At 51.6% G+C, this 115343-nt stretch carries 85 protein-coding genes, 13 tRNA genes, 7 rRNA genes, 6 pseudogenes and 1 riboswitch (2 of these 112 running past the window's edge); of the genes and pseudogenes, 78 read left to right on the top strand and 33 right to left on the bottom strand.

Annotated elements, in window-relative coordinates; all coding sequences use genetic code 11:
* The 7 genes from wzyE to SFA31_RS02125 all read left to right on the top strand — a co-directional run.
* A protein-coding gene (wzyE, locus tag SFA31_RS02155) for an ECA oligosaccharide polymerase (RefSeq protein ID WP_322836498.1) crosses the window boundary here: on the top strand, positions 1 to 810 show its 3' portion. The gene continues 549 nt to the left of window position 1, outside the view; 810 of the gene's 1359 nt are visible here — the last part of the coding sequence; the start codon falls outside the window, past its left edge; it ends in the stop codon at positions 808 to 810.
* A gap of 4 nt (positions 811 to 814) precedes the next feature.
* Positions 815 to 1555, top strand: a complete 741-nt coding sequence (gene wecG, locus SFA31_RS02150; RefSeq protein ID WP_322836497.1) for a lipopolysaccharide N-acetylmannosaminouronosyltransferase — start codon at positions 815 to 817, stop codon at positions 1553 to 1555.
* Between the two features lie 222 nt (positions 1556 to 1777).
* Positions 1778 to 3148, top strand: coding sequence for a bifunctional threonine/serine APC transporter ThrP (thrP, locus tag SFA31_RS02145; protein WP_322836496.1), 1371 nt, complete (start codon positions 1778 to 1780; stop codon positions 3146 to 3148).
* 118 nt (positions 3149 to 3266) lie between these two features.
* Positions 3267 to 3343 (top strand) — tRNA-Arg (locus SFA31_RS02140).
* A 54-nt stretch (positions 3344 to 3397) separates the two neighbouring features.
* Positions 3398 to 3473 (top strand) — tRNA-His (locus SFA31_RS02135).
* Between the two features lie 16 nt (positions 3474 to 3489).
* Positions 3490 to 3576, top strand: a tRNA-Leu gene (locus SFA31_RS02130).
* A gap of 41 nt (positions 3577 to 3617) precedes the next feature.
* Positions 3618 to 3694, top strand: a tRNA-Pro gene (locus SFA31_RS02125).
* A gap of 1221 nt (positions 3695 to 4915) precedes the next feature.
* On the opposite strand, the gene hemY is transcribed toward SFA31_RS02125, so the two are convergent.
* From hemY to hemC, 4 genes are read right to left on the bottom strand one after another with little or no spacing between them, the layout of a single operon-like run.
* Complete coding sequence (gene hemY / locus SFA31_RS02120; protein WP_322836495.1) at positions 4916 to 6112, bottom strand: protoheme IX biogenesis protein HemY; 1197 nt, start codon at positions 6110 to 6112, stop codon at positions 4916 to 4918.
* Between the two features lie 2 nt (positions 6113 to 6114).
* Complete coding sequence (hemX, locus tag SFA31_RS02115; protein ID WP_322839276.1) at positions 6115 to 7272, bottom strand: uroporphyrinogen-III C-methyltransferase; 1158 nt, start codon at positions 7270 to 7272, stop codon at positions 6115 to 6117.
* A gap of 15 nt (positions 7273 to 7287) precedes the next feature.
* Positions 7288 to 8034: a uroporphyrinogen-III synthase gene (hemD, locus tag SFA31_RS02110; RefSeq protein WP_322836494.1), complete on the bottom strand. Its 747-nt coding sequence runs from the start codon at positions 8032 to 8034 to the stop codon at positions 7288 to 7290.
* A complete protein-coding gene (hemC, locus tag SFA31_RS02105; protein WP_322836493.1) occupies positions 8031 to 8972 on the bottom strand; it encodes a hydroxymethylbilane synthase in 942 nt (313 codons plus the stop codon). Before hemC ends, hemD begins: the two co-directional genes overlap by 4 nt.
* A gap of 283 nt (positions 8973 to 9255) precedes the next feature.
* Between hemC and cyaA the strand changes: the two genes are divergently transcribed.
* A complete protein-coding gene (cyaA, locus tag SFA31_RS02100) occupies positions 9256 to 11820 on the top strand; it encodes a class I adenylate cyclase (protein ID WP_322836492.1) in 2565 nt (854 codons plus the stop codon).
* Between the two features lie 4 nt (positions 11821 to 11824).
* On the opposite strand, the gene cyaY is transcribed toward cyaA, so the two are convergent.
* Together cyaY and SFA31_RS02090 are read right to left on the bottom strand one after the other, a co-directional pair.
* Complete coding sequence (gene cyaY, locus SFA31_RS02095; protein ID WP_322836491.1) at positions 11825 to 12142, bottom strand: iron donor protein CyaY; 318 nt, start codon at positions 12140 to 12142, stop codon at positions 11825 to 11827.
* 353 nt (positions 12143 to 12495) lie between these two features.
* A complete protein-coding gene (locus SFA31_RS02090; protein WP_322836490.1) occupies positions 12496 to 12690 on the bottom strand; it encodes a YnfU family zinc-binding protein in 195 nt (64 codons plus the stop codon).
* A gap of 502 nt (positions 12691 to 13192) precedes the next feature.
* Between SFA31_RS02090 and SFA31_RS02085 the strand changes: the two genes are divergently transcribed.
* Together SFA31_RS02085 and lpxP are read left to right on the top strand one after the other, a co-directional pair.
* Positions 13193 to 13378 carry a cold-shock protein gene (locus tag SFA31_RS02085; protein ID WP_322836489.1) on the top strand — a complete coding sequence of 62 codons (186 nt, stop codon included), beginning with the start codon at positions 13193 to 13195 and terminating at the stop codon, positions 13376 to 13378.
* Between the two features lie 352 nt (positions 13379 to 13730).
* Complete coding sequence (gene lpxP, locus SFA31_RS02080; protein ID WP_322836488.1) at positions 13731 to 14654, top strand: kdo(2)-lipid IV(A) palmitoleoyltransferase; 924 nt, start codon at positions 13731 to 13733, stop codon at positions 14652 to 14654.
* Positions 14655 to 15093: 439 nt separating this feature from the next.
* On the opposite strand, the gene SFA31_RS02075 is transcribed toward lpxP, so the two are convergent.
* Entirely contained in the window at positions 15094 to 16425 is a 1332-nt protein-coding gene (locus SFA31_RS02075; protein WP_322836487.1) for a hypothetical protein, read from the bottom strand.
* 397 nt (positions 16426 to 16822) lie between these two features.
* Here SFA31_RS02075 and lptM point away from each other — a divergent pair, with 397 nt between their 5' ends.
* The 8 genes from lptM (at position 16823) to corA (ending at position 23801) form a co-directional block, all read left to right on the top strand.
* Positions 16823 to 17032, top strand: coding sequence for an LPS translocon maturation chaperone LptM (gene lptM, locus SFA31_RS02070; RefSeq protein ID WP_322836486.1), 210 nt, complete (start codon positions 16823 to 16825; stop codon positions 17030 to 17032).
* A gap of 34 nt (positions 17033 to 17066) precedes the next feature.
* On the top strand, positions 17067 to 17891 hold the full coding sequence (dapF, locus tag SFA31_RS02065; RefSeq protein ID WP_322836485.1) for a diaminopimelate epimerase: 825 nt from the start codon (positions 17067 to 17069) through the stop codon (positions 17889 to 17891).
* Entirely contained in the window at positions 17888 to 18598 is a 711-nt protein-coding gene (locus tag SFA31_RS02060) for a DUF484 domain-containing protein (protein WP_322836484.1), read from the top strand. The genes dapF and SFA31_RS02060 overlap by 4 nt, the downstream gene beginning before the upstream one ends.
* Complete coding sequence (gene xerC / locus SFA31_RS02055; RefSeq protein WP_322836483.1) at positions 18595 to 19494, top strand: tyrosine recombinase XerC; 900 nt, start codon at positions 18595 to 18597, stop codon at positions 19492 to 19494. The genes SFA31_RS02060 and xerC overlap by 4 nt, the downstream gene beginning before the upstream one ends.
* Positions 19494 to 20210: a 5-amino-6-(5-phospho-D-ribitylamino)uracil phosphatase YigB gene (yigB, locus tag SFA31_RS02050; protein ID WP_322836482.1), complete on the top strand. Its 717-nt coding sequence runs from the start codon at positions 19494 to 19496 to the stop codon at positions 20208 to 20210. Before xerC ends, yigB begins: the two co-directional genes overlap by 1 nt.
* A 179-nt stretch (positions 20211 to 20389) precedes the next feature.
* Positions 20390 to 22552 (top strand): DNA helicase II, encoded by a 2163-nt coding sequence (gene uvrD / locus SFA31_RS02045; RefSeq protein WP_322836481.1) that lies wholly within the window; start codon positions 20390 to 20392, stop codon positions 22550 to 22552.
* 42 nt (positions 22553 to 22594) lie between these two features.
* A complete protein-coding gene (ysgD, locus tag SFA31_RS19015; protein ID WP_416208313.1) occupies positions 22595 to 22699 on the top strand; it encodes a YsgD/CorL family protein in 105 nt (34 codons plus the stop codon).
* A 151-nt stretch (positions 22700 to 22850) separates the two neighbouring features.
* Positions 22851 to 23801: a magnesium/cobalt transporter CorA gene (gene corA / locus SFA31_RS02040; RefSeq protein ID WP_322836480.1), complete on the top strand. Its 951-nt coding sequence runs from the start codon at positions 22851 to 22853 to the stop codon at positions 23799 to 23801.
* 373 nt (positions 23802 to 24174) lie between these two features.
* On the opposite strand, the gene rarD is transcribed toward corA, so the two are convergent.
* A complete protein-coding gene (gene rarD / locus SFA31_RS02035) occupies positions 24175 to 25071 on the bottom strand; it encodes an EamA family transporter RarD (protein ID WP_322836479.1) in 897 nt (298 codons plus the stop codon).
* A 47-nt stretch (positions 25072 to 25118) separates the two neighbouring features.
* Positions 25119 to 25589, bottom strand: a complete 471-nt coding sequence (locus SFA31_RS02030; protein WP_322836478.1) for a thioesterase family protein — start codon at positions 25587 to 25589, stop codon at positions 25119 to 25121.
* A gap of 317 nt (positions 25590 to 25906) precedes the next feature.
* On the opposite strand from SFA31_RS02030, the pseudogene pldA reads away from it, so the two are divergent.
* The 6 genes and pseudogenes from pldA to SFA31_RS02000 all read left to right on the top strand — a co-directional run.
* Positions 25907 to 26793 (top strand): annotated as a pseudogene (gene pldA, locus SFA31_RS02025) (phospholipase A).
* 66 nt (positions 26794 to 26859) lie between these two features.
* A complete protein-coding gene (recQ, locus tag SFA31_RS02020; RefSeq protein WP_322836477.1) occupies positions 26860 to 28686 on the top strand; it encodes an ATP-dependent DNA helicase RecQ in 1827 nt (608 codons plus the stop codon).
* Between the two features lie 78 nt (positions 28687 to 28764).
* Positions 28765 to 29388, top strand: a complete 624-nt coding sequence (gene rhtC, locus SFA31_RS02015; protein WP_322836476.1) for a threonine export protein RhtC — start codon at positions 28765 to 28767, stop codon at positions 29386 to 29388.
* A 205-nt stretch (positions 29389 to 29593) separates the two neighbouring features.
* The gene (gene pldB / locus SFA31_RS02010) at positions 29594 to 30598 is read left to right on the top strand and encodes a lysophospholipase L2 (RefSeq protein WP_322836475.1); all 1005 of its coding nucleotides are present in this window, start codon (positions 29594 to 29596) and stop codon (positions 30596 to 30598) included.
* Between the two features lie 31 nt (positions 30599 to 30629).
* Entirely contained in the window at positions 30630 to 31436 is an 807-nt protein-coding gene (yigL, locus tag SFA31_RS02005) for a sugar/pyridoxal phosphate phosphatase YigL (RefSeq protein WP_322836474.1), read from the top strand.
* 108 nt (positions 31437 to 31544) lie between these two features.
* Positions 31545 to 32309, top strand: a pseudogene (locus SFA31_RS02000) (carboxylate/amino acid/amine transporter); the annotation flags it as partial.
* Here the strand turns inward: SFA31_RS02000 and metR are convergent.
* Positions 32296 to 33285, bottom strand: coding sequence for an HTH-type transcriptional regulator MetR (metR, locus tag SFA31_RS01995; RefSeq protein ID WP_322836473.1), 990 nt, complete (start codon positions 33283 to 33285; stop codon positions 32296 to 32298). The pseudogene SFA31_RS02000 and the gene metR overlap by 14 nt on opposite strands.
* A 196-nt stretch (positions 33286 to 33481) precedes the next feature.
* Between metR and metE the strand changes: the two genes are divergently transcribed.
* The gene (gene metE, locus SFA31_RS01990; RefSeq protein ID WP_322836472.1) at positions 33482 to 35743 is read left to right on the top strand and encodes a 5-methyltetrahydropteroyltriglutamate--homocysteine S-methyltransferase; all 2262 of its coding nucleotides are present in this window, start codon (positions 33482 to 33484) and stop codon (positions 35741 to 35743) included.
* 37 nt (positions 35744 to 35780) lie between these two features.
* Here metE and SFA31_RS01985 read toward each other — a convergent pair whose 3' ends face one another.
* Complete coding sequence (locus tag SFA31_RS01985) at positions 35781 to 36587, bottom strand: dienelactone hydrolase family protein (RefSeq protein ID WP_322836471.1); 807 nt, start codon at positions 36585 to 36587, stop codon at positions 35781 to 35783.
* Positions 36588 to 37002: 415 nt separating this feature from the next.
* On the opposite strand from SFA31_RS01985, the gene udp reads away from it, so the two are divergent.
* The 9 genes from udp (at position 37003) to tatD (ending at position 45903) form a co-directional block, all read left to right on the top strand.
* A complete protein-coding gene (gene udp, locus SFA31_RS01980; protein WP_322836470.1) occupies positions 37003 to 37764 on the top strand; it encodes a uridine phosphorylase in 762 nt (253 codons plus the stop codon).
* Positions 37765 to 38244: 480 nt separating this feature from the next.
* Entirely contained in the window at positions 38245 to 39645 is a 1401-nt protein-coding gene (gene rmuC / locus SFA31_RS01975; protein WP_416208343.1) for a DNA recombination protein RmuC, read from the top strand.
* A gap of 91 nt (positions 39646 to 39736) precedes the next feature.
* Positions 39737 to 40492, top strand: coding sequence for a bifunctional demethylmenaquinone methyltransferase/2-methoxy-6-polyprenyl-1,4-benzoquinol methylase UbiE (gene ubiE, locus SFA31_RS01970; protein ID WP_322836468.1), 756 nt, complete (start codon positions 39737 to 39739; stop codon positions 40490 to 40492).
* Positions 40493 to 40506: 14 nt separating this feature from the next.
* Positions 40507 to 41112 carry a ubiquinone biosynthesis protein UbiJ gene (ubiJ, locus tag SFA31_RS01965; RefSeq protein WP_322836467.1) on the top strand — a complete coding sequence of 202 codons (606 nt, stop codon included), beginning with the start codon at positions 40507 to 40509 and terminating at the stop codon, positions 41110 to 41112.
* A complete protein-coding gene (gene ubiB, locus SFA31_RS01960) occupies positions 41109 to 42749 on the top strand; it encodes a ubiquinone biosynthesis regulatory protein kinase UbiB (RefSeq protein ID WP_322836466.1) in 1641 nt (546 codons plus the stop codon). Before ubiJ ends, ubiB begins: the two co-directional genes overlap by 4 nt.
* 74 nt (positions 42750 to 42823) lie before the next feature.
* Positions 42824 to 43093 (top strand): Sec-independent protein translocase subunit TatA, encoded by a 270-nt coding sequence (locus SFA31_RS01955; protein WP_322836465.1) that lies wholly within the window; start codon positions 42824 to 42826, stop codon positions 43091 to 43093.
* Between the two features lie 3 nt (positions 43094 to 43096).
* Positions 43097 to 43627 carry a Sec-independent protein translocase protein TatB gene (tatB, locus tag SFA31_RS01950; protein WP_322836464.1) on the top strand — a complete coding sequence of 177 codons (531 nt, stop codon included), beginning with the start codon at positions 43097 to 43099 and terminating at the stop codon, positions 43625 to 43627.
* 2 nt (positions 43628 to 43629) lie between these two features.
* Positions 43630 to 44439 (top strand): Sec-independent protein translocase subunit TatC, encoded by an 810-nt coding sequence (gene tatC / locus SFA31_RS01945; RefSeq protein WP_322836463.1) that lies wholly within the window; start codon positions 43630 to 43632, stop codon positions 44437 to 44439.
* Positions 44440 to 45120: 681 nt separating this feature from the next.
* On the top strand, positions 45121 to 45903 hold the full coding sequence (tatD, locus tag SFA31_RS01940; RefSeq protein ID WP_322836462.1) for a 3'-5' ssDNA/RNA exonuclease TatD: 783 nt from the start codon (positions 45121 to 45123) through the stop codon (positions 45901 to 45903).
* Between the two features lie 6 nt (positions 45904 to 45909).
* On the opposite strand, the gene rfaH is transcribed toward tatD, so the two are convergent.
* The gene (gene rfaH, locus SFA31_RS01935; protein ID WP_322836461.1) at positions 45910 to 46398 is read right to left on the bottom strand and encodes a transcription/translation regulatory transformer protein RfaH; all 489 of its coding nucleotides are present in this window, start codon (positions 46396 to 46398) and stop codon (positions 45910 to 45912) included.
* Positions 46399 to 46583: 185 nt separating this feature from the next.
* Between rfaH and ubiD the strand changes: the two genes are divergently transcribed.
* Both ubiD and fre read left to right on the top strand, forming a co-directional pair.
* Positions 46584 to 48053, top strand: a complete 1470-nt coding sequence (gene ubiD / locus SFA31_RS01930) for a 4-hydroxy-3-polyprenylbenzoate decarboxylase (RefSeq protein ID WP_322836460.1) — start codon at positions 46584 to 46586, stop codon at positions 48051 to 48053.
* Positions 48054 to 48116: 63 nt separating this feature from the next.
* Positions 48117 to 48821, top strand: a complete 705-nt coding sequence (gene fre, locus SFA31_RS01925; RefSeq protein WP_322836459.1) for an NAD(P)H-flavin reductase — start codon at positions 48117 to 48119, stop codon at positions 48819 to 48821.
* A gap of 210 nt (positions 48822 to 49031) precedes the next feature.
* Here the strand turns inward: fre and fadA are convergent, their stop codons facing one another.
* Both fadA and fadB read right to left on the bottom strand, forming a co-directional pair.
* On the bottom strand, positions 49032 to 50195 hold the full coding sequence (gene fadA / locus SFA31_RS01920; protein WP_322836458.1) for an acetyl-CoA C-acyltransferase FadA: 1164 nt from the start codon (positions 50193 to 50195) through the stop codon (positions 49032 to 49034).
* Between the two features lie 9 nt (positions 50196 to 50204).
* Positions 50205 to 52394, bottom strand: a complete 2190-nt coding sequence (fadB, locus tag SFA31_RS01915) for a fatty acid oxidation complex subunit alpha FadB (RefSeq protein WP_322836457.1) — start codon at positions 52392 to 52394, stop codon at positions 50205 to 50207.
* Between the two features lie 186 nt (positions 52395 to 52580).
* Between fadB and pepQ the strand changes: the two genes are divergently transcribed.
* From pepQ to birA, 13 genes and pseudogenes are all read left to right on the top strand, one after another.
* The gene (gene pepQ, locus SFA31_RS01910; protein ID WP_322836456.1) at positions 52581 to 53912 is read left to right on the top strand and encodes a Xaa-Pro dipeptidase; all 1332 of its coding nucleotides are present in this window, start codon (positions 52581 to 52583) and stop codon (positions 53910 to 53912) included.
* Positions 53912 to 54523 (top strand): IMPACT family protein, encoded by a 612-nt coding sequence (locus SFA31_RS01905; RefSeq protein ID WP_322836455.1) that lies wholly within the window; start codon positions 53912 to 53914, stop codon positions 54521 to 54523. Before pepQ ends, SFA31_RS01905 begins: the two co-directional genes overlap by 1 nt.
* Positions 54524 to 54568: 45 nt before the next feature.
* On the top strand, positions 54569 to 56020 hold the full coding sequence (gene trkH / locus SFA31_RS01900; protein ID WP_322836454.1) for a Trk system potassium transporter TrkH: 1452 nt from the start codon (positions 54569 to 54571) through the stop codon (positions 56018 to 56020).
* An 11-nt stretch (positions 56021 to 56031) separates the two neighbouring features.
* Complete coding sequence (gene hemG, locus SFA31_RS01895; protein WP_322836453.1) at positions 56032 to 56577, top strand: menaquinone-dependent protoporphyrinogen IX dehydrogenase; 546 nt, start codon at positions 56032 to 56034, stop codon at positions 56575 to 56577.
* A gap of 362 nt (positions 56578 to 56939) precedes the next feature.
* Positions 56940 to 58481, top strand: a 16S ribosomal RNA gene (locus SFA31_RS01890).
* 72 nt (positions 58482 to 58553) lie between these two features.
* Positions 58554 to 58630: transfer RNA gene (locus SFA31_RS01885), tRNA-Ile, on the top strand.
* A gap of 109 nt (positions 58631 to 58739) precedes the next feature.
* Positions 58740 to 58815: transfer RNA gene (locus tag SFA31_RS01880), tRNA-Ala, on the top strand.
* A 149-nt stretch (positions 58816 to 58964) separates the two neighbouring features.
* A 23S ribosomal RNA gene (locus tag SFA31_RS01875) occupies positions 58965 to 61875 on the top strand.
* A 99-nt stretch (positions 61876 to 61974) separates the two neighbouring features.
* Positions 61975 to 62090: ribosomal RNA gene (gene rrf, locus SFA31_RS01870) — 5S ribosomal RNA — on the top strand.
* Together the 16S, 23S and 5S rRNA genes with 2 tRNA genes alongside form the textbook arrangement of a ribosomal RNA operon.
* Before the next feature lie 271 nt (positions 62091 to 62361).
* Entirely contained in the window at positions 62362 to 62574 is a 213-nt protein-coding gene (locus tag SFA31_RS01865) for a hypothetical protein (RefSeq protein WP_322836452.1), read from the top strand.
* 61 nt (positions 62575 to 62635) lie between these two features.
* Positions 62636 to 63848 (top strand): annotated as a pseudogene (locus tag SFA31_RS01860) (IS3 family transposase).
* Positions 63849 to 64096: 248 nt separating this feature from the next.
* Positions 64097 to 65149, top strand: coding sequence for a UDP-N-acetylmuramate dehydrogenase (gene murB, locus SFA31_RS01855; RefSeq protein WP_322836451.1), 1053 nt, complete (start codon positions 64097 to 64099; stop codon positions 65147 to 65149).
* Positions 65146 to 66108 carry a bifunctional biotin--[acetyl-CoA-carboxylase] ligase/biotin operon repressor BirA gene (birA, locus tag SFA31_RS01850; protein WP_322836450.1) on the top strand — a complete coding sequence of 321 codons (963 nt, stop codon included), beginning with the start codon at positions 65146 to 65148 and terminating at the stop codon, positions 66106 to 66108. Before murB ends, birA begins: the two co-directional genes overlap by 4 nt.
* 48 nt (positions 66109 to 66156) lie before the next feature.
* Here birA and coaA read toward each other — a convergent pair whose 3' ends face one another.
* Positions 66157 to 67107, bottom strand: coding sequence for a type I pantothenate kinase (coaA, locus tag SFA31_RS01845; protein ID WP_322839275.1), 951 nt, complete (start codon positions 67105 to 67107; stop codon positions 66157 to 66159).
* A 394-nt stretch (positions 67108 to 67501) separates the two neighbouring features.
* Between coaA and SFA31_RS01840 the strand changes: the two genes are divergently transcribed.
* The 14 genes and pseudogenes from SFA31_RS01840 (at position 67502) to tnpA (ending at position 82462) form a co-directional block, all read left to right on the top strand.
* Positions 67502 to 67577: transfer RNA gene (locus tag SFA31_RS01840), tRNA-Thr, on the top strand.
* 10 nt (positions 67578 to 67587) lie between these two features.
* Positions 67588 to 67672: transfer RNA gene (locus SFA31_RS01835), tRNA-Tyr, on the top strand.
* 348 nt (positions 67673 to 68020) lie between these two features.
* Positions 68021 to 68095: transfer RNA gene (locus SFA31_RS01830), tRNA-Gly, on the top strand.
* Between the two features lie 6 nt (positions 68096 to 68101).
* Positions 68102 to 68177, top strand: a tRNA-Thr gene (locus SFA31_RS01825).
* A gap of 112 nt (positions 68178 to 68289) precedes the next feature.
* A complete protein-coding gene (gene tuf / locus SFA31_RS01820) occupies positions 68290 to 69474 on the top strand; it encodes an elongation factor Tu (protein WP_322836449.1) in 1185 nt (394 codons plus the stop codon).
* A 229-nt stretch (positions 69475 to 69703) separates the two neighbouring features.
* On the top strand, positions 69704 to 70087 hold the full coding sequence (gene secE / locus SFA31_RS01815; RefSeq protein ID WP_322836448.1) for a preprotein translocase subunit SecE: 384 nt from the start codon (positions 69704 to 69706) through the stop codon (positions 70085 to 70087).
* A gap of 1 nt (position 70088) precedes the next feature.
* A complete protein-coding gene (gene nusG / locus SFA31_RS01810; protein ID WP_001287521.1) occupies positions 70089 to 70634 on the top strand; it encodes a transcription termination/antitermination protein NusG in 546 nt (181 codons plus the stop codon).
* A 139-nt stretch (positions 70635 to 70773) separates the two neighbouring features.
* Positions 70774 to 71202 (top strand): 50S ribosomal protein L11, encoded by a 429-nt coding sequence (gene rplK / locus SFA31_RS01805; RefSeq protein ID WP_322836447.1) that lies wholly within the window; start codon positions 70774 to 70776, stop codon positions 71200 to 71202.
* Positions 71203 to 71206: 4 nt separating this feature from the next.
* Entirely contained in the window at positions 71207 to 71911 is a 705-nt protein-coding gene (rplA, locus tag SFA31_RS01800; RefSeq protein WP_322836446.1) for a 50S ribosomal protein L1, read from the top strand.
* Positions 71912 to 72260: 349 nt separating this feature from the next.
* Positions 72261 to 72758, top strand: a complete 498-nt coding sequence (gene rplJ / locus SFA31_RS01795; RefSeq protein ID WP_322836445.1) for a 50S ribosomal protein L10 — start codon at positions 72261 to 72263, stop codon at positions 72756 to 72758.
* Positions 72759 to 72824: 66 nt separating this feature from the next.
* The gene (gene rplL / locus SFA31_RS01790) at positions 72825 to 73193 is read left to right on the top strand and encodes a 50S ribosomal protein L7/L12 (protein WP_322836444.1); all 369 of its coding nucleotides are present in this window, start codon (positions 72825 to 72827) and stop codon (positions 73191 to 73193) included.
* A 316-nt stretch (positions 73194 to 73509) separates the two neighbouring features.
* On the top strand, positions 73510 to 77538 hold the full coding sequence (gene rpoB / locus SFA31_RS01785) for a DNA-directed RNA polymerase subunit beta (protein WP_322836443.1): 4029 nt from the start codon (positions 73510 to 73512) through the stop codon (positions 77536 to 77538).
* 76 nt (positions 77539 to 77614) lie between these two features.
* Positions 77615 to 81838: a DNA-directed RNA polymerase subunit beta' gene (gene rpoC / locus SFA31_RS01780; RefSeq protein ID WP_322836442.1), complete on the top strand. Its 4224-nt coding sequence runs from the start codon at positions 77615 to 77617 to the stop codon at positions 81836 to 81838.
* 178 nt (positions 81839 to 82016) lie between these two features.
* Positions 82017 to 82462: pseudogene (gene tnpA / locus SFA31_RS01775) on the top strand (IS200/IS605 family transposase).
* Positions 82463 to 82721: 259 nt separating this feature from the next.
* Here tnpA and thiE read toward each other — a convergent pair.
* The 3 genes from thiE to rsd all read right to left on the bottom strand — a co-directional run bounded on the left by thiE (position 82722) and on the right by rsd (position 86002).
* Complete coding sequence (gene thiE, locus SFA31_RS01770) at positions 82722 to 83363, bottom strand: thiamine phosphate synthase (protein ID WP_322836441.1); 642 nt, start codon at positions 83361 to 83363, stop codon at positions 82722 to 82724.
* Entirely contained in the window at positions 83363 to 85258 is a 1896-nt protein-coding gene (thiC, locus tag SFA31_RS01765; RefSeq protein WP_322836440.1) for a phosphomethylpyrimidine synthase ThiC, read from the bottom strand. Before thiC ends, thiE begins: the two co-directional genes overlap by 1 nt.
* Positions 85259 to 85337: 79 nt before the next feature.
* Positions 85338 to 85451: riboswitch (TPP riboswitch) on the bottom strand.
* Positions 85452 to 85504: 53 nt separating this feature from the next.
* Complete coding sequence (gene rsd / locus SFA31_RS01760; RefSeq protein ID WP_322836439.1) at positions 85505 to 86002, bottom strand: sigma D regulator; 498 nt, start codon at positions 86000 to 86002, stop codon at positions 85505 to 85507.
* A 100-nt stretch (positions 86003 to 86102) separates the two neighbouring features.
* On the opposite strand from rsd, the gene nudC reads away from it, so the two are divergent.
* The 6 genes from nudC (at position 86103) to SFA31_RS01730 (ending at position 90681) form a co-directional block, all read left to right on the top strand.
* A complete protein-coding gene (gene nudC, locus SFA31_RS01755) occupies positions 86103 to 86879 on the top strand; it encodes an NAD(+) diphosphatase (RefSeq protein WP_322836438.1) in 777 nt (258 codons plus the stop codon).
* 109 nt (positions 86880 to 86988) lie between these two features.
* The gene (gene hemE / locus SFA31_RS01750) at positions 86989 to 88053 is read left to right on the top strand and encodes a uroporphyrinogen decarboxylase (RefSeq protein ID WP_322836437.1); all 1065 of its coding nucleotides are present in this window, start codon (positions 86989 to 86991) and stop codon (positions 88051 to 88053) included.
* A 9-nt stretch (positions 88054 to 88062) separates the two neighbouring features.
* Complete coding sequence (gene nfi / locus SFA31_RS01745; protein ID WP_322839274.1) at positions 88063 to 88734, top strand: deoxyribonuclease V; 672 nt, start codon at positions 88063 to 88065, stop codon at positions 88732 to 88734.
* 187 nt (positions 88735 to 88921) lie between these two features.
* Positions 88922 to 89512: a YjaG family protein gene (locus SFA31_RS01740; protein WP_322836436.1), complete on the top strand. Its 591-nt coding sequence runs from the start codon at positions 88922 to 88924 to the stop codon at positions 89510 to 89512.
* A 186-nt stretch (positions 89513 to 89698) separates the two neighbouring features.
* Positions 89699 to 89971 (top strand): nucleoid-associated protein HU-alpha, encoded by a 273-nt coding sequence (gene hupA, locus SFA31_RS01735; protein WP_002884342.1) that lies wholly within the window; start codon positions 89699 to 89701, stop codon positions 89969 to 89971.
* A gap of 14 nt (positions 89972 to 89985) precedes the next feature.
* Complete coding sequence (locus SFA31_RS01730) at positions 89986 to 90681, top strand: DUF1481 domain-containing protein (protein WP_322839273.1); 696 nt, start codon at positions 89986 to 89988, stop codon at positions 90679 to 90681.
* A 212-nt stretch (positions 90682 to 90893) separates the two neighbouring features.
* Here SFA31_RS01730 and purD read toward each other — a convergent pair whose 3' ends face one another.
* Positions 90894 to 92183: a phosphoribosylamine--glycine ligase gene (gene purD, locus SFA31_RS01725; RefSeq protein WP_322836435.1), complete on the bottom strand. Its 1290-nt coding sequence runs from the start codon at positions 92181 to 92183 to the stop codon at positions 90894 to 90896.
* Positions 92184 to 92197: 14 nt separating this feature from the next.
* The gene (purH, locus tag SFA31_RS01720; protein WP_322836434.1) at positions 92198 to 93787 is read right to left on the bottom strand and encodes a bifunctional phosphoribosylaminoimidazolecarboxamide formyltransferase/IMP cyclohydrolase; all 1590 of its coding nucleotides are present in this window, start codon (positions 93785 to 93787) and stop codon (positions 92198 to 92200) included.
* Positions 93788 to 94351: 564 nt separating this feature from the next.
* Here purH and SFA31_RS01715 point away from each other — a divergent pair.
* The 7 genes from SFA31_RS01715 (at position 94352) to rrf (SFA31_RS01685) (ending at position 99745) form a co-directional block, all read left to right on the top strand.
* Positions 94352 to 95893 (top strand): 16S ribosomal RNA (locus SFA31_RS01715).
* 72 nt (positions 95894 to 95965) lie between these two features.
* A tRNA-Ile gene (locus SFA31_RS01710) sits at positions 95966 to 96042 on the top strand.
* A 109-nt stretch (positions 96043 to 96151) separates the two neighbouring features.
* Positions 96152 to 96227 (top strand) — tRNA-Ala (locus SFA31_RS01705).
* Between the two features lie 149 nt (positions 96228 to 96376).
* Positions 96377 to 99287 (top strand): 23S ribosomal RNA (locus tag SFA31_RS01700).
* Positions 99288 to 99386: 99 nt separating this feature from the next.
* Positions 99387 to 99502: ribosomal RNA gene (gene rrf, locus SFA31_RS01695) — 5S ribosomal RNA — on the top strand.
* A gap of 14 nt (positions 99503 to 99516) precedes the next feature.
* A tRNA-Thr gene (locus tag SFA31_RS01690) sits at positions 99517 to 99592 on the top strand.
* Positions 99593 to 99629: 37 nt separating this feature from the next.
* Positions 99630 to 99745, top strand: a 5S ribosomal RNA gene (gene rrf, locus SFA31_RS01685).
* Between the two features lie 655 nt (positions 99746 to 100400).
* Here the strand turns inward: rrf (SFA31_RS01685) and SFA31_RS01680 are convergent.
* Positions 100401 to 100622 (bottom strand): hypothetical protein, encoded by a 222-nt coding sequence (locus tag SFA31_RS01680; protein ID WP_322836433.1) that lies wholly within the window; start codon positions 100620 to 100622, stop codon positions 100401 to 100403.
* A gap of 1355 nt (positions 100623 to 101977) precedes the next feature.
* Between SFA31_RS01680 and SFA31_RS01675 the strand changes: the two are divergent.
* Positions 101978 to 102997 (top strand): annotated as a pseudogene (locus SFA31_RS01675) (IS481 family transposase).
* A 668-nt stretch (positions 102998 to 103665) separates the two neighbouring features.
* Here SFA31_RS01675 and fis read toward each other — a convergent pair.
* The 12 genes from fis to SFA31_RS01615 form a co-directional block, all read right to left on the bottom strand.
* On the bottom strand, positions 103666 to 103962 hold the full coding sequence (gene fis / locus SFA31_RS01670) for a DNA-binding transcriptional regulator Fis (protein ID WP_000462905.1): 297 nt from the start codon (positions 103960 to 103962) through the stop codon (positions 103666 to 103668).
* A 25-nt stretch (positions 103963 to 103987) separates the two neighbouring features.
* Entirely contained in the window at positions 103988 to 104953 is a 966-nt protein-coding gene (gene dusB, locus SFA31_RS01665) for a tRNA dihydrouridine synthase DusB (RefSeq protein WP_322836432.1), read from the bottom strand.
* A 284-nt stretch (positions 104954 to 105237) separates the two neighbouring features.
* A complete protein-coding gene (locus SFA31_RS01660; protein WP_416208312.1) occupies positions 105238 to 105981 on the bottom strand; it encodes a carbonic anhydrase in 744 nt (247 codons plus the stop codon).
* Positions 105982 to 106114: 133 nt separating this feature from the next.
* Complete coding sequence (gene prmA / locus SFA31_RS01655) at positions 106115 to 106996, bottom strand: 50S ribosomal protein L11 methyltransferase (RefSeq protein WP_322836431.1); 882 nt, start codon at positions 106994 to 106996, stop codon at positions 106115 to 106117.
* 12 nt (positions 106997 to 107008) lie between these two features.
* Positions 107009 to 108460, bottom strand: coding sequence for a sodium/pantothenate symporter (gene panF, locus SFA31_RS01650; protein ID WP_322836430.1), 1452 nt, complete (start codon positions 108458 to 108460; stop codon positions 107009 to 107011).
* Positions 108450 to 108695, bottom strand: coding sequence for a YhdT family protein (locus SFA31_RS01645; RefSeq protein ID WP_322836429.1), 246 nt, complete (start codon positions 108693 to 108695; stop codon positions 108450 to 108452). Before SFA31_RS01645 ends, panF begins: the two co-directional genes overlap by 11 nt.
* Before the next feature lie 105 nt (positions 108696 to 108800).
* Positions 108801 to 110147 carry an acetyl-CoA carboxylase biotin carboxylase subunit gene (gene accC, locus SFA31_RS01640; protein ID WP_322836428.1) on the bottom strand — a complete coding sequence of 449 codons (1347 nt, stop codon included), beginning with the start codon at positions 110145 to 110147 and terminating at the stop codon, positions 108801 to 108803.
* Between the two features lie 10 nt (positions 110148 to 110157).
* Positions 110158 to 110625, bottom strand: a complete 468-nt coding sequence (accB, locus tag SFA31_RS01635) for an acetyl-CoA carboxylase biotin carboxyl carrier protein (protein WP_322836427.1) — start codon at positions 110623 to 110625, stop codon at positions 110158 to 110160.
* A gap of 21 nt (positions 110626 to 110646) precedes the next feature.
* Positions 110647 to 111099 carry a type II 3-dehydroquinate dehydratase gene (aroQ, locus tag SFA31_RS01630; protein WP_322836426.1) on the bottom strand — a complete coding sequence of 151 codons (453 nt, stop codon included), beginning with the start codon at positions 111097 to 111099 and terminating at the stop codon, positions 110647 to 110649.
* A 203-nt stretch (positions 111100 to 111302) separates the two neighbouring features.
* Positions 111303 to 111905, bottom strand: a complete 603-nt coding sequence (msrQ, locus tag SFA31_RS01625) for a protein-methionine-sulfoxide reductase heme-binding subunit MsrQ (RefSeq protein ID WP_322836425.1) — start codon at positions 111903 to 111905, stop codon at positions 111303 to 111305.
* 2 nt (positions 111906 to 111907) lie between these two features.
* Positions 111908 to 112909 (bottom strand): protein-methionine-sulfoxide reductase catalytic subunit MsrP, encoded by a 1002-nt coding sequence (msrP, locus tag SFA31_RS01620; protein ID WP_322836424.1) that lies wholly within the window; start codon positions 112907 to 112909, stop codon positions 111908 to 111910.
* 86 nt (positions 112910 to 112995) lie between these two features.
* Positions 112996 to 113970, bottom strand: a complete 975-nt coding sequence (locus SFA31_RS01615; protein ID WP_322836423.1) for an MDR family oxidoreductase — start codon at positions 113968 to 113970, stop codon at positions 112996 to 112998.
* Positions 113971 to 114183: 213 nt separating this feature from the next.
* Here SFA31_RS01615 and csrD point away from each other — a divergent pair.
* Positions 114184 to 115343, top strand: a pseudogene (gene csrD / locus SFA31_RS01610) (RNase E specificity factor CsrD) (it continues 781 nt past the right edge of the window).

Here is a 115343-nt window from a genome sequence, read left to right as displayed (position 1 = left end):
TTCCTGGTCACCACCGTCGCTTTTGGATTGCTGACGTATGCAATTGTTGGCGGTACGCGCGCGAATATTATTATCGCATTCGCTATTTTCCTGTTTATCGGCATGATTCGCGGCTGGATTTCTCTGTGGATGGTTATCACCGCCGGCGCGTTCGGTATTGTGGGTATGTTCTGGCTGGCATTAAAACGGTATGGATTGAACGTGAGCGGCGACGAAGCCTTTTACACCTTTTTGTATTTGACGCGCGATACTTTTTCGCCCTGGGAAAACCTGGCGCTGCTGCTGCAGCATTACAGTGACATTCATTTCCAGGGGCTGGCGCCTATTGTGCGGGATTTTTATGTATTTATTCCTTCCTGGCTTTGGCCTGGCCGCCCGACGGCGGTACTCAACAGCGCTAACTATTTTACCTGGGAGGTTCTCAATAACCACTCGGGGCTTGCTATCTCCCCGACCCTGATAGGATCGCTACTGGTCATGGGCGGTTATGGGTTTATCGCGCCCGGGGCGATAGCCGTAGGATTAATTATCAAATGGTTTGACTGGCTGTATCAGCGCGGGCGCGAGGAAACTAACCGCTATAAAGCGGCTATCTTACAAAGCTTCTGCTTTGGTGCCATCTTTAATATGATCGTGTTGGCGCGTGAAGGGCTGGATGCTTTCGTGTCCCGCGTTATTTTCTTTTTACTGGTTTTTAGTATTTGCCTGGTTCTGGCAAAACTCATTTTTTGGCTACTGGATAGCGCCGGTTTGATTCATCCGCGGGATGTGCGTATTTCGCGGCGAGATACACTTTTGTCGGATAAGTAAAACAATGGGTGAACGGACGGAAGCGCCGTCGTATATCCTGCGGGGGCTCAGGCTTCTGGGGTGGCGCGATATGGATCATGCGCTGGAATGGCTGCATGAAGACGGTGTGCTAAAAGAAGGAACGCTGGTTGCTATCAATGCGGAGAAAGTGCTGGCCGCTGAACGCAGCCCTGAGGTGCGCGCATTGATTGAACAGGCAGAATTCAAATATGCAGATGGCATTAGCGTGGTGCGTTCAATCCGCAAAAAATATCCTGGAGCGAAAGTTTCCCGCGTGGCAGGCGCCGATCTGTGGGAAGCGCTAATGGCGCGAGCGGGGCGCGATGGTACACCCGTTTTTTTAGTGGGCGGGCAGCCGGATGTGTTAGCTCAAACGGTGACAGTGCTGCGGGAGCGCTGGCAGGTCAATATTGTTGGCAGCGAGCACGGCTTTTTTCCACCGGAGGCGCGGCAGGCTATTTTTGAGCGCATTCGTGCCAGCGGCGCGCGTATTGTTACCGTTGCCATGGGATCGCCGGTACAGGAGCGCTTTATGCGTGATTGTCGCTGCATCGCTCCTCATGCCTTATATATGGGGGTCGGCGGTACCTATGATGTATTCACCGGGCGCGTTAAGCGAGCGCCTGCGCGCTGGCAGGCGCTGGGGCTGGAGTGGCTATATCGTCTACTGTGCCAGCCAAGCCGAATCACGCGCCAGTTACGCCTGCTACGCTATTTAGGTTGGCACTACTCAGGCCGTTTATAGGGCCTTACGTACGCCGTCCCCAATCGCTTTTTTACGATTTTAATTTGGCTTTTGGCTCGCTGACCGCGTTTTCTTACGTCTGGTTTGCTATTTGTACAAAAATACGGAACTATTGCGCTCGCACGCCGGTTTTTGCGGCGGCGCAGCGCGGCTGCGGCGTGAAACATAAAAATAAGCGGGAAAACCCGTCACGGTATAGCAAATACAACAATAAGAGGATATATGGCTGAAAGTAAAAGTGGGCTCCAGCGTGGCCTGGAGGCGCGGCATATTGAGCTGATTGCGCTTGGCGGAACGATAGGCGTTGGGCTATTCATGGGGTCGGCAAGCACCCTGAAATGGGCAGGGCCGTCCGTGCTGTTGGCTTACATTATCGCCGGGCTATTTGTCTTTTTTATTATGCGCTCAATGGGCGAAATGCTGTTTCTGGAGCCGGTAACCGGTTCATTCGCCGTATATGCTCATCGCTATATGAGCCCCTTCTTCGGCTATTTAACGGCGTGGTCTTACTGGTTTATGTGGATGGCGGTAGGGATTTCCGAAATAACCGCCATCGGCGTGTATGTTCAGTTTTGGTTTCCGGAACTACCGCAGTGGATACCTGCGATATGCGCGGTGGGGCTAGTGGCTCTGGCGAACCTGGCGGCAGTGCGATTATATGGTGAAATTGAATTTTGGTTCGCCATGATCAAAGTGACCACGATTCTGGTGATGATCATTGTTGGCCTGGGCGTGATTTTCTTTGGCTTGGGCAACGGTGGTTTGCCTACCGGTTTTGGTAATCTAACGCAAAACGGTGGATTTTTCGCGGGTGGCTGGAAAGGTTTCCTCACCGCATTATGTATCGTTGTTGCGTCTTATCAGGGTGTGGAGCTTATTGGTATTACTGCGGGCGAAGCAAAGAACCCTCAGGTGACGCTGCGTAGCGCTATTGGCAAGGTGCTGTGGCGTATCCTTATTTTCTACGTCGGTGCCATTTTTGTCATCGTAACGATTTTCCCGTGGAATGAAATTGGCAGTAACGGTAGCCCATTTGTCCTGACTTTCGCGAAAATAGGGATTACCGCAGCGGCGGGGATTATTAATTTCGTGGTGTTAACCGCGGCGTTATCCGGCTGTAACAGCGGTATGTATAGCTGTGGACGAATGCTCTATGCGCTGGCGAAAAATCGCCATCTGCCTGCTGTAATGGGTAAAGTTTCCGCGAATGGCGTGCCGGTTGCCGGTGTCGCGCTGTCTATCGTTATTCTACTGATAGGATCTTGCCTTAATTACGTCATTCCAAATCCACAGCGCGTATTTGTCTATGTATATAGCGCCAGCGTGTTACCAGGAATGGTGCCATGGTTTGTGATTTTGATAAGTCAATTACGCTTTCGTAAGGCGCATCGCGAGGCGCTTACAACGCACCCGTTCCGCTCTTTATTATTTCCGTGGACAAACTGGCTGACGATGGCATTCTTGCTCTGCGTTCTGGTGGGGATGGGGCTGAATGAGGATACGCGAATGTCACTGATTGTTGGGCTTTTCTTCCTTGGCGTCGTCGCGTTGGTGTATAAGCTTTTTGGTTTAGGAAATCGCACCGCGTCTTGAAAATAGGATGGTTAAATCACCGGAATGTGCAAAGCATAACCAAACGCGCATTTTATTAAAAAAACCACTAGACAGCGCCGTGTGAAGTCCGTAGTATCCCCCTCCGCAACGGCGCTACGCGCCCGTAGCTCAGCTGGATAGAGCGCTGCCCTCCGGAGGCAGAGGTCTCAGGTTCGAATCCTGTCGGGCGCGCCATTTAATTTAAGGCGCTTGAGCTGCGGTGGTACGATTAACCGTGTGATTACAGTGGTGGCTATAGCTCAGTTGGTAGAGCCCTGGATTGTGATTCCAGTTGTCGTGGGTTCGAGTCCCATTAGCCACCCCATCTAATTTCGTGGAATGCGAAGGTGGCGGAATTGGTAGACGCGCTAGCTTCAGGTGTTAGTGTCCTTTCGGACGTGGGGGTTCAAGTCCCCCCCCTCGCACCACAACCTTCTTCTTAAAGAGAAGTGAAAAGATAGTGAAAAATCGGCGAGTAGCGCAGCCTGGTAGCGCAACTGGTTTGGGACCAGTGGGTCGGAGGTTCGAATCCTCTCTCGCCGACCACTCTCTTCCCTGTTATATGAAAAAGCAGACTATTATGGTCTGCTTTTTTGTTTCTTGCGCTTCGGAGTTGGAATCGCCTTGCATGCGGCTATAGATCTCAGCCTAAGCACAAGGTGCCCTTGTCTCTCTGTCATGTATTTATTCTGCGTGGCCGCTTTATTCCGCTACGGAAGCTTTGAGAACAATGATAGGTTGGTATTCTGACTATCTTTGAGAAAGCGCGGATAAGTGTATTAATTGAGTCAGCAGCAGAGCGCTGAGTAAAGCGGAGCACCGCGGTGCTTTCTGCAATAGGATAGGGTACTTGATTACCTTTTAAGAGCCGTGCGGCCAGTAAGATATTCTCCTCCTGCCTATTAAATGATTAACAGGCTGGCTCCTGTAAGTTTTCTCTACCAGACCCAGACCCAGACCCAGACCCAGACCCAGACCCAGACCCAGAGAGGGTGGTCAGGAGGCTGGGAACCTCGTGCAGCAGGAACTGGGCAGGGTAACGCCGTCTATACAGACTTTCACACTTTTATTTATCAAGCTCTGGCGCCTACGGCTTGCCTTTTAATGACAGACTGAAAAAACGCAATTGGCATACAGAATCACTGGGTGCATGGACAGCCCGATGGCGTATTTCTATAAACAGGGCAGCGTATTAATCAGAGTGAGTTGATGCGGGCGTTTAAGAATATAAAGAGATAAGCCCGAGTGACGTTAAAAGGAGACAGATTGTGCCGCTTCGTGTCTCTAAATGGTGACATTTAACGTGTTGTTATTGCATAAATTGTTAAATCCAGCGTCGTTTCGTCTCTAATCCATGACATTCATTGAGAAGAGCGAACTATTAACAGGAATAATAAATGGTATAATATGTTGATTTATAATGTATTTTATTGTTGGCACACAATATGCATTAACTGACCTGTAGATACTCATTCCATTTGTTATGTTTGCCGCGATGGCTTCATAATCCCGGGAATGATGTAGAGCCATTCAGGGTGCTTATCGTCCAGACACTGATGTCGTCTTTATTGATCTCATCAAAGCGTATGGACATTACGTTGAGTGAAGCACCGCTTGTTGTCTAACAGACCTGTCTTTGCGCTGGCTATTTTGGCCGGCGTTTTTTTTATTTATTGGGTAGAGATGGCTGTGGGATAGGGCCATAAAAACGACCTGCCGTGGAAGTAAAAACGGCCATCTTCAGAGGAGATGGCCGTATAAAGAAGCTTAAGATGGGGCGTTATTTTTTAGCGTCAGCAACAGGCCGTCTCGTCGCATGGCAGCCGCTTCTTCTGGCTGCTTCAGGCGATCGAGCGTGTCGGCAAGCCAGGCGTAATCATAGGCGTCCGGACGCTGCTTCAGGGCAGCACGGAAAGCGAAGCTGGCTTCTTTCCATTCTCCGTGCTTCATCAACATTTGGCCCAGCGTGCTCCAGAGCAGCGGGCGCGAACCATGATTTTTAATTTGCTGACGCAATACCTTCTCGACCTGCTCCGGCGCGCTGGTTTTTAGACGCGGCATCAATAAAACCAGGCTTTCATTATATTCCTGCTTCAGCCCGTCCAGAATAATTTGCTGGGCGGTAGCGTGATCGTCACACTCAATCAGCCGATCCGCCATGGCCACCTGGAGATCTGAACGCAGGCGTATTTTACGCCCCTGATTATGCCACCAGGATTTCAACCCTTCGCTGCCGCCATCGGCCATAGCCTGGTCCATCAGCCCAATCCAGGCCTGCTGCTCTAACGCTGCCCGGTGAGCATCATCACCAATATGCGCTTTCTCCATGGAGTAGAGAATATCAAGCAGAGAACTCCACGCGTGGGTGCGTATGTAGGCCTGCTCAGCAAGGCGCAGCACCTCAGGGTGGCGCGGTGCGATTTCCAGCAGCTTATCAACGCCGTGGCGGGCGGCATGATTTTCATTACGCGCAAGCTGAAGCCGAACGCGCGTGATTTCTACTGGGATAGGATCGTTTTCTGAAAGCTCTGCTGCGCGCTCCAGGTGCTGGCTGGCGCGCGCATCGTCACCTCGCTGCTGTGCGGCTTCGGCGGCCAGCAGATAATTGACTACGGGCTGTTCCGCGTGATCGGCATGTTTGGACAGCAGCTTTTCAACCTGCTGATAATCCCCTTCCGCCAGCTTAATTAACGCCTGGCTGGTATGCTTGTGGGCGCGACGACGTTTGCGCCCGACAAACCATCCGCGGGTGCGAGAACCGGTATGAAATATCCGACGCAGTATCCACTCGATAACCAGCAGCGCCAGAATCAATAAACACAGCATAATAACCAGTGCAGTGACGCTGGTTTCAATATTGTAGTCATTGGTTTGAATCAATACGTAGCCCTGGTGACCTGCGAGCATGGGGCCAACCACAATACCTGCCAGCAGCAGGAGAAATAACAGGAGAACTTTTAGCATGATTATTCTCCTTGCTGAGGTTGGGCGCCAGAGGCGGCGTCAGACGCTGGCATCGGGGCGTGGCGATCCCAGGCGCGCATCAGTTTTTCGAGAATGGGCTGGCTGGCTAAGGTATCCGGCACATCCATTTCAATGCTTTGTTGGCTGAGCGTGTCTAAATCCGCCAGGAAACCTTTTGTGGCAGCATCATCGGTATCGTAATAGGCGCGGATCCAGGTAGAGACGGTCTCAAGAGATTGCTTATAGGTTTCATCCTGATGGCGCGGCACGGCCTGTACGGCTATTAATAAACGCGAACGGATATTTTCGCGCAAGTAGATATCCTGATTTGGTGCCAGTAGCGGTACGTCGGTGGTATCCCTGCGTCGGATAGTAATGAAATTCTCCATAAAGTTATGCCAGCTTTTAACCAGGTTTTGCCGCCATTCAGTCAGCGAGCCTGATAACTCTTTGCTGTTGGAATCCATCGGACTGTCATCGTCGTCATTATCCGCAAGGCGAAGATTATCAACCTGGTTCGAAAGCTGATTGAGCTTCAATATAATGCCATCGAAGTCAATCTGCGTTACGCCTGATAAGCTGGAGATATCCTGAGTCAATGCGCGGCGTGCGTTGATCAGGCGGGGATCGTTCATCTGCGCCAGGCTTTCATCAGCGCTGCGCAGCAGCGCAATGGCCGTAGTGACATCCTGATCGCTCCAAAGCTTGCGCCCGGCGAGTTTGACCAGAAAATCGGACTGCGCAAGCTGCCAGACTTTAGCGTCGCTGCCGGAGATCGCGGCGACTTTCTGCTGGGTTTCTGCCAGCGCTTTTGCCATTTGCACCTGGTGCGCGCGCGCTTCTTCAAGCCGCGCGGTTTGCTGTTTAATCAAATTCTCCAGATCAATTTTTTGCTGGCTTTGTAGCTGTTGCAATGCGTTGAGCTGCGCGCTGAGCGATTCATTTTGCGCCATCTGGCTTGCTGCCTGATGTTTTCCCCAACTATACAGGCCGGCACCGGCGGCTAGCGCTATGGCGATAGCGACGATACTCAGCGTGATGCCAGCGGCATTGCTGCGCGTTTTTACTGGTTTTGACTCAGGCTGAACAGGCTGCGCGTTGTTTTCTGCAGCGGAGTTGGCCTCTTCAGTCATCGCGGAGGGCTCTTTTTGTTCCGTCATCATTCTTCCCATCGTTCATGTTGTTATTGCGCGCAGCAGCGCGTCATTATCGGCGTTATCCGCAACTTTAATCTTTTTCCAGCCCAGCTCCACGGCCTGAATAGCCAGACGTTCGCTAACAACGATCAATTGGCACCGGAGTAGCCAATGGTGTTTATGCCAGTCAGGAAACAGTGACCAGAGCTGTTGTAGCATTTCTCCACTGGTGACGACCAGCGTTGAAATGCCGCGTTCATACCAGCGAGCTGCTTCTTCTTCGCCAGTATAATGAATGAAGTTGCGTTGATAACATTCACAAAATCTGACGGACGCGCCGCGCTCGCCTAGCACCGTGCCTAATAGCTCTCGTCCACCATTGCCGCGCAGGATAAGCGCTGTTTTTCCGTTAATATTTTGTAATTCAGGTAATTGTAGCAGGACTTCACTGATTTCCCGATCCCGCGGATAATTTACCTGGAGGCCGCTATTGGCGTGTAACGCCAGCGCTGTCGCCCTGCCGATAGCAAAGGCTGAAACTTGTTCCGGCCAGCGCATTTCGGCTTGCTTCAGTGCTGCTGCGGCAAAGTTAACCGCCTGTTTCGATAAGGCGACTAACAGGTCGCCAGGTGCGAGATGGGTCAGATATTCCGGAAGATAAGGCAACTCGCGGCCCGGAGTGAATTCAATCAGGGGGAGGCTCCACGCCTCCACGCCGAGCGTGCGAAGGCGGCCTACAAGCTCCTCTCCTGCAGGGGAAGGGCGAGTGACCAGAACGCGTCTCATTGCGATGCGGTTTCCTGATAAATAGCGCTAAGAATCGCATCTGCGCCGTTATGTAACAGCTCTTCAGCCAGAGAAATCCCCATTGCCTGCGCATCATCAGGATGCCCGCGCCGCTCCGCGCGAATTATTTGTGAACCATCCACGGCGCCAACCAGTGCTCGCAGCCAAAGCTCACCGTTGCTAAGTTCGGCATAACTGCCAATAGGCACCTGGCAGCCGCCTTCAAGACGAGTATTCATTGCGCGTTCGGCGGTGACGCATATCGCCGTTTCACGATGATTAAGCGGTGCCAGTAAAGCGCGCGTATGGTTATCATTGAGCCGGCATTCGATGCCGACTGCGCCCTGGCCAACGGCGGGAAGAGAAACTTCCGGCGAAAGCGCACAGCGGATCCGCTCCGGCATTTTTAGGCGCTTCAGGCCGGCAACGGCTAAGATAATCGCGTCATATTCTCCTGCATCGAGCTTGCCAAGACGGGTGCCCAGGTTGCCGCGTAAAGAGCGGATAACTAAATCCGGGCGCTGGGCCATTATTTGGCACTGACGACGCAGGCTGGAGGTACCTACGACGCTACCGGCAGGCAGCGCATCCAGGCTGTCGAAATGACCGGAGACAAACGCGTCCCTCGGGTCATCACGTTCACATATAGTCACCAAACCCAGGCCTTCCGGAAAGGCGACCGGCACGTCTTTCATCGAGTGAACGGCGATATCGGCGCGATGTTCCAGGAGCGCCCGCTCCAGCTCTTTGACGAATAGCCCTTTGCCCCCAACTTTCGCCAGCGGGGTATCCAGCAGAATATCGCCGCGTGTCACCATCGGCACCAGTTCGACCCTTAGAGAGGGGTGATGTGCTTCCAGGCGCTGTTTTACATCCTCTGCCTGCCACAGTGCCAGCGGGCTTTGGCGGGTTGCAATGCGTAATACTTCGTCAGACATGCTTTTTACCGTGATAACCGTTTAAAGAACATCCTAACATTGTTACCGGAAAACTGTCAGTTGTAACGGCCACGCGAGCGCAGAAGGCGTGATACTCTTTCAACGTTGGATGAAGCGCTGTCATGCTACACTTTGTGTAGTGCATCTTTCTTTACGGTCAAACGGCATGGTGTTAAATTGATCACGTTTCCAGCAATTCCCGGTCAGATCATTGTTAGTAATAGGCAGTGGCCCATGGAAACTGGTTTTTTGACGAAATACTGAAACATCAGGCGAATATGTCTTGTACCTCTATATTGAGACGCTAAAGCAGAGACTGGATGCCATAAATCAATTGCGCGTCGATCGCGCGCTTGCTGCTATGGGGCCTGCTTTTCAGCAGGTTTACAGTTTACTGCCCGGACTTCTACATTATCATCACCCGCTGATGCCGGGTTACCTTGAAGGTAACGTTCCCGCCGGTATCTGTCTTTTCACGCCTGATGAAAATCAATTACTTGCGCTACAGGATTTGGCGCAGCGCCGTGGCGTTGCAGCCCAGCTCACCCCTACGGGAGAATTGCCTATAACCGGCGTTTATTCTATGGGTAGCACGTCGTCCGTTGGCCAAAGTTGTACCTCTGATTTGGATATTTGGGTCTGCCATCAGTCCTGGCTTGACGGTGAGGAACGCCGCCTGCTGCAGCGCAAGTGTAATTTGCTGGAAAACTGGGCCGCGTCTATGGGCGTTGAAGTCAGCTTCTTTTTGATTGATGAAAATCGATTCCGTCACAATGAAAGAGGCAACCTTGGTGGTGAAGACTGCGGTTCTACTCAGCACATTCTATTGCTGGATGAGTTTTATCGCTCCGCAGTGCGTATGGCGGGTAAGCGCATTCTGTGGAATATGGTGCCGGTAGCGGAAGAATATCGCTATGATGAATATGTCATGTCGCTGTATGGGCGGGGCGTACTTACGCCTAACGAATGGCTCGATCTTGGCGGATTAGGATCGCTTTCCGCAGAGGAGTATTTCGGTGCCAGCTTATGGCAGCTCTATAAGAGTATTGATTCTCCGTACAAAGCCGTGTTGAAAACGCTGCTCCTTGAGGCTTATTCCTGGGAGTATCCCAATACCCGCCTCTTAGCCGAAGACATTAAGCAGCGCCTGCACGATGGGGAGATAGTCTCTTTTGGGCTGGATCCTTACTGCATGATGCTGGAAAGAGTGACTTATTATTTACAGCAGATACAAGATGAGGCGCGCCTGGATTTAGTTCGCCGCTGTTTCTATCTTAAAGTTTGTGAAAAGTTGTCTCGCGATCGGGCGTGCGTTGGATGGCGCCGTGAGATATTGAGCCAGATGGTAAAAAGCTGGGGCTGGGATGAGCAGCGTTTAGCCGTGCTTGACGATCGGGCGAACTGGAAAATTGCACAGGTACGCGAAGCGCACAACGAGCTTCTGGACGCCATGATGCAAAGCTATCGTAACTTAATTCGCTTTGCGCGGCGCAATAACCTGAGCGTAAGCGCCAGCCCGCAGGATATTGGCGTATTAACGCGTAAACTTTACGCGGCATTTGAAGCACTGCCGGGCAAAGTAACGCTGGTGAACCCACAGATCTCGCCGGATCTTTCTGAACCTTATCTGACATTTATCTATGTGCCTCTTGGGCGAGCGAATCGCTCAGGTTGGTATCTTTATAACCGGGCGCCGACCATTGACGCGATTATCAGCCATCAGCCGCTGGAATATAACCGTTATCTGAATAAGCTGGTTGCCTGGGCCTGGTTTAACGGCCTGCTGACTCCGCGCACCCATTTGTTTGTCAAAGGAAACGGCGTGTGCGAATTACCAAAACTGCAGGAATTGGTCTCTGAGGTTTCTCAGCGTTTCCCGCTTCGCCTGCCGGCTCCGACGCCAAAAGCGCTGTATAGTCCTTGTGAAATCAGGCACCTGGCTATCATTGTTAATCTTGAATACGATCCGACTCAGGCGTTTCAGGACCAGGTGGTGCACGTTGATTTCCGTAAACTGGATGTCTTTAGCTTTGGCGAAGAGCAAAAATGCCTGGTTGGCAGCGTGGACTTACTCTACCGAAACTCGTGGAACGAAGTGCGCACGCTGCACTTCAACGGCGAGCAGGCCATGATAGAGGCGCTGAAGACGATTCTGGGTAAAATGCACCAGGATGCGGCGCCGCCGGACAGCGTGGAGGTCTTTTGTTATAGCCAGCACTTACGCGGCATGATCCGCACGCGGGTTCAGCAATTAGTCTCTGAATGTATTCAACTGCGGCTGACCAGTACGCGCCACGATGCCGGGCGTTTTAAAGCGCTACGTTTTGCCGGCCAGACTTGGGGGCTGTTCTTTGAGCGCCTAAATGTTTCTATTCAAAAGCTTGAAAACGCCGTTGAGTTTTATGGCGCTATCTCCAACAACAAGCTGCACGGGCTTTCCGTTCAGGTAGAGACTCATCATGTGCAACTGCCTTCCGTGGTTGACGGGTTTGCCAGTGAAGGCATTATTCAATTCTTTTTTGAAGAGAGTCAGGCAGAGCGCAAGGGATTTAATATTTATATTCTCGATGAGAGCAATCGCGCAGAAGCTTATCTTCATTGTGAAGGCAGCAAAGAAGAGTTAGTACGCGATGTGAGTCGTTTTTACTCTTCGTCGCACGATCGATTTACGTGGGGCGCGAGCTTCATAAACTTTAATTTGCCGCAATTTTATCAAATAGTGACCGTGGATGGGCTGCAGCAGGTCGTTCCGTTTAGGACTCGTTGTATACAGCCGGTTATCACGGCGCGACCAGATGAGGACGCCTCAGAAGCTGCGTCTTCGCTGCTTCCTCAGTATCCATCCTAATGCGTTAGAATTGCACACTTTCGCCCGCTTGTTCCGAGCAGGCTTGCTCTAACAGCGCCCAAAAGTTTTCCCCGGAGCGGTCGCATAGCCAAACATCGCCCTGCAGCGAAAAGTGATAGCCGCCACGACGCGTCGCCAGCCAGACCTGATGTAAAGGCTCCTGGCGATTAATAATAATCTTGCTGCCATTTTCAAAGCTAAGGGTTAATACGCCGCCGTTGATTTCGCAGTCAATATCACTATCGCCGTCCCAGGCGTCCATGCGCTCCTCGATCGTTAACCAAAGCCCATCGGCCAGGCGATGAAATTCACTGTCGTTCATATCGTATTCCTGTTTCGGGTATTGCAGGCAGTATAAAAGTAAAGTCAGGGAATAGAAACCTGCGCTCTGACTATGCCACTATTGCTTTTCGATTTAGTTAGCTGGCGCTCCATCGCACTAAATTCGTCTAAAATATATTTAATAGTCAATGTGTTATTTAACTATGATACGCCGTGCTTGAAAGTGCTTTGTGAGCGATGCCGAGCGTGATTCATACGATTACGCGGCGCGCCGGTTAGCGTACAGCGTCTATCCTGATGATTAGTCGGGTGAGAAAACCGTTAGTGCATTAACGGCTTGTCATCGACAGATGCTGTAAGCTGCGCTAACGGTTAATCCAAAATTTTAATCTATTATTTTCTAAGGGAAAAATTTGCTGGGGATGATGATGCAGGGGAATTGGATAAAAACAGGGTATTGCAGAATGGGCAAATAAGTTTCTTATTTTTATTCACACGTGCCGTACTGTGCTCTGATTTTTTTGCGCATTGTGGGCAACTGACGCTGACCAGAAAACTTTTAGGACCATCTTTTCTTTTATTAAGCATAAGCATCTCTTATCGTGTTGATAAAGAGCAGGCTACAGGTTTATCAAAAAAATTGCTCACTAAATTTCTCATTTGTAGAAAAAAGAGGGACATTTAACAAATGCGCCGCATGAGCATAAAAAATAACTTGCTATAAAGTAAAATACGTGAGTTACTAGAGGCGCAGGTTTGATTAAACCTCTACCCATAAGGTGAGTGACAGTATAAGCCACCCTCATCAATATAAGAATGAGAGTCCCTTCCTGGTTCGTTTCCTTTTGAGTTATCTCTTCCTCCGCGTGCGGATATCAATACAAGGTTTTATTTAACCTTATATTGACAGGTTAGAGAATGCTTACCAAATAGCATCCCGTTTACGTATAGCGCCGGATCGTGGAAAGCATATTAATGGTCCGATAATTCATCCTATTAGATTCCCAGATTTTTTACATGGAACCGCCATGAGAATGGGCCTGCTTGGGGGATTACGGCGAGTAGAAAATTAGATAAGCGATATAACATTATGTTAAATATAGATAAATTTTCCTTCAAATGCCCTTGCTGTCAAGGATCGCAATACCGGACTTCGGTATTTGATTCATCCATAAGAAATCCTGCAGGTGCAAAATGTATTTTTTGTAAATCAGATATGGTGATGTTTAAAAGAGTGGAGCAACAAATTCGGAGTATTCATACTCATCAGAATTAATAAAGTTTTTCTGAATCTAAAGGCGCGTAATGTGATTATAGCAACATGAGTGGGTACGCGCTTTTGTGATGACGCCTATGTTACTAATGTTTTAGCGTATTAAGAATAGAGACAATTAAGCCGGATATATGTAAATACCGGGCTTATAGTTTCGTGGTTTATCATTTTTGAGATGCCTATTAATCAACGGCTGGCAATTAACAAACAAAGATAGCCGAGTAATATTTTCAGAAAATGTGTAAAGGAAAATTTTTTTGATTCATTCTGAATTCTATCGCGTTATCGGTGCCTTATTAAAACACGTGCCGCTTTATTATGAATGCGGGCTATGCATTAAAAATACTGAGGATTAATGATGAAAAATCGCACCTTTTCTCTTAGCTATTTACACCCTCAGTATTGGTTAACTTGGTTTGGCCTTATCTGTCTTTGGGGGCTAGTCCAGCTGCCCTATCCGCTGATGGCGCGCCTGGGAGCCGGCAGCGGGAGACTATCCAGACGGTTTCTGCGGCGGCGAGAAAGTATTGCTCGGCAGAATATTGCGCTGTGTTTCCCCGATCTATCGAAAGCAGCCCATGAAAAACTGGTTACGGATAACTTCGTTTCTCTGGGAATGGCGTTAATGGAAACCGGCATGGCCTGGTTTTGGTCAGAGCGTCGGTTGCGGCGCTGGTTCGATGTCGATGGGCTGGCGAATTTAAAGGCAGCCCAGAAGGATAAACGCGGCGTGCTGGTGATTGGAGTCCATTTTATGTCACTTGAATTGGGTGGAAGGATTATGGGTATGTGCCAGCCTATGATGGCCGTATATCGTCCCCATAATAACCCCTTAATGGAATGGGTTCAGACGCGGGGGCGGATGCGTTCAAATAAAGGTATGATCGACAGGCGGCGGCTGCGAGAAATGGTTAGCGCCCTGAAGCAGGGAGAAGCGGTTTGGTTTGCTCCCGATCAGGATTACGGCCCTAAAGGCAGTCGCTTTGCGCCTTTTTTTGCAGTTCCGAGTGCGGCGACCACGAACGGTACTTTTGTACTATCTCGTCTTTCTGGTGCGTCGATGTTGACTATTTCAATGATACGGAAAGCGGATTTCAGCGGCTACCGCCTCATTATCGCACCAGAGCTGCAGGACTACCCTTATGATGATGAAGCCCAGGCAGCGGTTTGGATGAACCGTATCATTGAGCAAGAGATCATGCGTGCACCGGAGCAATATTTGTGGGTACATCGGCGGTTTAAAACGCGTCCAGTGGGTGAAAAACCGCTATATGTTTAAGTCGATGCATTGATATTGTGCCACGTGGGTCGGTGCGTAAGGTTATGAGAATCTCCTTGTAACTGATTTTGTGTTACCGGTCCTGAACCAATAAAAAACGCCATTCATAGCTCGCTGTGAGTGACGTTTTCTCTCTGAAAACCTGTACGTAAAAGCCGGGCGCTTTTATTAATTTTCTGTATACGTAGCTGCTTAGTAAATATCCTAATATTTGGTATGAACGGTATACTTCTTCGGGTTGCTTTATTTCATCTGCATTCTCATTGTCGCGATGGCATCAGGCAGACGACAACGACATTTGTACTCTTTTTAGCAAATAGCCTGCGCTGTTAAAACAAAGGATGCCAAAGCGATAAAACAGCTCAGTTATCGTGCTTCAACCGTTTTCTTCTATTATTAAAGATGATGATAACCGGGCTGGGAGTTATCCCGCGGTGTATTATAAGATAATGCCTTCCGCACGTAATTTATTAATCATTTTATCAGCACCACCGAGGCTGAGGTGTTCGCCGTCGCGGAAATCATTCCATAAAAAATCTGGATGATTAGAAAAGTCAATTAAGCGGATATTAGGGGAAACCAAGGTATTTAAGAATAAGAGAGTGTTGTTAATCATCTCTGAACCTAAATTCTCAGTATAACTTTTGGTTAACGGTGGCAGTATAATGGTGAGTTGCTTGCCATTCTGTTTGAAATTTTCGGTGATTTCTCTGAGTAGCCGCTGATTTTCCTGACGGGTATTTTCCCTATAAAGTAGCCCCTTGTAACATAAAGCCCTTTCTGCGGCTGCGTTATTATGCTTATGCTCGCTGTCGACAACAGTGGCATCATGGATGTTATTGAATTGAGTTATGTATTCTTTTTCTAAGTCGTCCTCATTAAATAATACATCGTCCTTGAATCCCTTGAAGAATCGCTCATTAATATAATGAGATAACTTTTTTTCGTAGATATAGGGAGATATATTATTTTTGGTGGAAAAAGTACTGTAGGATTCGGCAACCATTCTGGGTATCTCATGGTTCACTTTAAGCATGTCATGATAGAGATCAAATAGACCAATACAGAAAATAAAATTATCCACCTCATTATAGTAAGAAAGAATATGGTGTGTGATGGCATGTATTTGTTTGATACAAAGGCAGGGGGCGGATAGATTTACGGTCTCATGCGCTAAATATTTCTCAGGAAAACCGAAATGAGCATATGAGTTTCCGGTAATAAAAGTTTTTGATCCCCTTTCTTTTAACTTGCTATACACCTTTTCCATATAATATGAAAGACTGTGATGAATATCGGTCATCACAATATTTCTATCTAACATAAGATCATAAATTGATTCTATATTCAGACAAAGAGTGTGATCGAGGGCATTAACCACTCGGATATAATCGGGGTCGTAAATAATATAAGGAACTGTGGATAAATTAAGGGCGGTGGTTAGCGCAGGAAAATTTCTGACGTGACCAACGTTGTCTGCTGTAATGTGCACGAAGCTAGCAATACTTTTATCGTCAATAATTTTATTCAGTTGGTTTATATATTTCTCCCTGCCAATATAATAGAAATTGATGCCCGTGGTGCTAATTAGATATAATAAATATTCAACGGCTTCAGAATAAAGCTGACTATCCTGGATATTTCCATTCTCTAAAGAACGGCAGGTTGCGTTAATAAGCTCAACGGAACGTTCATCAAATTTTTCCTGATTTTCCTTGATAAAATCGGCGAAAGATTGCAGACCCTCAGCGTGTAAAGGGGTACTTTCCATTATGTTGATAAACATCTTGAGCGTGAATATGAATTTTTTCATGGCGCCATGTTCTAAACCGGAATGAAGCACCAGTATAAATGCGTTACAAAGCGACAAAGGCAAGATTAACGGTGTAATCCTTAAGGTTATATAAATTATTGTAAACTTTATAGAGTGAGCCAGACTGGGTTTTACTCTTCACAAGTGGTTTGAATTAAAGTCAGGCTGGTTACCTTTGCATTTACACGATATCGCAGGGAATCATTTTACCTCGTTTTGCTGGCTCAGGCTTTGAACCGGGCGTGATGACGAGACGAGCGATTTTAGATTGAAATAGTGGGATGAAAAGGGAGTTGCTTTTCGGTGTTCACCTGCGATGATAGACAGCAGAATGGATGATAACGGGCAACCGAGAATGAAGAAAATTTTCTGTCCGCTGGCTATTGGGCTGGCACTGTTTACCCTTGCAGGCTGTGGTTTGAAAGGGCCGCTGTTTTTCCCCCCGCAGGATAAGAAAGCGCCGGACGTACAGCCGGTTCAAAAGCAAGAGTCTACGATACAGTCTTCGGAACCGGATCGAAACGATCGCGTTCAGGGCGATGGCCCGACACAGGTTATTTATTAGCGTATAGCGTGTAACCGCGGTGATGGAGCAGAAAATGCAGTTCTCTAAAATGCACGGCCTGGGTAACGACTTCATGGTCGTCGACGCGGTAACGCAAAACGTCTTTTTTTCCCCTGACCTAATCCGCCGCCTGGCGGATCGCCATCTAGGGGTTGGTTTCGACCAATTATTGATAGTCGAGCCGCCATACGATCCCGAACTGGATTTTCATTACCGTATTTTTAATGCCGACGGCAGTGAAGTTTCTCAGTGTGGCAACGGCGCGCGCTGCTTTGCGCGCTTCGTGCGCCTGAAAGGGCTAACCAATAAGCGCGATATTCACGTCAGCACGGCCAACGGGCGCATGGTGCTTAGCGTTAATGAAACTGATTTGGTGAAGGTTAATATGGGTGAGCCTAATTTTGAACCGTCCCAGGTGCCGTTTCGCGCGAATAAAGCTGAAAAGACTTACATTTTACGCACTGGAAATGAAACGGTGCTGTGCGGCGTGGTTTCCATGGGTAACCCGCACGCGGTTATACAGGTAGACGATATCTCCCTTGCGCCAGTTGAAGCACTCGGCCCCTTAATGGAAAGCCATGAGCGTTTTCCTGAGTGTGCGAATATCGGCTTTATGCAGGTTGTGGATAGCCAATACATTAGACTGCGCGTTTTCGAGCGGGGCGCTGGCGAAACGCAAGCCTGTGGCAGCGGCGCCTGCGCCGCCGTCGCCGTTGGGATCCAGCAGGGATTACTGTCTGAGCAGGTACGCGTCGACCTGCCGGGAGGACGACTCGATATCGCCTGGAAGGGGCCTGGTCATCCGCTGTATATGACCGGCCCGGCGGCTCATGTTTACGATGGATTCATACCACTATGAAGAACGCCGAAGAGCAGCAAGAGGGTTCAACAACGCTTAACGACAGCGTGATATGCAATTATCTGCTGCGCCATCCCGATTTCTTTATTCGCAATGCGCAACTGGCGGAACAATTGCAGGTGCCGCATCCCGTGCGCGGCAGCGTATCGTTAGTTGAATGGCATATGGCGCGCGCGCGCAAGCGCATTGAACAACTTGAAGCCGATATGCATATCCTGATGGAACAGGCGACCTTAAATCATGCGTTATTTTCACGCCTGCTTACGCTTCAGGAAATACTGGGCGCGGCGGAAAACCTGGAGGATATGCTGGCGCGCCTGCATCGCTGGGCTAAAGATTTAGGTCTGTCTGGCGCCTACCTGCGCCTCTTCCCTGAATATTGGCATATCGGTGCGCCTTCCAGCTTTACGCATCTGGCATTAAATCGGCAGGCATTTGAACCGCTGCGCGTGCAGCGCTTTGGCGACGCCAGGCACTATCTGGGAACATTACACGGCCCTGAATTATTAGTGGCTTTACCGCAGGCAAAGGCCGTTGGCTCGGTGGCAATGTCATTAATGGGCAACCGGGGCGAGCTTGGCGTACTCATATTTACCAGCCGCGACCCTTTGCATTATCAGCACGGGCAGGGCACCCAGCTTTTGCACGAGCTGGCTCAACTATTGCCTGAGCAACTGGAACGCTGGATTGAGCGCCGCCGTCCATGAATCCATTGTCAGGAGACGTTGAGGCCTATCTGCGGTTCTTGCGCGTAGAACGCCAGCTTAGCCCCATTACCTTATTAAATTATCGCCGCCAGCTCGAAACGCTAATGCTTCAGCTTGATGAAATGAAAATCAGCGCCTGGTCGCAGTGCGACGCGGCGACGATCCGCGGATTAGTGGTACGCGGCCGGCGGCGCGGCCTGGAGGCGGCAAGCCTCGCGCTGCGGCTCTCTGCACTGCGTAGCTTTCTCGACTGGCTAGTGAGCACCGGCGTGTTATCGGCAAACCCGGCGAAAGGCGTTTCTGCACCGAAAGCCGCGCGACGCTTACCGAAAAATATGGAAGTTGATGACGTAAGCCGCTTGCTGGATATCGATATCAACGATCCCCTTGCCGTCCGGGATCGCGCCATGATGGAAGTGATGTATGGCGCCGGGCTGCGTCTTTCCGAACTGGTGAACATTAACTGCGCCCATCTCGATAGTGAGAGCGGGGAAGTGTGGGTAATGGGGAAAGGCAGCAAAGAGCGCCGTCTGCCGATTGGGCGCAGCGCGGTTAAGTGGATTGCCCGCTGGCTCAATCTGCGTGAGCTTTTTGGCCCGCAGGACGACGCGCTATTTTTGGCAAAAACCGGGCGACGTATATCGGCGCGAAACGTCCAGAAGCGCTTCGCTGAATGGGGTATAAAACAAGGCGTAAACGGGCATATTCACCCCCATAAACTCCGCCACTCATTTGCCACTCATATGCTGGAGTCCAGCGGCGATCTGCGCGCGGTCCAGGAACTATTGGGGCACGCCAACCTGTCGACGACGCAAATCTATACTCATCTTGACTTCCAGCATCTGGCATCGGTGTATGATGCTGCGCATCCGCGTGCAAAACGAGGTAAATCCTAATGCATTTTTACCGACCGCTGGGGCCAGTCGCCGCGCTGACGTTCGATCTGGACGATACTCTGTATGATAACGCGCCGGTTATCCAGCGCACGGAGCAGGCGACGTTACTGTTTATCCAGCGCTATCACCCGCGCCTGAGCGGCATTCAGCGTGAGGACATGCTCCGAGTGCGCCAGGCGCTGCGTGAGGATGAGCCTGAAATTTATCATGATGTGACCGAATGGCGTCACCGCGCGCTGGAACGCCTGATGCGCGAAGCAGGGCTTTCCGTTGAAGAGGCGCAGCGGGGGGCCGCTGAGGCAATGGCTGACTTTGCCAACTGGCGCAGCCGCGTAGATGTCCCTCAGGAAACGCATGATACGCTGGCGGCGCTGGGGAAAAAATGGCCGCTGGCGGCGGTGACCAACGGCAATGCCGATCCGGCACGCTTTGGGCTGGATGGTTACTTCGATTTTATACTCCGCGCCGGGCCGCACGGCCGGGCTAAGCCGTTTTGCGATATGTATCACACCGCCGCGCAGCGCCTTGGCCTTCCGGCAGGGCAAATTCTTCACGTAGGCGATGACCTGAATACGGATGTGGCAGGGGCGATATGCAGCGGCATGCAGGCCTGCTGGATAATGTCTCGCGAGCAAAATTTGATGCAGGCCAGAAAGGCGCGACTGTTGCCCCATCTGGCAATTTCCCGGTTGGCATCCCTCGCTGCGCTGATATAATCCTTTCTTATCTTCTGTATAAAATTCCAGGGGTGGATGCGCAGAGTTCGCTTATCGACAGGCGCGCCGGCCATAAGTCTCTTTCCTTATTAGTGTGCGTGATTCGCGCCGGGAAATGAGCCTGCCGTACGGCCGGTACCTCGCATTTATACGCAACCCCTCATGACCCGGCGGTGCCAATGGACGTTTCTTACCTGCTTGATAGCCTCAATGATAAACAGCGCGACGCCGTGGCGGCCCCTCGCAGTAATATGCTGGTGCTGGCCGGTGCGGGCAGCGGTAAAACGCGCGTTCTGGTGCATCGCATCGCCTGGTTATTAATGGTTGAGAACTGCTCTCCTTATTCGATTATGGCCGTGACCTTCACGAATAAAGCCGCTGCGGAGATGCGCCACCGTATTGGCGAGTTAATGGGTACCAGCCAGGGAGGAATGTGGGTCGGCACCTTCCATGGCCTGGCGCATCGTTTACTGCGCGCGCACCACGTTGACGCTGGTTTACCGCAGGATTTCCAAATTCTCGACAGCGAAGATCAATTACGTCTGCTGAAACGCCTGATTAAAGCGATGAACCTGGATGAGAAGCAGTGGCCGCCCCGTCAGGCGATGTGGTATATCAACGGGAAAAAGGACGACGGGCTGCGCCCCCAGCATATAGAAAGCTACGGTAATCCGGTGGAACAAACCTGGCTGAAAGTGTATCAGGCTTATCAGGAGGCGTGCGATCGTGCCGGGTTGGTTGATTTTGCTGAATTACTGCTGCGTGCTCACGAACTTTGGCTAAACAAACCCACCATTTTGAATCACTATCGCGAGCGCTTCACCAATATTTTGGTGGATGAATTCCAGGACACCAACAGCATTCAATACGCCTGGGTACGGCTGCTGGCGGGCGATACCGGGAAAGTAATGATCGTCGGCGACGACGACCAGTCTATCTACGGCTGGCGTGGCGCGCAGGTCGAAAACATCCAGCGCTTCCTGAACGATTTCCCCGGTGCGAAAACCATTCGCCTGGAGCAAAATTATCGCTCAACTAACACTATTTTGAGCGCAGCCAACGCGCTGATCGCCCACAACGCCGGGCGACTTGGGAAAAATCTCTGGACCGACGGCAGCGAAGGCGAGCCGATTTCCCTGTATTGCGCATTTAATGAGCTGGATGAAGCCCGTTTTGTCGTTAACCGGATAAAAACCTGGCAGGAGGGCGGCGGAGCGCTGGAAAACTGCGCCATTCTCTATCGCAGCAACGCGCAGTCGCGCGTACTGGAAGAGGCGTTATTGCAGGCCAGTATGCCGTATCGCATATATGGCGGTATGCGCTTCTTCGAGCGCCAGGAAATCAAAGACGCGCTTTCTTATTTGCGCCTGATGGCGAACCGGAATGATGACGCGGCGTTTGAGCGCGTAGTTAACACACCCACGCGCGGTATCGGCGATCGCACGCTGGACGTTGTGCGCAAGGCGGCGCGAGATAATCAATTGACGCTCTGGCAGGCCAGCCGACGCCTACTGGAGGACGGAGCGCTTGCCGGACGCGCGGCGGCGGCGCTACAGCGTTTTCTGGAGTTAGTTGATGCGCTGGCCCACGAAACCTCGGATATGCCGCTGCACGTACAAACCGATCGGGTAATTAAAGATTCCGGATTATGGATGATGTACGAGCAGGAAAAAGGCGAGAAGGGGCAGGCGCGCATTGAGAACCTGGAGGAACTGGTGACGGCAACGCGTCAGTTTAGCTATCAGGATGAAGATGAAGATCTCATGCCGCTGCAGGCGTTTTTATCGCATGCGGCGCTGGAGGCCGGGGAAGGGCAGGCGGATACCTGGCAGGATGCGGTACAACTAATGACGCTCCATTCGGCAAAGGGCCTGGAGTTCCCGCAGGTGTATATCGTCGGAATGGAAGAAGGCATGTTTCCAAGTCAGATGTCGCTGGATGAAGGCGGCCGCCTGGAAGAAGAAAGGCGTCTGGCTTACGTTGGCGTTACGCGCGCCATGCAAAAGCTCACGCTAACGTATGCCGAAAGCCGCCGCCTGTACGGCAAAGAGGCGTATCATCGTCCTTCTCGCTTCATTGGCGAGCTGCCGCCGGAATGTCTGGAAGAAGTGCGCCTGCGTGCCACGGTTAGCCGCCCCGTAGCGCCTGCGCGCGGCTCCCGCACCCCGGTCGATAACGATGCGCCCTATAAACTTGGGCAGCGGGTCAGGCATCCAAAATTCGGCGAAGGCACTATCGTCAATCTGGAAGGCGCGGGTGAACATTGCCGAATTCAGGTCGCGTTTCAGGGGCAGGGAATCAAATGGCTGGTTGCCGCCTACGCGCGCCTGGAAACGGCCTAATCCCCTTTACGAGAGCTCCGGTTGCCATGTTGACGCTGCCTTTTGGCTGGCGTAACATGCGCGCACGATTACATAAAGAGGACATTCGCCTTGGACACACCCAGTAGATGCTGGCTCATTGACCTGTCACACAGGTACAACTCCTAAGGCTTTCCTCGCTTCGCTGATGGCCTTAGAGGTTGTCGGCGACTCCGCTTTGCTTTGTCGCATATTGAGCCAGATTGTTGAACGGTCTGGAACTGCCTGATTCCACGTGCCCGACGAACTGTCCAGGATATATTGATTGGGAGTCCTGGCCATGCTGAGCGCATTTCAACTGGAAAACAAACGACTGACGCGTCTGGAAGTGGACGAGTCGGCCCCTCTGAGCGACGCCGTTTGGGTCGACTTAGTCGAGCCGGACGACGAAGAGCGTCAGCGCGTACAAACCGAGCTAGGGCAAAGCCTGGCAACGCGCCCGGAGCTTGAAGACATCGAGGCTTCTGCGCGTTTCTTTGAAGACGAAGACGGCCTGCACGTTCACTCCTTCTTCTTCTATGAAGATGCCGAAGATCACGCGGGTAACTCAACGGTCGCATTTACCATTCGCGACGGGCGCCTGTTTACGCTGCGCGAGCGCGAGCTTCCCGCCTTCCGTTTATACCGTATGCGCACCCGCAGCCAAATGCTGGTTGATGGCAATGCTTACGAGCTACTGCTCGATTTGTTTGAAACTAAAATAGAGCAATTGGCTGACGAAATTGAAAATATCTACAGCGACCTGGAAAACCTGAGCCGCATTATCATGGAAGGTCAGCAGGGCGATGAATACGATGAAGCGCTGTCGAAGCTCGCTGAACAGGAAGATATCGGCTGGAAAGTGCGCCTGTGTTTGATGGATACCCAGCGCGCCCTTAACTTTCTGGTGCGTAAAGCGCGCCTGCCGGGAGGGCAACTGGAGCAGGCGCGTGAAGTCCTGCGCGATATCGAGTCCCTGCTGCCGCATAATGAATCCCTATTCCAGAAAGTGAACTTCCTGATGCAGGCGGCAATGGGTTTTATCAATATAGAACAGAACCGCATTATCAAAATCTTCTCGGTGGTCTCCGTGGTATTCCTGCCGCCGACGTTAGTGGCATCCAGTTATGGGATGAACTTTGAGTTTATGCCGGAGCTACACTGGAGTTTTGGCTATCCCGGCGCCATTGTTTTTATGATTTTGGCGGCGCTGGCGCCTTATTTGTACTTCAAACGTAAAAACTGGCTCTGATTCCTTTTATTCGCGCCGGCCGTTTTGCCGGTAAACGCAAAAAGTGGACTGTCTCACTTCTATCTTTAATAGCGTAAGTGACGGTTACATTTAAGCCCTTCGTATGAAGGGCTTTTGCATTTAGATGCCGTGAAGAGGCAGCGTAAGGCGGCAGGTGAAGAAGGATAAATCCCTCATATCGCAAGCCCTATGTTTAGGGCATGCGTTAAGCGCGACGGGTTTAAAACAGAAATACTGTATTAAACCGAGTAGCCCATTGCGACGTAGCTTAACGCAGAATGGGTTTGCTATGAGCAAGCTGCAATATCTAACGCCGGGTGCGCGCCGCCCGGCTGCTTATTCTCATCGGACGGTTGCCGCCCCGTACATTGCACTATGCTGCTCTCCACGCCCGGCGCTGGGTATAAATCGCATCCATAATAAAAAGAAGCAAGGCCGTCCAGATAAACGCGAAGGTAACCATTTTATCCTGCCCTGGCGTTTCCCCATAAAACGTTACCGCTAATATAAACATCAATGTGGGGCCAATGTACTGGAAGAAGCCAAGCGTAGAAAGGCGCAGGCGCGTAGCGGCACCGGTAAAACATAGCAGCGGAACCGTTGTGATGACGCCAGCGGCGATCAGCAGGGCGTTTAGCGTCCATGGATTATGCGACATATGGCTGGTAGGGCTGTCGGCGATCCCAAACAGGTAAATCGCGGCTACGGGCAGGAGCCAGAGCGTTTCTATCAACATCCCCCCCTGTGCTTCAACGCCAATCTTCTTACGCAATAGCCCGTAGAAGGCGAAACTAAACGCCAGACCGAGCGCAATGAGCGGAACGGAGCCGAAAGTCCACAACTGCACCAGTACGCCGCACACGGCCAGCAATACGGCAACCCACTGCATCCGCCGAAATCGCTCACCTAAAAACAGCATACCAAGCAGCACATTCACCAGCGGATTAATAAAATATCCCAGGCTGGCTTCCAGCATATGGTGATTATTAACTGCCCAGATAAATAGCAGCCAATTGCCGCCGATAAGCACGGCGGAGAGCGCCAGGGCAAATAGCTTCTTAGGGGTGCGAACGATTGCGCGTACGCCTTGCCACTGTCGGCTGAGCGTAAGTAGCGCCATCATAAAGAAAAACGACCAGATAACGCGGTGCGTTAAAATTTCATCGGCGGGCACGGCCTGAATACACTTGAAATAGGCGGGCGCAATTCCCCAGATAAAATAGGCGACCAGCGCAAGTATGATGCCCTGGCGCGTTTGTTTTGCATCCATAGTGAATAACCCGTTGTGGACGAATCCTGTCCGCTAAAATGTGGCGCTTAGCCTACCATATAGGCGGCGATTGCGCTGGCGATATGCAGCCGCATTTCGTTATGTAACTCCACCCTGGCGACGGCGACTTTGTTGCCCGCGCGCAGCAGCGTTCCGGTAACGATAAATCGCTCGCCGCGCCCGGGGCGCAGGTAGTCAACGCGCAAATCGATGGTTCCCATCCGCGCCAGGCGCTGACGTAGCTCGTCTTCGGCAATGGTTTCATGGCGCGTCAGCGCGCTGCCGACGCAGACTAAACCGGCGGTAACGTCCAGCGCAGCGGCGATAGCTCCGCCGTGCAAAATACGCTGTGCGTGGTTACCGACTAACGTCTCCTGATGACGAAAGCTAAGTTGGGCAAGGTGGTTATCAAAGTGCTCCAGTTCTAGCCCTAACAGGCGGTTGAATGGCATCTGGTACACAAAAATATCGCCCACCAGTTGCAGTACGTCCTCATTGCTCAATAGCCCGTCTGACATGACGTTTCTCCGGCCGGGGTGGATATTTTATTGCCAACTGAAAACCACGTCCTGTGGACGTGGTCATCAACGGGTTTCGGCTCTGCCTTGTTGTTTTGGGATTTAAATCTCACAAGACCTGGCAGAGACTTTTTTAAGGAATTTGGTATGCCCTACTGGGGCATCAAAGCAATGCTGCCTTCTATGAAAGCGGATTTTTACTTTTGATAAGTTGATTTTATGTGCCGAGTGTAAACTTGCAATTTATTAAGACATCAGGACCTGAATTAGGAGAAACTTAACCGCTAGAATGCTTCCCGGTTGAATTACACACTTTTATGCTTTTGTTCAGGAGAACATTATCAATGCGCAAGCTTTTGGGTGGAGTTATCGTTGCGGGCATTTTGCCGCTTTCTGCGTTTGCAGATAAGGATATCGCGACAACGGTGCATGATTATCCTGCCGTTCGCGGCAGTATAATCGCTAACCTGCTTCAGGATCATGAGAATCCATTCACGCTCTATCCTTATGAGAGCAACTATCTGTTGTACACCGTGACTGACCACGTCAATAAAAAAGCGATTCATTCCTACGATTGGGGTGACGATGCGCGCAGAGATGAAGTTAAATTTCAGCTAAGCCTCGCTTTTCCTCTGTGGCGCGGCATTCTAGGCGAGAATTCCGTACTGGGCGCTTCTTACACGCAGCGTTCCTGGTGGCAGCTTTCAAATAGCGATCATTCTTCACCGTTTCGCGAAACGAACTATGAACCCCAGCTATTTTTGGGATTTGCGACGCAGTATGCATTCGCCGGATGGACTCTGCACGACGTGGAGTTTGGGTACAACCATCAGTCTAACGGGCGCAGCGATCCGACATCCCGCAGCTGGAATCGTATGTATACGCGCCTGATGGCGCAGAACGGCAACTGGCAGGTAGAAGTTAAGCCCTGGTTTGTGGTGGGTAGTACGGACGATAACCCGAATATCACCAAATACGCGGGCTTAAAGTCGGTTATGCGCTGGGCGATGCGGTCATCAGTGCGAAGGGGCAATATAACTGGAATACTGGCTACGGCGGTGCGGAACTGGGCGCCAGTTACCCCATCTCGAAGCATGTCAGGCTGTACGGTCAGGTGTATAGTGGCTATGGCGAATCGTTAATTGATTACAATTTCAATCAGACTCGCGTTGGTTTAGGCGTTATGCTTAACGACATTCTTTGAGGCATTGCAGTTTTTTGCGCAGGCGCTGACAATAGCGCCTGTTTCTAATTAGGTAATGGGGTAAATGTGGCGCAGGCGGAGGTTATGAATCAGGAGTTGCTGGCCAGACAGGTTTTGCAGGAAACCTTCGGCTATCAGCAATTTCGCCCGGGCCAGCAAACCGTTATCAATACCGTACTGTCGGGGCGCGACTGTCTGGTCGTGATGCCTACCGGCGGCGGTAAATCTCTCTGTTATCAGATACCCGCGTTAGTACTGAACGGACTAACGGTGGTGGTATCTCCGCTTATTTCCCTCATGAAAGATCAGGTCGATCAGCTATTGGCGAACGGCGTGGCCGCCGCCTGTCTGAATTCGACGCAGAGCCGCGAGCAGCAGCTTGCGGTGATGGACGGCTGCCGAAGCGGGGAAATCCGGCTGCTTTATATCGCACCTGAGCGCCTGATGATGGACAACATGATAGAGCGGCTGAGCCAGTGGCGGCTATCGTTACTGGCCGTCGATGAGGCGCACTGTATCTCGCAGTGGGGGCATGATTTCCGTCCGGAATATGCGGCGCTGGGGCAATTGCGCGCGCGTTTGCCACAGGTGCCGTTTATCGCGCTAACCGCTACCGCAGACGATACCACGCGGCTGGACATTGCACGTTTGCTCGGGCTTCACGATCCCTTTATCCAAATTAGCAGTTTCGATCGGCCAAACATCCGCTACATGCTGATGGAGAAATTTAAGCCGATGGAACAACTGATGCGCTATGTACAGGAACAGCGCGGAAAATCAGGGATTATCTACTGTAACAGCCGGGCCAAAGTGGAAGATACCGCCGCCCGTTTGCAAAGCCGCGGTATTAGCGCTGGCGCTTATCACGCCGGGCTGGACAACGCCATCCGCGCCGACGTGCAGGAGAAGTTTCAGCGCGACGATATCCAAATTGTGGTTGCCACGGTGGCGTTTGGGATGGGCATTAATAAACCCAACGTGCGCTTTGTGGTCCACTTTGATATCCCTCGTAATATCGAATCCTATTATCAGGAAACCGGTCGCGCCGGTCGCGATGGCCTGCCTGCGGAAGCGATGCTGTTTTACGATCCTGCGGATATGGCGTGGCTGCGCCGCTGCCTTGAGGAAAAACCGCCCGGACAGCTTCAGGATATTGAGCGGCATAAACTCAATGCGATGGGCGCCTTCGCCGAAGCGCAGACCTGCCGCCGCCTGGTATTGCTAAATTATTTCGGCGAAAGCCGCCAGCAGGCGTGTGGAAACTGCGATATTTGCCTCGATCCTCCCCGGCGTTACGATGGACTGGTGGATGCGCAAAAGGCGCTATCGACTATTTATCGCGTTAATCAGCGTTTTGGGATGGGATATGTGGTTGAGGTGCTGCGCGGCGCTAACAATCAGCGTATTCGCGAGTTGCAGCATGAGAAACTGCCGGTCTACGGCATTGGGCGCGATCACAGCCAGGAACACTGGGTCAGCGTCATCCGTCAGCTTATTCACCTCGGAGTGGTAACACAAAATATCGCGCACCATTCGGCGCTGCAGCTTACCGAAGCGGCGCGTCCTCTACTGCGAGGCGAAACGCCGCTGCAACTGGCGGTACCGCGCGTGCAGGCGCTGAAACCGCGCGTTAATCAGCGGGTCATGGCCAGTAACTACGATCGCAGGCTCTTTGCAAAGCTGCGTAAGCTGCGCAAAGCCATTGCGGATGAAGAAAATATTCCGCCTTACGTTGTATTTAACGATGCGACGCTGATTGAAATGGCGGAGCAACTGCCTCTCAGCCCCGGCGAAATGCTTAGCGTAAACGGCGTAGGTACGCGCAAGCTCGAAAGGTTTGGCGCGCCGTTTATGACCCTGATTCGCCAGCACGTCGACGGTGACGATGAGTAAGCCGTGACGCTGGTTTGCGCGCGCTAAACGTGCCAGGATAACGCCTGCCTGTTTCGATTTTTCCTTCCGAGCGTACTTATGTTAATGCTATTTTTGACGGTGGCGGCGGTGCAGATTATCGCGCTAATGAGCCCCGGGCCTGATTTCTTTTTTGTCTCCCAAACTGCGATAAGCCGCTCGCGTAAAGAAGCGATGATGGCCGTTCTGGGGATAACCTGCGGCGTTATGGTATGGGCTGGCGTTGCGCTGCTGGGGCTACATCTTATTCTTGCGAAAATGGCGTGGCTGCATACCCTGATTATGGTTGGCGGCGGGCTGTACCTGTGCTGGATGGGCTACCAGATGCTGCGCGGTGCGCTAAAAAAAGGCGCGCCTGAGACAACTGATGCGCAGCCGGTAGCGCTGGCGCGCAGCGGACGCAGTTTTGCGAAAGGGCTGCTGACCAATCTCTCCAACCCCAAAGCCATTATCTATTTCGGCAGTATATTTTCGCTGTTTGTGGGCGATGACGTAGGCGCAGCGGCGCGCGGTGGGCTTTTTGCTCTGATTGCGCTGGAAACTTTCGTCTGGTTTTCGCTGGTGGCAAGCCTATTTGCACTCCCAACCATGCGTCGCGGCTACCAGCGTCTCGCAAAGTGGATAGACGGCGTTGCCGGCGTACTGTTTGCCGGGTTTGGTATCCATTTGATTATTTCCCGCTAACGGCCCGTCTGCCCGAATTGCCGTCCGCGCCCGCCTAAAAACTGGCGCGAACGCAGCGTGTCTGACAATGCGGCGTTAAATGCGTGCTGCCGGGTGCTATAAAAGTGTACGGTTCCCGCCGCCTGCGTATTTATGCCACAATGCACTCTGGTTTGATGTTTGGTCAATTATCCTTGTACCAATGTTCGCGCGTGGAGGCGCAGGCATGCCCGCATCTCAACAGACAACCGACTGGCTCACGCGAGAAGACGCGTTTGCGGCGTTCACTACCGGCCCATTAATGGATTTCTGGCGGCAGCGCGAGGAGTGCGAGCTGCTGGGCGTTGACGACATACCGGTACGGTTTGTTCGCTTCCACGCGCCGCGGCACGACCGCGTTATTCTGGTTTCCCCCGGGCGCATTGAAAGCTATGTGAAATATGCCGAACTGGCATATGACCTGTTCTATTGTGGGTTTGACGTGCTGATTATCGATCATCGCGGGCAGGGCCGCTCCGGGCGGATGCTCTCTGACACTCATCGCGGGCACGTCGTGCATTTTAGCGATTATGTGGATGATTTAGAACGCCTCTGGCATCAGGAAATCGCACCAGGTCCGTGGCGGCGGCGCTACGCGCTGGCACACTCGATGGGCGGAGCAATCACTTCGCTCTTTTTGCAGCGTAATCCTCAGGCGTTTGACGCCGTGGCGCTGTGTGCGCCGATGTTTGGCATTGTACTGCGCCTGCCGGAGTGGGTCGTGCGCCATATTTTGGACTGGGCCGAAGAGCGGCCACATATTCGTGAAGGCTACGCGGTGGGGACCGGGCGCTGGCAGGCGCTGCCGTTTGCGCTCAACATTTTGACGCACAGCCGCCAGCGCTATCGGCGCAATTTGCGCTTTTACGCAGACGACCCTCAGCTACGAGTGGGCGGCCCTACCTATCATTGGGTGCGGGAAGGCATTCTTGCCGGTGAGCAGGTTTTGGCCGGTGCCGGGGCAATGCAAACGCCCACGCTATTGGTTCAGGCGCAGGACGACCGGGTGGTGGATAATCGCGCTCAGGACCGCTATTGCGCGCTGCGCGCTGCGGCAGGACATCCCTGCGCGGGCGAAACGCCGTTGGTAATCGAAGGCGCTTACCACGAAATTTTATTTGAGAAAGATGCAATGCGCGCCAAAGCGCTGCATAGCATTATCGATTTTTTTAGCACATTTGATAAATCATAAAACAATTACCCCAGAAGGATAGATATCGCTTATGTACCAGGTTGTTGCGTCCGATCTTGACGGCACGCTGCTGTCTCCCGAGCATATGCTGACGCCTTATGCGAAAGAAACGTTGCGCCTGCTGACTGCCCGCGGCGCGCATTTCGTCTTTGCCACCGGGCGGCACCACGTGGATGTCGCGCAAATCCGCGACGGTCTTGATATTCCCGCCTACATGATAACCTCCAACGGTGCGCGGGTGCATGATATGGCCGGGCAATTAGTTTTCTCTCACAATCTGGACAGCGATATTGCCGCCGATCTTTTTGGCATGATGCACGTCGATCCGAATATTGTGACCAACGTGTATCGCGACGATGATTGGTTTATCAACCGTCATCGCCCTGAGGAGATGCTGTTTTTCCCGGAGGCGGATTTCACATATCAGCTTTATGAACCCCAGCTTCTTGAACCGCAGGGGATCAGCAAGGTGTTCTTTATCAGCGACAGGCATGAACATTTGCTGCCGCTGGAGCAGGCCATTAACGCGCGCTGGGGAGATAGGGTAAACGTGAGCTTTTCAACGCTCACCTGCCTTGAGGTGATGGCGGGCGGGGTTTCTAAAGGTCACGCGCTGGAAGCGGTTGCTACCGCGATGGGCTATGGTTTGCAGGACTGCATTGCGTTCGGGGATGGTATGAACGACAAAGAAATGCTGAGCATGGCGGGTAAAGGTTGCATTATGGGTAACGCCCATCAGCGCCTGAAAGATCTCCTGCCAGCGCTGGAAGTGATTGGCACCAATGCGGAAGAAGCCGTGCCGCACTACCTGCGGAAACTTTTCTTAGCTGAGGTTTGATTTAAAACTGGAGTGATTATAAAACATCCACTGGTCAATGAGAAAATGAAATAATAGCGCTACGACTTCGCTACAATAGGCTTTTTTAATGCGAAGCGAGGCCTGGTCGTGGCGCTACTTATTATTACCACGGTGCTGTGGGCATTTTCTTTTAGCCTGATTGGTGAGTATCTGGCAGGGCACGTTGACAGCTATTTTTCAGTGTTAATGCGCCTTGGTCTGGCATTTGCCGTCTTTTTGCCTTTTTTACGCGGCTATGGGCAAAGTATCAAAACCCGCGCGCTATATATGCTGGTTGGGGTGCTGCAGCTGGGCCTTACTTATTTGCTGAGTTTTCAGGCCTATTTATATCTGACGGTTTCCGAGTTTCTATTGTTTACCGTGCTTACGCCGCTGTACATCACCCTTATCTACGATATCCTCCGCCGACAGCGGCTGCGCTGGAGCTATATGCTGAGCGCACTGCTGGCGGTGCTGGGAGCCGCAATTATTCGTTATGACCGCCTGAGCGAACATTTCTGGACCGGCTTGCTGCTGGTGCAACTGGCTAACCTTACCTTTGCCATCGGCATGGTGGGGTATAAGCGGCTCATGGAAATTCGTCCAATGCCGCAGCGCGGCGCTTTTTCCTGGTTTTATCTTGGCGCTTTCCTGGTGGCTGCGGTGGCGTGGCTGCTGTTGGGCAACTCAAAGCAGCTTCCTACAACCCCATTACAGTGGGGAGTTTTGGTCTGGCTTGGGGTTGTCGCATCGGGGCTGGGATTCTTCATGTGGAACTACGGCGCTACCCGCGTGGATGCCGGTACGCTTGGCATTATGAATAATATGCACGTACCGGCAGGATTACTGGTTAACCTGGCTATCTGGCAGCAGCGTCCTCACTGGCCGAGCTTTCTGGCTGGAGGTGCGATAATTGTGGGGTCGCTCTGGGTGCACCGGCGCTGGGTCGCTCCACGCTCCGCACAAAGGGTAAATGCTCGCAGGCGTGACTGCGGGCAAAATGAATAAATGCCGTAGAGACCGGCTGGTGCTGTTCGCCGCTGCGAACGGCGGCATAAAGCCGACTCCATAATCCATCTCCCAGCGGACGCGTCGCGATCAGCCGTTGACGCTCCGCGCTTTCAGCTACCCAGTGCGGAAGCGCGGCGATGCCCATTCGCGCAGCTACCATCTGCATAAGCAGTAGCGTGTTATCTACATGCTTCAGCGCTGGCGTAATCCCCGCCGGCTGCAGGAAGTGCCGCCATATATCAAGGCGGGAACGCTGGACCGGATAAATCAGCAGTGTTTCCGCCGCTAAATCCTGCGGACTAATCTGCGCTTTGGCCGCCAGAGGATGATCGCAGGCCATTACCAGACGTACTTCGTAATCAAACATCGCAGAGTAGTGCAGGCCGCTTTTGGGCAAAATGTCAGAGGTGAGAACAATGTCCAGCTCGCCTTGCTGCAGCGCAGGCTGCGGATCAAAAGTGACCCCTGATTTGAAATCCACTTCCACCTGCGGATACCGCTGACTAAATTGCGCCAGCGCCGGCGTTAGCCACTGAATACAGCTATGGCATTCAATCGCAACACCTAGCCCGCTATGCCGAGGCTGGCGGCATGCCTGCAGCGCGTGGCTAATTTGCGGCAAAATTTGTTCCGCCAATGCTAACAAAACCTCACCCTGGGGCGTAAAGCGTAGCGGCTGGCTTTTGCGTACAAAGAGACGAAAGCCGAGCCGCTGTTCCAGATCGCTGAACTGATGCGACAGCGCAGACTGCGTTTGGTGCAGCACGGCAGCCGCCGCGGCGAGCGAGCCGCTATTGCGCAGCGCTTGTAGGGTCCGCAGATGTTTTATCTCGATCATGAATCCCCTTCACCTTGTCATGAATATTTTGCGCTTGAGGAAGACACAGTACCTGTGGATTATGGATGTGTAAACATCCAGACGGCTAAATAAAAATTACTTCCAGTGGCAGACCGCTCGGCGCGTAACGGATCCCTATACGACCGCATCGTCCACGGCACGCTGGCACTGAAACCGCAAACATGAGGCAAACAGCATGACAATCCTGAACCACACCCTTGGTTTTCCGCGTATTGGCCTGAAACGCGAGCTAAAAAAAGCGCTGGAAAGCTATTGGGCGGGCAAAGCGACGCGCGAAGCGCTGCTTGAAACGGGGCGCGAGCTGCGCGCTCGCCACTGGCAGCAACAGAAGCAGGCTGGCGTCGATCTGCTGCCAGTCGGCGATTTTGCCTGGTACGACCATGTGTTAACTACCAGCTTATTATTGGGAAACGTCCCCGCCCGCCATCAGAATGACGATGGTACCGTAGATATCGATACGCTGTTTCGCATAGGCCGCGGGCGGGCGCCCAGCGGTAAACCGGCGGCAGCGGCGGAAATGACCAAATGGTTTAATACCAACTATCACTACATGGTTCCGGAGTTTGTCAAAGGCCAGCGGTTTCAGCTTACCTGGACTCAGGTGCTGGATGAGGTCGATGAAGCGCTGGCGCTGGGGCATCGCGTAAAACCCGTGCTGTTAGGGCCAGTTACCTATTTATGGCTGGGTAAAGTGAAAGGTGAACAGTTTGACCGCCTGAGCCTGCTGAACGACATTCTCCCGGTGTATAAACAGGTACTGGCTGAACTGGCCCGACGCGGAATTGAGTGGGTGCAAATCGATGAGCCAGCGCTGGTGTTGGAACTTCCACGGCCCTGGTTAGAGGCTTATCAAACTGCCTATGACGCGCTGCAAGGGCAGGTAAAGGTGTTATTGACTACCTATTTTGAAAACGTCGCGCCGAATTTAGAGGCCATCGTCGCCTTGCCGGTTCAAGGGCTGCACGTGGATTTAGTACACGGTAACGATGATGTTGCCGGGCTGCATAAACGCCTGCCGTCTCAGTGGGTACTTTCGGCGGGCGTAATTAACGGGCGCAACGTCTGGCGTGCGGATTTGAAAGAAAAATATGCGCAAATTCAATCTATTGTCGGGCAGCGTGAGCTCTGGGTTGGTTCTTCCTGCTCGCTATTACATAGCCCGATAGATTTGAGCGTAGAAACCCGGCTGGATGAGGAAGCCAAAAGCTGGTTTGCCTTTGCGCTACAGAAATGCCATGAACTGGCGCTGCTGCGCGATGCGCTAAATTCCGGTAACCCTGAGCAACTGAACGCATGGAGCGCGCCAATTCGGGCGCGTGAGAATTCGGTGCGCGTACACAACGCCGCCGTAGCGCGGCGACTGGCGGCGATTACCGCTCAGGATAGCCAGCGTGCCAGCGTATATCCGCTGCGCGCTAAAGCGCAGCGCGAGCGCTTTAAACTCCCGGCGTGGCCGACGACGACGATTGGCTCATTTCCACAAACGACTGAGATCCGCGGGCTGCGTTTGGAATTTAAAAAAGGTCTTTTAGACGCGAATAATTACCGCACCGGAATTGCGGAACATATCAAACAGGCAATCGCTGAGCAGGAGCGGTTGGGGCTGGATGTGCTGGTGCACGGTGAAGCCGAGCGTAACGATATGGTGGAATATTTCGGCGAACATTTGGACGGCTTTGTCTTCACGCAAAATGGCTGGGTGCAAAGCTATGGTTCCCGCTGCGTAAAACCACCGATTGTCATCGGTGATATCAGTAGGCCCGAGCCTATCACCGTTGAATGGGCAAAATATGCGCAATCGCTCACGGACAAACCGGTGAAAGGCATGCTGACCGGCCCGGTAACGATTCTGTGCTGGTCTTTCCCGCGCGAAGATGTCAGTCGGGAAACAATCGCGAAACAAATTGCGCTGGCGCTACGCGATGAAGTTGCCGATTTGGAAGCGGCGGGGATTGGCATTATTCAAATTGATGAGCCTGCGCTGCGGGAAGGGCTGCCGCTTAAGCGCAGCGACTGGGACGCTTATCTCCAGTGGGGAGTGGAAGCCTTTCGCATCAATGCAGCGGTGGCGAAGGATGACACCCAAATTCATACGCATATGTGTTATTGCGAGTTCAACGACATCATGGCTTCGATTGCAGCGCTGGATGCCGATGTAATAACCATTGAAACCTCGCGTTCAGATATGGAACTACTGGAATCATTTAAGGAGTTTGAATACCCGAATGAAATTGGGCCGGGCGTCTATGATATTCACTCGCCAAATGTCCCGAATGTCGAATGGATTGAGGCACTGCTACGTAAGGCGGCCCGGCGCATTCCAGCGGAGCGTTTGTGGGTAAACCCGGACTGCGGTTTAAAAACGCGCGGCTGGCCGGAAACCCGCGCGGCGCTGGCAAGCATGGTTCAGGCGGCGCAAAATCTGCGCCGGGCGTAGCCTTTCAGGTCGGCGGTAAAGCGCGCTGAAAGGCGCGCTATTTTTTCCCATCGCCGTAGCGCCGAAACCATGCCAGCATTCTTTGCCAGCCGTCTGCAGCCGAGGCCTGATGATATTGGGGGCGGTAATCCGCGTTAAACGCGTGTCCGGCGTCCGGGTAGACGACAATCTCAGCGTTGGCGTTTGCCGCACGCAGCGCCTGGCGCATCAACTCAACGGATTCCAGTGGAATGCCGCTGTCCTGAGCGCCATATAAACCAAGCACCGGAGCGTTCAGGCGAGTGGTGATATCAATTGGCTGCTCCGGCGAATTCAGGGTCTTATCACCGGTTAAGCGGCCATACCACGCGACGGCTGCTTTCAATTGAGGATTATGCGCGGCGTAAAGCCAGGCGATGCGTCCTCCCCAACAAAAGCCGGTCACCATCAGGCGATTAGCATTCCCGCCGTGGCGCGCGGCCCAACTGGCGACGTGATCGAGATCCGCCAGTACCTGCGCGTCTGGAACGTGGGCTACCAGCCCATTGAGAAGCGTGGGAATATCAGAATAGTCGTCCGGGCTTCCCTGACGGAAATACAATTCCGGCGCAATAGCCAGATAACCTTCATGCGCCAGCCGGCGGCAAATATCCCGGATATGTTCATGTACCCCAAAAATTTCCTGTATCACGATAACGACGGGTAGCCCTTCGCTCTGGTCTTCCGGGCGAGCGAACCAGGCGGGCATGCTGTCGCCCTGGCTTGGGATTGTGGTTTCCCCGGTGCGCAGGTTTTCTGCCGTGGTGTGAATCACCGCTGTGGCATTATCGGCGAAGGGGAGAGGTGGCACTGATGTTTGAGTCATGGCTATCTCCATCCTGGCGCGCGGGCAGCGCCCGACGTAATTAAGTTATGCGTTGCGTTGCGTTGCGTTGTCTGGCCTGGCGGCGGGTAGCTGACAGGCGGCAACGTTTTCATTAAATGCGTGCGTCCGAATAACTATAGCCATAAACCCGGCACGTAAAATGTTGGGCTGGCGTAGCAACGACCAAAATGGAGATAAAACGCCGTGAGGGCATCAATTTTAATGGGCGTGCGGGCGGGTTTGCCTGCCATTTGAGGTGTAAAGCCATACGCCAGTATTTGTGAAGCAAATCACTTAGTGATGCATAAATAAGAGTAATTTGTTTCATTACAGGTGAGATGTATCACGTAATTACGCGGCAGGCCCGGTTAGAGTAGACGCCTTATTTTCCCACAGTGATTTCAAGGAGCGCGCTATGTCAGCGACTGACGTTTTCCATTTGGGCCTGACTCAGGGTGATTTACAGGGTGCAACGCTTGCCATTGTGCCGGGCGATCCACAGCGGGTGGAAAAAATAGCGGCATTAATGGATAACCCCGTATTGCTTGCTTCGCACCGCGAGTTTACGACCTGGCGTGCACAGATAGACGGTAAGTCCATCATCGTATGTTCCACAGGGATTGGCGGCCCTTCTACCTCGATAGCCGTTGAAGAATTAGCGCAGTTGGGGATTCGCACTTTTTTACGCGTGGGAACCACCGGAGCTATCCAGCCGAATATCAGTGTGGGCGATGTGCTGGTTACTACGGCTTCTGTGCGCCTGGACGGTGCCAGCCTGCACTTTGCGCCTCTCGAATACCCGGCGGTTGCAGATTTTACCTGCACCACCGCGCTGGTAGAGGCAGCCAGGGCCGCCGGTGCGGTAACGCATATTGGCGTGACGGCGTCTTCCGATACTTTTTATCCAGGCCAGGAGCGCTATGATACCTTTTCTGGTCGCGTAGAGCGGCGTTTTAAAGGTTCAATGGCTGAATGGCAGGCGATGGGCGTGATGAATTATGAAATGGAATCCGCGACGCTGTTAACCATGTGCGCGAGTCAGGGATTGCGCGCCGGTATGATAGCCGGGGTCATTGTTAATCGTACTCAGCAAGAAATCCCGGATGCGCAATTGATGAAACAAACGGAAGGCCACGCGATAAATATTGTGGTTGAGGCCGCGCGCCGTCTGCTTTAATTTCGCCCGCTCGGTGGCGCGTAAGCTGAGACGCGCCATCGACTTAATCGTATGTCTCGTCCCCATATTCTGACTCAGCATAGGTTGATACCAGGTAGCTCGCCCGCGCGCTGGCAGCGGTTTGCTCTGGCAGAAAACGCGGGTTGGTTTTGTCAGATGCGCGCCTAAAAGGCGCTTTTTAACGCTCTTTGCCAATTCTGCGGCGTAGAATCATGCGCTTGCCGCCCGTAAATATTTTTACTCCGCGTGTACCTATATTGCTTGTTGAGGACATCCTTGGTTTGCGCTCCTGCGAAATATATTTTCCTGGCGCGGTAAGAGTACCGCGCTTTTTTGCGCGGCTTTACGCAGAAAAGCGCTTTTCATCTGGACATCCATACAGCACAATTTTACTTTGATTAAAGCCTCGCCCTCTGCTGGAGGGCGGTAAACTCGCATTCTGGAGGCGGAGTGGACAACTCATTACTGCTCGTTATCATCATGGTGCTTGCAGGCGTTGGTGCCGGTTGGTTGCTGGCCAGCCTGCGCGCGGCGCAAAAACTGGCGCTGGAGCATACCGCCCAGCGCGAGCTTTACGGCGAACTGATGGCGGCGCGGCAGCAGCTTCAGCAGGCTGAATATTGGCATGAAGAGTGTGAGCGTCTAAACGGTGAGCTGCGCCACCAGCTGGAGATCAACGGGGTACAGGAAGCCGATCTGCGTGAACTGAGCACGCGACTTGAAGAAACGCGTATTAACGCGGAAGAAAAAGTCCGGCAGATGATGAGCAGCGAACACCGCCTGAGCGAGCAGTTTGAAAACCTCGCGCATCGGATTTTTGAACAGAATAGCCGGCGGGTGGATGAGCAAAATCGCCAAAGCCTGCAGGGGCTACTTACACCGCTGCGGGAGCAGTTAGACGGTTTTCGGCGCCAGGTGCAGGATAGCTTTGGTCAGGAAGCGCGGGAGCGGCACACGCTGACTCATGAGATCCGCAATCTGCAACAGCTTAACGCCAGAATGGCTCAGGAAGCCGTCAATCTCACCCAGGCATTAAAAGGTAATAACAAAACCCAGGGAAATTGGGGAGAAGTGGTGCTTGGCCGCGTGCTGGAGGCCTCGGGGCTGCGCGAAGGCCATGAATATGATCTGCAAGTAAATATTCAGCGCGAAGACGGTAGCCGGATGCAGCCGGATGTCATTGTACGCCTGCCCCAAGGCAAAGACGTGGTGATTGATGCAAAAATGACGCTGGTGGCCTGGGAGCGTTTCTTTAACGCTGAAGAAGAGTACGCGCGGGAGCAGGCGCTTTCAGAGCATATTGCCGCGATTCGCCAGCATATTCGCTCGCTGGGGAGTAAAGATTACCAGTGCTTGCCAGGGGTAAAATCTCTTGATTATGTACTGATGTTTATCCCGATTGAGCCGGCGTTTTTGGCGGCAATAGACAAACAGCCTGAGCTGATAAATGAAGCGCTACAGCGCAATATTATGCTAGTCAGCCCCACTACGCTGCTGGTGGCGCTACGGACTATTGCCAATCTCTGGCGCTATGAACACCAAAGCCGTAATGCCCAACGTATCGCCGATCGGGCGGCGCGTCTCTATGATAAAATGCGGCTGTTTGTCGATGATATGTCTGCTATCGGCAATAACCTGGATAAAGCGCAGGATACCTACCGGCAGGCAATGAAAAAGTTGGCCAGTGGGCGCGGAAATATTCTGGTCCAGGCCGAGGCTTTCCGTGAACTCGGCGTTGAAATCAAGAGAGAAATCAATCCAGAATTGTCTGCCCGGGCGAAACTGGATGGCGACAATGCCGCTATTGCACCCGGAGAGCGGTATGACACCCAGGTTGAACCAGAAATCACCCCAGCGCGCCGTGCAGCGGGTGATATCTGATAAGGTATACCCTGCGTGGCGCTGAATCATAGGGCAACACGGTGCAATCTGTTACACTCCTTCAAATATTTTTCAACAAGCAGGCATTGAGATGGCTGGAGATTCGCAGGATACGACGCATTTTGGTTTCCGTACCGTTGCAAAAACGCAAAAGGCGGACATGGTAGCGCAAGTCTTTCACTCCGTTGCGGCAAAATACGATGTAATGAACGACCTGATGTCGTTTGGCATTCACCGGTTATGGAAACGCTTCACTATTGATTGCAGCGGCGTGCGTCGCGGTCAGCGCGTATTAGACCTGGCCGGAGGCACCGGGGATTTAACGGCTAAATTTTCGCGTTTAGTTGGTGAAACGGGCAGTGTCGTGCTGGCTGATATCAATGATTCCATGTTAAAGATGGGGCGTGAGAAGCTGCGTAACACCGGAGTTATTGGCAATGTAGAATATGTGCAGGCCAACGCAGAGGCGCTGCCGTTTCCGGACAACACATTTGACTGTATTACTATCTCTTTTGGACTGCGTAACGTAACCGATAAAGAGAAAGCGCTGCGTTCCATGTATCGGGTATTAAAACCGGGCGGGCGTTTACTGGTGCTTGAGTTTTCTAAACCTATTATAGACCCGCTAAGTAAAGCCTACGATGCCTACTCTTTTCACGTCCTCCCGCGTATTGGTGAGGTCGTGGCGCAGGATGCGGAAAGCTACCGCTATCTGGCGGAGTCAATCCGTATGCACCCGGATCAAGATACTTTGAAAACAATGATGGAAGAGGCCGGATTTGAGAATACCGCCTATTACAATTTGACGGCGGGCATTGTTGCTCTGCATCGCGGTTATAAATTCTGAACGGAGGAATGCGCGTGCCCTTTATGCCGTTGGTAACAGCCGCTGTGGAAACCTTCGTTAATCGTATGCTCTGGCGTGACGATGCGCTTAAAGCGGCTCGCCAGCCTTTAAAAGGCAAGATACTACGCATTGAGCTTAAAGAACTGGACTCGCCGCTGATTTTGGCGTTTAGCGATAAACAAATCGATGTTTTAAGTCAGTGGGAAGATAGTGCCGATTGTACTGTCGCTACGCGCATAGCCGTTTTGCCACAGCTCCGCGATCGCCAGAGGCTTACGGCGCTAATAAAGCAAGGTGACCTGGAAGTGCATGGCGATATCCAGGTCGTGCAGCATCTCGTTTCGCTTATTCATCTTGCCGATTTCGATCCCGCAGAGTTACTGGCGCCCTGGATAGGCGATATCCCAGCAGAGGGTGTGAGTCAATTTCTCCGCGGCGGTGCTCGTTTTCTAAAAAAGCGTGCGGAGCATAGCCAGCGCTATCTTGCGGACGCGATGACGGAAGAGTGGCGCCTGGCACCAGGGCGCCTCGAAACGGTTTGGTTTATCGATGAAGTAAGCGCGATAGCAGATGAAGTAGAATCGCTGGAAAAACGCATGGCGCGTCTGGAGGGGAAATGACGCCTGGAGAACTGCGCCGCCTGTATCTTATTGTTCGAGTCTTTTTAAGCTACGGGCTTGATGAGCTGATCCCAAAAATTCGCATTACGCTGCCGCTGCGACTGTGGCGGCGCTTATTGTTTTGGCTCCCTAATCGGCACAAAGAAAAACCCTTAGGCGAACGTCTGCGCCTGGCTCTTCAGGAGTTGGGGCCAGTCTGGATTAAGTTTGGGCAAATGCTTTCCACTCGCCGCGATCTGTTTCCACCCCAGATTGCCGATCAGCTTGCATTGCTGCAGGATCGCGTTGCCCCCTTTGACGGCCACCTGGCGCAGCGGCAAATAGAGCGTGCGATGGGTGATATCCCGGTCGAAAGCTGGTTTGAGGATTTTAAAATTGAGCCTTTAGCCTCCGCATCGATTGCGCAGGTCCATACAGCCCGCCTGAAATCCAATGGCAAAGACGTCGTTATTAAAGTGATTCGGCCTGATATCTTGCCGGTCATTAAAGCGGATATGAAATTGATTTACCGGCTGGCTGGCTGGGTGCCACGCCTGCTGCCGGATGGCCGACGGCTGCGACCTCTTGAAGTGGTGCGTGAATATGAAAAGACACTGCTGGACGAGCTGAATTTGCTGCGTGAGGCTGCAAACGCAATTCAACTTCGGCGTAATTTCGAAGCCAGCCCGATGCTGTATGTTCCTGAGGTGTATTCAGATTACTGTCGGCAAAATATGCTGGTAATGGAACGCATCTATGGTATCCCGGTGTCAGACACACAGGCACTGGTAAGTAACGGTACCAATATGCAGCTTCTGGCGGAGCGGGGAGTGCAGGTGTTTTTTACCCAGGTTTTTCGTGACAGTTTCTTCCATGCCGATATGCACCCTGGGAATATTTTTGTCAGTTATGAACACCCTGAAAACCCCCAGTATATCGGTATTGATTGCGGTATAGTGGGATCGTTAAATAAAGACGATAAGCGTTATCTGGCAGAAAATTTTATTGCGTTTTTTAATCGCGATTACCGTAAGGTGGCGGAACTACACGTTGATTCAGGCTGGGTTCCTGCAGATACCAACGTTGAAGAGTTCGAATTTGCCATCCGCACGGTTTGCGAACCCATTTTTGAGAAACCGCTGTCGGAAATCTCTTTTGGCCACGTTTTGCTAAATCTCTTTAATACGGCGCGCCGTTTTAATATGGAGGTTCAGCCACAGCTGGTATTGCTTCAAAAGACATTGCTATACGTTGAAGGGGTGGGGCGACAGCTATACCCACAGCTTGATTTATGGAAAACGGCCAAGCCTTTTTTGGAATCGTGGTTAAAAAATCAGGTTGGTGTACCCGCCTTATTGCGGGCGTTGAAAGAAAAGGCGCCGTTCTGGGTGGAAAAAATGCCGCAACTTCCGGAACTGGTCTACGACAGTTTGCGCCAAAGCAAACAATTACAACTGAGTGTTGATAAAATCGCCCACGACATTCATTTCCAGCGTGTGCGTAACGGTCGGGCCAAATATTTGCTCGGAATCGGAGCCACATTGATATTGAGTGGGACGCTGTTTTTGATTCACAAACCCGAATGGGAGTGGCGTCCTGTCTGGTTAATGGCGGGTGGGATTATTGCCTGGCTGATTGGCTGGCGACGTACGGCCTGATTTACATCGTAACGAACTTATTCGCGTGCCGTATACTCTATGTACTGGCTCGCTTAAATATCTGAGGATTTATCATGGGTGGTATTAGTATCTGGCAGTTGCTTATCATTGCCGTAATTGTGGTGTTGTTATTCGGCACTAAAAAGCTCGGATCTATAGGCTCCGACCTCGGTGCGTCAATCAAAGGCTTTAAAAAAGCGATGGGCGACGATGAAGAAAAAACCACGGCATCGACCGAATCCGGGAAAAAAGATGCCGATTTCCCCACGGCGCCTTTACCGGAAAAAGCTGAAGACAGCCTCCGTAAAGACGAAGTCAAAAATCACGATAACAATCAGGTGTAAGGCGTGTTCGATATTGGTTTTGGCGAACTGGTTCTGGTGTTTATCGTTGGCCTGATAGTTCTAGGGCCACAGCGTCTTCCTGTAGCGGTAAAAACGGTGGCTGGATGGATCCGGGCGCTGCGCTCGCTGGCAACCACGGTGCAAAATGAGCTTAGCCAGGAACTTAAATTGCAGGAGCTTCAGGACAGCCTGAAAAAGGTTGAAAAAGCGAGCCTGAATAATCTTTCGCCTGAACTGAAGTCGTCGATGGACGAGCTACGTCAGGCAGCCGAGGCAATGAAGCGCTCTTATACGGCGAACGATCCGGAAAAAGAGAGTGACGAAGCGCATACAATACACAACCCGCTTGTAGAAGAGCCTCAGGGCGCGACGCCCGCTCAGGCTGCTCATCAGGTGAGCGCACCTCAGCAAGTTCCGGGCGATGGCGCAGTGGATGCGCCTGTGCAAGTAAAGGCGGATAGCGTCGCTGAAAATACCACGCAGGCAATGAGTCCATCGCCTGAATCAACTCATTCTCCAGATAGTAAATCCTGAACATGGCCGTTGAAGATACTCAACCACTAATCAGCCATTTAATTGAGCTGCGAAAACGACTGTTAAACTGCATCATCGCCATATTGCTCATCTTTTTGGCGCTGGTTTATTTTGCAAATGATATTTATCAGTTGGTTGCGGCACCGTTGATTTCTCAGATGCCGCTTGGCTCAACGATGATTGCGACCGATGTTGCATCGCCTTTTTTCACGCCGATTAAATTAACGATTATGGTGTCAGTCATTTTGTCGGCACCGGTTATTTTGTATCAGGTATGGGCGTTCGTTGCGCCGGCGCTTTATCGGCACGAACGTCGGCTTATCGTGCCGCTGTTGGTATCCAGTACTCTGCTATTTTATATCGGCATGGCATTTGCCTATTTTGTCGTCTTCCCGCTGGCATTCGGTTTTTTGACTAAAACGGCTCCCGCAGGCGTTACCATCTCAACTGACATTACCAATTATCTTGATTTTGTCATGGCGCTATTTATGGCGTTCGGCGTTTCTTTCGAAGTGCCGGTAGCGATTGTTTTGCTGTGCTGGATGGGAGTGACGACTCCGGAAGATTTAAAGAAAAAACGTCCATATGTGTTGGTTGGCGCGTTTGTTGTCGGCATGCTGTTAACGCCTCCGGATGTGTTTTCACAAACGCTGCTGGCTGTACCAATGTATTTTCTGTTTGAGGTTGGGGTTTTCTTCTCCCGCTTCTATGTCGGTAAGCGGCGTAAGCCAGATGATGAAGATTCGAATGGAGAAAACGATGCGGAAAATGCCGCGTCCTCAGCGGAAACTTCCGTTACGCCTAAAGAATAACGTTATCTTTCTAGAACAAATGCCGGTCAGTGAAAATTGACCGGCATTTTTGTTGCCAACTGAAAAACACGTCCTATGGGCCTGGTCATCAACGGGTTTTGGCTCTGCCTTGTTGTTTTGGGATTTAAATCTCACAAGACCTGGCAGAGACTTTTTTTAAGGAATTTGGTATGCCCCACTAGGGCATCAAAGCAATGCCGCTTTCTATGAAGGCGGGTTTTTACGGCGGGCTGATATAACGGCCTGGTGATGGTAATTGCCTGTAACTGCGTATGCGGCTTTAGCGGCTGCCCTGGAAAGTTTATTATTGCTACTGGGGGATCTGTGGTGCCATCGCAAAAGGGCCAGAATTTTATCTGGCGGCCTGAGAATGCTTTTTCACTGGGTTCGCCATTATGGCGGCAAAGGCCAGAAATCTTACCTTTTACGCACGCGTTTCTGTAGCTGCATCCTGCCCGGTGCCGCAGCGCCTGATAGACAATCTTTGGCGATAAATACCTTATTTAAGCCCAAAGAGTTGTATGCCGTGGGCTAAAGTGTCTCGTAATGAACTCTTATCGCTTTCGCGGGTAAGGCGTTGGGATAATCGACATTGTAACCGCGCGCAAGCAGGCCAGCGATGGTACTGCTGCTAATAAACCGGTTATCGGGTTTTGAAACATCACAATCCAGGAAAAAAGAATGTTTGATATTGGGGTAAACCTGAGCAGTAAGCGGTTTGAAAACGACCGTGGGGAGGTGGTGATGCGTGCGCGTGAGGCGGGTGTGCGTGGCATGCTGCTAACGGGCACCAGTATAGATGAGAGCAAACAAGTTCTTTCACTGGCCCGCCGCTACCCTGATTGCTGGAGTACTGCGGGCGTACATCCGCACGACGCTGAAAATTGGACCGCAGGGTGCGTGGAGCAACTGGCGCTGCTGGCGGCGGAGCCGGAAGTGGTAGCGATTGGTGAATGCGGGTTAGATTTTAATCGAAATTTTTCTTCCCCGCAGGCGCAGGAACGGGCCTTTAGCGCGCAGTTAGCACTGGCTGCGGAGCTGTCACTGCCGGTATTTCTTCACTGCCGCGATGCTCATGAGCGCTTTATTGCTTTACTGGACCCTTGGTTAGATAAACTGCCAGGCGCCGTATTACACTGTTTTACTGGCAAAAAAGTTGAGGCCACGGCGTGTTTAGAACGGGGCCTTTACCTTGGTATTACCGGGTGGATATGCGATGAAAGGCGCGGCCAACAATTAAGCGCACTACTGCCTGAGATTCCGCGACAGCGATTAATGCTGGAAACCGATGCGCCGTGGTTAATACCGCGTGACCTTCGTCCTCAGCCTGCAGAGAAACGTAATGAGCCTGCTTTTTTGGCACATATTCTGGAGCAGGCTGCACTTCGGCGAGGAGAAACGAGAGATGCTTTGGAGCAGGCAACGGATGAAAATGTCAGGCGCTTATTCAGTATCGAATTTTAAATGCTATCAGAGTTTCTGAAAGTCAGTATTTTTTACGCTCTGAACCACTTGTCGGTTAAGCAGATTTAACAGCAGCATGGAACGCATTTCGCCATCAGGTTCAGTAAATATTGCCTGCAGCCCTTCAAAGGCCCCTTCGGTGATAATGACGCTATCGCCGGGCCACGGTGTATGAGGGTCGACAATCTCTTCCTGTTGATAATGTGTAATCTGATGAATAACTTTCTCTGGTATCGTGGCAGGCAGTGCGCCGAAACGCACAAAATGACTAACTCCCCGGGTCGAATTGATCGTGGTGGTATGAATATCCTCCGGATCAAATTTGACAAACAGGTAGTTGGGAAACAGCGGCTCGCTGACTTCACCGCGCTTTCCCCGGACCATTTTCTCAAGCGTAATCATTGGTGTCAGGCAGTCGACAGACTGGCGCTCCAGATGCTCTTTCGCTCGCAGCAATTGACCTCGTTTGCAGTAAAGTAGATACCAGGATTGCATAATAACTCTTCTTAACTTGCCAGGCGCGCAAGCATAGCAAAACGCCCCTTAGAGTGATAGTTAAGACCATAATACTTCGCCGGGCAACATCATTATCTCATCGCATCACGCTTATTAACGAAACTACAGCAAGGGGCCGGTGAAGGCCGTATAATACGCCACCTGACCAGACGCAAAAGTGACTTATGAAATATCACGACTTACGCGAATTTATCACGCTGCTGGAGCAGCAAGGGGAGCTAAAACGCATTGCGTTGCCGGTTGACCCTCATCTGGAAATGACCGAGATAGCCGATCGCACACTGCGAGCCGGTGGGCCGGCCCTTCTGTTTGAAAATCCCAAAGGTTATCGCATGCCCGTATTGTGTAACCTGTTTGGCACGCCGCGTCGGGTTGCGTTAGGTATGGGGCAAGAGGACGTTACCGCGCTGCGCGAGGTAGGTAAACTACTGGCGTTTCTCAAAGAGCCGGAGCCGCCAAAAGGGTTTCGCGATTTAGTTGATAAGCTGCCGCAATTTAAGCAAGTATTGAATATGCCGACAAAGCGCCTGCGGAGCGCGCCGTGTCAGCAGCGGATTTTAGAAGGAGATGCGGTCGATCTCACGCATATTCCCATAATGCAATGCTGGCCGGGCGATGCGGCACCGTTAATCACTTGGGGGCTGACAGTGACCCGGGGGCCGCATAAAGAGCGGCAAAATCTCGGTATCTACCGCCTGCAGCAACTGGGCAAAAACAAATTGATTATGCGCTGGCTGTCTCATCGCGGCGGCGCGCTGGATTATCAAGAGTGGTGTGCTGCTCATCCGGGAGAACGTTTTCCTGTCTCTGTCGCTTTAGGCGCCGATCCTGCAACTCTTTTGGCGGCGGTAACTCCGGTGCCGGATACGCTGTCGGAATATGCGTTCGCGGGCCTACTGCGCGGCACTAAAAGCGAAGTGGTGAAATGCCTTTCGAACGATCTGGAAGTACCGGCCAGTGCGGAAATCATCCTCGAAGGTTATATTGAGCCCGGCGAAACGGCGCCTGAGGGGCCCTATGGCGACCATACCGGATACTATAACGAAGTGGATAATTTCCCGGTATTCACGGTGACGCATATCACGGAGCGAGATGATGCGATTTATCATTCTACTTATACCGGGCGCCCGCCGGATGAGCCCGCGGTTTTAGGCGTTGCGCTGAATGAAGTGTTCGTGCCGATACTGCAAAAACAGTTCCCGGAAATCGTCGATTTTTATCTGCCGCCGGAAGGATGTTCATACCGTCTGGCGGTTGTCACCATAAAAAAACAGTATGCCGGACATGCTAAGCGCGTCATGATGGGCGTTTGGTCCTTTTTGCGTCAGTTTATGTATACCAAATTCGTTATCGTATGCGACGATGACGTAAACGCGCGTGACTGGAATGATGTTATTTGGGCTATCACTACGCGTATGGATCCTGCGCGCGACACCGTTTTGGTGGAAAATACGCCCATTGATTATCTGGATTTCGCCTCACCGGTTTCCGGCCTCGGTTCCAAAATGGGTATGGATGCCACCAACAAATGGCCGGGTGAAACGAACCGTGAATGGGGGCGCCCAATTCGTAAAGACGCGCAGGTAACGGCGCGTATTGATGCGATATGGGATGAACTGGCCATTTTTAAATAAGTAGAGGCCGGCGCCCGGGCGCCGGCGCGCAATTTGCACTCATGACCCGATTAGAGGGAGCGCATGACAATACTAAGCTGTAAAGTGACATCGGTGGACGCAATTACTGATACGGTTTATCGGGTTCGGCTCGTTCCTGAAACCCCGTGCGCTTTTCGTGCCGGTCAATATTTAATGGTTGTTATGGATGAGCGTGATAAGCGCCCTTTTTCCATGGCATCTACGCCTTTTGAGTCAAAGCATATTGAACTGCATATCGGCGCATCGGAACTGAATCTCTACGCGATGGCTGTGATGGACAGGGTTCTACAGCAAAATGAAATCCTGGTAGATATGCCGCACGGCGAGGCATGGCTGCGTGAGGATGATGAAACGCGTCCACTGATTTTGATTGCCGGTGGAACGGGCTTCTCGTATGTTCGCTCAATTTTGCTGACCGCGCTGGAGCGAAATCCACAGCGGGATATCGCCGTTTACTGGGGCGGTCGTGAGGCGCAGCATTTGTACGACCTGAGCGAGCTGGAAGCTTTAACCGTGAATCATCCGCAGATGCGGCTGGAGGCGGTGGTCGAGCAGCCGCCGGAGGAGTGGCGTGGGCGTACAGGTACCGTGCTGACCGCGGTACTTCAGGATTATGGTTCGCTGGCCGATTATGACATTTATATTGCGGGGCGTTTTGAGATGGCAAAGATTGCCCGCGAGCTTTTTTGTCATGAGCGTGATGCGCGTGAAGATCGTATGTTTGGCGACGCATTTACGTTTATTTAATGCGGCTGGTTTCAGTGCTGGGGGGCTGGCTGGTAATTATCTATATAGCGGCGCTCCGTGTTTGCGCCTTTGATAGAACATCCCCCAAATCACATTGGGCTAATGCGGCTTCGTAAAGATGATATTGCGCCACGGCAATTGCAATCGCCATGGCGCTGTTGGCGCAGCCGTTAAGCTACGGCTGCGGGCCTCTCCGGCTATAACGACGTACTATATACGCTCCAGTACGGTGGCAATTCCCTGGCCTAAGCCGATGCACATCGTCGCGAGTCCAAACTGAGCGTCCTTGCGCTCCATCAGGTTAATCAGCGTCGTGCTAATACGCGCGCCGGAACAGCCGAGAGGATGGCCTAGCGCGATGGCGCCACCGTTGAGATTAATTTTCTGATCAAGCTGCTCCATTAAACCGAGATCGCGGATACACGGTAAAATCTGAGCGGCAAATGCTTCATTCATTTCAAAGAGATCGATATCGCTGGCGGATAGCCCGGCTTTCTTTAGCGCTAGTTTTGATGCAGGCACAGGTCCATATCCCATGATTGAAGGATCGCAGCCGACTACCGCCATTGAGCGTACGCGGGCGCGAGGCTGGCAGCCTAATTCTCGCGCATGGCTTTCACTCATGAGTAATAGGGCAGCCGCACCATCAGAAAGTGCTGAAGAGCTACCCGCCGTCACGGTTCCGTTAACCGGATCGAATGCAGGGCGCAGCGTCGATAATGTTTCAGTCGTGGTTTCGGGGCGAATAACTTCGTCATAATCGAATAATGTGGGTACCCCATCGGGGTTATGACCGCCGGTTGGGATTATTTCATTATCAAAAGCGCCGGATTGAGTGGCAGCCCAGGCGCGCGCATGGGAGCGTGCTGCAAAGCTATCCTGCATTTCCCGGGTAATACTGTGCAAACGCGCGAGCATCTCTGCCGTAAGGCCCATCATTGCCGCTGCTTTGGCGACGTGGCGACCCATCCCAGGGTGAAAGTCAGCGCCGTGGGTCATGGGAACGTGCCCCATATGCTCCACGCCGCCCACCAGGCAGACCTGCGCATCACCGGTCATGATCGTGCGGGAGGCATCATGTAGCGCCTGCATAGAGGAACCGCACAGGCGGTTCACGGTCGTCGCGGGTACGGAGTGCGGAATTTCTGCCAGCAGCGCGGCGTTGCGCGCGATATTAAACCCCTGCTCCAGCGTTTGCTGAACGCAGCCCCAGTAGATATCGTCAATTTCACTGGCCTGAAGTGCCGGGTTACGCATTATCAGGCTGCGCATGAGATGAGCAGAAAGATCTTCTGCGCGCACTTGGCGAAATGCACCGCCTTTTGAGCGGCCCATTGGGGTACGAATTGCATCGACAATGACAACCTGTTCCATTGTATCTCCTTAAGCCGTCTTCAGTTCGCCAGGCGCTCGGGCTGGTTCAACCACAGGGTAATATGTTTCGTTACGGCGTGCTTTTTGGCATAAACCTTCCGGTGCTTCATAAAGTGGCCCCAGATGCTGATAACGCTGCGCCATTTCGATATAGGCCGCGCTGCCAAGCGTATCCAGCCAGCGAAATGCACCGCCGCGAAAAGGAGGAAAACCAAGCCCGTAAACTAGCGCGATGTCCGCTTCCGCCGGGCTGGCAATAATGCCTTCTTCAAGGCAACGCACTACCTCATTCACCATCGGGATCATCATGCGCGCAATAATTTCATCATCACTGAAAGCGCGCGCCGGTTGGCTGATATCGGCTAACAGAGCGTCGACGGCCCCGTCATTCTCTTTTTTTGGTTTCCCTTTGCTGTCTTCTTTATAGCGCCAAAATCCTAGGCCATTTTTCTGGCCGAACCGGCTGGCGTTAAAAAGCGCATCCACGGCGTCTCGATACGTTTTTTGCATGCGCTGGGGGAACCCGCTGGCCATCACCGCCTGAGCGTGGTGCGCCGTATCAATACCGACGACGTCCAGTAAATAAGCTGGGCCCATGGGCCAGCCAAACTGCTTCTCCATCACTCTGTCTATGTTGCGGAAGTCGGCGCCATCGCGCAGTAATTGACTAAAGCCGGAAAAATAGGGAAACAGAACGCGGTTAACAAAAAATCCCGGGCAGTCATTTACCACGATAGGCGTTTTACCCATTTTGCTGGCCCAGGCGACGATCTTGGCGATAGTGGTGTCCGCCGTTTTTTCGCCGCGGATCACCTCGACCAGCGGCATACGGTGTACGGGGTTAAAGAAATGCATGCCGCAGAAGTTTTCCGGGCGTTTCAGCGCGCCTGCCAGTTCGCTAATGGGAATGGTGGATGTGTTAGAGGCGAGAATAGTTCCGGCATGGATTTTTTCTTCGGTTTCGGCCAGCGCAGCCTTTTTAATTTGTGGGTTTTCAACCACGGCTTCCACGACGGCCTCTACCCGATAAAATCCCGAATAGTCGAGAGTGGGATGAATGGTTGAAACGATGCCGGCGAGCTTTAATCCGTCGATTTTTCCACGTTCAAGCTGTTTATTGAGTAATTTAGCCGCCTCGTTCATGCCCAGCGTTAGCGCTTTATCGCTGATATCTTTCATTATAACGGGAACGCCTTTCCAGGCCGACTGATAAGCGATTCCGCCGCCCATGATACCGGCGCCCAGCACCGCAGCGCGAGCCGGTGCTGTAACCTGTTTCGTCAGCTGTTTAGCTTTTCCTTTAATGTATTGATCGCTTAGGAAAATGCCTACCAGCGCGCGCGCCTCCGGAGAGTGCGCCAGTGGAACAAAACTCTGCGTCTCCAGAGCCAGCGCTTCATCTCGTCCGTATTTGGCCGCTGCTTCAATAGTTTTGACTGCGGTGAGCGGCGCCGGGTAGTGAGGTCCGGCTATCTGAGCCGTCATTCCTTTAGCAATAGTAAAGCTCATTGCCGATTCGGTCTTGCTGAGCTTCAGCGGCTGCAGCTTCGGCTGCCGCTTTGCTTTCCAGTCCAGCGTGCCGTCAATGGCCTGGCGTAACAGCGAAAGTGCGCCTTCTTGTAGCTTTTCAGGTTGCAGAATACCGTCGATTAACCCGAGCTTTAACGCTTCATTTGCGCTGACATCTTTTCCTGCGACGATAATTTCCAGAGCGCTGTCGGCACCTAATAAGCGTGGCAGGCGCACGGAGCCGCCGAAGCCTGGCATAATCCCCAGCTTGGTTTCCGGGAGCCCGATGCGCAGGTCTGGCGCGGCTAGCCGGTAATCCGTGGCCAGCACGCATTCGCAGCCGCCGCCTAATGCGTAACCATTAATGGCGGAGACGGTGGGAACCGGTAAATCTTCCAGCCGATTAAAGATACCGTTAGCGAATCTTAGCCATTGGCTAAGCTGCTGTTCAGGCACCTGAAATAGAGAGAGAAATTCGGTGATGTCCGCCCCGACGATAAAAGCCCCTTTTGCTGAACGAAGTAATACGCCTTGTAATGACGGCTGCTTTTCCAGAATGTCCAGCGCATGACCCAGACTATCGATCGTGGCGGTATCCAGTTTATTGATAGTGCCTGGCGCATCAAACACTAGTTCAACGATGCCATTCTCCAGCCAATTAAGATAGAGGGTGTCGCCTTGATAAAGCATATCGGTCTCCTGAATCCAGCGGGGTGATCTGGTCATACCAGATGAAGGAAGTGTGATTGATATGTTAATTAAATGCAAATAATAGTTAATTATTTGCAGTAATGATCACGTATGGTCGGCATCGCCTGGTGAAGTCTGGGTATGCTAAAATGCGCAAAACACGAGTTTTCAGAGGAGGGATAAGCTATGGATTCACTGGCTGCGCAGTATAAAGAACATATGGCTACGCTGCAGGAACGTACGCGTAACGTTTTGGAGCGCTTTAATCTCGACGCATTGCTTATCCATTCCGGTGAACTGTTTAATGTTTTTTTAGACGACCATCCCTATCCCTTCAAAGTAAATCCGCAATTTAAAGCCTGGGTACCGGTGACGCAGGTGCCGAACTGCTGGCTGTGGGTTGATGGAGTCAATAAGCCTAAGCTTTGGTTCTATTTGCCCGTGGATTACTGGCATAGCGTGGAACCGCTGCCGGAAAGCTTTTGGACTGATGAAGTTGAAATGATAGCGCTGCCGCAAGCGGATGCGATAGGCGGCCTGCTTCCCGCCGCAAGAGAAAACGTCGCTTATATTGGCCCGGTGCCGGAGCGGGCTTCGCAATTAGGCATTGCCGCCGGCAATATTAATCCTCAAGGCGTAATTAATTATCTTCACTACCACCGTGCCTATAAAACCGATTATGAACTGAGCTGTATGCGCGAGGCGCAGAAGGTGGCAGTGGTTGGACACCGGGCCGCTCATGAGGCGTTTCTTTCCGGAATGGGTGAGTTTGATATTAATCAGGCTTACCTGACGGCCACCGGGCATCGCGATTTGGACGTGCCTTACACTAATATTGTGGCGCTTAATGAGCATGCCGCCGTTCTTCACTATACCCGACTTGATTATCAGGCCCCTGCGGAACTGCGTAGCTTTCTGCTGGACGCCGGGGCGGAGTATAACGGTTACGCCGCCGATTTAACCCGCACGTGGGCGACGCAGGCGGATAGCGATTTTGCCCAGCTTATTCATGATGTGGATGAACACCAGCAGGCGCTGATTGCCACCATGAAAGCAGGGATTAATTACACTGAGTATCATCTGCAATTTCACCAGAGGCTGGCAAAAATATTGCTGAAGCACGGTATTTTGCACGGTGTGAGTGAGGAAATGGTTCTTGAAAAAGGAATGACAAGCCCCTTTATGCCGCACGGAATTGGGCATCCGTTAGGGTTGCAGGTCCATGATGTAGGCGGATTTATGCAGGATGAGAGCGGGACGCACCTTGCGGCTCCTGATGCGCATCCTTATTTACGCTGTACGCGAACGTTAGCGCCGGGGATGGTACTGACGATTGAACCTGGCCTGTATTTTATTGAATCACTGCTAGCCCCGTGGCGTGAAGGTGCTTTTAGCGACCATTTTGACTGGCAGAAAATTGAGGCACTCAAACCCTTTGGCGGTATTCGCATTGAAGATAATGTCGTCATCCATGAGCATGGGGTTGAAAACATGACCCGCGATCTGAAGCTTGCCTGATGGAAAGCTGGTTAATTCCGGCTCAGCCAGCCACGGTAGCAGAGGAGATAAAAAAAAGTCGCTTTATCACCCTGCTGGCGCATACAGATGGAATTGAAGCGGCTAAAGCTTTTATTGAGCATGCGCGTCAGCAACACCCTGCGGCGCGCCACTGCTGCTGGGGCTGGGTAGCGGGCGCTCCGGATGATTCGCAGCGGTTGGGGTTTTCTGACGATGGCGAGCCTGCGGGGACGGCGGGTAAACCCATACTGGCTCAGCTTATGGGCAGCGGCATCGGCGAAATTACCGCCGCCGTTGTGCGATATTCCGGTGGGATTAAACTTGGCACGGGTGGGCTGGTAAAAGCGTACGGCGGGGGTGTGCAGCAGGCCCTCAGCCAGCTTCAGACAATACGTAAAATACCGTTAACGGAATATCGTCTAACCTGTGATTATGGGCAACTGGCTATTATTGAAGAACTACTGAAGCAGGCTCACGGACATATAGCCGAGAGTATATTTCAGGCTGATATTCAGCTTCGCATCGCGCTGCCTTCTACGGATTTGCATGAATTTTCGTCAAAACTGGCGGATATCAGTCGTGGTTCATTGCAATTATTTCCCGTTGAATAATAATCCCCACCCTTACTGTGATCGAATTCTGAGGAATCGGCTTAAATGCACTTTCGCGCCATAACCCGAATTGTCGGCCTGTTGGTCATTTTATTTTCCGGAACGATGTTTGTTCCAGGACTGGCGGCGCTAATTTATCGGGACGGCGCGGGACGCGCCTTTACGCAAACTTTCTTTGTTGCGCTGGCGATTGGTCTGTTTCTCTGGTGGCCCAACCGCCGGCAAAAGAATGAGCTTAAGCCGCGTGAAGGATTTCTGATAGTTGTGCTGTTCTGGACGGTGTTGGGAAGCGTAGGGGCGCTGCCGTTTATTTTCTCCGACCAACCCAATTTATCGATCACCGATGCCTTTTTCGAGTCGTTTTCCGGGTTAACCACCACCGGTGCGACTACCCTGGTTGGGCTGGATTCACTTCCGCATGCGATTCTCTTTTACCGGCAAATGCTACAGTGGTTTGGCGGGATGGGGATAATCGTATTGGCCGTGGCGATCCTCCCGATTTTGGGCGTCGGGGGGCTGCAGCTCTATCGCGCCGAGATGCCGGGGCCATTGAAAGATAATAAAATGCGCCCGCGTATTGCGGAAACGGCGAAAACACTATGGCTAATTTATGTGCTGCTCACCGTAGCCTGCGCGCTGGCGCTTTGGTTTGCCGGGATGCCGGCGTTTGACGCTATAGGCCATAGCTTTGCGACGATAGCTATCGGTGGATTCTCTACCCATGACGCTAGTGTAGGCTACTTCAATAGCCCGGCAATTAATTCCATTATTGCTATTTTCCTGCTGATTTCTGGCTGTAACTATAGTTTGCACTTTTCTTTGCTGACCGGGCGCAGTTTAAAGATTTACTGGCGAGATCCCGAATTTCGGATGTTTATCGGCGTACAATTTTCGCTGGTGGTAGTCTGCTCGCTGGTTCTCTGGTTCCATAGCGTATATGGTTCTGTTTGGCAGACGTTGAATCAGGCGTTCTTTCAGGTCGTTTCTATGGCCACTACGGCCGGTTTTACCACAGACAGTATTGCCCGCTGGCCGCTATTTCTCCCCGTACTACTTCTATGCTCGGCCTTTATTGGTGGCTGTGCCGGCTCTACCGGCGGTGGGCTGAAAGTTATCCGCATCCTACTGTTGTTCAAGCAGGGTAATCGAGAACTTAAGCGACTTGTTCATCCAAACGCGGTTTATAGCATTAAGCTGGGTAACCGGGCGTTGCCGGAACGTATTCTTGAGGCCGTATGGGGTTTCTTTTCTGCCTACGCGCTAGTTTTTATCATCAGTATGCTGGCGATTATCGCCACTGGCGTGGACGATTTCTCTGCGTTTGCGTCCGTTGCCGCTACGCTAAACAACCTGGGGCCGGGGCTTGGCGTTGTTGCGGATAACTTTGCCAGTATGAACCCTATCGCCAAATGGATATTAATTGCCAATATGCTATTTGGGCGACTAGAAGTCTTCACATTATTGGTATTGTTTACGCCGACATTTTGGCGCGAATAAGCGGAGTTACAGTGAAAATATTGATACTGTTTTCAAGCCGGGATGGCCAGACGCGCGAGATATCAGCTTTTATCGCTTCCGGGCTTAGGGAAAAAGGCATTGATTCCGCAATACATAATCTTCATCACCTTGCGGATGTGCCGTGGGAAAAATACGATAAAGTAGTGATTGGTGCATCAATCCGCTATGGCCATTTCCATCCGACGTTTAAGCAGTTTGTAAATAAACATGCGGCAGCGTTGAATAAGATCCCCAGCGCATTTTTTTCAGTGAATTTGGTTGCGCGTAAGCCTGAAAAACGCTCGCCGCAAACCAATTCCTATACCCGTAAGTTTTTGCTTTCTTCTCCGTGGCGGCCAAATCTATGCGCTGTTTTTCCAGGCGCGCTGCGTTACCCACGCTATCGCTGGCTCGATCGCTTTATGATTCGCCTGATTATGAAAATGACCGGCGGGGAAACGAATATTAATAAAGAAGTGGTTTATACGGACTGGCAGCAGGTGACAGATTTCATGGAAGATATTGCAGAATTAACGAGCGATTTGTCGGTTAAATAGGCCTTGCGTCTGAAAAGTGAGCGAACGGTAAAGATTTTTCAGTTTTTGCTTGTCAGGGACGCAGCAGTCCCTATAATGCGCCTCCATCGACACGGCGCAGACGAAAGTGAAGGCCGGGCCGAAAGAGAAAACGCCTGAAAAATGGGGTTGACTCTGAAAGAGGAAAGCGTAATATACGCCACCTCGCGACCGGGGCGAAAGCCCGGCGCAACTGCTCTTTAACAATTTATCAGACAATCTGTGTGGGCACTCGAAAGCACTGATATCAACGTCTTCGGACGAAAAATGATTATCAAGTCTCAAGAGTGAACAACAGTTAATTCATTACGAACTAACAGTTTAATTCTTTGAGCATCAAACTTTAATTGAAGAGTTTGATCATGGCTCAGATTGAACGCTGGCGGCAGGCCTAACACATGCAAGTCGAGCGGCAGCGGAAAGAAGCTTGCTTCTTTGCCGGCGAGCGGCGGACGGGTGAGTAATGTCTGGGGATCTGCCCGATGGAGGGGGATAACCACTGGAAACGGTGGCTAATACCGCATAACGTCGCAAGACCAAAGTGGGGGACCTTCGGGCCTCACGCCATAGGATGAACCCAGATGGGATTAGCTAGTAGGTGGGGTAAAGGCTCACCTAGGCGACGATCTCTAGCTGGTCTGAGAGGATGACCAGCCACACTGGAACTGAGACACGGTCCAGACTCCTACGGGAGGCAGCAGTGGGGAATATTGCACAATGGGGGAAACCCTGATGCAGCCATGCCGCGTGTATGAAGAAGGCCTTCGGGTTGTAAAGTACTTTCAGCGGGGAGGAAGGCTGGTGGCTTAATACGCCATCAGATTGACGTTACCCGCAGAAGAAGCACCGGCTAACTCCGTGCCAGCAGCCGCGGTAATACGGAGGGTGCAAGCGTTAATCGGAATTACTGGGCGTAAAGCGCACGCAGGCGGTCTGTTAAGTCAGATGTGAAATCCCCGGGCTCAACCCGGGAACTGCATTTGAAACTGGCAGGCTTGAGTCTCGTAGAGGGGGGTAGAATTCCAGGTGTAGCGGTGAAATGCGTAGAGATCTGGAGGAATACCGGTGGCGAAGGCGGCCCCCTGGACGAAGACTGACGCTCAGGTGCGAAAGCGTGGGGAGCAAACAGGATTAGATACCCTGGTAGTCCACGCCGTAAACGATGTCTACTTGGAGGCTGTGGTCATGAACCGTGGCTTCCGGAGCTAACGCGTTAAGTAGACCGCCTGGGGAGTACGGCCGCAAGGTTAAAACTCAAATGAATTGACGGGGGCCCGCACAAGCGGTGGAGCATGTGGTTTAATTCGATGCAACGCGAAGAACCTTACCTGGTCTTGACATCCACAGAATTCTCCGGAGACGGAGAAGTGCCTTCGGGAACTGTGAGACAGGTGCTGCATGGCTGTCGTCAGCTCGTGTTGTGAAATGTTGGGTTAAGTCCCGCAACGAGCGCAACCCTTATCCTTTGTTGCCAGCGATTCGGTCGGGAACTCAAAGGAGACTGCCGGTGATAAACCGGAGGAAGGTGGGGATGACGTCAAGTCATCATGGCCCTTACGACCAGGGCTACACACGTGCTACAATGGCGCATACAAAGAGAAGCGACCTCGCGAGAGCAAGCGGACCTCATAAAGTGCGTCGTAGTCCGGATCGGAGTCTGCAACTCGACTCCGTGAAGTCGGAATCGCTAGTAATCGTGGATCAGAATGCCACGGTGAATACGTTCCCGGGCCTTGTACACACCGCCCGTCACACCATGGGAGTGGGTTGCAAAAGAAGTAGGTAGCTTAACCTTCGGGAGGGCGCTTACCACTTTGTGATTCATGACTGGGGTGAAGTCGTAACAAGGTAACCGTAGGGGAACCTGCGGTTGGATCACCTCCTTACCTGAAGATACGGTCTTTTGCAGTGCTCACACAGATTGTCTGATGAAAGAAAAGAAGCAGTGAAACCTCTACAGGCTTGTAGCTCAGGTGGTTAGAGCGCACCCCTGATAAGGGTGAGGTCGGTGGTTCAAGTCCACTCAGGCCTACCAAATTTCTCCTCATACTGCGTTATGGCATCGCTCGCATACCACGCCTTGCCTGAGAAGAAATTGCATTCTCTCAACAGAATGCAGGGTACGTGAGGTTTAACTACTTTATGGGGCTATAGCTCAGCTGGGAGAGCGCCTGCTTTGCACGCAGGAGGTCTGCGGTTCGATCCCGCATAGCTCCACCATAATCTACTTCAGAATGTACTGATAAGTGCATTGTGAAGTATCTGCTCTTTAACAATCCGGAACAAGCTGAAAATTGAAAATCCATAAACGGAATAACCGTTTAATGGGTCTCTCAAGCCTGCAGTCCGAAGACATCTTCGGGTTGTGAGGTTAAGCGAATAAGCGTACACGGTGGATGCCCTGGCAGTCAGAGGCGATGAAGGACGTGCTAATCTGCGAAAAGCGTCGGTAAGCTGATATGAGGCGTTATAACCGACGATGTCCGAATGGGGAAACCCAGTGCAATTCGTTGCACTATCATTAACTGAATCCATAGGTTAATGAGGCGAACCGGGAGAACTGAAACATCTAAGTACCCCGAGGAAAAGAAATCAACCGAGATTCCCTGAGTAGCGGCGAGCGAACGGGGAAGAGCCCAGAGTCTGAATCAGCGGGTGTGTTAATGGAACGGTCTGGAAAGTCCGGCGATACAGGGTGACAGCCCCGTACATGAAAATGCACCTGTTGTGAGCTCGATGAGTAGGGCGGGACACGTGGTATCCTGTCTGAATATGGGGGGACCATCCTCCAAGGCTAAATACTCCTGACTGACCGATAGTGAACCAGTACCGTGAGGGAAAGGCGAAAAGAACCCCGGCGAGGGGAGTGAAACAGAACCTGAAACCGTGTACGTACAAGCAGTGGGAGCCTTCCTTTATGGAGGGTGACTGCGTACCTTTTGTATAATGGGTCAGCGACTTATATTCTGTAGCAAGGTTAACCGAATAGGGGAGCCGAAGGGAAACCGAGTCTTAACCGGGCGCTAAGTTGCAGGGTATAGACCCGAAACCCGGTGATCTAGCCATGGGCAGGTTGAAGGTTGGGTAACACTAACTGGAGGACCGAACCGACTAATGTTGAAAAATTAGCGGATGACCTGTGGCTGGGGGTGAAAGGCCAATCAAACCGGGAGATAGCTGGTTCTCCCCGAAAGCTATTTAGGTAGCGCCTCGTGAATTCATCTCCGGGGGTAGAGCACTGTTTCGGCTAGGGGGCCATCCCGGCTTACCAACCCGATGCAAACTACGAATACCGGAGAATGTTATCACGGGAGACACACGGCGGGTGCTAACGTCCGTCGTGAAGAGGGAAACAACCCAGACCGCCAGCTAAGGTCCCAAAGTCATGGTTAAGTGGGAAACGATGTGGGAAGGCCCAGACAGCCAGGATGTTGGCTTAGAAGCAGCCATCATTTAAAGAAAGCGTAATAGCTCACTGGTCGAGTCGGCCTGCGCGGAAGATGTAACGGGGCTAAACCATGCACCGAAGCTGCGGCAGCGACACTAAGTGTTGTTGGGTAGGGGAGCGTTCTGTAAGCCGTCGAAGGTGGACTGTGAGGTCTGCTGGAGGTATCAGAAGTGCGAATGCTGACATGAGTAACGATAAAGCGGGTGAAAAGCCCGCTCGCCGGAAGACCAAGGGTTCCTGTCCAACGTTAATCGGGGCAGGGTGAGTCGACCCCTAAGGCGAGGCCGAAAGGCGTAGTCGATGGGAAACAGGTTAATATTCCTGTACTCGGTGTTACTGCGAAGGGGGGACGGAGAAGGCTATGTTAGCCGGGCGACGGTTGTCCCGGTTTAAGTGTGTAGGCGTGTGGACCAGGCAAATCCGGTCTGCTTTAACGCTGAGGCACGATGACGAGTCACTACGGTGATGAAGTAACAAATGCCCTGCTTCCAGGAAAAGCCTCTAAGCATCAGGTAACATCAAATCGTACCCCAAACCGACACAGGTGGTCAGGTAGAGAATACCAAGGCGCTTGAGAGAACCCGGGTGAAGGAACTAGGCAAAATGGTGCCGTAACTTCGGGAGAAGGCACGCTGGTGCGTAGGTGAAGTCACTTGCTGACGGAGCTGAAGCCAGTCGAAGATACCAGCTGGCTGCAACTGTTTATTAAAAACACAGCACTCTGCAAACACGAAAGTGGACGTATAGGGTGTGACGCCTGCCCGGTGCCGGAAGGTTAATTGATGGGGTTATCGCGTTGCGAGAAGCTCCTGATCGAAGCCCCGGTAAACGGCGGCCGTAACTATAACGGTCCTAAGGTAGCGAAATTCCTTGTCGGGTAAGTTCCGACCTGCACGAATGGCGTAATGATGGCCAGGCTGTCTCCACCCGGGACTCAGTGAAATTGAACTCGCTGTGAAGATGCAGTGTACCCGCGGCAAGACGGAAAGACCCCGTGAACCTTTACTATAGCTTGACACTGAACACTGGTCCTTGATGTGCAGGATAGGTGGGAGGCTTTGAAGTGTGGACGCCAGTCTGCACGGAGCCATCCTTGAAATACCACCCTTTAATGGCTGGTGTTCTAACGCAGGCCCGTAATCCGGGTCGCGGACAGTGTCTGGTGGGTAGTTTGACTGGGGCGGTCTCCTCCCAAAGAGTAACGGAGGAGCACGAAGGTGGGCTAATCCTGGTCGGACATCAGGAGGTTAGTGCAATGGCATAAGCCCGCTTGACTGCGAGAGTGACGGCTCGAGCAGGTGCGAAAGCAGGTCATAGTGATCCGGTGGTTCTGAATGGAAGGGCCATCGCTCAACGGATAAAAGGTACTCCGGGGATAACAGGCTGATACCGCCCAAGAGTTCATATCGACGGCGGTGTTTGGCACCTCGATGTCGGCTCATCACATCCTGGGGCTGAAGTAGGTCCCAAGGGTATGGCTGTTCGCCATTTAAAGTGGTACGCGAGCTGGGTTTAGAACGTCGTGAGACAGTTCGGTCCCTATCTGCCGTGGGCGCTGGAGAACTGAGGGGGGCTGCTCCTAGTACGAGAGGACCGGAGTGGACGCATCACTGGTGTTCGGGTTGTCATGCCAATGGCACTGCCCGGTAGCTAAATGCGGAAGAGATAAGTGCTGAAAGCATCTAAGCACGAAACTTGCCCCGAGATGAGTTCTCCCTGAGACTTAAAGTCTCCTGAAGGAACGTTGAAGACGACGACGTTGATAGGCCGGGTGTGTAAGCGCAGCGATGCGTTGAGCTAACCGGTACTAATGAACCGAGAGGCTTAACCTTACAACGCCGAAGGTGTTTTGAGGGGTTGAGAGTATTTTCAGTTTGTGACGGATAAGACCCGTGGCGGCGCGAGAGTGCGGCGGCGGGTGACAGAATATGCCTGGCGGCGACAGCGCGGTGGTCCCACCTGACCCCATGCCGAACTCAGAAGTGAAACGCCGTAGCGCCGATGGTAGTGTGGGGCTTCCCCATGCGAGAGTAGGGAACTGCCAGGCTTTTATACAGGAAGAACCCCGGTCATCTGGCCGGGTTTTTTTTTATGCGAAAAACAGCGCGATACCGGGCCCGGCCGCATCCGGACAGGCTCACGCCGTAAGCCCCGCGGCCGGTAGCCGCACTGGCCGGTTATCACCGCGCCGGATTATGTTTATCCTGTTTATCCTGTTTGCCCTGCCACTGACCGCGTCTGAGGGTAAAATAATATCTGCCCCCTGACGCCTGCGGCGCCGGCCCGCCGCCGTAATGCTTTAGCCTGACGCCGTCGCAATGAGCCAGAATATCACCGCGTGTTTGCGCCGGGCGCGGCTTTGCCTGGGTAACCGCCCGCCGGCCCGCGCAGTGTTTACCGGCTGCGGACAGGCTGCGGGAGAGGCGCCCCGGGGCGGTTTCCCCGCAGCGGACGCGCGGCTTTATTCTGCCGAGCCAGCGGAACGGCCGCTGTCGCAGGCCCTGCGGCCTTTACTGATTGCCGGACCATAACGTCACGCGCCCGGCCGCGCGTCTCACATGCCATCCATCCCGTGCGGCCAGCTGATTAAAGGTGATATTCTCACCTCAACACAAAGCAGGTGACTTACTGAACAAGAAAACTAAGCGTACTTTCACCCCTGAGTTCAGGCTGGAATGTGCACAGCTGATTGTTGATAAGGGCTACTCATATCGACAAGCCAGTGAGGCGATGAATGTCGGTTTTACCACCCTTGATACCTGTGTACGTCAGATCAGGCGAGAGTGTAAGAGTATTACGCCCTCTGCGAAGCCCATTACCCCAGAGCAGCAACGTATCCGCGTGCTGGAAAAGCAGGTTCGCCGCCCGGAGGAACAGAATACAATATTAAAAAAGGCTACTGCGCTCTTGATGTCCGCCTCACTGAACGGTTTACGATAGCTGCCAGGCTGGGCGACAGTCATACGGTTTTCAGCCTTTGTTCCGCGCTGGAAATACACTGTAGCAGTTACCGGTACTGGCGAAAACGATGCGATACTGTCAATCCGGCGCGAGTCAGGTTTTACAGCGAAATACGCCGGGCGTGGAACCAGAGCCGGGGCTCTGCAGGCGCACGTACTCTGGCTGAAATGCTGACCCAAAACGGTGTCCCGATGAGCCGTTACCGTGCCGGGCGTCTGATGAAATACCTGAACCTGAGCAGTTGTCAGCCCGGAAAACAACAATATAAAAATGCTCGTCAGGAGCATACACGCCTGCCGAATCTGCCCGAGCGTCAGTTCGCGGTATCGGAACCAGATCGGGTATGGTGCGGAGATATTACGTATATCCGGGCAGGAAATCGCTGGTGCTATCTGGCGGTCGTCATGGCTCTTTTTGCCCGCAGGGTTATCGACTGGAGCCTTTCAGCAAATGCCGATATAGCACTGATAAGCAATGCCCTGCGGATGGCATATGAAATGCGTGGCAAGCCGCAGGATGCCATGTTCCATAGCGAGTAAGGAAGCCAGTATACAGGTCTGAAATATCAATAAATTCTCTGGCGTTACAGAATAAAGCAGAGCGCCCATCGACGGGGAAACTGCCGGGATAACAGCTTCATGGAACGCTTCTTCCGCAGTCTCAAAGCCGAATGGGTGCTAGCGAATGGTTATGCCGGTAAGGACGAGGCCCGGCGACAAATCGCGGTTATATCCTGAATTACTATAACAGTGTCAGGCCTCACCATTCCAACGTAGGGCTGACGCCGGAAAAATCAGAAAACAGATATCGTTTTTACTGTAAAACCGCGGCCAATATTACTTGACCACTACAGATCTAGTGCGTCAGCGCCGGCCACCAGCGTAATAAATATTCTTTCCGTGAAATATTGGCCTTAAAATGCGCAAGGCCTGGAAAGCCTACTATTAATGTGGGCGCGGGCGAAATTGAAAGAGAAAGCAATTAGTGACCCATCAAAGAGATCATATTCATCCATAATTAGCGTCCATCTGTATAAGCCCTGCGAGGTGGTGCATCTGCAAGCCATGCGCTAAGAGATCGGGTAAACTAGCCGTGTTTAGTAAACAGGATGATACAATGAGCGTCTCACTTAAATCCCTCAATACCTTTGGCATTCAGGCTAATGCTGAACAAGTTATCTACGCTGATAATGAACACCAACTGCGTACCGCCTGGCAGGACGCGGTGCAGAAAAAAAAACCAGCGATAATTCTCGGTGGGGGAAGCAATATCCTGTTACTGAGCGATTTTTCTGGCAGCGTTATCCTAAACCGCCTTTGTGGTATTACCATTCATGAAACTGAAGATGCGTGGCATCTGCACGTTGGCGCAGGCGAGAATTGGCATGGATTGGTTAAATATACTTTAAATAAAGGTATAGCCGGCCTTGAAAATATGGCGTTGATTCCTGGTTGCGTGGGGTCAGCCCCTATCCAAAATATCGGTGCTTATGGCTGTGAGCTACAAAATGTGTGTGAGTACGTCGATTGCCTAAATCTTGTTAGCGGTGCTCGAAAACGTTTGAGCGCGCAGGAATGCCAATTTGGTTATCGCGATAGCGTATTTAAACATAGCGAAATGGCTGACACTGCTATCGTTGCCGTAGGGATTAGTCTTTCTAAAGACTGGCGGCCTATTTTAAATTATGGCGACCTAAAGCAACTTGATGCCGAAACGGTGACTCCTCGTCAGATTTTTGATGTCGTATGTCACATGCGTCGATCAAAATTACCGGATCCTGATATTACTGGGAATGCAGGCAGCTTCTTCAAAAATCCGGTAGTAAATGAGCAACAGGCAAAATTACTATTACAACATCACCCTGATGCGCCTTATTATCTTCAGCCCGATGGCAGTATTAAACTCGCCGCCGGATGGCTAATCGATCGCTGTGAATTAAAGGGTTATCGATATGGCGGCGCGGCGGTACATCGGAAGCAAGCTCTGGTGTTAATTAATGTAGGAGATGCAACGGGCCAGGATGTAGTTGCGTTGGCGCGGCATGTCAGGAGGTGCGTTGGCGAAACCTTCAATATTTGGCTGGAGCCGGAAGTACGTTTTATAGGTTCACAGGGAGAAATTAATTCCGTGGAGACTATTGCGTGAAGAAAAACAAAACGCCGCTTGCCCTGATATCTCTCCTTGCTGATGGGGAGTTTCATTCTGGTGAGCAGTTAGGTGAATATTTAGGCATGAGCCGTGCGGCTGTAAATAAACATATTCAAACTCTGCGTGATTGGGGGCTGGATATTTTTACTGTTCCAGGCAAAGGCTATAGCCTGCCAGAGCCGATACAGTTATTACATGAAGAAAGCATTCAAGCCCAAATAAATAATGGCAGTGTGGCTGTCATACCCGTCATTGATTCAACGAACCAGTATTTACTGGATAGACTCGATGCACTGAATTCTGGTGATGTGTGCATCGCCGAATATCAGCAGGCAGGACGAGGCCGACGCGGGCGCCATTGGTTTTCTCCATTTGGAGCAAATCTATATTTATCGATGTACTGGCGTTTGGAGCAAGGCCCAGCCGCTGCAATTGGTTTAAGTCTGGTAATCGGTATTGTTATGGCGGAGGTTTTACATGAACTCGGCGCGACGGATGTGAGAGTGAAATGGCCGAACGATTTATACCTCAGAGACAGAAAACTTGCAGGGATCCTGGTTGAACTTACGGGAAAAACTGGTGATGCCGCACAAATAGTGATAGGCGCAGGCATTAATCTGGCGATGCGCAGTGTGGCTGATGAGGTTGTTAAACAAGGATGGATTAACTTGCAAGAGGCGGGAGTTAATATCGACCGCAATCGTCTTGCCGTCTTATTAATACAGCGTCTGCGTGAGTCTCTCGGTATTTTTGAACGTGAAGGACTGATGTCTTTCCTTCCTCGGTGGGCTGAACTTGATAACTTTATTCACCGGCAGGTAAAGCTTATTATTGGCAATCGCGAAGTAATCGGTATATCGCGCGGGATAAATGAACAAGGCGCGCTGCTACTTGAACAAAATGGTGAAGTTACACCATGGGTAGGTGGAGAAATCTCTTTACGTCCGGCGGGTTAATTTCCTGATCAGGAGCCATGAATTGGCTCCATTTTGAGTGAAATTTTTCTATTTACGTAAACGAACATGCTCAACGGCATGATTTGCGCTTTTGGTTAATATCAGGCTTGCCCGTTCGCGCGTAGGCAATATATTTTCCTTCAGATTTAGCCCGTTAATTTCATGCCATAGCTGTGTGGCCGTATTAATCGCTTCTTTTTCAGTTAGTTTCGCATAGTTATGGAAGTAAGAATCGGGATCGGTAAAGGCACCTTCGCGAAATTTAAGGAAACGATTGATATACCAGTGCTCCAGGAGTTCTTCTGGAGCATCTACATATATTGAGAAATCCACAAAATCAGACACAAATACATGGTGGGGATCATGAGGATAATCCATTCCACTCTGCAATACATTTAGCCCTTCCAGAATTAAAATATCGGGTTGAGAAACGGTTTTATCGCCGTCGGGTATTACGTCATAAATCAAGTGGGAATATACCGGTGCCGTAGCGGAAGGCGCGCCGGATTTTATATCAGAGACAAACTTAACCAGACGATGCATATCATAAGATAACGGGAAGCCTTTTTTCTTCATGAGTCCGCGTTCTTTTAATACGCTATTGGGATGTAAAAAACCGTCGGTAGTAATTAGCTCAACGCTGCGATGTTCAGGCCATCGGCTTAATAAGGCCTGCAAAACACGCGCTGTCGTGCTTTTCCCGACTGCAACGCTTCCTGCAATGCTAATGATATAAGGAATGCGTTGCCCATCAGTTCCCAGGAATTGTTCCAAAACGGCCTGGCGGCGCAAATTTGAGCTTATATAGAAATTTAGCAAACGCGAGAGCGGTAGATAGATTTCTGCTACTTCCTTAAGAGAAAGATCCTCATTAATCCCTTTTAATTGGGCTATATCTGCTTCCGTCAGTGTCATTGGGACGGTATTTCGTAACGTGGCCCACTGACTGCGGTTAAACTTGAGATATGGCGTCATTACTGGTTGCTCTAAATTGCCCATAATCATGCTTCCGCCTGCAATTCGGGAAGAAACAGACGCAGATTTGTAACACATTACGTCAGTTTATTTTTCACAATGGGCAGGAGAGTATCACCAGATGCCAGCGATTAATAAGAAAAAATCGTGGTAGAGATTTTCACCGGATGGTTTTTATCCACCTACAATCTATTAAGGTTATTTCGCTTAAAACTGTTCTTCAGGTATACATCAATAATTTTGGCAATCCTGTGCGTGTAGCCAGAGGCTGCAGGGATATGCTGAAACATTGTGTTGTAATCGCACAAATTTCCATCTGAAAAGCGTGTTTTTGAGCAAAATATCGCCATAGAGTTAATTTAAGCAATTTTCTTGTTGCAAGCTGGCGCAGCTATTCCTAGAATGCGCGCTACTTGATGCCGGCTTAGCTCAGTTGGTAGAGCAACTGACTTGTAATCAGTAGGTCGCCAGTTCGATTCCGGCAGCCGGCACCATCAAGTATCGGGTGGGGTTCCCGAGCGGCCAAAGGGAGCAGACTGTAAATCTGCCGTCATCGACTTCGAAGGTTCGAATCCTTCCCCCACCACCATTTCTAACCTTACTTAAGGTTGTCGGGTTGCAGAGTTTTATAGCTCAGCGCCAGTGAGAAAAGAATAAATTCAATCTCGAAGACCACGATATAAGGAATTATTTTATTGTGGTAACCCAATAGATCATCACGTTAGATGATTAAAGGAATGGATAAACCTCTTATGATGAAGTTCCAGTCAATGAGGTGAATTGTTAAAAGTAACACTCACTGTGGTTTCTAAATAGTTATCGCAGTCACTGTTTTAGCGGCGCGAATGCGCGGCGTTGAGACAACCGAAGCAGAACGGTTGACTCGAATACTTGAGAGTTTTTCTTCAGAAAGAATCAGGTAGCCGGGTTTCAGGATGCGGGCATCGTATAATGGCTATTACCTCAGCCTTCCAAGCTGATGATGCGGGTTCGATTCCCGCTGCCCGCTCCAGGATATGCTGATATAGCTCAGTTGGTAGAGCGCACCCTTGGTAAGGGTGAGGTCGGCAGTTCGAATCTGCCTATCAGCACCACCTCTCTTACTTTTCCCTGTTTCTCTTCTGTTTCAGAATTCAACGATTTCAGGCATGAGCCTGGTTGATGTGGTGATATCACCGATTTATCCGTGTCTTAGAGGGACAATCGATGTCTAAAGAACAATTTCAGCGTACTAAACCGCACGTAAACGTAGGTACTATCGGCCACGTTGACCACGGTAAAACCACTCTGACCGCAGCAATCACCACCGTACTGGCTAAAACCTACGGCGGCGCGGCTCGCGCATTCGATCAGATCGATAACGCACCGGAAGAAAAAGCGCGCGGTATCACCATCAACACGTCACACGTTGAGTATGAAACCCCGACCCGTCACTACGCGCACGTTGACTGCCCAGGGCACGCCGACTACGTGAAAAACATGATCACCGGTGCTGCTCAGATGGATGGCGCGATTCTGGTTGTTGCAGCGACTGATGGCCCGATGCCTCAGACGCGTGAGCACATCCTGCTGGGTCGTCAGGTAGGCGTTCCGTACATCATCGTGTTCCTGAACAAATGTGACATGGTTGATGACGAAGAGCTGCTGGAACTGGTTGAGATGGAAGTTCGCGACCTGCTGACTCAGTACGATTTCCCGGGCGATGATACGCCGATCGTACGCGGCTCTGCGCTGAAAGCGCTGGAAGGCGACGCGCAGTGGGAAGAGAAAATCATCGAGCTGGCAGGCCACCTGGATAACTATATCCCGGAGCCGGAGCGTGCTATCGACATGCCGTTCCTGCTGCCAATCGAGGACGTATTCTCCATCTCAGGCCGTGGTACCGTTGTTACCGGTCGTGTAGAGCGCGGGATCATCAAAGTGGGTGATGAAGTAGAAATCGTTGGTATCAAAGATACGGCGAAATCAACCTGTACCGGCGTTGAAATGTTCCGCAAACTGCTGGACCAGGGTCAGGCAGGTGAGAACGTTGGCGTACTGCTGCGCGGTATCAAACGTGAAGAAATCGAACGTGGTCAGGTACTGGCGAAGCCGGGTTCAATCAAGCCGCACACCAAATTCGAATCAGAAGTGTATATTCTGTCTAAAGACGAAGGCGGCCGTCATACTCCGTTCTTCAAAGGGTACCGTCCGCAGTTCTACTTCCGTACAACGGACGTAACGGGCACCATCGAACTGCCGGAAGGCGTAGAGATGGTAATGCCGGGCGACAACATCAAAATGGTTGTGACCCTGATCCACCCGATCGCGATGGACGACGGTCTGCGTTTCGCGATTCGCGAAGGCGGCCGTACCGTTGGCGCGGGCGTGGTTGCTAAAGTTCTTAGCTAATTGCCGATAATATTTGACGCAATGCACAAGGAAAGGGCATCATTTGATGCCCTTTTTGTCCGCTTTCGATCCAGAACCTGGCTCATCAGTGATTTCTTTTACATAATCATTGCTGGGACAGGCTCTGAAGATAGCGCAATGCCGGCGTGTGTAAATACACATACCGGCCCGGTTGCTTCGCTTTAGGCGGGGTAAGATAGTTGTCTGGTTTATTGTTACAGGTTGATTTATGAGTGCGAATACCGAAGCTCAGGGAAGCGGGCGCGGCCTGGATTTAGTTAAATGGCTGGTTGCTATTGTTTTACTGGTAGTCGCGGTGGTGGGTAACTTTTTATATCGCGATGTGTCATTGCCCCTTAGGGCGCTGGGCGTAGTTGTTTTATTTGTCGCAGCGGGCGGGATTCTAATGCTAACTCAGGCAGGCAAATCTACCGTTGCCTTTGCTCGTGAAGCGAAAACAGAAGTCCGTAAAGTCATTTGGCCGACTCGTCAGGAAACGCTGCACACTACGCTGATTGTGGCGGCCGTTACTGCTGTTATGTCATTGATTTTATGGGGGCTGGATGGAATTCTGGTCCGTCTGGTTTCCTTTATTACTGGCCTGAGGTTCTAAGATGTCTGAAGCCCCTAAAAAGCGCTGGTACGTCGTTCAGGCGTTTTCCGGTTTTGAAGGCCGCGTAGCAACCTCGCTGCGTGAGCATATCAAGTTGCACAATATGGAAGAGTTGTTTGGTGAGGTCATGGTTCCGACCGAAGAAGTGGTCGAAATCCGTGGCGGCCAGCGCCGCAAAAGTGAGCGTAAATTCTTCCCCGGGTACGTTCTGGTTCAGATGGTGATGAATGATGCCAGCTGGCACCTTGTACGCAGTGTGCCGCGCGTGATGGGTTTCATAGGCGGTACCTCCGATCGCCCAGCGCCGATCAGCGATAAAGAAGTCGATGCCATTATGAATCGGCTCCAGCAGGTGGGTGATAAACCACGTCCGAAAACGCTCTTTGAGCCGGGCGAAATGGTGCGTGTCAATGATGGGCCGTTTGCCGACTTTAACGGTGTCGTTGAAGAAGTGGATTATGAGAAGAGTCGCCTGAAAGTGTCCGTTTCTATTTTTGGACGAGCGACGCCGGTAGAGCTGGACTTTAGCCAGGTCGAGAAAGCGTAATTCGCCTTTTTGACCTTGCAGGGGGCGCGAGATTGGAATACAATTTCGCGCCTTTTGTTTTTCATGCATTAGTCGTGAAAAGTTGATTTATACATGGGAAGCCTTTTCATAAGGCGCTATACCCACAGAGGAACTTAAGATGGCCAAGAAAGTACAAGCCTACGTTAAGCTGCAGGTTGCAGCCGGTATGGCTAACCCGAGTCCGCCAGTCGGTCCAGCTCTGGGGCAGCAGGGCGTAAATATCATGGAATTCTGTAAAGCGTTTAACGCCAAAACAGAATCCATCGAAAAAGGTCTGCCGATCCCGGTTGTTATCACCGTTTACGCTGATCGCTCTTTCACCTTTGTTACCAAGACCCCGCCTGCGGCAGTTCTGCTGAAAAAAGCAGCGGGTATCAAGTCTGGTTCCGGCAAGCCGAACAAAGATAAAGTGGGTAAAGTGACCCGCGCTCAGGTGCAGGAAATTGCGCAAACTAAAGCTGCGGACATGACTGGTTCTGACATTGAAGCGATGACTCGCTCAATTGAAGGTACCGCTCGTTCCATGGGCCTGGTCGTGGAGGACTAATACAATGGCTAAACTGACCAAGCGCATGCGTGTGATCCGTGAGAAAGTTGATGTAACTAAACAGTATGACATCAACGAAGCCGTTGCTCTTCTGAAAGAGCTGGCCACTGCTAAATTTGTTGAAAGCGTTGACGTTGCCGTAAATCTTGGCATAGACGCTCGTAAATCAGACCAGAACGTGCGTGGCGCTACCGTATTGCCGCACGGTACTGGCCGCTCCGTTCGCGTTGCCGTGTTTACTCAGGGCCCGAACGCTGAAGCAGCAAAAGCCGCTGGTGCTGAACTGGTAGGTATGGAAGATCTGGCTGAGCAGATTAAGAAAGGCGAAATGAACTTCGACGTGGTTATTGCTTCTCCGGATGCGATGCGCGTTGTTGGGCAGCTGGGCCAGGTTCTTGGTCCTCGCGGTCTAATGCCGAACCCGAAAGTAGGTACTGTAACGCCGAACGTTGCTGAAGCTGTGAAGAATGCGAAAGCAGGTCAGATTCGCTATCGCAACGACAAAAACGGCATTATCCATACCACTATCGGTAAAGTAGATTTTGATGCTGATAAACTGAAAGAAAACCTGGAAGCGCTGATGATTGCTCTGAAAAAAGCAAAACCTGCAGCAGCGAAGGGCGTGTACATCAAGAAAGTTAGCCTGTCTACTACGATGGGTGCTGGTGTTGCAATCGACCAGTCCGGTCTGAGCACTACCGCTAATTAAGTTTAGTCTTTACGTGAGGGGAGGATTTGTCTACAATCTTTCCCCCACGATCTTTACCTTGCGCCATGATATGCACTGAAGGCTTGATGCTTTTCTCAGGGCAGTATTTGCTAATAAGCGCGGGTAAACAGTATTTTCGGTTGGAGCCTGGCCTTATCCAGGCCTCCGTCCAAGACCGCAGGTGGTTCATTGAACCTTAATCTCCTGCGTAGACGGTGACAGAACCTGAAGAGTATTTTTATAATCTTTACTGGATTCTGCTCACCGTATTTCGACGCTTTGTGGTTTAGGCCCAAAGTAGAAGTGAGTTCCGGGAGTCATCCCGGCTAAAAATCCAGGAGCAAAGCTAATGGCTTTAAATCTTCAAGACAAACAAGCAATTGTTGCTGAAGTCAGCGAAGTAGCCAAAGGCGCGCTGTCTGCAGTCGTTGCGGATTCTCGTGGCGTTACTGTAGATAAAATGACTGAACTGCGTAAAGCAGGTCGTGAAGCTGGCGTATATATGCGTGTTGTTCGTAACACTCTGCTGCGCCGCGTTGTTGAAGGTACTCCTTTCGAGTGCCTGAAAGACACGTTTGTTGGTCCGACCCTGATTGCATACTCTATGGAACACCCGGGCGCTGCTGCTCGTTTGTTCAAAGAGTTCGCGAAAGCGAATGCAAACTTTGAGGTCAAAGCTGCAGCCTTTGAAGGTGAGCTGATCCCGGCGTCTCAGATCGACCGCCTGGCAACTCTGCCGACTTACGAAGAAGCACTGGCACGCCTGATGTCGACCATGAAAGAAGCCGCTGCCGGCAAACTGGTTCGTACTCTGGCTGCTGTTCGCGATGCGAAAGAAGCTGCATAATTGCACTTTTCTTTGCAGCGTGCGCGCTAACGTATAAACTTTATTCTGATTTTCAGGAACAATTAAATGTCTATCACTAAAGATCAAATCATCGAAGCAGTTGCCGCTATGTCTGTAATGGACATCGTTGAGCTGGTTTCTGCAATGGAAGAAAAATTCGGCGTTTCTGCCGCTGCTGCTGTAGCTGTTGCCGCTGGTGGCGCTGCTGAAGCTGCTGAAGAAAAAACTGAATTTGACGTAGTTCTGAAAGCCGCTGGCGCTAACAAAGTTGCTGTTATCAAAGCAGTACGTGGCGCGACTGGCCTGGGTCTGAAAGAAGCAAAAGACATGGTTGAATCTGCTCCTGCCGCTCTGAAAGAAGGCGTGAGCAAAGACGACGCAGAAGCTCTGAAGAAAGCTTTGGAAGAAGCTGGCGCTGAAGTTGAAGTTAAATAAGTCAGTACTTCCGCTTACAGCCTGAGCAATCAGGCTGATGGCTGGTGACTTTTGGGTCACCAGCCTTTTTGCGCTGTACGGTGCTAGCGGCGTTTCACACTGTTTGGCTGCTGGTTTCCGAACAATGTTTGTTTCTATCGACGACTTAATATACTGCGACAGCACCGCGCTGTGTAAATCGCAATGAAATGATTTAAGAGTGATAGAAACAAGCATTGCGGGAAATAGTTCATTTCCCGGTCAACAAAATGGTGTTGCATAAACTGTCTTTTCAATGGGCAGAGTGGGTCGACTTGTCAGCGAGCTGAGGAACCCTATGGTTTACTCCTATACCGAGAAAAAACGTATTCGTAAGGATTTTGGCAAACGTCCGCAGGTGCTGGATGTTCCCTATCTCCTTTCTATCCAGCTTGACTCGTTCCAGAAGTTTATCGAGCAAGATCCTGAAGGGCAGTATGGTCTGGAAGCCGCTTTCCGTTCCGTATTCCCTATCCAGAGCTATAGCGGAAATTCTGAGCTGCAATATGTCAGTTACCGCCTTGGCGAGCCTGTATTTGATGTGAAAGAGTGTCAGATTCGTGGCGTCACGTTTTCTGCACCGCTGCGCGTCAAACTGCGCCTGGTAATCTATGAGCGTGAAGCACCGGAAGGCACAGTAAAAGATATCAAAGAACAAGAAGTCTACATGGGTGAAATTCCGCTCATGACGGACAACGGTACTTTTGTTATCAATGGCACCGAGCGTGTTATTGTTTCTCAGCTGCATCGTAGCCCGGGTGTATTCTTCGATAGCGATAAAGGTAAAACCCACTCATCAGGGAAGGTGCTGTATAACGCACGTATTATTCCTTATCGCGGCTCCTGGCTTGATTTTGAGTTCGATCCTAAAGACAACCTGTTTGTCCGTATTGACCGTCGCCGTAAACTGCCAGCATCTATTATTCTGCGCGCGCTGAACTTCACCACTGAACAGATTCTTGATTTGTTCTTTGAAAAAGTTGTGTTTGAGATTCGCGATAATAAGCTGCAGATGGAGCTGGTCCCTGAGCGTCTGCGCGGCGAAACTGCTTCTTTTGATATTGAAGCTAATGGAAAAATATACGTCGAGAAAGGTCGCCGTATTACCGCCCGCCATATTCGTCAGCTTGAGAAAGACGAAGTACAGCATATCGAAGTTCCCGTCGAATATATTGCCGGCAAAGTGGCGGCAAAAGATTATGTGGATGAATCCACTGGCGAACTGATATGCCCGGCGAACATGGAGCTTTCCCTGGATCTGCTGGCGAAACTGAGCCAGGCAGGCCATAAGCGTATTGATACGCTATTTACCAATGATCTCGATCATGGGCCTTACATTTCTGAAACACTGCGCGTTGATCCAACCAACGATCGCCTGAGCGCGCTGGTTGAAATCTATCGCATGATGCGTCCGGGCGAGCCGCCGACGCGTGAAGCGGCAGAAAGCCTGTTTGAGAATTTATTCTTCTCCGAAGATCGCTACGACTTGTCTGCGGTTGGGCGCATGAAGTTCAACCGCTCTCTGCTGCGTGATGCGGTGGAAGGTTCCGGTATCCTGAGCAAAGAAGACATCATTGATGTCATGAAAAAGCTCATTGATATCCGTAACGGCAAAGGCGAAGTGGATGATATTGACCACCTCGGCAACCGTCGTATTCGCTCCGTAGGCGAAATGGCAGAAAACCAATTCCGCGTTGGGTTAGTGCGCGTAGAACGTGCGGTAAAAGAGCGTTTGTCCTTGGGCGATCTGGATACACTGATGCCGCAGGATATGATCAACGCTAAGCCTATTTCCGCGGCGGTGAAAGAGTTCTTTGGTTCAAGCCAGCTTTCGCAGTTTATGGATCAGAACAACCCGCTATCTGAAATTACGCACAAACGCCGTATTTCAGCGCTGGGTCCAGGCGGCCTGACGCGCGAACGCGCGGGTTTTGAAGTTCGAGACGTACATCCGACTCACTATGGTCGCGTATGTCCTATCGAAACGCCGGAAGGTCCAAACATCGGTCTTATCAACTCACTGTCTGTCTATGCGCAGACCAACGAATATGGCTTCCTTGAGACGCCTTATCGTAAAGTGACCGATGGTGTTGTAACCGATGAGATCCATTACCTGTCAGCGATTGAAGAAGGTAATTATGTCATCGCGCAGGCGAACGCCCATCTTAATGATGAAGGCCGTTTTGTCGACGATCTTGTTACTTGCCGTAATAAAGGTGAATCGAGCCTGTTCAGCAACGATCAGGTGGATTATATGGACGTTTCCACCCAGCAGGTGGTTTCAGTCGGTGCATCCCTGATCCCGTTCCTTGAACACGATGACGCCAACCGCGCCTTGATGGGTGCGAACATGCAACGTCAGGCTGTTCCGACTTTGCGCGCTGATAAGCCGCTGGTTGGTACCGGTATGGAACGTGCCGTAGCCGTTGACTCCGGCGTAACCGCCGTTGCGAAACGTGGCGGTACCGTTCAATACGTCGATGCCTCTCGTATCGTAATTAAAGTAAATGAAGGTGAGATGTACCCGGGCGAAGCGGGTATCGACATCTACAATCTGACCAAATATACCCGTTCTAACCAGAACACCTGCATCAACCAGATGCCGTGCGTGTCGCTGGGTGAGCCGGTTGAACGTGGCGATGTACTGGCGGATGGCCCATCCACCGATCTCGGTGAGCTGGCGCTTGGTCAGAATATGCGCGTAGCGTTCATGCCGTGGAATGGTTACAACTTCGAAGACTCCATCCTCGTTTCAGAGCGTGTGGTTCAGGAAGATCGCTTTACAACGATCCACATTCAGGAACTGGCTTGCGTGTCTCGCGACACCAAATTAGGGCCAGAAGAGATTACCGCTGATATCCCGAACGTAGGTGAAGCGGCGCTCTCCAAGCTGGATGAGTCTGGTATCGTATATATCGGTGCGGAAGTAACCGGTGGCGATATCCTGGTCGGTAAAGTAACACCGAAAGGTGAAACTCAGCTTACCCCGGAAGAAAAACTGCTGCGTGCCATTTTTGGTGAAAAAGCCTCAGACGTTAAAGATTCTTCCCTGCGGGTACCGAACGGCGTATCTGGTACTGTGATCGACGTACAGGTCTTTACCCGCGATGGCGTGGAAAAAGACAAACGTGCGCTGGAAATCGAAGAAATGCAGCTTAAGCAGGCGAAGAAAGATTTGTCTGAAGAACTGCAGATTCTTGAAGCCGGTCTGTTTGGCCGTATTCATGCGGTACTGGTTTCCGGTGGCGTTGAAGCCGATAAGCTCGATAAACTGCCGCGCGATCGCTGGCTGGAGCTTGGGCTGACCGATGAAGAGAAACAGAACCAGCTGGAACAACTGGCTGAACAGTACGACGAACTGAAGCATGAGTTTGAGAAAAAACTCGAAGCGAAGCGTCGTAAGATAACCCAGGGCGACGATCTGGCGCCGGGCGTTCTGAAAATCGTTAAGGTATATCTGGCCGTTAAACGTCAGATCCAGCCGGGCGATAAAATGGCGGGCCGCCACGGTAACAAAGGTGTTATTTCTAAGATCAACCCGATCGAAGATATGCCTTACGATGAAAACGGTACCCCCGTTGATATCGTACTAAACCCGCTGGGCGTTCCTTCGCGTATGAACATCGGTCAGATCCTGGAAACCCATCTGGGGATGGCGGCGAAAGGCATTGGTGACAAGATCAACGCTATGCTCAAGCAGCAGCAAGAAGTCGCGAAGCTGCGCGAGTTTATTCAGCGTGCTTACGACCTGGGCGCTGATATACGTCAAAAAGTTGACCTGAATACTTTCAGCGATGACGAAGTGCTGCGTCTGGCGGAAAACCTGAAGAAAGGGATGCCGATCGCGACGCCAGTATTTGATGGTGCCAAAGAGGCGGAAATCAAAGAGCTATTACAGCTTGGCGATCTGCCGACCTCTGGTCAGATTCGCTTGTATGACGGGCGCACCGGTGAGCAATTCGAACGTCCGGTAACCGTCGGTTACATGTACATGCTGAAACTGAACCACTTGGTTGACGATAAGATGCACGCCCGTTCTACCGGTTCTTACAGCCTGGTAACTCAGCAGCCGCTGGGTGGTAAGGCGCAGTTCGGCGGACAGCGCTTCGGGGAGATGGAAGTGTGGGCGCTGGAAGCTTACGGCGCCGCCTACACCCTGCAGGAAATGCTGACCGTTAAGTCTGATGACGTGAATGGCCGTACTAAGATGTATAAAAACATCGTGGACGGTAACCATCAGATGGAACCGGGCATGCCGGAATCCTTCAACGTTCTGTTGAAAGAGATCCGTTCGCTGGGTATCAACATCGAACTGGAAGACGAGTAATTCTCGCTCAAACAGGTCACCGTCGTCGGGGTAATGCCCGGCGGCGGAGTGTGCTAACTCCGACGGGAGCCAATCCGTGAAAGACTTATTAAAGTTTCTGAAAGCGCAAACTAAAACCGAAGAGTTTGATGCGATCAAAATTGCTCTGGCTTCGCCAGACATGATCCGTTCATGGTCGTTCGGTGAAGTTAAAAAGCCGGAAACCATTAACTACCGTACGTTCAAACCAGAACGTGACGGTCTGTTCTGCGCCCGTATTTTCGGGCCAGTAAAAGACTATGAGTGCCTGTGCGGTAAGTACAAGCGCCTGAAGCACCGCGGCGTTATCTGTGAGAAGTGCGGTGTTGAAGTAACGCAAACTAAAGTGCGTCGTGAGCGCATGGGCCACATTGAGCTGGCGTGCCCGACCGCACATATTTGGTTCCTGAAATCGCTGCCGTCCCGTATCGGTTTGCTGCTGGATATGCCGCTGCGTGATATCGAACGCGTTCTGTACTTCGAATCTTATGTGGTTATCGAAGGCGGAATGACCAACCTCGAACGCAGCCAGATCCTGACTGAAGAGCAGTATCTGGACGCGCTGGAGGAGTTTGGTGATGAATTCGACGCGAAGATGGGCGCAGAGGCGATCCAGGCCCTGCTGAAGAGTATGGATCTGGAGCAGGAGTGCGAAACTCTGCGCGAAGAGTTAAATGAAACTAACTCGGAAACCAAGCGTAAAAAGCTGACTAAGCGTATTAAACTGCTGGAGGCGTTCGTCCAGTCAGGGAATAAACCTGAGTGGATGATCCTGACCGTTCTGCCAGTACTGCCGCCAGATCTGCGTCCGCTGGTTCCGCTGGATGGCGGTCGTTTCGCTACGTCTGATCTTAACGATCTGTATCGTCGCGTAATTAACCGTAACAACCGTCTGAAGCGTCTACTGGATCTGGCTGCGCCGGATATTATCGTGCGCAACGAAAAACGTATGCTGCAGGAAGCGGTTGATGCGCTGCTGGATAACGGTCGTCGCGGTCGCGCTATCACCGGTTCTAACAAACGTCCTTTGAAATCTTTGGCCGATATGATCAAAGGTAAACAGGGTCGTTTCCGTCAGAACCTGCTCGGTAAGCGCGTGGACTACTCCGGTCGTTCTGTTATTACCGTAGGTCCATACCTGCGTCTGCATCAGTGCGGCCTGCCGAAGAAAATGGCGCTGGAACTGTTCAAACCGTTTATTTACGGCAAGCTGGAGCTGCGTGGCCTTGCCACCACCATCAAAGCCGCGAAGAAAATGGTTGAGCGCGAAGAAGCGGTCGTCTGGGATATTCTGGATGAAGTTATCCGTGAACACCCGGTATTGCTGAACCGTGCGCCGACGCTGCACCGTCTTGGTATCCAGGCGTTTGAACCGGTACTTATCGAAGGTAAGGCTATTCAGCTGCACCCGCTGGTGTGTGCGGCATATAACGCCGACTTCGATGGTGACCAGATGGCGGTTCACGTTCCGCTGACGCTGGAAGCCCAGCTTGAAGCACGTGCGCTGATGATGTCGACCAACAATATCCTGTCCCCGGCGAACGGCGAACCTATCATCGTTCCTTCACAGGACGTGGTATTGGGTCTGTATTATATGACCCGCGACAAAATTAACGCCAAAGGCGAGGGCATGGTGCTGACCGGGCCAAAAGAGGCTGAGCGCCTGTATCGCTCTGGTCTGGCCGAGCTGCACGCGCGGGTAAAAGTACGTATTACCGAATACGAAAAAGACGGGCAGGGCGGTTTTACCTCGAAAACCAGTCTGATTGATACGACCGTTGGTCGTGCCATCCTGTGGATGATCGTGCCGAAAGGGCTGCCGTTCTCAATTGTGAACCAGCCGCTGGGTAAAAAAGCGATCTCCAAAATGCTGAATACCTGTTATCGCATTATGGGACTGAAGCCGACCGTTATTTTCGCTGACCAAACCATGTATACCGGGTTTGCGTACGCTGCGCGTTCAGGTGCCTCGGTTGGGATTGACGATATGGTTATCCCGGCGAAAAAAGCGGAAATTATCGCAGAGGCCGAAGCCGAAGTTGCGGAAATTCAGGAACAGTTCCAGTCTGGTCTGGTAACCGCAGGCGAACGCTATAACAAAGTTATCGATATTTGGGCTGCGGCTAACGATCGCGTTTCCAAGGCGATGATGGAGAATCTGCAAACCGAAACCGTCATTAACCGCGAAGGCAAAGAAGAGCAGCAGGTTTCTTTCAACAGCATCTACATGATGGCTGACTCCGGTGCGCGTGGTTCTGCGGCGCAGATTCGTCAGCTTGCCGGGATGCGTGGCCTGATGGCGAAACCGGACGGCTCCATCATCGAAACGCCAATCACCGCGAACTTCCGTGAAGGTCTGAACGTACTCCAGTACTTCATCTCCACGCACGGTGCGCGTAAAGGTCTGGCGGATACCGCACTGAAAACGGCAAACTCCGGTTATCTGACGCGCCGTCTGGTTGACGTAGCACAGGATCTGGTGGTTACCGAGGATGACTGTGGCACGCTTGAAGGTATCACCATGACCCCGGTTATTGAAGGTGGTGATGTTAAAGAGCCGCTGCGCGATCGCGTTCTGGGTCGTGTAACCGCAGAAGATGTACTGAAGCCGGGCACTGCGGATATTCTGGTGCCGCGTAACACTCTGTTGAACGAGCAGTGGTGTGACGTGTTGGAGGCTAATTCCGTCGACTCCGTGAAAGTGCGTTCCGTTGTATCCTGTGACACCGACTTTGGTGTATGTGCGCACTGCTATGGTCGTGACCTGGCGCGTGGTCATATCATCAATAAAGGCGAAGCTATCGGGGTTATCGCAGCACAGTCCATCGGTGAACCTGGCACACAGCTTACCATGCGTACCTTCCATATCGGTGGTGCGGCTTCCCGTGCGGCTGCTGAATCCAGCATTCAGGTGAAAAACAAAGGTAGCATTAAGCTTACCAATGCGAAGTCGGTTGTGAACTCCAGCGGCAAGCTGGTAATTACTTCTCGTAACACCGAACTGAAACTGATTGATGAATTTGGTCGTACCAAAGAAAGCTATAAAGTGCCTTACGGCTCGGTAATGGCGAAAGGCGATGGCGAACAGGTTGCCGGCGGTGAAACCGTAGCAAACTGGGATCCGCATACCATGCCGGTTATCACCGAAGTATCAGGTAACATTCGCTTTGTGGATATGATTGACGGTCAGACGATTACTCGTCAAACCGACGAACTGACCGGTCTATCATCTCTGGTAGTGTTGGATTCTTCTGAGCGTACCGCAGGCGGTAAAGATTTACGTCCGGCGCTGAAAATCGTTGATGCACAGGGTAACGATGTTCTGATCCCTGGCACTGATATGCCGGCTCAGTACTTCCTGCCGGGTAAAGCCATCGTTCAGCTGGAAGATGGCATTCAGATTGGCGCGGGTGATGCTCTGGCTCGTATTCCACAGGAATCCAGTGGTACCAAAGATATCACCGGTGGTCTGCCACGCGTTGCTGACCTGTTCGAAGCGCGTCGTCCGAAAGAGCCGGCAATCCTGGCTGAAATCGGCGGCATTATCTCCTTCGGTAAAGAAACCAAAGGTAAGCGTCGTTTGGTGATCACACCGCTGGATGGTAGCGATCCGTATGAAGAGATGATCCCGAAATGGCGTCAGCTCAACGTGTTTGAAGGCGAACGCGTAGAGCGCGGTGACGTTGTCTCTGATGGTCCGGAAGCGCCGCACGATATTCTGCGTTTGCGCGGCGTTCATGCGGTGACTCGCTATATCGTTAACGAAGTGCAGGACGTATACCGTCTGCAGGGCGTTAAGATTAACGATAAACACATTGAGGTTATCGTTCGTCAGATGCTGCGTAAAGCGACTATCACCAGCGCGGGTAGCTCAGAGTTCCTGGAAGGCGAACAGGCGGAATACTCCCGCATTAAGATCGCTAACCGTGAGCTGGAAGCCAACGGCAAAGTGAGCGCGACCTATATGCGTGACCTGCTGGGTATCACGAAAGCCTCTCTGGCAACGGAATCGTTCATCTCTGCGGCATCGTTCCAGGAAACGACGCGCGTTCTGACCGAAGCGGCCGTTGCGGGCAAACGCGACGAACTGCGCGGTCTGAAAGAGAACGTGATCGTAGGGCGCCTAATCCCTGCGGGTACCGGCTATGCGTATCATCAGGATCGTGCGCGTCGTCGTGCGGCCGGCGAAGAAACTACTGTGCCGCAGGTTAGCGCAGAAGAAGCTTCGGCCAGCCTGGCTGAGCTGCTTAACGCAGGGCTCAGCGGCTCAGACAGCGAGTAACTCTCTACTGGTTGTCACGCTATAAAATTAAAAACCGCGCTCCGGCGCGGTTTTTTTATTGTCATCCCTAAACCTCCTCCCGGAGAGGTGGCGATCGTTCATGTGGGACTTTGCCCGTAGCATGCTCATGCTAAAAACTGCCCCGGTTTGTTACCCGCAAATCAAGGGAGTAAATAGCATGAGCAGATATGAATCCGCCTCACACGTATTCTGTTGCTGTCAGTATCACCTCGTCTGGACAGCGAAGTACAGGTACAAAACCCTCAAAGGTAATCCTGGTAAAGAGCTTTACCGGAGTATCTACATCTACTGCCATATGAAGAAATGCACGGTGGCAGAACTGAATGTGCAGATAGCTCATGTGCATCTGGTTGTAAGGAGCCCGCTGAGTGTGAGCGTTTCGGAACTAATGGGTTTTGTGAAAGGGCGAACAGCGATAAGGGTATTCGCGAAGTTTCCGTATCTGAGAAAACAGAAACAGTGGGATAACCCCTTTTGGCAAAGGATAACTTTGTAGATTCAGCAGGTGCAAACGAAGAGATAATACGCAGAAATGTGCGTTATCAGGACAAGGTAGCGAAAGAAGAAGCAGAACGTCAGATGCAGCCAGGTCTGGAATGTTAGAGCTTATGCCCCCTTTTAGGGTGCAGTGTCAAAACCACCTGCTATGCAGGTGGATTATTTATGGCTAGTGCTTACTGATATTAATTGGTCGGGAAAATGCGCAGCGGCGCGGCGGCAACATATCCAGTGCTATTAATTATCTTTACTCCATTTAGTCTGTCTCAATCAAAAAGCTTTTTGTGCAGAGCGGAGCATGAAAGATAAATCCAGGTCTCGCCCGGGTTAACCTTCTTTAATAGAAGATCATAGGGCTTAACGTTCATGAAGCTTCATCGCCAGCCCCCACTAGGGTGAGCAACTGCTCCGTTGCCAGCCGCCAGTCCGGCGCCTCAGTTATGGCGCTGACCACGGCTAAACTACCGACGCCGGTAGCCAGCACCTGCGGCGCACGTTCAAGAGTGATGCCGCCAATAGCTACCGTGGGATAATCCCCTAGTTGAGTAATATATTGCGCCAGCTGTTCCACGCCCTGGGGCGAACCAGGCATTTGCTTAGTCTGCGTCGGGAACACGTGGCCAAGGGCAATATAGGAAGGTCGGGCGGCCAGTGCCACGTCGATTTCCATATCGTCATACGTTGATACGCCCAGGCGCAGCCCTGCGTCACGAATGGCACTCAGATTGGTGGTTTCAAGATCCTCCTGGCCGAGATGAACCCCGTAGGCCTGGTGTTTTACCGCCAGCCGCCAGAAGTCGTTGATAAACAGGCGGGCGTGGTAACGGCGCCCCAATGCAATGGCGGCAACCACATCGGCCTCGGCTTCGTCATCGTGTTTATCTTTGATGCGCAGCTGGATAGTGCGCACGCCTGCCTCCAGCAGACGCGCGATCCACTCGACGCTGTCCACTACCGGATACAGCCCCAGTCGAAAAGGGACGCGAGGGAAATCAGGCTGGTACATTATGCCTCCTTTTTTTTGAGGTAAATTTCGCCGCCTCTGGCGCGGAAGTTCTCTGACATATCCGCCATCCCAACTTCAATCGCCTGCGCGGCGGCGTAGTCTCGGACTTCCTGGCTGATTTTCATCGAGCAGAATTTCGGGCCGCACATAGAGCAGAAGTGTGCCACCTTGCCGGACTCCTGCGGCAGGGTTTCATCGTGATAGGCGCGGGCGGTGAACGGGTCGAGCGCGAGGTTAAACTGATCCTCCCAGCGGAATTCGAAGCGCGCCTTCGACATCGCGTTATCACGGATCTGCGCGCCCGGATGGCCTTTTGCCAAGTCTGCGGCGTGGGCGGCTATTTTGTAGGTAATAAGCCCTTGTTTTACATCTTCTTTATTAGGAAGGCCGAGGTGCTCTTTCGGCGTAACATAGCATAGCATTGCGCAGCCGAACCAGCCAATCATCGCCGCACCGATGCCGGAGGTGAAGTGGTCGTAACCCGGTGCGATATCGGTCGTCAGCGGCCCTAAGGTGTAGAACGGCGCTTCGTGGCAGTGCTCCTGCTCCTCGGTCATGTTGCGGCGGATCATTTGCATTGGCACGTGGCCCGGACCTTCAATCATTACCTGCACGTCATATTCCCAGGCGATTTTGGTCAGTTCACCCAGCGTATGCAGTTCGGCAAACTGTGCTTCGTCATTGGCATCGCGGATTGACCCCGGCCGCAGGCCGTCGCCCAGTGACAGCGATACGTCATAGGCGGCGCAGATTTCGCAGATCTCGCGGAAATGTTCATAGAGGAAGTTTTCCTGATGGTGGGACAGGCACCACTTCGCCATAATCGAACCACCGCGCGAGACGATACCGGTCAGGCGTTTGGCGGTCATTGGCACATAGCGCAACAGCACGCCTGCGTGTATGGTGAAGTAGTCTACGCCCTGTTCGGCCTGCTCCAGCAGTGTGTCGCGGAAGGCCTCCCACGTCAGGTCTTCAGCGATCCCGTTGACCTTCTCCAGCGCCTGATAGATCGGCACGGTGCCGATCGGAACCGGGCTGTTGCGCAGGAGCCACTCGCGGGTTTCGTGAATATAGCGGCCTGTGGAAAGATCCATCACTGTGTCCGCGCCCCAGCGCGTGGACCAGACCAGTTTCTCCACCTCTTCTTCGATGGAAGAGGTGAGCGCGGAGTTACCAATATTGGCGTTAACCTTCACCAGGAAGTTGCGGCCAATAATCATTGGCTCCGATTCCGGGTGGTTGATATTGGCAGGGATGATGGCCCGGCCTGCCGCCACTTCGTCACGCACAAATTCCGGCGTGATGTTTTCCGGCAGTCGAGCGCCGAACCCTTCGCCCGGATGCTGGTGGCGCAATGCCTCGCTGCGGATGCGCTCGCGCCCCATGTTTTCACGGAGGGCGATGAACGCCATCTCCGGAGTAATCATACCCTGACGCGCATAGTGTAGCTGCGTAACGCATTTGCCCGGCTTAGCGCGCTTTGGCGTCAGCGGCCCGCTGAAACGCAGCGCGTCCAGACCGTCGTCGGCCAGGCGCGCTTTGGTATAAGCCGAACTGCGGTCAGGTAATTCTTCGCTGTCATTGCGGGCGTCAATCCACGCCTGACGCAGCTTCGCCAGCCCCTGTCGTACGTTGATCGCAATGTCCGGGTCGCCGTACGGGCCAGAGGTGTCGTATACCGGCACGGCTTCGTTGTCTTCAAACTGCGGCATCTCTTTGCTGCCGCCGATAAGCGTCGGGCTGAGCTGGATCTCGCGCATCGGAACGCGGATATCAGCCTGAGAGCCGGTGATGTAAATGCGTTTTGAGTTGGGGAAAGCGGTGCCTTCCAGAGTATCGATGAAGCGCTGGGCGTGTTCGCGCTGTTCGCGGCGGGTCAGTTTAGTTGCAGACATAGCTCATTCCAAAGGTGAAGGACGTGGCTTATCAGACGACGGATGAAGCAAGAGGAGATCGCCAGAAAGGCGATACAGCAGCAGTGTGACTCTTGTTCCCTTCGCGGGTATTAACCCGATCAGGTTCCGCGGATCCCGAATTAACGGTCTCAGCCTGCGTTTTCACAAACGCTGGGCACTCCGACAAGAAAAATCCCCCTCCGAAGAGGGGCAATAGATGTAAATTACTCGTTAACGATTAAGAACTCAAGCCGGCCGCGCGATGTTGTCTTCGCTGCTGGCCTTCAGGTCATTATTCAGCACGAGTACGATTAGCTTATCTTCCAGAGCGAACCGCGCCGCCAGCGCTTCGCCTAATTCAGACAGCACCGGCTGAAGAGCGTGAAAATTATCGTAGCCAATAACAGTTTCGAGATGTGTATCATAGTAATTCATGATTTGCTGAGTATTGGCCTCAAGTTGCGGCCAAATTTTACAGACGGTGGCCAGCGGTTTTTTGCCTTCCATTTCATGGATAATGCGTTCATAAATAGTGAAATGGCCGGTTGAAAGATAATCTACCAGTCCCTGGCAGAAATCATCGAGCGCTTTTTCATCCAGTGCAGCAATGCCGCTTTTGCCTGGAGTGAGGCCCGCCAGGTTGTAATAAGCGACTAACAACTGCTTTCGCGCGAGCAACCAGCGATTAATAAACGCATTGCCATCGCCAACGCGCGCCTTCAGGTTCTTAAGTTGGTTAAGCATAGTTGACTCCGTGGGTGAAAGGATAAAACGACAGATTGATCTAATTGTGTAACTTTAATGTTAATAAGTTGCCAGCAATGTAGAGGTCTTACAAGAGGTTATGGAACAAATATCAGAAAAAACGGCTCGCGGCTGGTGGATAGTCAGTCATCAGCAAAAAATATGGTTGCCTGGCGGGGACTTACCTTATGGCGAAGCGAAACAGTTTGAGCTGGCAGATTACCCCGCAATGCTCATTGGTCACTGGCAGCACGAGCCTGTATGGTTGATAGAGCGACAGCAGCCGCAGGAGATGGGATCTTTGCGTCAGTTATTAGACGGCGATAGCGGCCTGTTTCAACTTGCCGGGCGCGGTGTGCAGCTTGCAGAGTTCCGACGCTCTCATGTCTTCTGTGGATATTGCGGTCATAAAATGCGCCCCAGTGCCGAGGAATGGGCCATGTTATGCGATAGTTGCCATCAGCGTTATTACCCGCAAATCGCTCCCTGCATTATTGTGGCTATTCGTCGCGAAGATAAAATTTTACTGGCGCGCCATAATCGACACAATAAAAGCCCGCTCTATACCGTGCTGGCTGGTTTCGTTGAACCTGGTGAAACGTTAGAACAAACCGTTGCGCGGGAAGTTATGGAAGAGAGTGGTATCCGGATAACCAACCTGCGCTACGTTTCATCTCAGCCCTGGCCATTTCCTCATTCACTGATGGCGGCATATATGGCTGACTACGAAAGCGGTAAACTCACGATAGATCCCCATGAATTGATGGATGCCGGTTGGTATCGTTATGATGAGTTACCGCTGTTGCCACCGCCGGGAACCATCGCGCGCCGGCTTATTGAAGATACCGTCGCACTGTGTCGGGCAGAATATGAGTAGTCGTCTCTTTCTTTTATTCTCCCGCGCGATTTATTCGTCACTGCGCGGCGCTGCAACAGGCATAAGTTTATGTATACACTGGCGTCTCTGCCGCTGAAGGAAATGTAAAATGAGCGAATTAAAAAACGATCGGTATTTGCGCGCGCTGTTGCGCCAGCCGGTAGATGTGACGCCAGTGTGGATGATGAGACAGGCCGGACGTTATTTACCGGAATATAAAGCGACTCGCGCGCAGGCAGGCGATTTTATGTCGTTGTGCAAAAATGCGGAACTGGCCTGTGAAGTCACATTACAGCCACTGCGTCGGTATGCGCTGGATGCGGCCATCCTCTTTTCCGATATTTTAACCATCCCAGATGCGATGGGGCTGGGGCTATATTTTGAAGCGGGGGAAGGGCCGCGCTTTACATCACCGATAAAGAATAAAGCAGATATTGAGAAACTTCCTGTCCCCGATCCTGAGCAGGAGTTGGGGTATGTCATGAACGCGGTGCGCACAATTCGCCGGGAACTGCATGGCGAAGTGCCGCTGATTGGTTTTTCCGGCAGCCCGTGGACGCTGGCAACATATATGGTGGAAGGCGGAAGCAGTAAAGCATTTACCGTCATTAAGAAAATGATGTATGCCGATCCTGCGGCGCTACATTTGTTACTTGATAAGCTGGCGCAGAGCGTCACGCTGTATCTGAACGCGCAAATCCGTGCGGGCGCGCAGTCTGTGATGATTTTTGATACCTGGGGCGGCGTGCTGACAGGGCGCGATTATCGGCAGTTCTCGCTGTACTATATGCATAAAATAGTAGACGGTCTGTTAAGAGAGTACGATGGCAAGCGCGTTCCCGTTACGCTCTTCACAAAAGGAGGCGGGCAGTGGCTTGAGGCAATGGCTGAAACCGGCTGCGATGCGCTTGGCCTGGACTGGGCTACCGATATTGCCGATGCGCGGCGCCGGGTCGGGGATAAAGTTGCGCTGCAGGGTAATATGGACCCTTCAATGCTATACGCGACGCCTGCGCGAATCGAAGAAGAAGTGGCGGCAATCCTGGCTGGATTTGGCCATGGAGAAGGTCATGTTTTTAATCTGGGTCACGGTATCCACCAGGATGTGTCGCCAGAGCACGCCGGTGCTTTTGTTGACGCGGTGCATCGTCTCTCTGCCCCGTGGCACCAATAAGGAATCATGATGGATCTTGCAGCGCTGCGCGCTCAGCAGATTGAACTGGCCTCGTCGGTTATTCGTGAAGATTGCCTGAATGACGCGCCCCTGCGGCTTATCGGCGGCGCGGACGTGGGATTTGAGCAAGGGGGAGATATTACCCGTGCGGCGATGGTACTTTTAACCTATCCCTCGCTGGAGCTGGTTGAGTATCAGGTGGCGCGCATTGCCACGACAATGCCCTACATCCCCGGCTTTCTCTCGTTTCGTGAATTTCCCGCGCTGCAGGCGGCGTGGGATTTGTTATCCCAAAAACCTGATTTGCTATTCGTCGATGGTCACGGTATTTCCCATCCGCGGCGCCTCGGCGTGGCCAGCCATTTTGGTTTGTTAATGGACGTGCCCACTATTGGGGTAGCAAAAAAGCGGCTGTGCGGGCGCGTGGAAGACCTCTCGCAGGAGCCTGGCGCTATTGCGCCATTAATGGATAAAGGCGAACAATTGGCCTGGGTCTGGCGCAGTAAAGTGCGCTGTAACCCTTTGTTTATTTCAACCGGTCATCGGGTCGGTTTGGACAGCGCTCTTGCGCTGGTGCAGAACTGTACGCGCGGCTATCGCCTTCCTGAACCGACGCGCTGGGCAGACGCCGTTGCATCGCGCCGGCCGGCGTTTATTCGCTGGCAGGAAATACAGCGATAATTCAGGTACACTGCCGCCGGGCTGTCAGGGACAGCCGTACAGGCCACGCTTAAGAAAGGGCCCTGGGGCACGGTGCAAAAGCCTGTCAGCGTGCGGCGATGAAAAGTGGCTTCATCTATATTTGCTGTCCGTATTGTCCACGGCCAGCGCGGCAGCCGCGACGCTAACTTAATTCAGAGATAGAGATATGTTACGAAACCCCATTCATTTGCGGCTGGAAAAGCTGGAAAGCTGGCAGCACGTTACCTTTATGGCCGCACTGTGTGAGCGGATGTATCCTAACTACGCTATGTTTTGCCAACAGACGGCGTTCGGTGACGGGCAGCTTTATCGTCGCATTCTCGACTTGGTTTGGGAAACGCTGACGGTTAAAGATGCCAAAGTTAATTTCGATGCTCAGTTAGAGAAACTGGAAGAGGCCATTCCCGCTGCGGAAGATTATGACCTCTATGGCGTTTATCCGGCAATCGATGCCTGCGTTGCGTTAAGTGAATTATTGCATTCACGTTTGAGTGGAGAAACGCTGGAACATGCGATTGAGGTCAGTAAAGCATCGATTACCAGTGTAGCAATGTTGGAAATGACGCATGCCGGACGTGAAATGAGCGATGATGAACTGAAGGAAAATCCTTCAGTGGAACAGGAATGGGACATTCAGTGGGAGATTTTTCGCCTTCTTGCCGACTGTGAAGAACGCGATATTGAACTCATTAAAGGGTTAAGAAGTGACCTGCGAGAGTCTGGAATAAGTAATATCGGTATAAATTTTCAGCAGTGAGACAGTAAAACGTGATTTACAGCCTGTTTTGTCACGGCTTAAGGCTTCCAATTAACCCCCCGTCTGGTCTACATTTGTGGGGCGAATAAAAGTGGCTATCGGTGCGTATATGCAGGAGAGTGCTGTTATGGCATTTCCGTCGCACTCGATGCTTAGCAAGCGATAAACACATTGTAAGGATAACTTATGAACAAGACTCAACTGATTGATGTAATTGCGGACAAGGCTGATCTGTCCAAAGCACAGGCGAAAGCCGCTCTGGAATCCACTTTGGCTGCAATTACTGAGTCTCTGAAAGAAGGTGATGCTGTACAACTGGTTGGTTTCGGTACCTTCAAAGTGAACCACCGTGCTGAGCGCACTGGCCGCAATCCGCAGACCGGTAAAGAAATCAAAATCGCCGCAGCTAACGTTCCGGCATTTGTTTCTGGTAAAGCACTGAAAGACGCCGTTAAGTAATTAATCGCGTGTCAGTGAACAGTTTTAGCAAGGGGGCGGTTTCGCCCCTTTTGTCCATCTGGTGGAAGCGGGTACTGTCTGTTGGCACACTCATGCTCACCGCCTGTTCTTTTCATTCTTCTCCTCCCCCGTTTGCAGCGACAGGCTATCTTGCCGATGGCGGTGCGGTGCGCATGTGGCGCAAAGATGGTACCAACGGTGCGATACATCTTTTTACCGCGTTTAGTCCCTGGACTCAGGGAGATACCAGCACCGGTGAATATACCTGGCAAGATGAAAAGCTGACGCTTATTGACTGGCACCTTTTCCGTAAAACGCCGGAACATATTAAAATTCGTTTTGATGAGCGCGGCGCAGTGAGTTTTATGCAACGCGACGTCGAAGGCAGCAAACAGCAACTCTCTCCGGAACATATAGCGCTGGCGCGCTATCGGGCAGAGCGTATGCGCGATATTAGTGCAGCACTGGTTAGTGGGCACGTTAAGCTTATGCAGGGGCGCTGGCAGCAGGATGGCTCAGTGCTGGACTGTGAAGGGCATCTCCTGGCTCCTCATCTTGATGGTGCGGCGCTGGCGCATATACATCGCAGACAGCAGCATTCCTCTATGGCGGTCAGCGTTGCGTGGCTTGAAGCACCTAAAGGCTCCCAGCTTTTATTAGTCGCCAATGAAAATTTCTGCGTCTGGCAACCGCAGGAAAAAGATTTTTAAACCGTAGAAAGCGCCTACTAACATTCATTACTACAAATCACTATTAATAACTGGCTCAGGCATAAATCCTGCCGGTTTAACGGCCGCATTGGTCAATGAGAATGTTCCCGGCACGCTGGCAGTAGCATCGCAGGCCGCTGCCTGCGATGCAATTATGTAAGGAATACTTATATGGATAGGAAGGTTTAAGCGCCAGGCCAGATATCCGTGCTTTAAGCTTGCTCGCGCGCAATGGCGCGATAGCCAATATCACGGCGATAAAAACTTTCTTTCCAGTGAATTTGGGATGCGAGCTTCAGAGCCTGCCGCTGCGCTTCTGAGACGCTGCTGCCTAGCGCCGTAGCGCACAACACTCGCCCACCGCTGGTAAGAATCTGCCCTGTTTCCGAGAGCGCTGTCCCAGCGTGAAAAACTTTCACGGTTTCATCGGGTTGATCGGGTAGCCCGTAAATCGTCGAACCTGATGAATAGGTGTCGGGATAACCGCCTGCCGCCATTACAATTCCCAGCGCCGCGCGGGTATCCCAATGCGTAGTTACGGTATCCAGGCGGCCGGCGCAGGCGGCGAGGCAAAGCTCAACCAGGCAGGAGCGCAGGCGCAGCATAATCGGCTGTGTCTCTGGGTCGCCGAAACGACAGTTAAACTCAATGACTTTGGGGTTGCCCTGTTGGTCTATCATCAAACCCGCATACAGGAAGCCGGTATAGATATTGCCTTCGGCCGCCATTCCGCGCACGGTAGGTTCTATAATACGTTCCATTACGCGCTGGTGGACGCTATCTGTAACAACGGGCGCCGGCGAATAAGCGCCCATTCCTCCAGTATTAGGGCCACGGTCGCCTTCATTCACGCGCTTATGATCCTGGCTTGTAGCCATGGGCAGAATATGCTTACCGTCAACCATTACGATAAAGCTGGCCTCTTCGCCATCGAGAAACTCTTCGATGACAATACGATGCCCGGCGTCGCCCAAAGCGTTGCCTGCCAGCATATCTTTGACCGCTGCTTCCGCCTCTTCCAGCGTCATTGCCACAACAACGCCTTTACCCGCAGCCAGCCCATCGGCCTTAACTACAACGGGCGCACCCGTCTTACGAAGGTAATCGAGCGCCGGTTTCACCTCTTTAAAACTCTGATAGGCCGCGGTGGGAATAGCGTGGCGTGCCAGAAAATCCTTGGCAAAAGTTTTGGAACCTTCAAGCCGGGCGGCCGCCTGAGTGGGGCCAAAAATTGCCAGGCCCGCTGCGCGAAATTGATCGACAACGCCCCGCACTAGCGGCGCTTCCGGGCCGACAATTGTTAAATCAATCTTTTCCTGCAGTGCGAAGCGCAGCAGCCCGGCAATATCCGTTGCCGCAATATCGATATTTTTCAGATTGGGTTCCAGCGCGGTACCCGCATTACCGGGTGCGACAAAAACGGTATCCACCTGCGATGATTGGGCCGCCTTCCATGCCAGCGCATGTTCGCGTCCGCCATTGCCGATAATCAGTAGCTTCATAGTCGCTCCATAAATTAATGACGAAAATGTCGCATACCAGTGAAAATCATGGCGATGCCGTGCTCATCCGCAGCCGCGATGACTTCATCGTCGCGTATTGAACCGCCGGGCTGAATAACACAGGTTACGCCCGCCGCCGCCGCCGCATCGATACCGTCGCGAAATGGAAAGAAGGCATCAGAAGCCATCGCCGAGCCGGCAACGTTTAATCCTTCATCATTCGCCTTGATCCCGGCGATTCTGGCAGAATACACGCGGCTCATTTGCCCCGCGCCAATGCCAATCGTCATATTCCCTTTGGCGTACACAATGGCATTCGATTTCACAAATTTTGCCACTTTCCAGCAGAACAGCGCATCACGCTGCTCCTGCTCCGTGGGCTGGCGCTGGGTAACAACGCGCAGATCACCTGCGGCTACCATACCCAAATCTCTATCCTGTACCAGTAAACCACCATTCACGCGCTTGATATCCATGCCCGGCTGGTGGGCCTGCCAATCACCGCAAAGCAATACGCGGACATTGGGTTTAGTAGATGTTATTTTCAGGGCCTCTTCAGAAGCGGACGGTGCAATAATCACTTCAACAAACTGGCGTGAAATAATGGCCTGTGCGGTATCTGCATCCAGCTTACGATTAAAGGCAATAATGCCGCCAAAAGCAGAAGTAGGATCGGTTTTATAGGCGCGCTCATAGGCATTAAGAATTGAGTCGCTGACCGCGACGCCGCACGGATTAGCGTGTTTGACAATAACGCAGGCCGGATCGCTAAAGGCTTTCACGCACTCCAGCGCGGCATCAGTATCGGCAATATTATTATAGGAAAGCGCTTTTCCCTGCATTTGGCGGGCAGTCGCGACAGAAGCCTCCGTAATACCTTCTTCTATATAGAAAGCGGCCTGTTGATGAGCATTCTCGCCGTAACGCATATCCTGTTTCTTGATAAAGTTGAGATTTAACGTTCGCGGAAAATATCCGGAGGGAGAATGCGTATCTCCACGATAGGGAGGCACCAGGCGCCCCAGGTAATTCGCAATAGCGCTGTCATAGGCTGCGGTATGCTCAAAGGCGCGAACGGCCAGATCAAAACGCGTCGCCAGTGTGAGGGCGCCATCATTGGCGTCTAATTCCTCAATAATTTTGAGGTAGTCATCGCTATTCACGGCAACAGCTACATCGCGATAATTTTTAGCCGCTGAGCGCACCATGGTCGGGCCGCCGATATCAATATTCTCAATGGCGTCTTCCAGTGTGCAATCTTCCCGTGCGACGGTTTGAGCAAAGGGATATAAATTGACGACCACCATATCGATAGGCGCTATACCATGGCGGGCCATTACTTCGCTGTCTTTGTTGCGACGCCCTAATATGCCGCCGTGAATTTTGGGGTGCAGGGTTTTTACTCGTCCGTCCATCATTTCCGGAAACCCGGTGTAATCAGAGACTTCGGTAACTGGCAGCTTCGCTTCAGCTAACAGGCGCGCGGTCCCGCCGGTGGAGAGCACTTCAATGTCTCGCGCGATAAGCGCACGGGCAAATTCGACGATGCCCGTTTTATCAGAGACGCTAATCAAAGCGCGGCGAATAGGACGAGATAATTGCATGATAGTAAATCCCCTGAATCTGGTTTAAAGAGAAGCGTGGGGCAAAATTTCAGGCAGGAAGCCGTAAATAGTCTGCCCATGCTCCACTCGGATGTCTTTCATCTGCCACAAAGATTGTAACGAAAACGTTTGCGTGGCGCGCGAGGAATTTCTAGAAAATAAGAGCTGTGGATAATTCTGTGTACAAGTAGGTATAAATCCGCGTTTTGCTGGGGAATGCAGCAGTCAGTGAATTTTATAGCAAATTTAGCTTGCGACAGAAACTGGGATCCCTATAATGCGCCTCCATCGACACGGCGCAGACGAAAGTGAAGGCCGGGCCGAAAGAGAAAACGCCTGAAAAATGGGGTTGACTCTGAAAGAGGAAAGCGTAATATACGCCACCTCGCGACCGGGGCGAAAGCCCGGCGCAACTGCTCTTTAACAATTTATCAGACAATCTGTGTGGGCACTCGAAAGCACTGATATCAACGTCTTCGGACGAAAAATGATTATCAAGTCTCAAGAGTGAACAACAGTTAATTCATTACGAACTAACAGTTTAATTCTTTGAGCATCAAACTTTAATTGAAGAGTTTGATCATGGCTCAGATTGAACGCTGGCGGCAGGCCTAACACATGCAAGTCGAGCGGCAGCGGAAAGAAGCTTGCTTCTTTGCCGGCGAGCGGCGGACGGGTGAGTAATGTCTGGGGATCTGCCCGATGGAGGGGGATAACCACTGGAAACGGTGGCTAATACCGCATAACGTCGCAAGACCAAAGTGGGGGACCCTCGGGCCTCACGCCATAGGATGAACCCAGATGGGATTAGCTAGTAGGTGGGGTAAAGGCTCACCTAGGCGACGATCTCTAGCTGGTCTGAGAGGATGACCAGCCACACTGGAACTGAGACACGGTCCAGACTCCTACGGGAGGCAGCAGTGGGGAATATTGCACAATGGGGGAAACCCTGATGCAGCCATGCCGCGTGTATGAAGAAGGCCTTCGGGTTGTAAAGTACTTTCAGCGGGGAGGAAGGCTGGTGGCTTAATACGCCATCAGATTGACGTTACCCGCAGAAGAAGCACCGGCTAACTCCGTGCCAGCAGCCGCGGTAATACGGAGGGTGCAAGCGTTAATCGGAATTACTGGGCGTAAAGCGCACGCAGGCGGTCTGTTAAGTCAGATGTGAAATCCCCGGGCTCAACCCGGGAACTGCATTTGAAACTGGCAGGCTTGAGTCTCGTAGAGGGGGGTAGAATTCCAGGTGTAGCGGTGAAATGCGTAGAGATCTGGAGGAATACCGGTGGCGAAGGCGGCCCCCTGGACGAAGACTGACGCTCAGGTGCGAAAGCGTGGGGAGCAAACAGGATTAGATACCCTGGTAGTCCACGCCGTAAACGATGTCTACTTGGAGGCTGTGGTCATGAACCGTGGCTTCCGGAGCTAACGCGTTAAGTAGACCGCCTGGGGAGTACGGCCGCAAGGTTAAAACTCAAATGAATTGACGGGGGCCCGCACAAGCGGTGGAGCATGTGGTTTAATTCGATGCAACGCGAAGAACCTTACCTGGTCTTGACATCCACAGAATTCTCCGGAGACGGAGAAGTGCCTTCGGGAACTGTGAGACAGGTGCTGCATGGCTGTCGTCAGCTCGTGTTGTGAAATGTTGGGTTAAGTCCCGCAACGAGCGCAACCCTTATCCTTTGTTGCCAGCGATTCGGTCGGGAACTCAAAGGAGACTGCCGGTGATAAACCGGAGGAAGGTGGGGATGACGTCAAGTCATCATGGCCCTTACGACCAGGGCTACACACGTGCTACAATGGCGCATACAAAGAGAAGCGACCTCGCGAGAGCAAGCGGACCTCATAAAGTGCGTCGTAGTCCGGATCGGAGTCTGCAACTCGACTCCGTGAAGTCGGAATCGCTAGTAATCGTGGATCAGAATGCCACGGTGAATACGTTCCCGGGCCTTGTACACACCGCCCGTCACACCATGGGAGTGGGTTGCAAAAGAAGTAGGTAGCTTAACCTTCGGGAGGGCGCTTACCACTTTGTGATTCATGACTGGGGTGAAGTCGTAACAAGGTAACCGTAGGGGAACCTGCGGTTGGATCACCTCCTTACCTGAAGATACGGTCTTTTGCAGTGCTCACACAGATTGTCTGATGAAAGAAAAGAAGCAGTGAAACCTCTACAGGCTTGTAGCTCAGGTGGTTAGAGCGCACCCCTGATAAGGGTGAGGTCGGTGGTTCAAGTCCACTCAGGCCTACCAAATTTCTCCTCATACTGCGTTATGGCATCGCTCGCATACCACGCCTTGCCTGAGAAGAAATTGCATTCTCTCAACAGAATGCAGGGTACGTGAGGTTTAACTACTTTATGGGGCTATAGCTCAGCTGGGAGAGCGCCTGCTTTGCACGCAGGAGGTCTGCGGTTCGATCCCGCATAGCTCCACCATAATCTACTTCAGAATGTACTGATAAGTGCATTGTGAAGTATCTGCTCTTTAACAATCCGGAACAAGCTGAAAATTGAAAATCCATAAACGGAATAACCGTTTAATGGGTCTCTCAAGCCTGCAGTCCGAAGACATCTTCGGGTTGTGAGGTTAAGCGAATAAGCGTACACGGTGGATGCCCTGGCAGTCAGAGGCGATGAAGGACGTGCTAATCTGCGAAAAGCGTCGGTAAGCTGATATGAGGCGTTATAACCGACGATGTCCGAATGGGGAAACCCAGTGCAATTCGTTGCACTATCATTAACTGAATCCATAGGTTAATGAGGCGAACCGGGAGAACTGAAACATCTAAGTACCCCGAGGAAAAGAAATCAACCGAGATTCCCTGAGTAGCGGCGAGCGAACGGGGAAGAGCCCAGAGTCTGAATCAGCGGGTGTGTTAATGGAACGGTCTGGAAAGTCCGGCGATACAGGGTGACAGCCCCGTACATGAAAATGCACCTGTTGTGAGCTCGATGAGTAGGGCGGGACACGTGGTATCCTGTCTGAATATGGGGGGACCATCCTCCAAGGCTAAATACTCCTGACTGACCGATAGTGAACCAGTACCGTGAGGGAAAGGCGAAAAGAACCCCGGCGAGGGGAGTGAAACAGAACCTGAAACCGTGTACGTACAAGCAGTGGGAGCCTTCCTTTATGGAGGGTGACTGCGTACCTTTTGTATAATGGGTCAGCGACTTATATTCTGTAGCAAGGTTAACCGAATAGGGGAGCCGAAGGGAAACCGAGTCTTAACCGGGCGCTAAGTTGCAGGGTATAGACCCGAAACCCGGTGATCTAGCCATGGGCAGGTTGAAGGTTGGGTAACACTAACTGGAGGACCGAACCGACTAATGTTGAAAAATTAGCGGATGACCTGTGGCTGGGGGTGAAAGGCCAATCAAACCGGGAGATAGCTGGTTCTCCCCGAAAGCTATTTAGGTAGCGCCTCGTGAATTCATCTCCGGGGGTAGAGCACTGTTTCGGCTAGGGGGCCATCCCGGCTTACCAACCCGATGCAAACTACGAATACCGGAGAATGTTATCACGGGAGACACACGGCGGGTGCTAACGTCCGTCGTGAAGAGGGAAACAACCCAGACCGCCAGCTAAGGTCCCAAAGTCATGGTTAAGTGGGAAACGATGTGGGAAGGCCCAGACAGCCAGGATGTTGGCTTAGAAGCAGCCATCATTTAAAGAAAGCGTAATAGCTCACTGGTCGAGTCGGCCTGCGCGGAAGATGTAACGGGGCTAAACCATGCACCGAAGCTGCGGCAGCGACACTATGTGTTGTTGGGTAGGGGAGCGTTCTGTAAGCCGTCGAAGGTGGACTGTGAGGTCTGCTGGAGGTATCAGAAGTGCGAATGCTGACATGAGTAACGATAAAGCGGGTGAAAAGCCCGCTCGCCGGAAGACCAAGGGTTCCTGTCCAACGTTAATCGGGGCAGGGTGAGTCGACCCCTAAGGCGAGGCCGAAAGGCGTAGTCGATGGGAAACAGGTTAATATTCCTGTACTCGGTGTTACTGCGAAGGGGGGACGGAGAAGGCTATGTTAGCCGGGCGACGGTTGTCCCGGTTTAAGTGTGTAGGTGTGTGGACCAGGCAAATCCGGTCTGCTTTAACGCTGAGGCACGATGACGAGTCACTACGGTGATGAAGTAACAAATGCCCTGCTTCCAGGAAAAGCCTCTAAGCATCAGGTAACATCAAATCGTACCCCAAACCGACACAGGTGGTCAGGTAGAGAATACCAAGGCGCTTGAGAGAACCCGGGTGAAGGAACTAGGCAAAATGGTGCCGTAACTTCGGGAGAAGGCACGCTGGCGCGTAGGTGAAGTCACTTGCTGACGGAGCTGAAGCCAGTCGAAGATACCAGCTGGCTGCAACTGTTTATTAAAAACACAGCACTCTGCAAACACGAAAGTGGACGTATAGGGTGTGACGCCTGCCCGGTGCCGGAAGGTTAATTGATGGGGTTATCGCGTTGCGAGAAGCTCCTGATCGAAGCCCCGGTAAACGGCGGCCGTAACTATAACGGTCCTAAGGTAGCGAAATTCCTTGTCGGGTAAGTTCCGACCTGCACGAATGGCGTAATGATGGCCAGGCTGTCTCCACCCGGGACTCAGTGAAATTGAACTCGCTGTGAAGATGCAGTGTACCCGCGGCAAGACGGAAAGACCCCGTGAACCTTTACTATAGCTTGACACTGAACACTGGTCCTTGATGTGCAGGATAGGTGGGAGGCTTTGAAGTGTGGACGCCAGTCTGCACGGAGCCATCCTTGAAATACCACCCTTTAATGGCTGGTGTTCTAACGCAGGCCCGTAATCCGGGTCGCGGACAGTGTCTGGTGGGTAGTTTGACTGGGGCGGTCTCCTCCCAAAGAGTAACGGAGGAGCACGAAGGTGGGCTAATCCTGGTCGGACATCAGGAGGTTAGTGCAATGGCATAAGCCCGCTTGACTGCGAGAGTGACGGCTCGAGCAGGTGCGAAAGCAGGTCATAGTGATCCGGTGGTTCTGAATGGAAGGGCCATCGCTCAACGGATAAAAGGTACTCCGGGGATAACAGGCTGATACCGCCCAAGAGTTCATATCGACGGCGGTGTTTGGCACCTCGATGTCGGCTCATCACATCCTGGGGCTGAAGTAGGTCCCAAGGGTATGGCTGTTCGCCATTTAAAGTGGTACGCGAGCTGGGTTTAGAACGTCGTGAGACAGTTCGGTCCCTATCTGCCGTGGGCGCTGGAGAACTGAGGGGGGCTGCTCCTAGTACGAGAGGACCGGAGTGGACGCATCACTGGTGTTCGGGTTGTCATGCCAATGGCACTGCCCGGTAGCTAAATGCGGAAGAGATAAGTGCTGAAAGCATCTAAGCACGAAACTTGCCCCGAGATGAGTTCTCCCTGAGACTTAAAGTCTCCTGAAGGAACGTTGAAGACGACGACGTTGATAGGCCGGGTGTGTAAGCGCAGCGATGCGTTGAGCTAACCGGTACTAATGAACCGAGAGGCTTAACCTTACAACGCCGAAGGTGTTTTGAGGGGTTGAGAGTATTTTCAGTTTGTGACGGATAAGACCCGTGGCGGCGCGAGAGTGCGGCGGCGGGTGACAGAATATGCCTGGCGGCGACAGCGCGGTGGTCCCACCTGACCCCATGCCGAACTCAGAAGTGAAACGCCGTAGCGCCGATGGTAGTGTGGGGCTTCCCCATGCGAGAGTAGGGAACTGCCAGGCTTTTAATTAAGTGTGCTGATATGGCTCAGTTGGTAGAGCGCACCCTTGGTAAGGGTGAGGTCCCCAGTTCGACTCTGGGTATCAGCACCAGTTTTAGCGGTTAAAGTTCGGCGTAATAAAGAATTTGCCTGGCGGCGACAGCGCGGTGGTCCCACCTGACCCCATGCCGAACTCAGAAGTGAAACGCCGTAGCGCCGATGGTAGTGTGGGGCTTCCCCATGCGAGAGTAGGGAACTGCCAGGCTTTTATAAAGGAAGAACCCCGGTCATCTGACCGGGGTTTTTTGCATTTAATATTTGGGATAATTAAACTCCCTGCAGTTTATGCGGATTAGATGACAAGCTAGATATTGAATCAGGTGCCTTATTGGAGCACAAATCAGGGCCTTGGGGATACTTATTTGGTAAGAGCCGAGTTTTTATTGCAAAAACCTCGCTTTATCTATACCTACTAGTGTCTAAACTTATATGCACAAAGATAAGGGCTGGTTCAGATAGTAATATCATTGCAGTTATATGCTTTGAGGTGTTAAAAACCCAATATTTTACATAAGAGTGCTTGTCGGGCAATAATTAACGCCTTCTAATAATCCTTTCATTATTTCTTTTGTAAGAATAGCGAACCGACCATTTATAATGTGCCATGTTTGGGTTATTTATCATTATTTAATGCTCATACGGAATATTTCACAATTAATATCTATATGTTACTTTCACCTTGGAATAAAGTTTTTATGCGCGTGGAAAAATATTTACTTTAACAGTATAGGTTTAATCTTTATATCAGGAAGTAAGGATAAAGCAGAAATGATATTAAGGATGTAAGGCGAGATTCGAGGGGGGGATATTTACGAGTTTCATTCCAGTGGGTTGGTATAAGCCCAACCCACTGGAGAACATTATTTGGTAAGTGCGACAATACCTAACGTCAGGCCAGCCAGGGCAGCGGCTCCGCCTGCGATAGCACCCGCGGTTTCCCAGTTATCCTGAGTAGTTCCCTTCATGCAAGTATTTGTATGCACTAAACGCCCCTGATCGTCATAAGTCGGAACACATGGGGAATCATGGGCGCAGCCAGCCAGAAGCGTTGAAAGAAGTGTCAGAGCTATAATATTTTTCATGGTGTTACCTCATCAAAGTTTTCAGAAACGTCTCTGGAGTATCGACATTACATTCTGAAACGATTTATAAATTTTACCATCAATAATGCATTTACCTCATTACTGAATAATCTCAATTTGTGTATTTTTTCAGCCAGTGTACATAATGCTATTGTGTGGCAATAATTAAGGAGAAAGGATGAAGAAAAAGTGATTATGTTGCCAGTATATATTTTCCAGCCTTCCTTGCGTAATTTAACGTCTTTTGCTACCCGAATGCAGGGGCTATAAATGAGCTATGAGTGAACACCCGATCGCTATTTTATTAATGAATATATTAAGCTGTATTTATTGCAATAATTCTGTTTCAACTTCAGCCGCTGATGCCGCAACCATCCTGCTTACGACCATGAGTATACGAATTCTGCGGTTAAGTGCTATATAAATCAGGAAGTTATGCGTATATCAGTTAAAGTTTTAAAGGAAAGCGCTCGCTCCCTGTTTATTACTCCAGGTACGGTAAATGGGGATAAGGCAATGGCCAGTTATTGGAGATTTCTTGAATGTTGAAAATCATATCTGGCTGTCCCAGGTTTTAAAGGCAACAAATCACTTAAAGAAGGTGTTGATATGTGGTTTTCACTTGTTCAGTATAGGTTCTGCTAGGCATATTCTTAATTCCTTATGCAGCTGAGTATGTAGGTAGGAAACGAATACGCTGTCTTGGCACATCATACTGCTGATGTAGCAAAATCCTATGTTTTGGTATTGCCCAGGGTGGAAAAGGAAAGCGCTAGCATGGCTAGCGAAAGAGGCAATTTCCATGCTTAACCTTAAGTCTCTGTCGGGTGAGAAATTTCCTTACACTAGTCGCTGAAGGTAGAGTCGTTAGCGCCCGATTTTAGATGGTTTACACTACCTGTCGGTAGATATTTAGCGATTTTCGGATCGCTCGGTCAGGTTGACAGCCAGTGGGTCAAGGTTTGATGCAGGACTGTGAAAATACACCGGTTGTCTAAGATGCGGGTTATTTATTAAATGTTCGATGTTATATAAATAAAAAGTATCAGTGTGAATATGCGGTACAGCAAGATACGTAAAAGTGTTTGGGTCTAAATATCGACTTAGGTCCCTATCCTTTCTAGTCCACAAGGGCAGGAATAAATTGTTTATCCATATCATTTGAGGACGCCAGCAGCGGTGCTCGTTCACGTAAGCACGCCAGCAATAAGACGACTTTCTGATGATAGGATGGCTTTAAAAAGTTCCTTATATGTATTAGTCACGACTTGATCTGACACATGGCCTTGAAAGGTTGAGAGTTACCGGTTTTGATATGGGTGTCGAATCCTTATACAAAATACGAGGTAACTCTCATGCTTCATACTACCAATCCCGTCATCAAACACAAAGCCGGCTTGCTTAATCTGGCTGAAGAACTCAGCAACGTATCCAAAGCCTGCAAAATCATGGGCGTTTCACGTGATACATTTTATCGCTACCGAGAACTGGCCGGTGAAGGCGGTGTAGATGCGCTGATAAATCACAGCCGTCGCGCTCCTAACCTTAAGAACCGTACCGATGAGGCAACCTAGCGGGCTGTTGTTGATTATGCTGTCGCATTCCCCGCTCACGGTCAGCACCGGACCAGTAACGAGCTGCGTAAACAGGGTGTTTTTATCTCCGGCAGTGGTGTTCGTTCTGTCTGGTTACGCCATAACCTTGAGAACTTCAAAAAACGCCTAAAAGCGCTGGAAGAGAAAGTGGCCCGCGATGGCATTGAACTGACCGACAGCCATATCGCTGCACTGGAGCGTAAAGCCAGCGATGACGAGGCCTGTGGTGAGATTGAAACCGCTCATCCGGGTTATCTGGGTTCGCAGGACACATTTTACGTCGGCAATCTGAAAGGTGCCGGGCGTATTTACCAGCAGACGTTCGTCGATACGTACTCAAAGGTGGCTCACTGCAAGCTTTATGTCACCAAAACACCGATTACTGCGGCTGATTTACTAAATGACCGTGTGCGGCCGTTTTATGCGTCTCAGAACCTGCCAATGCTGAGGATACTGACAGACAGAGGCGCAGAATATTGCGGTAAAGTGGAACAGCATGATTATCAGCTTTATCTGGCGATAAATGACATTGAGCATACGAAAACGAAGGCAATGTCACCGCAGACCAATGGCATCTGCGAGCGGTTCCATAAAACGATACTGAACGAGTTTTATCAGGTGACGTTCCGCAAAAAGTTATATGGCGATCTTGATGAATGGCTGGCTCACTATAATAATGAGCGAACCCATCAGGGGAAAATGTGCTGTGGTCGTACGCCAATGGAAACGTTACTTGATGGAAAGCGCATCTGGACTGAGAAGAATTTAAGCCAGATGTAATCTGACATATACCTGTATAAATAACCGGTAACTGTCAGATCAGGTCTGAGCTAATACACCTTATAAGTAAGCGAAAGTTACTTTCCGCTCATTAACTCCGACAATTCTACCTGTGTTTCATGTTGTTGTTATATTTTCTCCCGATGCCTTATATATCGGCTGATTCATACAACCTGACTATTGCTTCGTTCACCCCTGTCGGTATCAACAAACTAGCCACGTGAACAAACATGGTTGCCAAGTAGCGTCTTTCTTATATTGGAGAATCATTGTAGAGCCGATGGTGTTTCGGCCTTTCAAATGACCGATTGGGAGCGATATTGATGTTTTCGGCGGGATTATTACACACGATTTGGCCAGACATTTAACATCAGAACCTCACAATCACTTATTGCGCAGAGAATGCAGATTGCCCAGTAAAGCTTCTTGTCCAATTTAACTGTCAGAGATCTATTTGGGGTTCAGACTATGTGATATTCGCAACAAAAATATACAGTAATGAACTGTATGGCACCATATCTGTTTACCGCTTTTTACTTGTGGTGAGTAAGCAGAGATATTTCGTCATGGGCATTCTTCAGCTATAGCCTTATGGGGGCGGTTGGAGGAGGGCAACAAAAAAGGCGCCCTCCGAATGGTAGGCGCCTTTTTTAAAGCATTCCTGAGAATCAGTTCATGCCATATTTCTTTAGCTTTTTACGCAGAGTGCCGCGGTTGATGCCCATCATGAGAGCAGCGCGGGTTTGGTTACCGCGGGTGTATTGCATCACCATGTCCAACAAAGGTTGTTCTACTTCAGCCAGTACCAGCTCATAGAGGTCATTGACGTCCTGACCGTTCAATTGAGCAAAATAGTTCTTCAGTGCCTGTTTTACCGAGTCACGCAGAGGCTTTTGAGTCACCTGGTCCTGGGAGTTAACGGTAGAAACGGTCAGTACGTCAGAATTTACGCGTTGTTCGAACATAGTTCTGTCAGCTCTTTATTTCTGTTTACGCAAAATTTTCGAAGTATGCCTCCAACGCCTCCAGCTGTTCGCTGGCATCCTCAATGGCGTTGAATGTGCGCCGAAACTGGTCACTGGGCGCGTGCTCCTGTAGATACCAGGAGACGTGTTTTCGCGCTATTCGGTAACCTTTCACTTCACCATAAAAGGTGTGAAGTTCCCGAACGTGCGCGCAAAGCAAGCGCTTAACCTCTGCTAATGGCAGCGGGGACAGCAGCTCCCCAGTGTCCAGATAATGCTGGATTTCCCGAAAGATCCAGGGTCTCCCCTGAGCCGCACGTCCGATCATAAGAGCATCTGCTCCTGTATAGTCGAGCACGGCTCTGGCTTTTTGCGGGTCAGTTATGTCGCCATTCGCAATAACTGGAATATTAACTAACTGCTTAACTGCTCGAATGCTGTCGTATTCAGCCTCGCCTTTGAACAGACAGGCTCGGGTACGACCATGTATGGTCAGTGCCTGAATACCACAATCTTCGGCCAGCTGGGCTATTTCTGTGCAATTGCGATGCTCAGGCGCCCAGCCGGTTCGAATCTTCAACGTAACAGGAACGTTAACCGCTCCAACCACGGCGGTGAGGATCCGTTTCACCTGCTCCGGGTATTGCAAGAGAGCAGAACCTGCCAGTTTTCGATTCACTTTCTTTGCCGGACAACCCATATTAATATCAATAATTTGAGCGCCGTTGGCCACATTAATGCGCGCGGCTTCCGCCATTTCTTCAGGAACACTACCGGCAATTTGCACGGTGCGTATTCCAGGCTCATCCACATGTACCATACGTAAACGAGATTTATCACTTGCCCAAACTTCTGGGTTAGACGACATCATCTCAGAAACAGTAAGACCGGCTCCCATCTCATGACATAGCGCTCTAAATGGCCGATCTGTGATACCGGCCATAGGCGCTGCTATCAAGCGATTTCTAAGCTGGTAGTGTCCGATGCGCATGACTTAAGAAATGACCATACTGTGCCTGCAAGGCGGCGTATATTACGCATTTTTTGCCCGAGATGAAAGGCCAAACTTTGAACAATCCGATGTCGTAGATCAAAGAATCTTCCTGGGAGGGTGGGCTTAAACTTAATAAGTTTTATTAATCAAAAAGTTAACTTCAATTCGGTTTCGGTGCTGTTTTGGTTTTTTCTCCAGGAAATTAAGGGAATGGGCTATAAATACTGAAATTTATGGGGATGAAGTAAGAAGAGACGGGCAGGTAGCCCCTGCCCGTCACTTTACTCAATAACTACGCGGCCGTGTAATTTCTGAACCGGGCGGTTATTCGCGTGACGCATTGTTTTAGTAAACAGCTCAAGCTGCGTGCGAGAAAGAGTTAGGGGATGTTTTAATACCATCCAGCGCACCCCTTCCGTGCACGGTGGTGTGGTAAGTGAACCACTAAAGCGCCAGTACGTTTTCTGTTTGGGCAAAAGTGCATTAAGGTTGATAGTAGTTTCTATCGCGCTGCTTTTATCTGCCTCTGGAGGCATAACGTGCCAGAGTTTTTCTAGCTCAGGGTTTGTGTTACCGACCTCAAACATGACGGCAACAACGGCTATCTCTCCATCAGCATCTTGGTTAACTAAGTGCATTTCCATTGGATAATGTTTGCCGTGAATAGTGTTTTCACTCGGGGCGTGGAAATGAAATTGCTTAAGGACAAAGGTTTCTCCATCGAGAGAAAGGGTATTTTTGTTGTTATTCTCAGAGAAATTTGCCTGGATTGTATGCCCGTTGTTCAGCAGGCTATCCGGGCCGCTGGAATAGCGGGCCTGAAGAGGGCGCAAATGCGCAGGCTGCGTATGTGTAATATTAATAGGAGATTGATTTCGCCCCTGATGGCAAGTTTGCCATGCGGCGTCAAGGTCGCCCCAGCGCTCGGGTGCCTCTTGTCCTTCATATCCCCAGTGTGCTGCCGAAACTCCCAGTGGAGACAGAGCGAGCGTTAATAGCATGATGCGATTAAATTTCTTAGCCATAGTATTCATCCATTGAATTTTATGTTTTAAAAATGCAAATCAACGAGTTAAACCCAGGCAATACTAGCGGAAAGCGAAAGAATCGAGAGCGGAAATAATGCGACCCGTTTAGGCCGCATTAAGGTAATAAATCTTATTTTTTAATCCCGGTAATTCTGCACCACTCTTCTTTTTCTGCAATGGGATCGAGCTGGAACTGTGCGCTGTATGCGGCGCAGACGCTTTCTGCCTGGCTTGCCAATATACCGGAGAGCCCTAAATGACCGCCGCTAACAGGAAGCACACCGATAAGCGGTGCCAGTTCGCGTAGCGGACCGGCCAGAATATTGGCAACTACCACATCTGCTTTAAGACCTTCCGGCTGCTGCTGTGGCAGCCATAGTTCTAGTTTGTCGGAAACGCCGTTACGCTGCGCGTTGTCACGACTCGCCTGAATAGCCTGCGGATCAATATCGATACCGATAGCGTGCGCAGCACCAAGCTTTAGCGCAGCAATAGCAAGGATGCCGGAACCGCAGCCGAAATCGATAACCGTTTTTCCGGTTAAATCCAGTCCGTCCAGCCACTCCAGACAGAGTGATGTTGTGGGGTGTGTTCCTGTACCAAAAGCAAGCCCGGGGTCGAGCATGACATTAACGGCGCTTGCGTCAGGCACCTCACGCCAACTTGGGCAAATCCACAGGCGCTTGCCAAAGTGCATGGGATGGAAATTATCCATCCATTCCCGCTCCCAGTCTTTATCTTCCAGTTGTTCAATTTTATGAGGGAAATGTTGTCCCAGCAGCGGAGAAAGTTCCAGTTGCGCGATGACGGCTTTCATATCACTTTCGGCGTCGTATAAACCAATAACGTCAGTATCTCCCCACAGGCGCGTCTCGCCCGGTAGCGGTTCGAAGACCGGCGTGTCATGCGTGTCCTGAAAAGTGACCGACACGGCACCGCTTTCCATTAGTGCATCACCCAGCGCTTCCGCATCAGCGCCGGTAGTATTAACTTTCAGTTGGATCCATGGCATGAAAAAACTCTTTTATTTATCGTCAGAAGTCACAGGCATCGACGCGGATGGTAAACCAAATCGATTGCCGATAATAAAGCTCAACAGGCTAAGAGAAAGCGCGGGCACAATGGGATGGAAACCTGCGATTTCAACATGGAGCGTTGCCAGGATGGCATACAATACACCGCCCGTAATCATTCCGCTCAGCGCTCCTGCGGCGTTAGCACGCTCCCAATAAAGCCCTAAAACAAGCGGCCACAGGAAGACGGCTTCCAGCCCGCCAAATGCCAGCAGGTTTAACCAAATAATCATCTGTGGCGGATTCCACGCAGCCAGAAGCAGCAGTGTGCTTAAAAGCAGCGTAATTCCTGTCGACATCCTTTTTAACCGAGTTTCATGCTGTGCCTGTTCGGGATGAAGACTTAGCCAGAGATCTTTAACTATCGTGGCCGATGACTGCAATAGTTGGGCGTTAATGGTCGACATAATAGCCGCCATTGGCGCCGCCAGAAAAATACCTGCCGCCACGGGTGGCAGCACCCGCACCATTAATGTCGGTATCACTTGGTCGGGGACGGTGAGATCGGGAATCACCGCGCGTCCCAGCGCGCCTGCCAAATGCATCCCCAGCATTAATATCGTCACCACTATCGTACCCAGGATAATGCCCCGATGTACGGCTTTACTGTCTTTATAAGAAATACAGCGCACCGCAGTATGCGGCAGACCAATAACGCCGAAGCAAACCAGCACCCAAAAAGAGGCCAGAAAACGTGGGTTCAAAATATCGTCAGCGCCCTGTGGGGTTACCAGTTTAGGATCGATATGCGTCAGCGTTTCAACGGCCTTTCCTGTTCCTCCAGCGGCGTGAATGACCGCAATAAGCAGGAGAACAGTGCCAATAAGCATTACCAACCCCTGCATGGCGTCATTGAGTACGCTGGCGCGAAACCCGCCAAAGGCCGTGTACAGCGCGATACTGACGCTGAAAATTAACAGGCCGTGCTGGTATGGGATCCCTGCGGCGGTTTCCAGTAAACGGGCTCCGCCAATAAATTGCACCGTCATTGCGCCGATGAACGCGACGAGCAGGCTAACTCCCGCCAGCCAAACTACCAGCTTGCTGTGGTAGCGAGCATAAAGCATGTCATTGAGCGTCACCGCATTGTAACGACGGGCGAGAATAGCGAATTTTTTCCCAAGAACGCCAAGCGATAGCCACACCGCAGGCACTTGAATCATGGCCAATAGCACCCAACCCAGACCGTACTTATAGGCGGCTCCGGGCCCGCCGATAAACGAGCTGGCGCTGATATACGTTGCCGTGAGCGTCATGGCCAGCACAAAACCGCCCATCGAACGACCGCCGAGAAAGTATTCGTTGAGAAAGTTACCCGCTTGCCTGCGACGCATGGACCACAGCGACAGCCCAAAAACCACCAATAAGTAGGCAATAAGTGGAATAATAATTTCAGTCTGCATGCTGCTCATCCTCCAGCGGGAAATCCCGAAATAAAAAACGCACCATGAGCCAGCAAAGTAAAATAAAAAGAAAAGGAGTAATCAGACACGCCATTTCAAACCAGTGTGGCAGGCCGGTAGGGCCGATGGCGGAGTCCGGAATCCATGCGGCTGCAATCCAGGCAGCCAGATAGAGTATGGTGAGCCAGAGCGTCCAGCGCGCTTCCTTGTGGGCCTGAACAAAACGATTATCCAAGTCTATTCCCCGTCAATTCTGGAAAAATGCGATTGTACATTAAGGCAAAACGAGACGAAAAAGAAAGGGCCGGATAATCCGGCCCTGAAAGAGAGGCGTTAACGCTTAGTCCTGAAGACCCAGCTTTTTCTCCAGATAGTGGATATTGGTTCCGCCGTGTTCGAAGTTTTCATCTTCCATAATGTACATTTGCAGCTCGATATTGGTCTTAATGCCGTCAATAATCAGCTCTTGCAAAGCGTTGCGCATCCGGGCAATGGCGACTTCACGGGTTTCTCCGAAGCAAATAAGTTTGCCTATCATGGAGTCATAATAAGGCGGCACGGTATAACCGGAATAAATATGAGATTCCCAGCGCACCCCGAAGCCACCGGGCGCATGAAAGCGCGTGATTTTCCCCGGGCTGGGCAGGAAGGTCTTGGGATCTTCCGCGTTAATACGGCATTCGATGGCATGCCCCTGAATGACGATATCTTCCTGACGAATAGTCAGTGGCAGGCCTGCGGCGATACGTAATTGCTCTTTGATAAGGTCAACGCCCGTTATCATCTCGGTCACCGGATGTTCAACCTGAATACGGGTGTTCATTTCGATGAAATAGAACTCGCCGTTCTCAAACAGGAATTCGAAAGTACCGGCGCCGCGATAGCCAATCTCCACGCAGGCTTTAGCGCAGCGCTCGCCAATATAGCGGCGTAATTCTGGCGTAATGCCCGGAGCCGGCGCTTCTTCCACGACTTTTTGGTGACGGCGCTGCATGGAGCAGTCGCGTTCAGCCAGGTAAATAGCGCTTCCCTGGCCGTCTGCTAATACCTGAATTTCCACGTGGCGTGGATTTTCGAGGTATTTTTCCATATATACCATATCGTTATTGAAAGCAGCTTTCGCTTCCGCTCTCGTCATGGTAATGGACTGCGCCAGTTCTGCGTCGCTGCGCACTACGCGCATACCGCGCCCGCCGCCGCCGCCGGAAGCTTTAATAATCACCGGGTAGCCAATGCGTTTTGCAATGGCCCGGTTTTTATCCATATCGTCGTCCAGCGGGCCGTCGGAGCCAGGTACGCATGGGACGCCGGTTTTTTTCATCGCGCTGATGGCCGACACTTTATCGCCCATCAAGCGAATGGTTTCGGCGCGCGGGCCGATAAAGATAAAGCCTGATTGCTCTACCTGTTCAGCAAAGTTTGCGTTTTCAGACAGAAAACCATAGCCCGGATGAATCGCCGCGGCGCCAGTTATCTCGGCGGCAGAAATGATAGCCGGGATATTCAGATAGCTTTTTACAGACGGTGCCGGGCCGATACATACGGTTTCGTCAGCCAACAACACGTGTTTTAAATCGCGGTCCGCCGTGGAGTGTACGGCGACGGTTTTGATCCCCAGCTCTTTACAGGCACGTAAAATACGCAGAGCTATTTCACCACGGTTTGCGATAACAATTTTATCCAGCATGTTCGCCTCGTTATTCGATGACGACCAGCGGCTCGTCAAATTCAACCGGTTGACCACTTTCTACCAGAACGGCTTTCACTACGCCGGCTTTGTCAGCTTCGATCTGGTTCATCATTTTCATTGCTTCAACGATGCACAGTGTGTCGCCGACTTTAACCTGCTGACCAACTTCTACGAAGGCTTTTGCTTCCGGGCTTGGCGTGCGATAGAACGTACCTACCATAGGTGAACGCACGATATGGCCGCTGATTTCAGACGTTGTTGGCGCTTCTACAGGCGCTGGCGCGACTGCGGTAGAGAGGGCAGGCTGTTGCGGCTGTGCTACCGGAGCTGCGTAGGTTTGCTGCATCATGGGCATAGGCTGGTTGATGACCGCGCGGCTAATGCGCACGGACTCTTCGCCTTCGGCGATTTCCAGTTCAGCAATTCCTGATTCTTCAACCAGTTCGATCAGTTTTTTTATCTTACGAATATCCATGAGTGGGTTCCGTACTCTTTGTTAGTGTAATTGTGACAAACGTTTCACCGCCGTTTGCAGCGCCCATGAATAACCATCGGCGCCCAGACCACAGATAACCCCGCTGGAAATATCAGAGAGCCAGGAGTGGTGGCGGAAAGGCTCGCGAGCGTGTACGTTGCTTAAATGGATCTCAATGAACGGGATTTCCACAGCCAGCAGCGCATCGCGTAGAGCCACGCTAGTGTGCGTAAAAGCGGCCGGATTAATCAGGATATAGTCTATCGTCCCTTTAGCCTGATGAATTCGGTCGATCAGCACATGTTCAGCGTTTGATTGCAGATGTTCGAGGCAGACGTTCAGTTTTTCAGCTTCTTTCGTCAGGCCATTCACGATATCCTCAAGCGTTTGCGACCCATATTTTTCGGGTTCACGGGTACCGAGCATATTAAGATTGGGGCCGTTCAAAAGTAAAATCTGAAATTTACCCGCCATTTTGCTGCTATCTCCTGCGAACTTCTATGAAGTTACAAAATATACCTTCAGTGTCTGCTTGTCACCCCCGGTGCGGCGAAAAGCTGACCGACGATGAGTTAAGGGGGCACATTATATCTATTTCGCTACAGTTAGCAGCTAAATACTGGTCTTATCAGGGAAGATTATCAACCGTAAATAATCCATATGCGCTTGCGAATTCACTACAGACGCCACCAGCGGCGGAATGTTTTATAACGGAACGCCAGCATTATGGCTGCAATACAGGCATAGATGAGCGGCTGGGGAGAAAGGACTTTTACGGACCATATATAGTGAACCGGTGCGAGGATTGCGACCAGATAAATGGCGTAGTGCAACTGCTGCCAGCGTCTGCCTAACTTACGCTGCGCTGCCTGGGTTGAGGTGAAAGTTAATGCGAGCAAAATTACCCAACTCAGCAGCCCGAGCGTGAGCCAGGGTCGCAATACCAGCTCTCGTCCAAGTAAATTCAGGTTGTTCGCCCCCAATTCCAGCAGGGCATAACTGGTCATATGCAATGTCGCCCAGGCAAAACACCAAAGGCCTGCCGGGCGGCGCATGCGGATAAGCACAGGCTGTCGCAAATAACGCGCCACGGGAGAGATAGCCAGCGTTAATAGCAACAATTTTAGCGCCATTCTGCCGGTAAACTGCTGAATATCTTTTGCCGGATCGGCGCTGAATTGCCCATGATTTACGGCATAGAACAGCCATATTAACGGTAACAGCGCCAGCAAATGCAGGAGTGACTTCAGCATGCGTAGTTGAGGGAGCGTCAGGCGCATAATCAAAAATTTTCCCGTAAATTCAGCCCATGATAGAGCGCGCTAACGTCCTCGGCATAACCGTTGAATAACTGCGTCGGCTGCCGTTTTACATCCAGGATGCCGCCTGCACCAATGACGCGCTCCGAAGCCTGCGACCAGCGGGGATGATCGACGTGGGGATTCACGTTTGCGTAAAAACCGTATTCACCTGGCGCGGATGAATGCCACGTTGTTGCAGGGCGCTCGCTAACCAGTCGGATACTCACCAGCGATTTAATCCCTTTAAAACCATATTTCCAGGGAACCACCAGTCGAATAGGCGCGCCGTTTTGCGGCGGTAGTGCTTTACCGTAAACCCCGGTAACCAATAACGCGAGGGGATGCAGCGCCTCGTCAAGGCGCAGCCCTTCTATGTACGGATACTCCAGCCCTCCGCCAATAAACCTATCCTTCTGTCCCGGCATTTCTTCCGGGCGATAGAGCGTCTGAAAAGCAACATATTTTGCACGACCGGTAGGATCGGCCTGTTTGATAAGGCGGGCAAGCGGAAAACCTACCCATGGAATCACCATTGACCATGCTTCAACGCAGCGCAGGCGGTAAATTCGCTCCTCCTGTGGATAGCGGGTAGTGAGTTCATCGTATGAAAGCGTAAAAGGTTTATTGACTTCGCCGCCGACGGTTAACGTCCACGGCTGCGTGTGCAGCATGCCGGCATTCGCTGCCGGATCGGCCTTATCAAGCCCGAATTCATAGAAGTTGTTATAGCCGGTGACTTTATCTTCTGGCGTGAGAGGAAAATCTGCCTGCCACTGTTTTGGGCGGGAATAGGTTAGCGCTTTGCCCGCCGGAGCGAGCGGCTTGTCGTGCCCGCTAAACCAGTCAAGCCAGTCGGCTTTGGCAACAGAAGGAAGAGCCAGGCCGCCAGCGGTTAATCCCAGCGCCTGGAGTATACGCCGACGCTGCATAAAAAAAGCCGATTCGGCGGTGACATCGGCTTCAGTGAGGCGGTTTCGTTTCATGGTTTAATTCCGGCCAGTTCGCATGTATTAAGCATGGTTGCCGAAGACCGGAAGCGCGAATAAAAAACGCCTGGAGCGGTAAACAATTATTTCATCTTTACCAGGATACGCCCGTGCGCGCTGTTTTCCATTATCGCCTGCGCATGCTGCGGCGTTTCGCTAAGCGTAATTTCCGTGGCCACATCGGTGAAAAACGCCTCAGGCAAATCTCTTGCCAGGCGGCGCCAGGCTTCCAGGCGCCGCATTGACGGTGTCATCACGGAATCCACGCCCTGTAAGCGAACATTACGTAGAATGAAAGGCATGACCGTTGTTGGCAGCGCGAAGCCGCCGGCCAGTCCGCATGCAGCAACGCATCCGCCGTACTGAGTTTGCGCCAGCGCCGCAGCGAGCATTTCATTACCTACAGTATCAATCACTCCGGCCCAGCGCTGCTTTTCCAGCGGGCGCGCTGCGGCGAATTCACTGCGATCCAAAATTGTGCTGGCACCAAGATGATGAAGATACGGATGCATGCTTTCGCGGCCAGAAACAGCGGTGACGGTATAGCCCAGGGCGCTTAATAAGGCGACGGCGGTGCTTCCAACGCCACCGCTGGCGCCGGTAACCAAAATTTCACCGCTTGCAGGGGTAATTGCTGCATCTTCAAGCGCCATGACGCACAGCATTGCGGTAAACCCGGCGGTACCAATAATCATCGACTTACGGCAATCAAGCCCCTGGGGAAGAGGCACCAGCCAGTCTCCCTTCACGCGTGCCAGTTCGGCCAGACCGCCCCAATGGTTTTCGCCTACGCCCCAGCCGGTCAGTAACACCTCTTGTCCCGCATGAAAGCGAACATCTTCACTGTGGCGGATCCGTCCGGCGAAATCGATGCCCGGCACCATCGGAAACTGACGGATAATTTTTCCTTTGCCGGTAATGGCCAGCGCGTCTTTATAATTCAGGCTGGAATACTCGACTTCAACGGTTACGTCTCCTTCCGGCAGCGAACTTTCATCAATCTCTTTTACCGCCGCCAGTGTGTTTTTATCTTTTTGTTCAAGGAGAAGTGCCTTCATAAACGGTTCCTGTTGATGTATGACATATTTTTTTGAAAATTCTTACTCAAGACTATACTCGCATCATGCCGATAATATAGCGGCACATCGCAAGAAAAAATCGCAGTGGTTTGCGGTAATTTTGGTAACATACGGCGTTTTGACTGATAAGTTAGTGCTTACTATCATTGCAGTGAAAGTTTATTTATCTTACTTAACGGAGTTAACACAAGGATGCGCTTAACGACGAAGTTCTCCGCTTTCGCTGCTCTTATCACTGGGTTAGCCATCTTCGTGACCCTAATTGGGTGCTCGTGGAGCTTTTATCACACCGTGCAGGAAAAGGTTAATCAGCGATTAGGCATGGTGATTGTTCTTATTGATAATGAACTCATGTGGCGTTCGCCGGCGCAGTTGAGCGATCGCCTGGAAAGCCTGATGCTGCCACAGGAAATTACGCACCTGTCATTAAGCGCCGGCCAGCGCAGCATTGTGGATTATGCAATTACCCCACCTTATCTGGCGGCAGGCAGTTACTTTCGCACGCGTATTTATGAAACCAGCCTGATGAAACATCCGGGATTAACGCTGAGCCTGAGCTATCGCGATCCGGTAGATGATTATTTTCGCTCCATGTTGACCACCGTACCGCTTTCTCTGGGGATTGGTTTCATGGTTGTCATGATATTTATTTCCGCGCGCTGGATAAGACGCCAATTCGCCGGGCTTGAATTAATGGAAAGGCGGGCTGCGCGGGTGCTGAACGGCGAGCGCGATAAAGCGGTCATTGGGACGCTGCAGGAGTGGCCTCCCAAAATTAGCGGTGCGCTGAATATGCTGCTTACGGAACTGCAGCATGCGGGGGAACAGCGTAGCCGTATGGATACCTTAATACGCTCCTATGCCGCTCAGGATGCGCAAACCGGGCTACACAACCGGCTATTTTTCGATAACCAGTTGGCGACGCTGCTGGAAGATCATGAACAGGTTGGAGCGCATGGCGCCGTCATGATGATCCGGCTGCCGGATTTCGATATTTTGCGCGAGTCCTGAGGGCGCAGCGCCGTTGAAGAATACCTGTTTACGCTGGTTAATCTTCTGTCGACGTTTGTTTTGCGCTATCCCGGGGCATTACTGGCCCGCTATTTCCGCAGTGATTTTGCGGTACTGTTGCCTCACAGCTCGCTGAAAGAAGCGGAAGGGATTGCCAATCAGCTTCTTAAATCCGTGGACTCACTGCCGACCACGCACATGCTGGATCGCCATGATATGTTGCACATCGGTATTTGCGTGTGGCGCAGTGGGCAGAGCGTAGAGCAAGTCATGGAGCACGCGGAAGAGGCTGCGCGTAATGCGGTGCTTCAGGGTAGTAATGGCTGGGCGGTGTTTGATGA

This window comes from Erwinia sp. HR93 (assembly GCF_034555055.1).
Lineage (GTDB): Bacteria > Pseudomonadota > Gammaproteobacteria > Enterobacterales > Enterobacteriaceae > Apirhabdus > Apirhabdus apintestini.
This window is presented reverse-complemented; position numbering and strand designations above follow the sequence as displayed.

What these genes read in the sequence shown, in the direction of transcription:
- wecG (WP_322836497.1), top strand. Translation starts at nt 815, where the DNA reads ATGGGTGAACGGACGGAAGCGCCGTCGTATATCCTGCGGGGGCTCAGG.
- thrP (WP_322836496.1), top strand. Translation starts at nt 1,778, where the DNA reads ATGGCTGAAAGTAAAAGTGGGCTCCAGCGTGGCCTGGAGGCGCGGCAT.
- hemY (WP_322836495.1), bottom strand. Translation starts at nt 6,112, where the DNA reads ATGCTAAAAGTTCTCCTGTTATTTCTCCTGCTGCTGGCAGGTATTGTG.
- hemX (WP_322839276.1), bottom strand. Translation starts at nt 7,272, where the DNA reads ATGACGGAACAAAAAGAGCCCTCCGCGATGACTGAAGAGGCCAACTCC.
- hemD (WP_322836494.1), bottom strand. Translation starts at nt 8,034, where the DNA reads ATGAGACGCGTTCTGGTCACTCGCCCTTCCCCTGCAGGAGAGGAGCTT.
- hemC (WP_322836493.1), bottom strand. Translation starts at nt 8,972, where the DNA reads ATGTCTGACGAAGTATTACGCATTGCAACCCGCCAAAGCCCGCTGGCA.
- cyaY (WP_322836491.1), bottom strand. Translation starts at nt 12,142, where the DNA reads ATGAACGACAGTGAATTTCATCGCCTGGCCGATGGGCTTTGGTTAACG.
- SFA31_RS02090 (WP_322836490.1), bottom strand. Translation starts at nt 12,690, where the DNA reads ATGCTTAATAAAAGAAAAGATGGTCCTAAAAGTTTTCTGGTCAGCGTC.
- SFA31_RS02085 (WP_322836489.1), top strand. Translation starts at nt 13,193, where the DNA reads ATGTTAAATATAGATAAATTTTCCTTCAAATGCCCTTGCTGTCAAGGA.
- lpxP (WP_322836488.1), top strand. Translation starts at nt 13,731, where the DNA reads ATGATGAAAAATCGCACCTTTTCTCTTAGCTATTTACACCCTCAGTAT.
- SFA31_RS02075 (WP_322836487.1), bottom strand. Translation starts at nt 16,425, where the DNA reads ATGGAAAGTACCCCTTTACACGCTGAGGGTCTGCAATCTTTCGCCGAT.
- lptM (WP_322836486.1), top strand. Translation starts at nt 16,823, where the DNA reads ATGAAGAAAATTTTCTGTCCGCTGGCTATTGGGCTGGCACTGTTTACC.
- dapF (WP_322836485.1), top strand. Translation starts at nt 17,067, where the DNA reads ATGCAGTTCTCTAAAATGCACGGCCTGGGTAACGACTTCATGGTCGTC.
- SFA31_RS02060 (WP_322836484.1), top strand. Translation starts at nt 17,888, where the DNA reads ATGAAGAACGCCGAAGAGCAGCAAGAGGGTTCAACAACGCTTAACGAC.
- xerC (WP_322836483.1), top strand. Translation starts at nt 18,595, where the DNA reads ATGAATCCATTGTCAGGAGACGTTGAGGCCTATCTGCGGTTCTTGCGC.
- yigB (WP_322836482.1), top strand. Translation starts at nt 19,494, where the DNA reads ATGCATTTTTACCGACCGCTGGGGCCAGTCGCCGCGCTGACGTTCGAT.
- uvrD (WP_322836481.1), top strand. Translation starts at nt 20,390, where the DNA reads ATGGACGTTTCTTACCTGCTTGATAGCCTCAATGATAAACAGCGCGAC.
- corA (WP_322836480.1), top strand. Translation starts at nt 22,851, where the DNA reads ATGCTGAGCGCATTTCAACTGGAAAACAAACGACTGACGCGTCTGGAA.
- rarD (WP_322836479.1), bottom strand. Translation starts at nt 25,071, where the DNA reads ATGGATGCAAAACAAACGCGCCAGGGCATCATACTTGCGCTGGTCGCC.
- SFA31_RS02030 (WP_322836478.1), bottom strand. Translation starts at nt 25,589, where the DNA reads ATGTCAGACGGGCTATTGAGCAATGAGGACGTACTGCAACTGGTGGGC.
- rhtC (WP_322836476.1), top strand. Translation starts at nt 28,765, where the DNA reads ATGTTAATGCTATTTTTGACGGTGGCGGCGGTGCAGATTATCGCGCTA.
- pldB (WP_322836475.1), top strand. Translation starts at nt 29,594, where the DNA reads ATGCCCGCATCTCAACAGACAACCGACTGGCTCACGCGAGAAGACGCG.
- yigL (WP_322836474.1), top strand. Translation starts at nt 30,630, where the DNA reads ATGTACCAGGTTGTTGCGTCCGATCTTGACGGCACGCTGCTGTCTCCC.
- metR (WP_322836473.1), bottom strand. Translation starts at nt 33,285, where the DNA reads ATGATCGAGATAAAACATCTGCGGACCCTACAAGCGCTGCGCAATAGC.
- metE (WP_322836472.1), top strand. Translation starts at nt 33,482, where the DNA reads ATGACAATCCTGAACCACACCCTTGGTTTTCCGCGTATTGGCCTGAAA.
- SFA31_RS01985 (WP_322836471.1), bottom strand. Translation starts at nt 36,587, where the DNA reads ATGACTCAAACATCAGTGCCACCTCTCCCCTTCGCCGATAATGCCACA.
- udp (WP_322836470.1), top strand. Translation starts at nt 37,003, where the DNA reads ATGTCAGCGACTGACGTTTTCCATTTGGGCCTGACTCAGGGTGATTTA.
- rmuC (WP_416208343.1), top strand. Translation starts at nt 38,245, where the DNA reads ATGGTGCTTGCAGGCGTTGGTGCCGGTTGGTTGCTGGCCAGCCTGCGC.
- ubiE (WP_322836468.1), top strand. Translation starts at nt 39,737, where the DNA reads ATGGCTGGAGATTCGCAGGATACGACGCATTTTGGTTTCCGTACCGTT.
- ubiB (WP_322836466.1), top strand. Translation starts at nt 41,109, where the DNA reads ATGACGCCTGGAGAACTGCGCCGCCTGTATCTTATTGTTCGAGTCTTT.
- SFA31_RS01955 (WP_322836465.1), top strand. Translation starts at nt 42,824, where the DNA reads ATGGGTGGTATTAGTATCTGGCAGTTGCTTATCATTGCCGTAATTGTG.
- tatC (WP_322836463.1), top strand. Translation starts at nt 43,630, where the DNA reads ATGGCCGTTGAAGATACTCAACCACTAATCAGCCATTTAATTGAGCTG.
- tatD (WP_322836462.1), top strand. Translation starts at nt 45,121, where the DNA reads ATGTTTGATATTGGGGTAAACCTGAGCAGTAAGCGGTTTGAAAACGAC.
- rfaH (WP_322836461.1), bottom strand. Translation starts at nt 46,398, where the DNA reads ATGCAATCCTGGTATCTACTTTACTGCAAACGAGGTCAATTGCTGCGA.
- ubiD (WP_322836460.1), top strand. Translation starts at nt 46,584, where the DNA reads ATGAAATATCACGACTTACGCGAATTTATCACGCTGCTGGAGCAGCAA.
- fre (WP_322836459.1), top strand. Translation starts at nt 48,117, where the DNA reads ATGACAATACTAAGCTGTAAAGTGACATCGGTGGACGCAATTACTGAT.
- fadA (WP_322836458.1), bottom strand. Translation starts at nt 50,195, where the DNA reads ATGGAACAGGTTGTCATTGTCGATGCAATTCGTACCCCAATGGGCCGC.
- fadB (WP_322836457.1), bottom strand. Translation starts at nt 52,394, where the DNA reads ATGCTTTATCAAGGCGACACCCTCTATCTTAATTGGCTGGAGAATGGC.
- pepQ (WP_322836456.1), top strand. Translation starts at nt 52,581, where the DNA reads ATGGATTCACTGGCTGCGCAGTATAAAGAACATATGGCTACGCTGCAG.
- SFA31_RS01905 (WP_322836455.1), top strand. Translation starts at nt 53,912, where the DNA reads ATGGAAAGCTGGTTAATTCCGGCTCAGCCAGCCACGGTAGCAGAGGAG.
- trkH (WP_322836454.1), top strand. Translation starts at nt 54,569, where the DNA reads ATGCACTTTCGCGCCATAACCCGAATTGTCGGCCTGTTGGTCATTTTA.
- SFA31_RS01865 (WP_322836452.1), top strand. Translation starts at nt 62,362, where the DNA reads ATGAGCCAGAATATCACCGCGTGTTTGCGCCGGGCGCGGCTTTGCCTG.
- coaA (WP_322839275.1), bottom strand. Translation starts at nt 67,107, where the DNA reads ATGGGCAATTTAGAGCAACCAGTAATGACGCCATATCTCAAGTTTAAC.
- tuf (WP_322836449.1), top strand. Translation starts at nt 68,290, where the DNA reads ATGTCTAAAGAACAATTTCAGCGTACTAAACCGCACGTAAACGTAGGT.
- secE (WP_322836448.1), top strand. Translation starts at nt 69,704, where the DNA reads ATGAGTGCGAATACCGAAGCTCAGGGAAGCGGGCGCGGCCTGGATTTA.
- nusG (WP_001287521.1), top strand. Translation starts at nt 70,089, where the DNA reads ATGTCTGAAGCCCCTAAAAAGCGCTGGTACGTCGTTCAGGCGTTTTCC.
- rplK (WP_322836447.1), top strand. Translation starts at nt 70,774, where the DNA reads ATGGCCAAGAAAGTACAAGCCTACGTTAAGCTGCAGGTTGCAGCCGGT.
- rplA (WP_322836446.1), top strand. Translation starts at nt 71,207, where the DNA reads ATGGCTAAACTGACCAAGCGCATGCGTGTGATCCGTGAGAAAGTTGAT.
- rplJ (WP_322836445.1), top strand. Translation starts at nt 72,261, where the DNA reads ATGGCTTTAAATCTTCAAGACAAACAAGCAATTGTTGCTGAAGTCAGC.
- rplL (WP_322836444.1), top strand. Translation starts at nt 72,825, where the DNA reads ATGTCTATCACTAAAGATCAAATCATCGAAGCAGTTGCCGCTATGTCT.
- rpoB (WP_322836443.1), top strand. Translation starts at nt 73,510, where the DNA reads ATGGTTTACTCCTATACCGAGAAAAAACGTATTCGTAAGGATTTTGGC.
- thiE (WP_322836441.1), bottom strand. Translation starts at nt 83,363, where the DNA reads ATGTACCAGCCTGATTTCCCTCGCGTCCCTTTTCGACTGGGGCTGTAT.
- thiC (WP_322836440.1), bottom strand. Translation starts at nt 85,258, where the DNA reads ATGTCTGCAACTAAACTGACCCGCCGCGAACAGCGCGAACACGCCCAG.
- rsd (WP_322836439.1), bottom strand. Translation starts at nt 86,002, where the DNA reads ATGCTTAACCAACTTAAGAACCTGAAGGCGCGCGTTGGCGATGGCAAT.
- nudC (WP_322836438.1), top strand. Translation starts at nt 86,103, where the DNA reads ATGGAACAAATATCAGAAAAAACGGCTCGCGGCTGGTGGATAGTCAGT.
- hemE (WP_322836437.1), top strand. Translation starts at nt 86,989, where the DNA reads ATGAGCGAATTAAAAAACGATCGGTATTTGCGCGCGCTGTTGCGCCAG.
- nfi (WP_322839274.1), top strand. Translation starts at nt 88,063, where the DNA reads ATGGATCTTGCAGCGCTGCGCGCTCAGCAGATTGAACTGGCCTCGTCG.
- SFA31_RS01740 (WP_322836436.1), top strand. Translation starts at nt 88,922, where the DNA reads ATGTTACGAAACCCCATTCATTTGCGGCTGGAAAAGCTGGAAAGCTGG.
- hupA (WP_002884342.1), top strand. Translation starts at nt 89,699, where the DNA reads ATGAACAAGACTCAACTGATTGATGTAATTGCGGACAAGGCTGATCTG.
- purD (WP_322836435.1), bottom strand. Translation starts at nt 92,183, where the DNA reads ATGAAGCTACTGATTATCGGCAATGGCGGACGCGAACATGCGCTGGCA.
- purH (WP_322836434.1), bottom strand. Translation starts at nt 93,787, where the DNA reads ATGCAATTATCTCGTCCTATTCGCCGCGCTTTGATTAGCGTCTCTGAT.
- SFA31_RS01680 (WP_322836433.1), bottom strand. Translation starts at nt 100,622, where the DNA reads ATGAAAAATATTATAGCTCTGACACTTCTTTCAACGCTTCTGGCTGGC.
- fis (WP_000462905.1), bottom strand. Translation starts at nt 103,962, where the DNA reads ATGTTCGAACAACGCGTAAATTCTGACGTACTGACCGTTTCTACCGTT.
- dusB (WP_322836432.1), bottom strand. Translation starts at nt 104,953, where the DNA reads ATGCGCATCGGACACTACCAGCTTAGAAATCGCTTGATAGCAGCGCCT.
- SFA31_RS01660 (WP_416208312.1), bottom strand. Translation starts at nt 105,981, where the DNA reads ATGGCTAAGAAATTTAATCGCATCATGCTATTAACGCTCGCTCTGTCT.
- prmA (WP_322836431.1), bottom strand. Translation starts at nt 106,996, where the DNA reads ATGCCATGGATCCAACTGAAAGTTAATACTACCGGCGCTGATGCGGAA.
- panF (WP_322836430.1), bottom strand. Translation starts at nt 108,460, where the DNA reads ATGCAGACTGAAATTATTATTCCACTTATTGCCTACTTATTGGTGGTT.
- accC (WP_322836428.1), bottom strand. Translation starts at nt 110,147, where the DNA reads ATGCTGGATAAAATTGTTATCGCAAACCGTGGTGAAATAGCTCTGCGT.
- accB (WP_322836427.1), bottom strand. Translation starts at nt 110,625, where the DNA reads ATGGATATTCGTAAGATAAAAAAACTGATCGAACTGGTTGAAGAATCA.
- aroQ (WP_322836426.1), bottom strand. Translation starts at nt 111,099, where the DNA reads ATGGCGGGTAAATTTCAGATTTTACTTTTGAACGGCCCCAATCTTAAT.
- msrQ (WP_322836425.1), bottom strand. Translation starts at nt 111,905, where the DNA reads ATGCGCCTGACGCTCCCTCAACTACGCATGCTGAAGTCACTCCTGCAT.
- msrP (WP_322836424.1), bottom strand. Translation starts at nt 112,909, where the DNA reads ATGAAACGAAACCGCCTCACTGAAGCCGATGTCACCGCCGAATCGGCT.
- SFA31_RS01615 (WP_322836423.1), bottom strand. Translation starts at nt 113,970, where the DNA reads ATGAAGGCACTTCTCCTTGAACAAAAAGATAAAAACACACTGGCGGCG.